The sequence below is a fragment of the Rhodococcus sp. PD04 genome (assembly GCF_035918275.1).
Lineage (GTDB): Bacteria > Actinomycetota > Actinomycetes > Mycobacteriales > Mycobacteriaceae > Rhodococcus > Rhodococcus rhodochrous.
The window spans coordinates 2,750,906-2,866,248 of sequence record NZ_CP142143.1; the positions used below are offsets into that span (position 1 = coordinate 2,750,906).

At 70.5% G+C, this 115,343-nt stretch carries 100 protein-coding genes and 3 pseudogenes (2 of these 103 running past the window's edge); 62 read left to right on the plus strand and 41 right to left on the minus strand.

Annotation, left to right across the window (positions count from 1 at the left end; translation table 11 throughout):
* The 6 genes from metH to hisG all read left to right on the plus strand — a co-directional run.
* Positions 1 to 497: the 3' portion of a methionine synthase gene (gene metH / locus U9J23_RS12715; RefSeq protein ID WP_272267505.1), read on the plus strand. Its footprint begins 3,073 nt before the window's first position; 497 of the gene's 3,570 nt are visible here — the last part of the coding sequence; its start codon lies off the left edge, out of view; its stop codon occupies positions 495 to 497.
* Complete coding sequence (locus U9J23_RS12720) at positions 490 to 1,197, plus strand: HAD family hydrolase (RefSeq protein ID WP_059384471.1); 708 nt, start codon at positions 490 to 492, stop codon at positions 1,195 to 1,197. The genes metH and U9J23_RS12720 overlap by 8 nt, the downstream gene beginning before the upstream one ends.
* 1 nt (position 1,198) lies before the next feature.
* Positions 1,199 to 2,059, plus strand: a complete 861-nt coding sequence (gene trhO / locus U9J23_RS12725) for an oxygen-dependent tRNA uridine(34) hydroxylase TrhO (protein ID WP_059384472.1) — start codon at positions 1,199 to 1,201, stop codon at positions 2,057 to 2,059.
* A gap of 4 nt (positions 2,060 to 2,063) precedes the next feature.
* Entirely contained in the window at positions 2,064 to 2,951 is an 888-nt protein-coding gene (locus tag U9J23_RS12730) for a pseudouridine synthase (protein ID WP_085470585.1), read from the plus strand.
* 61 nt (positions 2,952 to 3,012) lie between these two features.
* The gene (locus U9J23_RS12735) at positions 3,013 to 3,294 is read left to right on the plus strand and encodes a phosphoribosyl-ATP diphosphatase (RefSeq protein WP_170318512.1); all 282 of its coding nucleotides are present in this window, start codon (positions 3,013 to 3,015) and stop codon (positions 3,292 to 3,294) included.
* A gap of 92 nt (positions 3,295 to 3,386) precedes the next feature.
* A complete protein-coding gene (gene hisG / locus U9J23_RS12740) occupies positions 3,387 to 4,250 on the plus strand; it encodes an ATP phosphoribosyltransferase (protein ID WP_059384474.1) in 864 nt (287 codons plus the stop codon).
* A 40-nt stretch (positions 4,251 to 4,290) separates the two neighbouring features.
* On the opposite strand, the gene U9J23_RS12745 is transcribed toward hisG, so the two are convergent.
* Both U9J23_RS12745 and U9J23_RS12750 read right to left on the minus strand, forming a co-directional pair.
* A complete protein-coding gene (locus tag U9J23_RS12745; RefSeq protein ID WP_272267510.1) occupies positions 4,291 to 5,130 on the minus strand; it encodes a thioesterase family protein in 840 nt (279 codons plus the stop codon).
* The gene (locus tag U9J23_RS12750) at positions 5,127 to 5,993 is read right to left on the minus strand and encodes a RecB family exonuclease (RefSeq protein ID WP_272267637.1); all 867 of its coding nucleotides are present in this window, start codon (positions 5,991 to 5,993) and stop codon (positions 5,127 to 5,129) included. The genes U9J23_RS12745 and U9J23_RS12750 overlap by 4 nt, the downstream gene beginning before the upstream one ends.
* 125 nt (positions 5,994 to 6,118) lie before the next feature.
* Between U9J23_RS12750 and U9J23_RS12755 the strand changes: the two genes are divergently transcribed.
* Entirely contained in the window at positions 6,119 to 6,970 is an 852-nt protein-coding gene (locus U9J23_RS12755; RefSeq protein WP_059384477.1) for a tRNA (adenine-N1)-methyltransferase, read from the plus strand.
* 31 nt (positions 6,971 to 7,001) lie between these two features.
* Here the strand turns inward: U9J23_RS12755 and U9J23_RS12760 are convergent, their stop codons facing one another.
* The gene (locus U9J23_RS12760; protein ID WP_106199617.1) at positions 7,002 to 7,481 is read right to left on the minus strand and encodes a hypothetical protein; all 480 of its coding nucleotides are present in this window, start codon (positions 7,479 to 7,481) and stop codon (positions 7,002 to 7,004) included.
* A gap of 186 nt (positions 7,482 to 7,667) precedes the next feature.
* Here U9J23_RS12760 and arc point away from each other — a divergent pair, with 186 nt between their 5' ends.
* The 6 genes from arc to prcA all read left to right on the plus strand — a co-directional run bounded on the left by arc (position 7,668) and on the right by prcA (position 13,465).
* Positions 7,668 to 9,437, plus strand: a complete 1,770-nt coding sequence (arc, locus tag U9J23_RS12765) for a proteasome ATPase (RefSeq protein WP_085470584.1) — start codon at positions 7,668 to 7,670, stop codon at positions 9,435 to 9,437.
* Positions 9,438 to 9,512: 75 nt separating this feature from the next.
* On the plus strand, positions 9,513 to 9,899 hold the full coding sequence (locus tag U9J23_RS12770) for a nitroreductase family deazaflavin-dependent oxidoreductase (RefSeq protein ID WP_059384480.1): 387 nt from the start codon (positions 9,513 to 9,515) through the stop codon (positions 9,897 to 9,899).
* Between the two features lie 55 nt (positions 9,900 to 9,954).
* Positions 9,955 to 11,448 carry a depupylase/deamidase Dop gene (gene dop, locus U9J23_RS12775; protein ID WP_006552172.1) on the plus strand — a complete coding sequence of 498 codons (1,494 nt, stop codon included), beginning with the start codon at positions 9,955 to 9,957 and terminating at the stop codon, positions 11,446 to 11,448.
* A 165-nt stretch (positions 11,449 to 11,613) separates the two neighbouring features.
* Entirely contained in the window at positions 11,614 to 11,805 is a 192-nt protein-coding gene (locus U9J23_RS12780) for a ubiquitin-like protein Pup (RefSeq protein ID WP_059384481.1), read from the plus strand.
* Positions 11,802 to 12,656 (plus strand): proteasome subunit beta, encoded by an 855-nt coding sequence (gene prcB / locus U9J23_RS12785; protein ID WP_059384482.1) that lies wholly within the window; start codon positions 11,802 to 11,804, stop codon positions 12,654 to 12,656. The genes U9J23_RS12780 and prcB overlap by 4 nt, the downstream gene beginning before the upstream one ends.
* Positions 12,653 to 13,465, plus strand: a complete 813-nt coding sequence (gene prcA, locus U9J23_RS12790) for a proteasome subunit alpha (protein WP_326598183.1) — start codon at positions 12,653 to 12,655, stop codon at positions 13,463 to 13,465. The genes prcB and prcA overlap by 4 nt, the downstream gene beginning before the upstream one ends.
* On the opposite strand, the gene U9J23_RS12795 is transcribed toward prcA, so the two are convergent.
* Positions 13,366 to 14,964 (minus strand): bifunctional phosphatase PAP2/diacylglycerol kinase family protein, encoded by a 1,599-nt coding sequence (locus U9J23_RS12795; protein ID WP_272267516.1) that lies wholly within the window; start codon positions 14,962 to 14,964, stop codon positions 13,366 to 13,368. The genes prcA and U9J23_RS12795 overlap by 100 nt on opposite strands.
* A 31-nt stretch (positions 14,965 to 14,995) precedes the next feature.
* On the opposite strand from U9J23_RS12795, the gene pafA reads away from it, so the two are divergent.
* The 7 genes from pafA (at position 14,996) to U9J23_RS12830 (ending at position 23,620) form a co-directional block, all read left to right on the plus strand.
* Positions 14,996 to 16,354, plus strand: coding sequence for a Pup--protein ligase (gene pafA / locus U9J23_RS12800; protein ID WP_095092094.1), 1,359 nt, complete (start codon positions 14,996 to 14,998; stop codon positions 16,352 to 16,354).
* A gap of 88 nt (positions 16,355 to 16,442) precedes the next feature.
* Positions 16,443 to 17,438 carry a helix-turn-helix transcriptional regulator gene (locus tag U9J23_RS12805; protein ID WP_059384486.1) on the plus strand — a complete coding sequence of 332 codons (996 nt, stop codon included), beginning with the start codon at positions 16,443 to 16,445 and terminating at the stop codon, positions 17,436 to 17,438.
* The gene (locus U9J23_RS12810) at positions 17,435 to 18,451 is read left to right on the plus strand and encodes a helix-turn-helix transcriptional regulator (protein ID WP_059384487.1); all 1,017 of its coding nucleotides are present in this window, start codon (positions 17,435 to 17,437) and stop codon (positions 18,449 to 18,451) included. Before U9J23_RS12805 ends, U9J23_RS12810 begins: the two co-directional genes overlap by 4 nt.
* A 127-nt stretch (positions 18,452 to 18,578) precedes the next feature.
* Complete coding sequence (tatA, locus tag U9J23_RS12815; RefSeq protein WP_059384488.1) at positions 18,579 to 18,836, plus strand: Sec-independent protein translocase subunit TatA; 258 nt, start codon at positions 18,579 to 18,581, stop codon at positions 18,834 to 18,836.
* 104 nt (positions 18,837 to 18,940) lie between these two features.
* Positions 18,941 to 19,879, plus strand: a complete 939-nt coding sequence (tatC, locus tag U9J23_RS12820) for a twin-arginine translocase subunit TatC (protein ID WP_059384515.1) — start codon at positions 18,941 to 18,943, stop codon at positions 19,877 to 19,879.
* The gene (locus U9J23_RS12825) at positions 19,876 to 22,626 is read left to right on the plus strand and encodes a DEAD/DEAH box helicase (RefSeq protein ID WP_272267520.1); all 2,751 of its coding nucleotides are present in this window, start codon (positions 19,876 to 19,878) and stop codon (positions 22,624 to 22,626) included. Before tatC ends, U9J23_RS12825 begins: the two co-directional genes overlap by 4 nt.
* A 106-nt stretch (positions 22,627 to 22,732) precedes the next feature.
* Positions 22,733 to 23,620, plus strand: a complete 888-nt coding sequence (locus U9J23_RS12830) for a DUF4333 domain-containing protein (RefSeq protein WP_272267523.1) — start codon at positions 22,733 to 22,735, stop codon at positions 23,618 to 23,620.
* 10 nt (positions 23,621 to 23,630) lie between these two features.
* Here the strand turns inward: U9J23_RS12830 and U9J23_RS12835 are convergent, their stop codons facing one another.
* Complete coding sequence (locus U9J23_RS12835) at positions 23,631 to 24,608, minus strand: 5'-3' exonuclease (RefSeq protein WP_229579254.1); 978 nt, start codon at positions 24,606 to 24,608, stop codon at positions 23,631 to 23,633.
* Positions 24,609 to 24,643: 35 nt separating this feature from the next.
* On the opposite strand from U9J23_RS12835, the gene U9J23_RS12840 reads away from it, so the two are divergent.
* Positions 24,644 to 25,774, plus strand: coding sequence for a M24 family metallopeptidase (locus tag U9J23_RS12840; protein ID WP_085470577.1), 1,131 nt, complete (start codon positions 24,644 to 24,646; stop codon positions 25,772 to 25,774).
* 15 nt (positions 25,775 to 25,789) lie between these two features.
* Here the strand turns inward: U9J23_RS12840 and U9J23_RS12845 are convergent, their stop codons facing one another.
* Positions 25,790 to 26,107 (minus strand): hypothetical protein, encoded by a 318-nt coding sequence (locus tag U9J23_RS12845; protein ID WP_024101048.1) that lies wholly within the window; start codon positions 26,105 to 26,107, stop codon positions 25,790 to 25,792.
* A gap of 59 nt (positions 26,108 to 26,166) precedes the next feature.
* Between U9J23_RS12845 and U9J23_RS12850 the strand changes: the two genes are divergently transcribed.
* The 7 genes from U9J23_RS12850 to U9J23_RS12880 all read left to right on the plus strand — a co-directional run bounded on the left by U9J23_RS12850 (position 26,167) and on the right by U9J23_RS12880 (position 31,445).
* Positions 26,167 to 26,913, plus strand: a complete 747-nt coding sequence (locus U9J23_RS12850) for an SDR family NAD(P)-dependent oxidoreductase (RefSeq protein WP_085470576.1) — start codon at positions 26,167 to 26,169, stop codon at positions 26,911 to 26,913.
* A gap of 488 nt (positions 26,914 to 27,401) precedes the next feature.
* Positions 27,402 to 27,950, plus strand: coding sequence for a recombinase family protein (locus U9J23_RS12855; RefSeq protein ID WP_272267531.1), 549 nt, complete (start codon positions 27,402 to 27,404; stop codon positions 27,948 to 27,950).
* Positions 27,951 to 28,044: 94 nt separating this feature from the next.
* A complete protein-coding gene (locus U9J23_RS12860; protein WP_230825412.1) occupies positions 28,045 to 28,446 on the plus strand; it encodes an ArsR/SmtB family transcription factor in 402 nt (133 codons plus the stop codon).
* Positions 28,443 to 29,540, plus strand: a complete 1,098-nt coding sequence (gene arsB / locus U9J23_RS12865; protein WP_230825415.1) for an ACR3 family arsenite efflux transporter — start codon at positions 28,443 to 28,445, stop codon at positions 29,538 to 29,540. The genes U9J23_RS12860 and arsB overlap by 4 nt, the downstream gene beginning before the upstream one ends.
* Before the next feature lie 3 nt (positions 29,541 to 29,543).
* Entirely contained in the window at positions 29,544 to 29,957 is a 414-nt protein-coding gene (locus U9J23_RS12870; RefSeq protein WP_256062354.1) for an arsenate reductase ArsC, read from the plus strand.
* Positions 29,958 to 29,971: 14 nt separating this feature from the next.
* Entirely contained in the window at positions 29,972 to 31,015 is a 1,044-nt protein-coding gene (locus tag U9J23_RS12875; protein ID WP_230825418.1) for an ArsO family NAD(P)H-dependent flavin-containing monooxygenase, read from the plus strand.
* A 22-nt stretch (positions 31,016 to 31,037) separates the two neighbouring features.
* Complete coding sequence (locus U9J23_RS12880; protein WP_230825419.1) at positions 31,038 to 31,445, plus strand: arsenate-mycothiol transferase ArsC; 408 nt, start codon at positions 31,038 to 31,040, stop codon at positions 31,443 to 31,445.
* 52 nt (positions 31,446 to 31,497) lie between these two features.
* Here U9J23_RS12880 and U9J23_RS12885 read toward each other — a convergent pair whose 3' ends face one another.
* A complete protein-coding gene (locus tag U9J23_RS12885; RefSeq protein ID WP_326598212.1) occupies positions 31,498 to 31,989 on the minus strand; it encodes an ArsI/CadI family heavy metal resistance metalloenzyme in 492 nt (163 codons plus the stop codon).
* A gap of 97 nt (positions 31,990 to 32,086) precedes the next feature.
* Here U9J23_RS12885 and U9J23_RS12890 point away from each other — a divergent pair, with 97 nt between their 5' ends.
* Together U9J23_RS12890 and U9J23_RS12895 are read left to right on the plus strand one after the other, a co-directional pair.
* Positions 32,087 to 32,446 carry an Rv2640c family ArsR-like transcriptional regulator gene (locus U9J23_RS12890; protein ID WP_230825425.1) on the plus strand — a complete coding sequence of 120 codons (360 nt, stop codon included), beginning with the start codon at positions 32,087 to 32,089 and terminating at the stop codon, positions 32,444 to 32,446.
* Positions 32,447 to 32,679: 233 nt separating this feature from the next.
* Entirely contained in the window at positions 32,680 to 33,255 is a 576-nt protein-coding gene (locus U9J23_RS12895; RefSeq protein ID WP_229582702.1) for a hypothetical protein, read from the plus strand.
* A gap of 15 nt (positions 33,256 to 33,270) precedes the next feature.
* On the opposite strand, the gene U9J23_RS12900 is transcribed toward U9J23_RS12895, so the two are convergent.
* The 3 genes from U9J23_RS12900 to U9J23_RS12910 all read right to left on the minus strand — a co-directional run bounded on the left by U9J23_RS12900 (position 33,271) and on the right by U9J23_RS12910 (position 36,789).
* Positions 33,271 to 33,510 (minus strand): cold-shock protein, encoded by a 240-nt coding sequence (locus U9J23_RS12900; protein ID WP_145708933.1) that lies wholly within the window; start codon positions 33,508 to 33,510, stop codon positions 33,271 to 33,273.
* Between the two features lie 78 nt (positions 33,511 to 33,588).
* Complete coding sequence (locus U9J23_RS12905; RefSeq protein ID WP_145708934.1) at positions 33,589 to 34,200, minus strand: AAA family ATPase; 612 nt, start codon at positions 34,198 to 34,200, stop codon at positions 33,589 to 33,591.
* A 1,350-nt stretch (positions 34,201 to 35,550) separates the two neighbouring features.
* The gene (locus U9J23_RS12910; RefSeq protein ID WP_230825429.1) at positions 35,551 to 36,789 is read right to left on the minus strand and encodes a hypothetical protein; all 1,239 of its coding nucleotides are present in this window, start codon (positions 36,787 to 36,789) and stop codon (positions 35,551 to 35,553) included.
* Between the two features lie 752 nt (positions 36,790 to 37,541).
* Here U9J23_RS12910 and U9J23_RS12915 point away from each other — a divergent pair.
* Entirely contained in the window at positions 37,542 to 37,706 is a 165-nt protein-coding gene (locus tag U9J23_RS12915) for an LGFP repeat-containing protein (protein WP_229582701.1), read from the plus strand.
* A gap of 163 nt (positions 37,707 to 37,869) precedes the next feature.
* Here the strand turns inward: U9J23_RS12915 and U9J23_RS12920 are convergent, their stop codons facing one another.
* Positions 37,870 to 38,529, minus strand: a complete 660-nt coding sequence (locus tag U9J23_RS12920) for a ScbR family autoregulator-binding transcription factor (RefSeq protein ID WP_145708936.1) — start codon at positions 38,527 to 38,529, stop codon at positions 37,870 to 37,872.
* Between the two features lie 448 nt (positions 38,530 to 38,977).
* Between U9J23_RS12920 and U9J23_RS12925 the strand changes: the two genes are divergently transcribed.
* Positions 38,978 to 39,136, plus strand: a complete 159-nt coding sequence (locus U9J23_RS12925; protein ID WP_230825430.1) for a hypothetical protein — start codon at positions 38,978 to 38,980, stop codon at positions 39,134 to 39,136.
* 643 nt (positions 39,137 to 39,779) lie between these two features.
* Here the strand turns inward: U9J23_RS12925 and U9J23_RS12930 are convergent.
* Positions 39,780 to 40,661, minus strand: a complete 882-nt coding sequence (locus U9J23_RS12930) for an NAD-dependent epimerase/dehydratase family protein (RefSeq protein ID WP_229582700.1) — start codon at positions 40,659 to 40,661, stop codon at positions 39,780 to 39,782.
* A gap of 153 nt (positions 40,662 to 40,814) precedes the next feature.
* Between U9J23_RS12930 and U9J23_RS12935 the strand changes: the two genes are divergently transcribed.
* Positions 40,815 to 41,471, plus strand: coding sequence for a ScbR family autoregulator-binding transcription factor (locus U9J23_RS12935; RefSeq protein ID WP_059384501.1), 657 nt, complete (start codon positions 40,815 to 40,817; stop codon positions 41,469 to 41,471).
* 7 nt (positions 41,472 to 41,478) lie between these two features.
* On the opposite strand, the gene U9J23_RS12940 is transcribed toward U9J23_RS12935, so the two are convergent.
* Positions 41,479 to 42,531, minus strand: coding sequence for a ScbA/BarX family gamma-butyrolactone biosynthesis protein (locus U9J23_RS12940; protein ID WP_226949875.1), 1,053 nt, complete (start codon positions 42,529 to 42,531; stop codon positions 41,479 to 41,481).
* Positions 42,532 to 42,564: 33 nt separating this feature from the next.
* On the opposite strand from U9J23_RS12940, the pseudogene U9J23_RS12945 reads away from it, so the two are divergent.
* The 3 pseudogenes from U9J23_RS12945 to U9J23_RS12955 all read left to right on the plus strand — a co-directional run.
* Positions 42,565 to 42,995, plus strand: a pseudogene (locus U9J23_RS12945) (DDE-type integrase/transposase/recombinase); the annotation flags it as partial.
* Between the two features lie 675 nt (positions 42,996 to 43,670).
* A pseudogene (locus tag U9J23_RS12950) lies at positions 43,671 to 44,584 on the plus strand (integrase); the annotation flags it as partial.
* A pseudogene (locus U9J23_RS12955) lies at positions 44,512 to 44,862 on the plus strand (transposase); the annotation flags it as partial. The pseudogenes U9J23_RS12950 and U9J23_RS12955, both read left to right, overlap by 73 nt.
* Before the next feature lie 76 nt (positions 44,863 to 44,938).
* Here U9J23_RS12955 and U9J23_RS12960 read toward each other — a convergent pair.
* The 4 genes from U9J23_RS12960 to U9J23_RS12975 form a co-directional block, all read right to left on the minus strand.
* The gene (locus U9J23_RS12960) at positions 44,939 to 45,241 is read right to left on the minus strand and encodes a hypothetical protein (protein ID WP_228525545.1); all 303 of its coding nucleotides are present in this window, start codon (positions 45,239 to 45,241) and stop codon (positions 44,939 to 44,941) included.
* On the minus strand, positions 45,238 to 45,576 hold the full coding sequence (locus tag U9J23_RS12965; RefSeq protein ID WP_059384184.1) for a hypothetical protein: 339 nt from the start codon (positions 45,574 to 45,576) through the stop codon (positions 45,238 to 45,240). Before U9J23_RS12965 ends, U9J23_RS12960 begins: the two co-directional genes overlap by 4 nt.
* Before the next feature lie 242 nt (positions 45,577 to 45,818).
* Positions 45,819 to 47,282: a dihydrolipoyl dehydrogenase family protein gene (locus U9J23_RS12970; RefSeq protein WP_059384183.1), complete on the minus strand. Its 1,464-nt coding sequence runs from the start codon at positions 47,280 to 47,282 to the stop codon at positions 45,819 to 45,821.
* A gap of 96 nt (positions 47,283 to 47,378) precedes the next feature.
* A complete protein-coding gene (locus tag U9J23_RS12975) occupies positions 47,379 to 48,143 on the minus strand; it encodes a precorrin-3B synthase (protein ID WP_059384182.1) in 765 nt (254 codons plus the stop codon).
* A 74-nt stretch (positions 48,144 to 48,217) separates the two neighbouring features.
* Between U9J23_RS12975 and U9J23_RS12980 the strand changes: the two genes are divergently transcribed.
* The 3 genes from U9J23_RS12980 (at position 48,218) to U9J23_RS12990 (ending at position 49,787) form a co-directional block, all read left to right on the plus strand.
* Positions 48,218 to 48,634, plus strand: a complete 417-nt coding sequence (locus tag U9J23_RS12980; protein ID WP_272267545.1) for a PPOX class F420-dependent oxidoreductase — start codon at positions 48,218 to 48,220, stop codon at positions 48,632 to 48,634.
* Positions 48,635 to 48,639: 5 nt separating this feature from the next.
* Complete coding sequence (locus tag U9J23_RS12985) at positions 48,640 to 49,140, plus strand: acyltransferase (protein WP_272267547.1); 501 nt, start codon at positions 48,640 to 48,642, stop codon at positions 49,138 to 49,140.
* A gap of 113 nt (positions 49,141 to 49,253) precedes the next feature.
* Positions 49,254 to 49,787: a glutathione peroxidase gene (locus U9J23_RS12990; protein WP_059384180.1), complete on the plus strand. Its 534-nt coding sequence runs from the start codon at positions 49,254 to 49,256 to the stop codon at positions 49,785 to 49,787.
* Between the two features lie 42 nt (positions 49,788 to 49,829).
* Here U9J23_RS12990 and U9J23_RS12995 read toward each other — a convergent pair whose 3' ends face one another.
* The 3 genes from U9J23_RS12995 to U9J23_RS13005 all read right to left on the minus strand — a co-directional run bounded on the left by U9J23_RS12995 (position 49,830) and on the right by U9J23_RS13005 (position 53,535).
* Positions 49,830 to 51,200, minus strand: coding sequence for a metallopeptidase TldD-related protein (locus U9J23_RS12995; protein WP_085470242.1), 1,371 nt, complete (start codon positions 51,198 to 51,200; stop codon positions 49,830 to 49,832).
* Positions 51,197 to 52,708, minus strand: coding sequence for a TldD/PmbA family protein (locus U9J23_RS13000; protein WP_059384178.1), 1,512 nt, complete (start codon positions 52,706 to 52,708; stop codon positions 51,197 to 51,199). Before U9J23_RS13000 ends, U9J23_RS12995 begins: the two co-directional genes overlap by 4 nt.
* 62 nt (positions 52,709 to 52,770) lie before the next feature.
* Positions 52,771 to 53,535, minus strand: coding sequence for a TSUP family transporter (locus U9J23_RS13005; RefSeq protein WP_326598237.1), 765 nt, complete (start codon positions 53,533 to 53,535; stop codon positions 52,771 to 52,773).
* A gap of 104 nt (positions 53,536 to 53,639) precedes the next feature.
* Between U9J23_RS13005 and U9J23_RS13010 the strand changes: the two genes are divergently transcribed.
* Genes U9J23_RS13010 through U9J23_RS13025 form a run of 4 tightly spaced genes read left to right on the plus strand, consistent with a single transcriptional unit; the run spans position 53,640 to position 58,213 of the window.
* Positions 53,640 to 54,182 carry an FxsA family protein gene (locus U9J23_RS13010; RefSeq protein ID WP_059384176.1) on the plus strand — a complete coding sequence of 181 codons (543 nt, stop codon included), beginning with the start codon at positions 53,640 to 53,642 and terminating at the stop codon, positions 54,180 to 54,182.
* Between the two features lie 19 nt (positions 54,183 to 54,201).
* Entirely contained in the window at positions 54,202 to 55,812 is a 1,611-nt protein-coding gene (locus U9J23_RS13015) for an amidohydrolase (protein ID WP_229579260.1), read from the plus strand.
* On the plus strand, positions 55,809 to 57,437 hold the full coding sequence (gene lnt, locus U9J23_RS13020) for an apolipoprotein N-acyltransferase (protein ID WP_179161838.1): 1,629 nt from the start codon (positions 55,809 to 55,811) through the stop codon (positions 57,435 to 57,437). Before U9J23_RS13015 ends, lnt begins: the two co-directional genes overlap by 4 nt.
* The gene (locus U9J23_RS13025; protein WP_059384174.1) at positions 57,437 to 58,213 is read left to right on the plus strand and encodes a polyprenol monophosphomannose synthase; all 777 of its coding nucleotides are present in this window, start codon (positions 57,437 to 57,439) and stop codon (positions 58,211 to 58,213) included. The genes lnt and U9J23_RS13025 overlap by 1 nt, the downstream gene beginning before the upstream one ends.
* 42 nt (positions 58,214 to 58,255) lie before the next feature.
* On the opposite strand, the gene U9J23_RS13030 is transcribed toward U9J23_RS13025, so the two are convergent.
* The 5 genes from U9J23_RS13030 to U9J23_RS13050 all read right to left on the minus strand — a co-directional run bounded on the left by U9J23_RS13030 (position 58,256) and on the right by U9J23_RS13050 (position 63,317).
* The gene (locus U9J23_RS13030; protein ID WP_059384173.1) at positions 58,256 to 59,251 is read right to left on the minus strand and encodes an AurF N-oxygenase family protein; all 996 of its coding nucleotides are present in this window, start codon (positions 59,249 to 59,251) and stop codon (positions 58,256 to 58,258) included.
* Complete coding sequence (locus U9J23_RS13035; protein WP_059384172.1) at positions 59,248 to 60,162, minus strand: prephenate dehydrogenase; 915 nt, start codon at positions 60,160 to 60,162, stop codon at positions 59,248 to 59,250. The genes U9J23_RS13030 and U9J23_RS13035 overlap by 4 nt, the downstream gene beginning before the upstream one ends.
* Positions 60,159 to 62,330, minus strand: coding sequence for an aminodeoxychorismate synthase component I (gene pabB / locus U9J23_RS13040; RefSeq protein ID WP_230825433.1), 2,172 nt, complete (start codon positions 62,328 to 62,330; stop codon positions 60,159 to 60,161). The genes U9J23_RS13035 and pabB overlap by 4 nt, the downstream gene beginning before the upstream one ends.
* Before the next feature lie 8 nt (positions 62,331 to 62,338).
* Complete coding sequence (locus U9J23_RS13045; RefSeq protein ID WP_230825434.1) at positions 62,339 to 62,713, minus strand: chorismate mutase; 375 nt, start codon at positions 62,711 to 62,713, stop codon at positions 62,339 to 62,341.
* A 265-nt stretch (positions 62,714 to 62,978) separates the two neighbouring features.
* A complete protein-coding gene (locus U9J23_RS13050) occupies positions 62,979 to 63,317 on the minus strand; it encodes an RNA polymerase-binding protein RbpA (RefSeq protein ID WP_026061850.1) in 339 nt (112 codons plus the stop codon).
* A gap of 232 nt (positions 63,318 to 63,549) precedes the next feature.
* Here U9J23_RS13050 and U9J23_RS13055 point away from each other — a divergent pair, with 232 nt between their 5' ends.
* Positions 63,550 to 63,891, plus strand: coding sequence for a hypothetical protein (locus tag U9J23_RS13055; RefSeq protein WP_059384169.1), 342 nt, complete (start codon positions 63,550 to 63,552; stop codon positions 63,889 to 63,891).
* A 24-nt stretch (positions 63,892 to 63,915) separates the two neighbouring features.
* On the opposite strand, the gene U9J23_RS13060 is transcribed toward U9J23_RS13055, so the two are convergent.
* Positions 63,916 to 64,503: a hypothetical protein gene (locus U9J23_RS13060; RefSeq protein WP_059384199.1), complete on the minus strand. Its 588-nt coding sequence runs from the start codon at positions 64,501 to 64,503 to the stop codon at positions 63,916 to 63,918.
* Positions 64,504 to 65,045: 542 nt separating this feature from the next.
* On the opposite strand from U9J23_RS13060, the gene U9J23_RS13065 reads away from it, so the two are divergent.
* Positions 65,046 to 87,125 (plus strand): non-ribosomal peptide synthase/polyketide synthase, encoded by a 22,080-nt coding sequence (locus U9J23_RS13065; RefSeq protein ID WP_326598248.1) that lies wholly within the window; start codon positions 65,046 to 65,048, stop codon positions 87,123 to 87,125.
* 33 nt (positions 87,126 to 87,158) lie between these two features.
* On the opposite strand, the gene U9J23_RS13070 is transcribed toward U9J23_RS13065, so the two are convergent.
* Both U9J23_RS13070 and U9J23_RS13075 read right to left on the minus strand, forming a co-directional pair.
* Positions 87,159 to 87,728, minus strand: a complete 570-nt coding sequence (locus U9J23_RS13070; protein WP_059384167.1) for an AAA family ATPase — start codon at positions 87,726 to 87,728, stop codon at positions 87,159 to 87,161.
* The gene (locus U9J23_RS13075; protein WP_059384166.1) at positions 87,725 to 88,111 is read right to left on the minus strand and encodes a TA system antitoxin ParD family protein; all 387 of its coding nucleotides are present in this window, start codon (positions 88,109 to 88,111) and stop codon (positions 87,725 to 87,727) included. The genes U9J23_RS13070 and U9J23_RS13075 overlap by 4 nt, the downstream gene beginning before the upstream one ends.
* A 206-nt stretch (positions 88,112 to 88,317) precedes the next feature.
* Here U9J23_RS13075 and U9J23_RS13080 point away from each other — a divergent pair, with 206 nt between their 5' ends.
* Positions 88,318 to 89,388: a class I SAM-dependent methyltransferase gene (locus tag U9J23_RS13080; RefSeq protein WP_059384165.1), complete on the plus strand. Its 1,071-nt coding sequence runs from the start codon at positions 88,318 to 88,320 to the stop codon at positions 89,386 to 89,388.
* A 67-nt stretch (positions 89,389 to 89,455) separates the two neighbouring features.
* Positions 89,456 to 89,821 (plus strand): HNH endonuclease, encoded by a 366-nt coding sequence (locus U9J23_RS13085; RefSeq protein WP_059384164.1) that lies wholly within the window; start codon positions 89,456 to 89,458, stop codon positions 89,819 to 89,821.
* A 32-nt stretch (positions 89,822 to 89,853) separates the two neighbouring features.
* Here the strand turns inward: U9J23_RS13085 and U9J23_RS13090 are convergent, their stop codons facing one another.
* The 5 genes from U9J23_RS13090 to U9J23_RS13110 all read right to left on the minus strand — a co-directional run bounded on the left by U9J23_RS13090 (position 89,854) and on the right by U9J23_RS13110 (position 96,187).
* The gene (locus U9J23_RS13090; protein WP_155418964.1) at positions 89,854 to 90,630 is read right to left on the minus strand and encodes a CPBP family intramembrane glutamic endopeptidase; all 777 of its coding nucleotides are present in this window, start codon (positions 90,628 to 90,630) and stop codon (positions 89,854 to 89,856) included.
* 1,159 nt (positions 90,631 to 91,789) lie between these two features.
* Positions 91,790 to 92,722 (minus strand): TAXI family TRAP transporter solute-binding subunit, encoded by a 933-nt coding sequence (locus tag U9J23_RS13095; RefSeq protein WP_160877720.1) that lies wholly within the window; start codon positions 92,720 to 92,722, stop codon positions 91,790 to 91,792.
* A complete protein-coding gene (locus U9J23_RS13100) occupies positions 92,719 to 94,146 on the minus strand; it encodes a sensor histidine kinase (protein WP_326598257.1) in 1,428 nt (475 codons plus the stop codon). Before U9J23_RS13100 ends, U9J23_RS13095 begins: the two co-directional genes overlap by 4 nt.
* Before the next feature lies 1 nt (position 94,147).
* Positions 94,148 to 94,804: a response regulator transcription factor gene (locus tag U9J23_RS13105; protein WP_085470261.1), complete on the minus strand. Its 657-nt coding sequence runs from the start codon at positions 94,802 to 94,804 to the stop codon at positions 94,148 to 94,150.
* 15 nt (positions 94,805 to 94,819) lie between these two features.
* Positions 94,820 to 96,187 (minus strand): MFS transporter, encoded by a 1,368-nt coding sequence (locus U9J23_RS13110; RefSeq protein ID WP_085470262.1) that lies wholly within the window; start codon positions 96,185 to 96,187, stop codon positions 94,820 to 94,822.
* Between the two features lie 185 nt (positions 96,188 to 96,372).
* Here U9J23_RS13110 and U9J23_RS13115 point away from each other — a divergent pair, with 185 nt between their 5' ends.
* Positions 96,373 to 96,591, plus strand: coding sequence for a hypothetical protein (locus U9J23_RS13115; protein ID WP_226949839.1), 219 nt, complete (start codon positions 96,373 to 96,375; stop codon positions 96,589 to 96,591).
* A 101-nt stretch (positions 96,592 to 96,692) separates the two neighbouring features.
* Entirely contained in the window at positions 96,693 to 97,184 is a 492-nt protein-coding gene (soxR, locus tag U9J23_RS13120; protein WP_059384158.1) for a redox-sensitive transcriptional activator SoxR, read from the plus strand.
* Between the two features lie 10 nt (positions 97,185 to 97,194).
* Here the strand turns inward: soxR and U9J23_RS13125 are convergent, their stop codons facing one another.
* Positions 97,195 to 98,079 carry an alpha/beta fold hydrolase gene (locus tag U9J23_RS13125; RefSeq protein ID WP_059384157.1) on the minus strand — a complete coding sequence of 295 codons (885 nt, stop codon included), beginning with the start codon at positions 98,077 to 98,079 and terminating at the stop codon, positions 97,195 to 97,197.
* 13 nt (positions 98,080 to 98,092) lie between these two features.
* A complete protein-coding gene (locus tag U9J23_RS13130) occupies positions 98,093 to 98,326 on the minus strand; it encodes a hypothetical protein (RefSeq protein WP_033098301.1) in 234 nt (77 codons plus the stop codon).
* A 137-nt stretch (positions 98,327 to 98,463) separates the two neighbouring features.
* Between U9J23_RS13130 and U9J23_RS13135 the strand changes: the two genes are divergently transcribed.
* Both U9J23_RS13135 and U9J23_RS13140 read left to right on the plus strand, forming a co-directional pair.
* Positions 98,464 to 99,498 (plus strand): NAD(P)H-binding protein, encoded by a 1,035-nt coding sequence (locus U9J23_RS13135; protein ID WP_326598265.1) that lies wholly within the window; start codon positions 98,464 to 98,466, stop codon positions 99,496 to 99,498.
* Positions 99,499 to 99,507: 9 nt separating this feature from the next.
* Positions 99,508 to 100,251: a VIT1/CCC1 transporter family protein gene (locus U9J23_RS13140; RefSeq protein WP_033098303.1), complete on the plus strand. Its 744-nt coding sequence runs from the start codon at positions 99,508 to 99,510 to the stop codon at positions 100,249 to 100,251.
* 72 nt (positions 100,252 to 100,323) lie between these two features.
* On the opposite strand, the gene U9J23_RS13145 is transcribed toward U9J23_RS13140, so the two are convergent.
* The gene (locus tag U9J23_RS13145; RefSeq protein ID WP_033098304.1) at positions 100,324 to 100,530 is read right to left on the minus strand and encodes a hypothetical protein; all 207 of its coding nucleotides are present in this window, start codon (positions 100,528 to 100,530) and stop codon (positions 100,324 to 100,326) included.
* Between the two features lie 130 nt (positions 100,531 to 100,660).
* Between U9J23_RS13145 and U9J23_RS13150 the strand changes: the two genes are divergently transcribed.
* Positions 100,661 to 101,857 (plus strand): Fic family protein, encoded by a 1,197-nt coding sequence (locus U9J23_RS13150; RefSeq protein WP_326598269.1) that lies wholly within the window; start codon positions 100,661 to 100,663, stop codon positions 101,855 to 101,857.
* 30 nt (positions 101,858 to 101,887) lie between these two features.
* Here the strand turns inward: U9J23_RS13150 and U9J23_RS13155 are convergent, their stop codons facing one another.
* Positions 101,888 to 102,112 (minus strand): DUF2188 domain-containing protein, encoded by a 225-nt coding sequence (locus U9J23_RS13155; RefSeq protein WP_059384153.1) that lies wholly within the window; start codon positions 102,110 to 102,112, stop codon positions 101,888 to 101,890.
* 151 nt (positions 102,113 to 102,263) lie between these two features.
* Between U9J23_RS13155 and U9J23_RS13160 the strand changes: the two genes are divergently transcribed.
* Entirely contained in the window at positions 102,264 to 103,319 is a 1,056-nt protein-coding gene (locus U9J23_RS13160; RefSeq protein WP_059384152.1) for a tyrosine-type recombinase/integrase, read from the plus strand.
* 78 nt (positions 103,320 to 103,397) lie between these two features.
* The gene (locus U9J23_RS13165; RefSeq protein ID WP_085470264.1) at positions 103,398 to 104,837 is read left to right on the plus strand and encodes an NAD(P)/FAD-dependent oxidoreductase; all 1,440 of its coding nucleotides are present in this window, start codon (positions 103,398 to 103,400) and stop codon (positions 104,835 to 104,837) included.
* 54 nt (positions 104,838 to 104,891) lie between these two features.
* Here U9J23_RS13165 and U9J23_RS13170 read toward each other — a convergent pair whose 3' ends face one another.
* The 3 genes from U9J23_RS13170 to U9J23_RS13180 all read right to left on the minus strand — a co-directional run bounded on the left by U9J23_RS13170 (position 104,892) and on the right by U9J23_RS13180 (position 106,891).
* The gene (locus U9J23_RS13170; protein WP_059384150.1) at positions 104,892 to 105,341 is read right to left on the minus strand and encodes a PaaI family thioesterase; all 450 of its coding nucleotides are present in this window, start codon (positions 105,339 to 105,341) and stop codon (positions 104,892 to 104,894) included.
* Between the two features lie 119 nt (positions 105,342 to 105,460).
* Complete coding sequence (locus U9J23_RS13175; RefSeq protein WP_229579272.1) at positions 105,461 to 105,946, minus strand: hypothetical protein; 486 nt, start codon at positions 105,944 to 105,946, stop codon at positions 105,461 to 105,463.
* Positions 105,947 to 106,174: 228 nt separating this feature from the next.
* The gene (locus U9J23_RS13180; RefSeq protein ID WP_229579273.1) at positions 106,175 to 106,891 is read right to left on the minus strand and encodes a hypothetical protein; all 717 of its coding nucleotides are present in this window, start codon (positions 106,889 to 106,891) and stop codon (positions 106,175 to 106,177) included.
* A gap of 195 nt (positions 106,892 to 107,086) precedes the next feature.
* On the opposite strand from U9J23_RS13180, the gene U9J23_RS13185 reads away from it, so the two are divergent.
* The 7 genes from U9J23_RS13185 (at position 107,087) to U9J23_RS13215 (ending at position 114,387) form a co-directional block, all read left to right on the plus strand.
* Positions 107,087 to 108,505 carry a FecCD family ABC transporter permease gene (locus U9J23_RS13185; protein ID WP_085470266.1) on the plus strand — a complete coding sequence of 473 codons (1,419 nt, stop codon included), beginning with the start codon at positions 107,087 to 107,089 and terminating at the stop codon, positions 108,503 to 108,505.
* A complete protein-coding gene (locus U9J23_RS13190) occupies positions 108,502 to 109,638 on the plus strand; it encodes a FecCD family ABC transporter permease (RefSeq protein ID WP_085470267.1) in 1,137 nt (378 codons plus the stop codon). The genes U9J23_RS13185 and U9J23_RS13190 overlap by 4 nt, the downstream gene beginning before the upstream one ends.
* Positions 109,635 to 110,507 (plus strand): ABC transporter ATP-binding protein, encoded by an 873-nt coding sequence (locus U9J23_RS13195; protein ID WP_059384147.1) that lies wholly within the window; start codon positions 109,635 to 109,637, stop codon positions 110,505 to 110,507. Before U9J23_RS13190 ends, U9J23_RS13195 begins: the two co-directional genes overlap by 4 nt.
* A gap of 78 nt (positions 110,508 to 110,585) precedes the next feature.
* Positions 110,586 to 110,996 carry a BlaI/MecI/CopY family transcriptional regulator gene (locus U9J23_RS13200; RefSeq protein WP_059384146.1) on the plus strand — a complete coding sequence of 137 codons (411 nt, stop codon included), beginning with the start codon at positions 110,586 to 110,588 and terminating at the stop codon, positions 110,994 to 110,996.
* Between the two features lie 13 nt (positions 110,997 to 111,009).
* A complete protein-coding gene (locus tag U9J23_RS13205; protein ID WP_059384145.1) occupies positions 111,010 to 111,960 on the plus strand; it encodes a M56 family metallopeptidase in 951 nt (316 codons plus the stop codon).
* Between the two features lie 71 nt (positions 111,961 to 112,031).
* Positions 112,032 to 113,483: an NADP-dependent phosphogluconate dehydrogenase gene (gndA, locus tag U9J23_RS13210; protein WP_059384144.1), complete on the plus strand. Its 1,452-nt coding sequence runs from the start codon at positions 112,032 to 112,034 to the stop codon at positions 113,481 to 113,483.
* Positions 113,484 to 113,487: 4 nt separating this feature from the next.
* The gene (locus tag U9J23_RS13215) at positions 113,488 to 114,387 is read left to right on the plus strand and encodes a DMT family transporter (protein WP_059384143.1); all 900 of its coding nucleotides are present in this window, start codon (positions 113,488 to 113,490) and stop codon (positions 114,385 to 114,387) included.
* Here the strand turns inward: U9J23_RS13215 and U9J23_RS13220 are convergent.
* Entirely contained in the window at positions 114,341 to 114,982 is a 642-nt protein-coding gene (locus tag U9J23_RS13220; protein WP_059384196.1) for a class I SAM-dependent methyltransferase, read from the minus strand. The genes U9J23_RS13215 and U9J23_RS13220 overlap by 47 nt on opposite strands.
* A gap of 304 nt (positions 114,983 to 115,286) precedes the next feature.
* Between U9J23_RS13220 and U9J23_RS13225 the strand changes: the two genes are divergently transcribed.
* On the plus strand, positions 115,287 to 115,343 hold the start of the coding sequence (locus U9J23_RS13225) for a hemolysin family protein (RefSeq protein ID WP_059384142.1). Its footprint extends 1,368 nt past the window's final position; only the first 57 of its 1,425 coding nucleotides appear in the window; its start codon is at positions 115,287 to 115,289; the stop codon falls past the right edge of the window.

The following is a 115,343-nucleotide window of genomic DNA, read 5'->3' on the forward strand; positions in this document are numbered from 1 at the left end:
AGCGTTCGCGGTTCCTGTGCATCGCCGATTTCGTGCGGTCGCGGGAGGATGCGATCGCGTCGGGTCAGGTGGATGTGTGGCCGTTCCAGCTGGTGACGATGGGGCAGCCGATCGCGGACTTCGCGAACGAGCTGTTCGCGTCGAATTCGTACCGCGACTATCTCGAAGTGCACGGCATCGGTGTGCAGCTGACCGAGGCGCTGGCCGAGTACTGGCATCGGCGGGTGCGGCAGGAGCTGGCGTTCGCCGAGGGCGGCACGGCGGCGGACGAGGATCCGGAGGAGGTCGCGGAGTACTTCAAGCTCGCCTATCGCGGCGCCCGGTTCGCGTTCGGTTACGGCGCGTGCCCGAATCTCGAGGACCGCATCAAGCTGGTCGAGTTGCTCGAACCCGAGCGGATCGGGGTGGAGTTGTCCGAGGAGTTGCAGTTGCATCCCGAGCAGTCCACCGATGCGTTCGTGCTGCACCACCCGGAGGCGAAGTACTTCAATGTCTGATCGGGTGGAGGCGCCGCTCGCGGTGCAGACCGGTGCGCTGCGGGCGGTGCTGTGGGACATGGACGGCACCCTGCTCGAATCGGAACGCTTGTGGGACATCGGGATGCACGAGTTGTCGTTGCATCTCGGTGGGCCGATGAGCGACGAGACCCGCATCTCCACGATCGGTGGGCCGATGGATCTGGCGGTGCTGCGTACCTTCGCCGGGCTGGGTCTGGAACCGACCCCGGACGAGGCGGCGGCTGCGGCGGCGTGGTTGACCGGCTACATGGGCCGGTTGTTCGCCGACGGACTCACGTGGCGGCCCGGCGCGCAGGCTGCGCTGCGCACCGTCCGTGAGGCCGGGTTGGGGTCGGTGCTGGTGACCAATACCGAGCGGGCGTTGTGCGAGGTGGCCCTCGAGACCTTGGGCCGCGAGCATTTCGATCATTCGGTGTGCGGCGACGAGGTGCCGGCCGGCAAGCCGGATCCGGCGCCCTACCGTCGGGCGGCGGAGTTGCTCGGGCTGGATCCGGCGCAGTGCCTGGCGGTGGAGGATTCCCCGACCGGGGCGGCCGCGGCGGATGCGGCCGGGTGCACGGTGCTGGTGGTGCCGTCGCTGGTGGAGGTGCCCGGCTCGGAGCGGCGGGTGTTCCGGTCCACCCTCGAGGGGTTGAGCGCCGAGGATCTGCACGAGCTGCACGGGGCGGGGGTGTCCTGAGGTGGCGGTCCCGAAGATCGTGTTGTTCTACAAGTTCGTCCCGCTGCCCGACCCGGAGGCGATCCGGTTGTGGCAGCACACCCTCGCGTCGTCGCTGGGGTTGACCGGGCGGATCCTGATCTCGGAGCACGGCATCAACGGCACCGTCGGCGGCGACATCGCCGATGTGAAGAAGTACGTGCGCGGGTTGCGCAGTTATGCGGCGTTCAAGGACACCGACATCAAGTGGTCCGACGGTACCGGTGACGACTTCCCGCGGTTGTCGGTGAAGGTGCGCCCGGAGATCGTGACCTTCGGGGTGCCCGACGAGGTGAAGGTCGACGAGCACGGCATCGTCGACGGCGGCACCCATCTGTCGCCGCACGGCGTGCACGAGCTGGTCGCCGAGCGCGGCGACGAGGTGGTGTTCTTCGACGGCCGCAACCGGTTCGAGGCGCAGATCGGCCGGTTCCGGGACGCGATCGTGCCGGATGTCGCCACGACCCGCGATTTCGTCGCCGAGCTCGACAGCGGACGCTACGACCATCTCAAGGGCCGTCCGGTGGTCACCTACTGCACCGGTGGGGTGCGCTGTGAGGTGCTGTCGGCGCTGATGCGCAACCGCGGGTTCGAGGAGGTCTACCAGCTCGACGGTGGCATCGTCCGCTACGGCGAGACCTTCGGCGACGAGGGTCTGTGGGAGGGGTCGCTGTACGTCTTCGACGGGCGGATGAACGTCGAGTTCAGCGACGCCGCGACGGTGATCGGCCGCTGCACCCTGTGCGGGTCTCACACCTCGCGGTATCGGAACCATCCGGACATCCACGGCCGGGAGCTGACTCTGGTGTGTGAGGGCTGCGTCCCGGACCCCGTGGAGGCGTAGACCGGTGCGTGCTGCACCGCTGCCGGTGCGCGACGGGCTCGGTCCCGATCGGGTCCGGATGCCCGCCGACGTCGACGCGGCCACGATCGTCGAGTTCCTGCAGGCCGGCCATCCCGAGGAGGACTGGGCGGCGCACATGGCCGCGGGCGAGCTGGTCGACGAGCACGGCCGCCGCATCGACGCGCGCACGCCGTATCAGCCGACGCGGTTCGTGTACTTCTACCGCGATCCGGCGCCGGAGGTGCCGGTGCCGTTCCCGGTGCACGTGCTGCACCGGGAGGACGGTCTCGTCGTCGTCGACAAGCCGCATTTCCTGGCGACGATCCCGCGCGGCGCGCACATCCGCGAGTCGGTGGTGGTGCGGTTGCGGCGCGAGCTGGAGTTACCGCATCTGGTGCCGGTGCACCGGCTCGACCGGATGACCGCCGGGGTGCTGCTGTGCACGTCGGATCCGGCGTGGCGGCGGCCCTATCAGGAGCTGTTCGAACGGCAGCGGGTGCGCAAGGTGTATGAGGCCGTCGCCGGCTACCGCCCGGACTTGTCGTTCCCGCAGGTGGTGCGCACCCGGATCGTCAAGCGGCACGGGGAGCTGACGGCCGAGCAGTTCGCCGACGAGCCGAATTCGGAGACGCGCATCGAGTTGGTCGAGCGGCGGGGGGAGCTGGCCCGCTACCGGTTGTTCCCGCGTACCGGTCGTACCCATCAGTTGCGGCTGCATCTGGCGTGGTTGGGGGTGCCGATCGTGGGGGACAACTTCTATCCGCGGTTCCGGCGGCGCTGCGCGGACGATTTCACCGATCCGTTGCGGTTGCTGGCGCGGTCGCTGGAGTTCACCGATCCGATCAGTGGGGTGGCGCAGCGGTTCGTCAGCGGGCGCGAACTCGAGTTCTGAGCGGGTGTCGGTGCCTTCTGGGCGTGTGTCGGTGTCCTGGCTGCGGGGCCGGTGGCGCGGCATGAAACAATCGACTCCTGTGAAGACCTTCGATTCCCTGTTCGCCGAGCTGTCCGAACGCGCCGCGACCCGCCCCGAGGGCTCCGGCACCGTCGCCGCCCTGGACGCCGGCGTGCATTTCCAGGGCAAGAAGGTACTCGAAGAGGCCGGTGAGGTGTGGATCGCCGCCGAGTACCAGTCCGACGAGGAACTGTCCGAGGAGATTTCGCAGCTGCTGTACTGGGTGCAGGTGCTGATGGTGGGGCGGGGTCTGAAGCTCGAGGACGTCTACAAGCATCTGTGACGGCCGGTGGCCCGCTCGCCGGTGCCGCCGTCCGTGCCCTGTAGATCCCGATCCTCGCTTCTGCTCGTCGTTCGAAAGGACCCAATTCCGTCATGCTGCGCGTCGCAGTCCCCAACAAAGGTTCGCTGTCCGAGTCCGCCGCCGAGATCCTGCAGGAGGCCGGCTACCGTCGGCGCACCGACTCGCGGGATCTGACGGTCATCGACCCGGTCAACGAGGTCGAGTTCTTCTTCCTGCGGCCGAAGGACATCGCGATCTACGTCGGGTCCGGCGAGCTGGATCTGGGGATCACCGGCCGCGACCTGGCGATGGATTCGGGGGCTCCGGTCACCGAGCGCTTGTCGCTGGGCTTCGGGTCGTCGCGCTTCCGGTACGCCGCGCCGAAGGGCCGCGACTGGTCGGTCGAGGATCTGCGGGGCCTGCGCATCGCCACCTCGTACGCGAATCTGGTGCGTCGTGATCTCGCCGCCCGCGGCATCGAGGCCGAGGTGATCCGGCTCGACGGTGCGGTGGAGATCTCCATCCAGCTCGGCGTCGCCGACGCGATCGCCGATGTGGTCGGCTCGGGCCGGACGTTGCGGCAGCACGATCTCGTCGCCTTCGGGGAGTCGCTGTGCGATTCGGAGGGTGTGCTCATCGAGCGGGAGGGTTCGGATCACTCGGATCGGGCCCGGAACCAGCTGATCGCCCGTCTCGAGGGTGTGGTCTTCGCGCAGCAGTACGTGATGATCGATTACGACTGCCCGAAGCACCTGCTCGAGCAGGCCGTCGAGGTCACGCCCGGTCTCGAGTCGCCGACGATCTCGCCGCTGGCGAACGAGAACTCGGTGGCGGTGCGGGCGATGGTGCCGCGCAAGGGCCACAACGCGGTGATGGACCGGCTCGCCGAGATCGGTGCCCGCGCGATCCTCGCGTCGAACATCCGCTCGTGCCGGGCGATGCGCGCCCCCGAATAGACGCGCACCTTCCCGTCGTCTTCCGGTGCGGCCCCGCTGATCAGCGGGGCCGCACCTGTACGTTCTGGGCGATGCGGCCGAGCGCGCCGGTCTCGTCGTAGAGCAGACCGGCGGTCATTCCGATCCCGTCGGGTCCGACGGACATCTCGGCGGCGATCCCCACCCAGTCCTGTTCACCGAACTCGGGGGCGCGGAACAGGTGCACGGTCAGTTCGGTGTTGAGGAAGGTGTACTCGCGGGCGTCGAGTTTGGATCCGACACCGTTCGCGACGTCGGCGACGCTCATCAACCGGTCGAGGCCGCTGGGGGTTTCGCCTTCGACGAGGGCGATCTCGCTGCGCACCCACGCCGACGACAGGCCGGGCACGCCGAAGGGGACGATGATGCGCCAGTCGACGGTGTCGATGTAGCCGCCCTTCCAGGAGGCGTGCGGGGCGGCGGCTTCGAAGTTGCCGGGGGCGGGCATCGGGGTCTCCGAGGTGCGCGCGACCTGCGGCAGGTCGATGGTTTCGAGGCGCCAGCCGGTGCCGCGCGCGACCGCGCGGTGGGTGCCGTCGGGGGCGGTGGCCCACAGTTCGGCGACGACGAGTTCGATGCGGCGGCCGGGTCGTTCGATGTGGGTGCGCACCTCGAGGTCGGTGAGCGGGACGGGGCCGAGCAGTTCGACGGTCAGTCGGCTCAGGCGGCTGTCGGGGCGCGGCCGGTGCCGTTCGATGGCGCGGGCGAGCAGCGCCGAGGGCGGGGCGCCGTGCTGCAGGTGCGGTCCCCAGGTGCTGACGGTGCGGTCGGTGGGGCGGAACACCGCGATCTCGACGTCCTCGACCGGACCGGTGGGGGTGGCCTGCCGGGGGACCGGCACATAGTAGGCGGCGTCGCTCACTCGGGATTCTCCTGCTGCTCGATACGGTGGGGCGCACCCGACGTCGACTGAATCGACGGTGTCGGCTGGATCGACTGCGTCGCAACGCCGTCGAGGGGATACGGCGGTGGGGTACCGCCGAACGCCGGGCACAATGCCCGATGATCGCACCACCGGCAGCCGGGGCCGGGACGGGGGCGGAAGTCGCCGCTTCTGCGCAACTGCCGGATCGTCGCCCACATCGCCCGCACGATCCGTTCGAAGCGGCGCAGTTCCTCGGGGTCGGGGCGGTAGGGCAGCACCTGACCGTCGCCGAGATACAGCAGCCGCAGCGAGGCCGGGACGATGCCGCGCTGCCGCCACAGGATCAGCGCGTAGAACTTCAGCTGGAACAGCGCCGCCCGCTCGCCGCGCAGCGAGGGGGCGCGGCCGGTCTTGTAGTCGACGACGTGCACCGCCCCGGTGGCGTCGACATCGAGGCGGTCGATGATGCCGCGCAAGGGGACGTCGCCGTCGAGGGTGGTCTCCACCCGCAGTTCGCAGCCGTCGGCGGTGACGGCGGTGGGGTCCTCGACGGTGAAGTAGGTGTCCAGCAGCGCGGCGGCCTCGGCGAGGAAGGCCGCGTCGTCGGTGTCGACGCCGAGATCGGGGGTGGCGGCGAGGACCCGGGCCAGGGCGTCGGGCAGCAGGGTCTGCGCGGCGGTGGCGGTGCGGGCCGGTCCGTCGAGGCCGAACAGCGCTTCGAGAGCGGCGTGCACGACGGTGCCGCGCGCCTGGGCGCGGGTCGGCGGTGCGGTGAGCCGGTCGACGGCCTTGAAGCGGTAGAGCAGCGGGCAGCGGGTGAAGTCGGCGGCGCGGGAGGGGGACAGGGCGACCGGCCGCACCGTGTCGGTGGGGGGTGTGGGCGCAGCTGTGGTCACACCTGGCAGGCTAGGACGCGGGTCCGACACGGTGCCGGACCCGCGTGCCCGATCCCGGGTGCGGGGCTGGAACGAAGGTGGACACGGCGATGGCAGTAGGCGGACTCGGGCGCAGCGGACCCTTCCAGGTGGGGGACCGGGTGCAGTTGACCGACGCCAAGGGCCGCAAGTACACCGTGGTGCTCGAACCGGGCAAGGAGTTCCACACCCACCGCGGCGGGATCCTGCACGACGATCTGATCGGCACCGATGAGGGTGTGGTGGTCACCTCCACCAACGGCACCCCCTATCTGGCGTTGCGTCCGCTGCTCGTCGACTACGTGATGTCGATGCCGCGCGGTGCGCAGGTGATCTACCCGAAGGACGCCGCGCAGATCGTGCAGGAGGGTGACGTCTTCCCCGGCGCGACGGTGCTCGAGGCCGGCGCCGGCTCCGGTGCCCTGACGTGCTCGCTGCTGCGCGCCGTCGGGGAGAACGGCCGGGTGATCTCCTACGAGGTGCGCGAGGACCATCTCGAGTACGCCGAGCGCAATGTCGACACCTTCTTCGGGGAGCGCCCGGCGAACTGGACGACGGTGCTCGGGGATCTGGCGGACTACGACGTCGAGAAGTACGGCCGTGTGGACCGGGTGGTGCTGGACATGCTCGCGCCCTGGGATGTGCTCGAGACGGTGAAGAAGGCGCTGGTGCCCGGCGGGGTGCTCATCGTCTACGTGGCGACGACGACGCAGCTGTCGCGGGTGGTCGAGGCGATGCGGGAGCAGACCTGCTGGACCGAGCCGCGGTCGTGGGAGTCGATGGTGCGCGGGTGGCACGTGGTGGGTCTGGCGGTGCGCCCGGAGCATCGGATGCAGGGGCACACGGCGTTCCTGGTCAGTGCCCGGCGGCTGCAGGACGGGGTGGAGACCCCGAAGCCGCAGCGTCGGCCCAGCAAGGGCTGAGCCGACGCCGGTCTCCGCGAACCGGTGGAGGTCATTCGCAGCCGAGCGATCCCATGGTCAGGATCGAGCAGGCGCTCTCGTCGGCGATGACCCAGGTGCCGTCGATCTGTTCGAAGGTCAGCGGCATCGGGGCGCCGCCGTGCGGGCCGGCGACCTCTGTCGTGGCGGTGACGGTGTCGGCGTCGACGGTGGTGATCTCGCCGACGGTACCGGTGAGGGGGTAGCCGGCGAGCACGCCGGTGAACCGGTCGAGCACGGCGGTGCGCTCGGTGCCGTTCTCCACGACGGCGGCGCGGTCCTCGGTGGTGGCGGCCGGGTCGAAGAACACGTCGATCTGTTCCTGCAGCTGCTCGACGGTGACCGCGGCGGTGACGGGGGTGCTGGTGGTGGTCGTCGCGCTGGTCGTGGCAGCGGTGTCGTCGCCGGCGTCGTCGGAGCTGCAGCCGGTCACGGTGGTGAGGGCGGCGAGCGCGGTGGCGGCGCAGAGTGTGCGAACTGGACGTGGGGTCACGGAGGAGTACCTTTCGAGAGAAACGGTCGACGCACGATATTAGGGGAGCCTAACAGCGTGTCGGGGGCGTGGCGCCATGGCGCGTCCCACACGCGACACATGTTCGGAACACGACTGTTTCGTGTCCTCCCCCATGTGGGGCGATGTCCCGGTAGCGTGGAATGACCGACAGTGGAGGGAGTCGCTATGAGCTCGTCAGAGAAGCCGGATGCGGTTGCGGCGGCACGCGAAATCGAAGAGTTGCGCGCAGAGGTGGCGACCTTGCGTCGTCGGCTCGGCGAACCGTCCGATCAGGTACGCGACCTCGAAGCCCGGCTCGAGTCCCTCACGGTCCGCAACGGCAAACTGCTCGAGACCCTCAAGGATGCGCGCCAGCAGTTGATCACGCTGCGCGAGGAGGTCGATCGGCTGGCCCAGCCGCCGAGCGGCTACGGGGTGCTGCTCGAGACGTTCGACGATCAGACCGTCGACGTGTTCACCTCGGGCCGCAAGATGCGGGTCGCGGTGTCCCCGAATCTCGAACTCGACACCTTCCGGCCAGGTCAGACGGTGCGTCTGAACGAGGCGTTGACCGTCGTGGAGGTCGGTGGTTTCGAACGCGTCGGCGAGATCACCACCCTGCGGGAGGTGCTCGACGACGGCACCCGCGCGCTGGTGGTCGGGCACGCCGACGAGGAGCGCATCGTGTGGCTGGCGGCCCCGCTCGCCGCGGCCGCCGCCGACAACCGGACCGATGTGCTCGTCGACGACGAGAACTCGTTCACGCTGCGCCCGGGCGATTCGCTGCTGGTCGACAGCAAGGCCGGTTACGCCTTCGAACGGATCCCCAAGGCCGAGGTCGAGGATCTCGTGCTCGAGGAGGTCCCGGACGTCGACTACAGCGACATCGGTGGCCTGGGCCGGCAGATCGAGCAGATCCGCGACGCGGTGGAGCTGCCGTTCCTGCACAAGGATCTGTTCCGCGAGTATTCGCTGCGCCCGCCGAAGGGTGTGCTGCTGTACGGCCCGCCCGGTTGCGGTAAGACCCTGATCGCGAAGGCGGTCGCGAATTCGCTGGCGAAGAAGATCGCCGAGGCCCGCGGTGATGATTCGAAGGAAGCGAAGTCGTTCTTCCTCAACATCAAGGGCCCGGAGCTGCTGAACAAGTTCGTCGGCGAGACCGAACGGCACATCCGGTTGATCTTCCAGCGGGCCCGGGAGAAGGCGTCCGAGGGCACCCCGGTGATCGTGTTCTTCGACGAGATGGACTCGATCTTCCGCACCCGCGGCTCCGGTGTGTCCTCCGATGTGGAGACCACGGTGGTGCCGCAGCTGCTCGCCGAGATCGACGGTGTCGAAGGACTCGAGAACGTCATCGTCATCGGCGCCTCGAACCGTGAGGACATGATCGACCCGGCGATCCTGCGGCCCGGCCGCCTCGACGTGAAGATCAAGATCGAGCGTCCGGACGCGGAGGCCGCGCAGGACATCTTCTCGAAGTACCTGACCGAGAGTCTGCCGGTGCACGCCGACGATCTCGCCGAGTTCGGCGGCGATCGGGCCGCGTGCGTGCGGGCGATGATCGAGCGGGTCGTCGAGCGGATGTACGCCGAATCCGAGGACAACCGGTTCCTCGAGGTCACCTACGCCAACGGCGACAAGGAGGTCCTGTACTTCAAGGACTTCAACTCCGGCGCGATGATCCAGAACATCGTCGACCGGGCGAAGAAGTACGCGATCAAGTCGGTGCTCGAGACCGGGGCGCCCGGTCTGCGGGTGCAGCACCTGCTCGATTCGATCGTCGACGAGTTCGCCGAGAACGAGGATCTGCCCAACACCACGAATCCGGACGACTGGGCCCGGATCTCGGGGAAGAAGGGCGAGCGGATCGTGTACATCCGCACCCTGGTCACCGGCAAGAACGCCAGCGCGAGCCGCGCGATCGACACCGAGTCGAACACCGGCCAGTACCTGTAGGAATCGACCCTCGACGGCCGGGCCTTCCCTCCTCCGGAAGGTCCGGCCGTCGCGGCCTGTCGGGGAGGACCGTCCATGCCGTTGCCGCGCACCATGGCCCGGTTCAACAAGATCGTCACCAACCGGGTCGCCACCCCCTTCGCGCAGCTGCTGCCGGGCCTCGCGGTGGTCGAACATCGCGGGCGCCGCTCGGGCCGGGTGTTCCGCACCCCGGTGCTGTTGTTCACCGCCGGCGACGATCTGCGGATCGCGTTGACCTACGGCGCCGACACCGACTGGGTGCGCAATGTGTGCGCCGCCGGTGAGGCGGTGGTGCACACCCGGGGCCGGGCGATCCCGGTGCGCGACCCGCGGCTCGGGACCGACCGGCAGGCGAGCTGGGCGCCGCTGCCGGTGCGGGTGGCGCTGCAGACGATCGGGGCGTACGGCTATCTGGACTGCACCCCGCAGCCGCACCGTTGACCGGTCGCGGGGCTGTTCACGACCGTGAGCGTCCGGATCGCCTAGGCTCGACGGCATGCAGCGGATCATCGGTATCGAGGTCGAGTACGGGATCTCCTCACCCAACGAGCCATCGGCGAACCCGATCCTGACCTCCACGCAGGCGGTGCTGGCCTACGCGGCCGCCGAGGGGGTGCCGCGTGCCCGGCGCACCCGCTGGGACTACGAGGTCGAATCGCCCCTGCGCGACGCGCGGGGCTTCGATCTGGGCCGGTTCAACGGCCCGGCCCCGGTCATCGACGCCGACGAGGTCGGTGCCGCGAACATGATCCTCACCAACGGGGCGCGCCTGTACGTCGACCACGCCCACCCCGAATACTCCGCCCCGGAGGTCGCCGACCCCCTCGACGCGGTGATCTGGGACAAGGCCGGGGAGCGGGTGATGGAGGCCGCCGCCCGGCACGCCTCGAGTGTGCCCGGCGCACCGCGACTGCAGCTGTACAAGAACAACGTCGACGGCAAGGGCGCCTCCTACGGCACCCACGAGAACTACCTGATGGACCGCGAGACCCCGTTCTCCGCGGTGGTCGCGGGCCTGACCCCGTTCTTCGTCTCCCGGCAGGTCATCACCGGCTCCGGGCGGGTGGGGATCGGCCAGTCCGGTGACGAGCCCGGTTTCCAGTTGTCGCAGCGCGCCGACTACATCGAGGTCGAGGTCGGTCTCGAGACCACCCTCAAGCGCGGCATCATCAACACCCGCGACGAGCCGCACGCCGACGCCGACAAGTACCGGCGGCTGCACGTGATCATCGGCGACGCGAATCTGGCGGAGATGTCCACCTACCTCAAGGTCGGCACCACCGCGCTCGTGCTCGACCTGATCGAGGCCGGCATCGACCTGTCGGATCTGCAGCTCGCCCGCCCGGTCACCGCGGTGCACCACATCAGCCACGACCCGTCGCTGCGCAAGACCGTCGCGCTCGCCGACGGCCGCGAGCTGACGGGCCTGGCATTGCAGCGGATCTACCACGAACGGGTCGCGAAGTTCCACGACGGCACCGAGGACAAGCGGATCCTCGACATCCTCGACAAGTGGGCGATGGTGCTCGACCTGCTCGAACGCGACCCGATGGAATGCGCCGACCTGCTGGACTGGCCCGCGAAGCTGCGGCTGCTCGAGGGTTTCCGCAACCGTGAGGGGCTCTCGTGGTCGGCGCCGCGCCTGCACATGGTCGACCTGCAGTACTCGGATGTGCGCCTGGACAAGGGCCTGTACAACCGGCTCGTCGCCCGCGGATCGATGCAGCGGCTGGTGTCCGAGCAGCAGGTGCTCGACGCGGTGCACACCCCGCCGTCGGACACCCGCGCCTACTTCCGCGGCGAGTGCCTGCGCCGCTTCGGTGCCGATATCGCGGCGGCGAGCTGGGATTCGGTGATCTTCGATCTCGGTCGCGAGTCGCTGGTGCGCATCCCGACGCTCGAGCCGCTGCGCGGCAGCCGCGCGCATGTCGGGGAGCTGCTCGAGACGGCGCAGTCGGCGGCGGAACTGGTCGATCAGCTCACCCACTGACCGCCCGCCCGGCAGGGGGCGGTCGCCGGAACACAGGTCGCGAGTACGCGTGTCGCCACCGGTGGACCGGTTCGCTGGGTAGGGTAGGAGTTCGAAGCAGCGGTGACCACACCGATCGTCGACCGGTGACGGTTCCGCGCCGAGTACAGGAGGAGGTCGGCGGCTATGGCACAGGAGCAGACCACACGCGGTGGCGGCGGAGACGACGACGAGGTCGTCGGTGACGGCGGTGCCGGTCAGGAGCGTCGCGAGAAGCTCGCCTCGGAGACCGACGATCTTCTCGACGAGATCGACGACGTGCTCGAGGAGAACGCGGAGGACTTCGTGCGGGCATATGTGCAGAAAGGTGGCCAGTGACAGCCGAACGGTCCTCTCTTCCCTACCGCGAGGTGCAGCCGAAGCTGCACCTCGCGTCGCCCTTGTCGTCGTTCTCCGACCACCTGCGGATGCACGCCCCGGAGATGTTGCCGGAGAACCGGTTCCGGTTCGAACGAGGTGACCACGTGGACCTCGCCCCGCACGGCACCACCATCGTGGCGCTGACCTTCGACGGGGGTGTGCTCATCGCCGGCGACCGGCGCGCGACCATGGGCAACCTGATCGCCTCCCGCGATGTCGACAAGGTGTTCATCACCGACAACTACTCGGCGGCCGGTATCGCCGGCACCGCGGGCCTGGCGATCGAGCTCGTACGGCTGTTCGCGGTCGAACTCGAGCACTACGAGAAGATCGAAGGCGTGCCGCTGACCTTCGACGGCAAGGCCAATCGGCTGTCGTCGATGGTGCGCGGCAATCTCGGCGCGGCCATGCAGGGCCTGGCCGTGGTGCCGCTGCTGGTCGGTTTCGACCTCGACGCGCCTGACGCGCACCGCGCCGGGCGGATCGTGTCCTACGACGTGGTCGGTGGCCGTTACGAGGAACGCGCCGGCTACCACGCGGTCGGCTCCGGATCGTTGTTCGCCCGCTCGTCGCTCAAGAAGCTCTACCGCGCCGACGCCGACGAGCAGAGCGCGCTGCGCAGCGCCGTCGAGGCGTTGTACGACGCGGCCGACGACGACACCGCCACCGGTGGTCCCGACACCACCCGCGGGATCTACCCGACGGCGGTGGTGATCACCGCGGCCGGGGCCGTGGCGGTCGCGGAGGAAACCCTGTCCGATCTGGCCCGCACCATCGTGGCCGACCGCACCGCAGGAGATGCCCGGTGACACTTCCGTACTATGCGTCCGCCGAGCAGATCATGCGCGATCGCTCGGAGCTGGCCCGTAAGGGCATCGCCCGGGGCCGGTCGGTGATCGCGTTGACCTACGCCGACGGTGTGCTGCTGGTGGCGGAGAATCCGTCGAAGGCACTGCACAAGATCAGCGAACTGTACGACCGGGTCGGTTTCGCCGCCGTCGGCAAGTACAACGAGTTCGAGAATCTGCGGCGTGCCGGGATCATGCACGCCGATATGCGCGGTTACTCCTACGACCGGCGGGACGTGACCGGGCGGGCGCTGGCGAACGCCTACGCGCAGACCCTCGGCACGATCTTCACCGAGCAGCCCAAGCCGTACGAGGTGGAGATCTGCGTCGCCGAGGTCGGGCGCGCCGACACCGAGGACGGCCCGCAGCTGTACCGCATCACCTACGACGGGTCGATCGTCGACGAACCACAGTTCGTGGTGATGGGCGGCAACACCGAACCGATCGTCACGGCGTTGCGCTCGTCCTACAAGCCGGGTCTGCCGCTCGACGAGGCCGTCGCCGTGGCGGTGACCGCGCTGCAGCAACCCGCCACCGCCGATGCGGCGCCGCGGGTTCTCGGCCGCGGGGAACTCGAGGTCGCGGTGCTCGAGAAGCAGCGGCCGCGCCGCGCCTTCCGGCGCATCTCGGGGGCGGCGCTCGAGGCGCTGCTGCCCAGCACCGGTTCCGCTCAGGCGGCGCCGTCGGAGGCGCCCGCCGATCCGGCTCCCGAGTCGGGGTCCGAGACCGCGACCGGTTCGGATACCGGGTCCGGTCCCGAGGCGGGCTGATCCGCCGCGAGCCGATAGACCGTCAACGCCGACGGCACCACCTCGAACGTGAAACCGGTGCCGTCGGCGAGGACCTCCCCGTCGGTGGCCAACGCCACCGGATTCCCGATGACCTCCACCGACAGGGTCGGGCTGTGCCGCTGCCGGTACATCGGTGACGCGCCGAGGGTGCCGGTCGCCGCAGCGACCAGCAGCCGCAGCCGCGAGAACCGGCTCTCTGCGGGTAGATACCGCACGTCGAGGGTGCCCGGATCCAGATGTGCGCGGGACATCGGCACCTGATCTGCCGGGGTGTAGCGGCCGTTGCCGACGAACAGCAACCACACCGCCCGCCCCGCCCCGTCGATGCGGACCGGCATCGGGCTCGCCGTGCGCAGCACCGCGAGCATCGCCAGGCCCGCCGCCGGCCACTTGCCGATCCGCGGTTCCCAGTGTTGCCGCAACCGCACCGTATCCGGGTAGCCGCCGAGGCTGGCGGTGTTGACGAACCGCCGCACCGTGCGTCCGTCCGGTCCGGTGACCGTGACCTGCCCGAGCCCGACGGCCACAGCCTGCCCGGCGGTGACCGCCCGCACCGTCTCGTCCAGGTCCACCACCCCGAGATCGAGTGCGAAATGGTTGAGGGTGCCGCCGGGGAAGACCGCCACCGGCAGTCGCGCGTCGACGGCGACGTCGAGCACCGCCGCGACGGTGCCGTCCCCGCCGCACACCCCCACCGCCTGCGGTCGGTCCTCGGTCAGCAGCCGCCCCAGTTGCTCCGCCGGATCGCGGTCGGGATCCAGGTCGACGCGCCGCACCCCCGGCAGCGCGGCGGTGACGGCCGCGGCGATCTCCTCGGCGGTCCCGGCGTCGCGGTTGACGACCAGCAGCATCCCCTCGCCGCTCGGGAGGGCGGGTGCGGCCGCCGCGACCTGCACGTCGGCCGGTTCGCGGTTGCGCACCGCCCACCAGCGGCGCGTCGACCACGCCACCGTCGCCCCGACCGCGGCACCGACGACCACATCGCCGGGCCAGTGCACACCGGTGTGCACCCGCGAATAGGCCACCGCCGCGGCCAACGGCGCCAGAACCGCCCCGGCCGCAGGGGATTCGAGCGCCATCCCGGTCGCGAACGCCGCCGCGGAGGCCGCGTGCCCGGACGGGAACGACGACGAACGGGGGATCGGCACCGTGCGGCGCGCGAACTTCGGGTCGGTGCGCGCCGGGGGGCGGCGGCGCGGCAGCAGCGGTTTGAGCAGCCCGTTGGTCAGGGCGCTGGCCCCGGCCACCGACAACAGTCCCCGCACCGCGCCGCGGCGGGCGTGACCCCCGGCGGCGGCGCACACCGCGGCGCACGCGACCCACAGCACACTGTGGTCGGCGGCCCGCCCGAGATCGCGCAGCAGCGGGTCGGCGGGGGACGGGCGCAGCGCCCCGGAGCGCTCGAACAGGGCCCGGTCGGCGGTGCGGTAACGCTCGGGAACGATCACACCTCGACCGTAGATGTCGTTGCGACCCATGGGGGTCGGGTTCGCGCGGTACTGTCGAGGTGTGCAGCGACGAATCATGGGTATCGAGACGGAGTTCGGCGTCACGTGTACCTTCCACGGGCATCGTCGGTTGAGCCCCGACGAGGTGGCCCGCTATCTGTTCCGCCGGGTGGTGTCCTGGGGGCGCAGTTCGAACGTCTTCCTGCGGAACGGGGCGCGACTGTATCTCGATGTCGGTTCGCACCCCGAGTACGCCACCGCCGAGTGCGACGACCTGCTCCAGCTCGTCGAGCACGACCATGCCGGCGAGCGGGTCCTCGAGGAACTGCTCATCGACGCCGAGCAGCGTCTCGCCGAGGAAGGCATCGGCGGCGACATCTTCCTGTTCAAGAACAACACCGATTCGGCGGGCAACTCCTACGGCTGCCACGAGAACTATCTCGTCGCCCGCGTCGGCGAGTTCTCCCGCATCTCCGATGTGCTGCTGCCCTTCCTGGTGACCCGCCAGCTGATCTGCGGCGCCGGGAAGGTGCTGCAGACCCCCAAGGCCGCCACCTTCTGCCTGTCGCAACGCGCCGAGCACATCTGGGAGGGTGTCTCGTCGGCGACCACCCGGTCGCGGCCGATCATCAACACCCGCGACGAGCCGCACGCCGACGCCGAGAAGTACCGGCGCCTGCACGTGATCGTCGGGGACTCGAACATGTCCGAGACCACCACCATGCTCAAGGTGGGGTCGGCGGCGCTGGTGCTCGAGATGATCGAGGCCGGGGTTCCGTTCCGCGACTTCGCGCTCGACAACCCGATCCGTGCCATCCGCGAGGTCTCCCACGACCTGACCGGCCGGCGCCCGGTGCGCCTGGCCGGGGGCCGGCAGGCCAGCGCGCTGGACATCCAGCGCGAATACCACGCGCGGGCGGTGGAGTATCTGCACCAGCGCGAACCCGATCCGCACGTCGCGCAGGTGGTGGACCTGTGGGGCCGTGTCCTCGACGCCGTCGAATCGCAGGACTTCGCGAAGGTCGACACCGAGATCGACTGGGTGATCAAGCGCAAGCTGTTCCAGCGCTACCAGGACCGCTACAGCATGGAGCTGTCCGACCCGAAGATCGCCCAGCTCGACCTGGCCTATCACGACATCAAGCGCGGTCGCGGCGTGTTCGACCTGCTGCAGCGCAAGGGGCTGGCGGCGCGGGCCACCGACGACGAGTCCGTCGACGCGGCGGTGAACACCCCACCGCAGACCACCCGCGCGAAGCTGCGCGGTGATTTCATCGCCGCCGCGCAGGCCGCGGGCCGCGATTTCACCGTCGACTGGGTGCACCTGAAGCTCAACGATCAGGCGCAGCGCACCGTGTTGTGCAAGGACCCGTTCCGGTCGGTGGACGAACGCGTCGAACGGCTCATCGCCTCCATGTGAGTACCGCCGTCCATCGGATCGGACCATCCGGTCCGATCCGATGGACGGTGATGCGGTGCCGGCGGCGTGCGGGCACTAGGGTTGGCGCGTGGCGATCTCGAAAGTCGAACGGCTGGTGAACCTGGTCATCGCGCTGCTGTCCACCCGACAGTTCGTGACCGCGGAGAAGATCCGTGCCTCGGTGGCCGGCTACTCCGAATGCGCGAGCGACGAGGCGTTCAGCCGCATGTTCGAGCGGGACAAGAACGAACTGCGCGATCTCGGGGTGCCCCTCGAGACGGGCCGGCCGTCGCGGTCGTCGACGGTGGAGGGCTACCGCATCAACCGCGACGCCTACGAACTTCCCGAGATCGACCTCACCCGCGAGGAGACCGCCGCCGTGGCCGTCGCCGCCGCGCTGTGGGAATCGCCGGAGTTGACCGCCGCCGCGCAGGGCGCGGTGCTCAAGTTGCGCGCCGCCGGGATCCGCGTCGACACCGACGGCGGGGACGTGGTGGCGCCGCTGCCGCCGCGCGCCCGCGGCTCCGAACCCGCGTTGACGGCGTTGCTCGCCGCGATCGACGCGCGCCGCGCGGTGCGGTTCACCCACCGCAGTTCCCCGACCGAGCCGTGGTCGACGCGCACCGTCGAACCGTGGGGTGTGGTCACCGTGCACGGCCGCTGGTATCTCGTCGGCCACGACCGCGATCGCGACGCGGTGCGCACCTTCCGGCTCTCGCGCATCGGCGACGAGATCACCGCGATCGGCCCGGAGGGGGCGGTGCAGATCCCGGAGGGGGTGGATCTGCGGGGGCGGGTGCTCGCCGCGACCTCCCCGGCGGAGGTGAGCGGGTCGGCGCGCCTGTGGGTGGCCGACGGCCGCGCGTGGGAGTTGCGCCGGCTCGGACGGTCCGGCGCGGCCCGGCGGATCGGAGAGCGGGACGGGGTGGAACTCGAGGTGCCGGTGCGCTCGTGGGAGTGGATCGCCCGGATCGTCGCCGGGCAGGGCGCGGACGCGTTGGTGCTCGACCCGCCGGAGTTGCGGGCCGAGGTGCACCGCATTCTCGAACAGGCGGCCACGGATGCGGGGGAGGAGGAGCGATGAGCACACGACTGTCGGCGCGACTGGGACGGCTGCTCAATCTCGTGCCCTACTTCCTGGCCCACCCGGGCATCAGCGCGGCCGAGGCCGCCCGTGATCTCGGGGTCACTCCGAAGCAGGTGATGGACGATCTGAACCAGCTGTGGGTGTGCGGGCTGCCCGGCTACGGACCCGGTGACCTGATCGACCTGTCGTTCTCCGAGGACAGCATCGTGGTGACCTTCACCGCCGGTATCGAACGTCCCCTGCGGTTGACCTCCACCGAGGCCACCGCGCTGCTCGTGGCGCTGCGGTCGCTGCAGGAGATGCCCGGGGTCGTCGACCCGTCCGCGGCGCAGTCGGCGATCGCGAAGATCGAGGCGGCGGCCGGGACCGCCGCGCTGCCCGCCGATGCCGCCACCGCGGCGACTGCCGAACCGGATCCGGAGGCGGCCGCGGACTCGGATGCGGCCGGACAGGTGCGGGCCGCGGTGCGCGACGGTCGCGCCGTGCACCTGACCTACTATTCGGCCTCCCGCGACACCGTCTCCGAACGCGACGTCGACCCGATCCGCATCGTCATCATCGACGAGCACGCCTATCTGCAGGCGTGGTGCCGCAGCGCCGAGGGGGTGCGGCTGTTCCGCTTCGACCGCATCGACGCCGCCACCGTGCTCGACGAGCCGGCGCGGCCCCCGCATCGGGCGATCACCGACGACGAGCACCTCGAACTGTTCGAGGGCGACCCGTCGCTGCCCGCCGCGCGGTTGCGCATCGCCCCGGCCTATACGTGGCTGCTCGACTACTACCCGCTCACCGACGTGCAGGTGCTGCCCGACGGCAGTTGCGAGGCGTCGATGCGGTACGCGTCGCCGGGATGGATGGCGCGGCTGCTCGTCGGTCTCGGCGCCGGGGTGCAGGTGCTCGACCCACCGGAGTTGCGGGCCGCGGTGCGGGCGCGGGCCGAGGCGGCGCTGGCCGCCTACGCCGAACTCGGCCGGGAGGACGCGACCCGCGGTGCGGGTCCGACACCGTGACGGTCGCGTTGTGAAACATCTGTGTGAATCCTCTGCAAATTGTGGGTGGATACACCTGCGCGGGGCCTCAGGGTGTGCTCGAGGTCCGGTAGCATCGATCGGAGCCGATCAGTGGAGGTTGTTGTAAATGGGTGCAATGAGCCCCTGGCACTGGGCCATCGTGGCGCTGGTGGTCGTGATTCTCTTCGGTTCGAAGAAGCTGCCCGACGCCGCGCGCGGTCTCGGTCGTTCGCTCCGGATCTTCAAGAGCGAGGTCAAGGAGATGCAGAACGACGACGCCCGGGCGTCCGCGCCGCAGCAGCCGGCGCCGAATCCGTTGCCGGCCGCGCAGCCGACAGCCGATCCCACCGCGCCGAACACGCACACCGAACCGCGGTCTGCCTGACCGACGTTCATCCTGCCGGGGCGCCCACCACGGGTGTCCCGGCGTTCCGCTGACCCCGGCACGCCCGAACGCCGGTGGTCTCGACAGGAGCTGAGAACCGCACCGTGCGCATCCCGTTCGATCCGCGCCGAAGCCGGCGCAAGACCAATCCCGACGGCACCATGTCGCTGGTCGAGCACCTCTACGAATTGCGCACGCGTCTGCTGATCGCTCTCGCTGCGATCGTGCTCACCACCATCCTCGGATTCGTCTGGTACAGCCGCAGCCTGTTCGGCCTCGAGAGCCTCGGGGAGATCCTGCGCGGCCCCTACTGCGACCTACCCGCCTCGGCCCGCGCCGACCTGAGCAACGACGGGGCGTGCCGCCTGCTCGCCACCGGCCCGTTCGAGCAGTTCATGCTGCGCCTGAAGGTCGCCGCGACCGCCGGCATCGTCATGGCGTGCCCGATCTGGCTGTACCAGATGTGGGCGTTCGTCACCCCCGGCCTGTACCGCAAGGAACGCCGCTACGCGGTCGGCTTCGTCACCTGCGGTGCGGCGCTGTTCGTCACCGGTGCCGTGCTGGCCTATCTGGTGATCTCCCACGCCTTGTCGTTCCTGCTCACCATCGGCAACGACGTGCAGGTGACCGCCCTGTCGGGCGCCGAATACTTCGGGTTCCTCATCAACCTGCTCGTCATCTTCGGGGTGTCCTTCGAGATCCCGCTGGTGATCGTCGCGCTCAACGGCGTCGGGGTGCTGCCCTACGAGAAGCTCAAGGCGTGGCGGCGCGGGCTGATCATGGCGGTGTTCGTCTTCGCCGCGATCGCCACCCCCGGTCAGGATCCGTTCTCCATGCTGGCGCTGGCGTTGGCGTTGACGCTGCTCGTGGAGTTCGCCATCCAGATCGCCCGGCTGACCGACCGGCGCCGCGCCCGCAAGGCCCGCGCCGAAGGCTGGGCAGATCTCGACGACGACGAGGGTTCGACGATCCCGGCCCCGAGCCCGGTGGAGCCGGCAGCCCCCACCGATCCGGCCCGCACCGACTACTCCGACACCCTGTGACCGGCGCTTCCACCCCCGGCGCTGCCGGTGACGACGAGACCGGCACCGCGCCGCTCGTCCCCACCCCGCAACTCGCGGAGTTCGCGACCGGGCTCGGGTTCCCGCTCGACCCGTTCCAGATCGAGGCCTGCCGCGCCCTCGCGAATGGGCATTCGGTGCTGGTGTGCGCCCCCACCGGTGCCGGTAAGACCGTCGTCGGCGAGTTCGCGGTGTATCTGGCGCTGCAGAGCGGGTCCAAGTGCTTCTACACCACCCCGATCAAGGCGCTGAGCAACCAGAAGTACGCCGATCTGTGTGCCCGGCACGGCCGCGAGTCGGTGGGTCTGCTCACCGGCGACCAGTCCGTCAACGCCGACGCGCCGGTGGTCGTGATGACCACCGAGGTGCTGCGCAACATGATCTACGCGTCGTCCACCGCCCTGATCGGGCTCACCCACGTGGTGATGGACGAGGTGCACTTCCTCGCCGACCGGTTCCGCGGCGCGGTGTGGGAGGAGGTGATCCTGCACCTGCCCGAGGACGTGCGGCTGGCGTCGCTGTCGGCGACGGTGTCGAACGCCGAGGAGTTCGGTGACTGGATGACCACGGTGCGCGGCGACACCACCGTCGTCGTCGACGAGGTGCGGCCCATCCCGCTGCACCAGCACATGATGGTCGGCTCCCGCATCTACGACCTGTTCGACCGCCGCGCCGACACCGCCCCGACCCGGCGGCGCCGCGACATCGTCGTCAACCCGGAACTGGCGTCGGCGGTGCGGCAACGGCAGAGCCTGTCCGGGATGGACCGCTGGGGTGAACGCGGCCCCCGCTTCCGGCCGCCGCCGCGCCCGGAGGTCATCGTCCGCCTCGACCGCGACGGTCTGCTGCCGGCCATCACCTTCGTGTTCAGCCGCGCCGGTTGCGACGCCGCAGTGCAGCAGTGCCTGCGTTCGGGCCTGTATCTGACCGACGAGACCGAGGCCGCGGAGATCCGCCGGATCGTCGACGAGCGCACCCGGGATCTGCCGCGCGGTGACCTCGAGGTCCTCGGTTACGCGTCGTGGCGCACCGCGCTCGAACGCGGTATCGCCGCCCATCACGCCGGGATGCTGCCGGCCTTCCGGCACACCGTCGAAGAACTGTTCGTGCGGGGGCTGGTGCGGGCGGTGTTCGCCACCGAGACCCTCGCGCTGGGCATCAACATGCCGGCCCGCACCGTGGTGCTCGAGAAGCTCGTCAAGTTCAACGGCGACACCCACGCCGAGCTGACCCCCGGCGAGTACACGCAGCTGACCGGCCGGGCCGGGCGGCGCGGCATCGATGTCGAGGGTCACGCGGTGGTGCTGTGGCAGCCGGGCATCGAACCGGCCTCGGTCGCCGGGCTCGCCTCCACCCGCACCTTCCCGCTGCGCAGCTCGTTCCGCCCGTCCTACAACATGGCGGTCAACCTCATCGACGCCGTCGGCGTGGACCGGTCGCGGGCGCTGCTGGAGATGTCCTTCGCCCAGTTCCAGGCCGACAAGTCGGTGGTCGGTCTCAAACGCGGCATCGACCGCAACGAGGCCACCCTCGCGCAGTTGCGCGAGCAGCTCGGCGGTGAGGGCAGCGAGATCCTCGACTATCTGCGGCTGCGCACGGAGCTGACCGACGCCGAACGTGCCCACGAGCGGCGCGGCAAGCAGGATCGCCGGGCCGCGGCGGTGGCGTCGCTGGTGACCCTGCGGCGCGGCGACATCATCGCCGTGCCCGCCGGTAGACACACCGGCCTCGCCGTGGTGGTGCTGCCGGACACCGACGCCGGTGATCCCCGGCCGCAGGTCGTCACCGCCGACGCCTGGTCCGGTCGCCTCTCGGCGGGAGATTTCCCGGTACCGGCCACGGTGCTGGGCAAGCTGCGGTTGCCGCGGCACGTCGATCACCGCACCGGCCGTGGCCGCCGCGACATCGCGTCGGCGTTGCGGTCGAAGGGTCTCGTGCCGCCGCGCCGCCCCAAGCGCAGCAGGTCCAAGGGCGACACCCGTGAGATCGACGCGTTGCGCCGCGAACTCAAGCACCATCCGGCCCGCAAGCACCCCGATCTCGATTCGCTCGCGCGGGTCGGGGAGCGCTATCACCGGTTGCTGCGCGACACCCAGCAGCAGCGCCGCAAGGCCGCCGCGGCGACGGATTCGCTGGCGCGCACCTTCGAGAAGATCGTCGCGTTGCTCACCGAGCGCGGCTATCTCACCGAGGGGGACGATCCGGCGACCACCGAGGCGGGGGAGCGGCTCGCCCGCATCTACACCGAATCGGATCTGCTGGTCGCCGAATGCGTGCGCCGCCGCGCCTGGGCGGGACTGTCCGCCGCCGAACTCGCGGCGGTCGCCTCGGCGGTGATCTACGAGTCGCGCACCGACGAACCGGTCACCGTCGTCGGACCGACCGGCCCGATCCGGCACGCGCTGGCCGAGACCACCCGGATCTGCGACGGGTTGCGGGCCGACGAGATCCGGCACCGGCTGCCGCCGACCCGCGAACCGGATCTGGGTTTCGTCACCGCCGCCTACACCTGGGCGTCCACCGCGTCGCTGACCGAGGCGCTCGTCGCCGCCGAAGCCGCCGGCAAGGAACTCTCACCCGGGGATTTCGTGCGGTGGTGCCGGCAGCTGATCGATCTGCTCGACCAGATCCGCACCTGCGCGGACGATCCGGAGCTCGCCCGCACCGCCGGCAAGGCGGTCGGGGCGGTGCGCCGCGGGGTCGTCGCCGTCGATCCCACCGCCGAATGAGCCGGCCCCCGCGGGGTGTGCGGGGCGCCCGGTAGGCGTGGATGCCCGCGCGGCGGGTGGACGCTACCGTATGGGCACACAACGGGAAGGGTGAGTGGAGACGACGATGACCGGGCCGAACGAACCGCAGGACTCGCCGGGGCAGAGGCCGCCGGAATCGACGGATCCGTGGACACCGAACCCGACGTCCGGGGCCGGTGAACAGCCCGGATCGCCCTGGGCGCCGCCCGCCGGCCAGCAGCAGTGGGGGCAGGGCAGCGGCACCGGCTGGGGGCAGTCGCCCACCGGGCAGTCGCCGTGGCAACCCGACACCGGTGCGGGTGGGAACGCTCCGCAGCCCGGGTGGGCGCCGCCCGTCGGGCAGCAGACTCCCGGGCAGCCCGGTCCCGGGCACCAGAATCCGTGGGGTGCGCCGACCGGTGCGCCGCAACAGGGGTGGGGCCCGGCCCCGCAGCACCCCGCCCCCGGCTGGGGACAGCAGGCACCCGGTCAACAGGTACCAGGGCAGGCACCGGGCTGGGGCCAGCAGCCAGGAGCCCAGCCGTGGGGCGCGCCCGGTCAGCAACCGGCACAACCCGGCCCCGGGTGGGGTGGACAGCAGCCCGCCGGGACGCAGCCCTGGGGAGCGCCCGCGAACACCTGGCAGCAGCCCGGCACACCGCAGCAGAACGGCCCCCACACGGGGAAGTCGAAACTGCCGTGGATCCTCGGCGGCGTCGGGCTCGTCGTGGTGCTCGCCATCGTCGGGATCCTCGCCGCGACGATGTTCGGCGGGAAAGTCCTCGACACCGAATCCACCCAGGCCGGCATCGCGAAGGTGCTCACCGAGTCCTACGGGGCCGGGCAGGTCGGCGACGTGCAGTGCCCCAGCGATCAGAAGGTCGAGGCCGGGCACAGCTTCACGTGCGCGGTCACCGTCGACGGCCAGTTCCGGGAGGTGACCGTCACCGTCACCGACGACAACGGCACCTACGAGGTCGGCCGCCCCAACTGACCGGACGCGGTCAGCGGTCGGCCAGGGCCGCGACCAGCGCGGACACCGGCCGTTCCAGACCCCACCGCTGCGCCAGCGCGGTGAGCTGCTCCGGATCGGCCGGTTCCGCCGGCAACACGTCCGAGCGGGACAATTCGACGTCCGCGTCGGTGGCGACTCGCACCACCGGCAGCGCCGCATCCAGATAGTCCGCCGCGGCGGCGAGTTTGACCCGCATGCCCTTCGCCAGCGACGTCGACTCGTCGAGCGCCGCCGCGCGCACCGCATCGAGGGAGCCGTACTGCTGCAGCAGCGACGCGGCGGTCTTCTCCCCGACACCCTTGACACCCGGGAGTCCGTCCGACGGGTCGCCGCGCAGCGCCGCGAGTTCGGCGTAGGCGGCGCCGGCCCGCTCGGCGGGCACCCCGTAACGTTCGGCGACCAGCGCCGGATCGAACAACTCGGCCTTGGCCAGGCCGCGCCCGGCGTAGAGCACCCGCACCGGCACCGGGCTGTCGGTGACGACCTGCAACAGGTCGCGGTCGCCGCTGACCACGATCACCCGGTCCGTGGTCTCGCGGGCGGCGAGGGTGCCGAGCACGTCGTCGGCTTCGAAACCGGCCGCGCCGCCGGTGGCGATGCCGGCGGCGGCGAGCACCTCGAGGATCACCGGCACCTGCGGCAGCAGCGCGGGCGGGACCTCCTCGACGGTGCCGTCCGACCCGGCGGCGACCCGGTGCGCCTTGTAACTCGGGATCGCCGCGACCCGGAAGGCCGGGCGCCAGTCCAAATCCAGGCACACCACCAATCGGGTGGGGCGGTGGGTGCGGATCAGCGACGCCACCATGTCCACGAAGCCGCGCACCGCGTTGACCGGGCTGCCGTCCGGGGCGGTGACCTTCTCCGGGATGGCATGGAAGGCGCGGAACCACAGGCTCGCGCCGTCGAGCAGCATCAGCGTGGGGTCCGGTGCGGGCGTGGAGTTCTCCGGTGCGGTCACGGACCACATCCTGCCATCCGGCCGCGGCCACTAGGCTCGAAGACATGACCACTGCCGCCCCCCGATTCCCCGCCGACCGTTACGCGGCCCGCCTGGCCCGCGCCGCTGAACTCGGTGCCGCCGCCGGCTTCGACGCGCTGCTCATCACCCCCGGACCGGATCTGCGGTATCTCACCGGTTCGCGCGCCGAGTCGTTCGAGCGCCTGACCTGCCTGGTGATCCCCACCGACGGCTCCGGCGCCACCGTGGTGGTGCCGCGGCTGGAGTTGGCGTCGCTGAACGACTCCGCCATCGGTGAACTCGGTCTGCCGGTACGCGACTGGGTGGACGGTCAGGACCCCTACGCGCTCGTGCGCGAACTCGTCGCGACGGTGGGGGCGTTCGCGGTGGCCGAGGCGATGCCGGCGCTGCACCTGGTGCCGCTGACCGCCCGGTTCGGCAGCGTCCCGGCGCTGGCGACGTCGGTGATCCGGCAGCTGCGGATGGTCAAGGACGCCGACGAGGTCGAGGCGTTGCGCCGCGCCGGTGCCGCCATCGACCGGGTGCATGCCCGCATGGGTGAATGGTTGCGCGCGGGACGCACCGAAGCCGAGGTGGCCGCGGACATCACCGCCGCGATCCTCGAAGAGGGGCACACCGCGGCGGCGTTCGTCATCGTCGGTTCCGGCCCGCACGGCGCCGACCCGCACCACGAGGTGTCCGACCGGGTCATCGAGTCCGGCGACATCGTCGTCATCGACATCGGTGGTCCCGTCGAACCGGGCTACTACTCGGATTCGACCCGCACCTACAGCATCGGCGAACCGGACCCGGAGATCGCGACGAAGATCGCGGTGCTCGAGAAGGCGCAGCAGACCGCGGTCGACGCGGTGCGTCCCGGGGTGCGCGCCGAGGACGTCGACGCCGCCGCCCGCAACCTGCTCGCCGCCGCCGGTTACGGGGAGGCGTTCGTGCACCGCACCGGGCACGGCATCGGCCTGTCGGTGCACGAGGAGCCGTACATCGTCTCCGGCAACGACGACACGCTGCAGCCCGGTATGGCGTTCAGCATCGAACCGGGCATCTACTTCCGCGGTGAGTGGGGTGCGCGGATCGAGGACATCGTCGTCGTCACCGAGGACGGCTGCGAGTCGATGAACCTGCGCCCGCACGGATTGACGGTGCTGCCGGGCTGATCCCGTCCCGCCGGGTCAGCGTTCGTCGAGCAGGGCGAGCAGCTTGTCGGCGAGCGGACCGGGATGGTCGGCGGCGGCCTGCCGCAGCGCCTCGTTGCGGGCGCGGATCTTGCGGGCGAACTTCGTCTGCGCGCCGGTGAGAACCTCGTAGGTGAGGATCTCGGTGTCGTAGTCCTCGACGATGCCCAGCAGCCGGTCGAGTTCGGCGACGGTGAGCAGGACGGTGGCCAACTCCGGGAAACCCTCCTCGGCGGCGTGCCCGGTCGCGAGGTCGCGGCGGGACTTCAGATCGGCGAGGAAGACGTCGATGCTCGGGGTGCGGTCACTGTCCATCCCGCAGACAGTAGAACCCCGCCACTGCATCCCGGAGCTCGACCCGGGACACTGGCCGCATGAACCACACCGCGCAGGGAACCGTCGTCATCTTCGGGGGACGCAGCGAGATCGGCGTCGAGACCGCCACCCGCCTCGCGTCGGGCCGCACCGTGATCCTGGCCGCGCGTCGCGCCGACGACCTGGCCGACGAGTGCGCCGCCGTGCGGGCAGCGGGCGCGACGGCGGTGCACCCGGTCGAGTTCGACGCCGACGCCCTCGACACCCACACCGCGGTGCTCGACCGCATCGCTGCCTTCGGGCCGATCGATGTGGCGGTGCTGGCCTTCGGCATCCTCGGCGACCAGGCCCGCGCGGAAACCGATGCGGCGCATGCGGTGTCGATCGTGCACACCGACTACCTCGCGCAGGTCGCGTTGCTCACCGACCTGGCGCAGCGGTTGCGCGCGCAGGGCTCGGGGCGGCTGGTGGTGTTCTCCTCCGTGGCCGGGTGGCGGGTGCGCCGCGCCAACTACGTCTACGGCTCCGCGAAGGCCGGCCTCGACGGTTTCGCGTCCGGTCTGGCGGATGCCCTGCACGGCAGCGGCGTGTCGCTGCTGCTGGTGCGCCCCGGTTTCGTGATCGGCCGGATGACGGAGGGCATGAGCCCGGCGCCGTTGTCGAGCACCCCACCGCAGGTCGCCGACGCGACGGTGCGGGCGCTGCACCGCGGGCGCGGGGAGGTGTGGGTGCCGGCGGTGCTGCGGCCGGTGTTCTTCGGGATGCGGCTGTTGCCGCGCGTGATCTGGCGGCGTCTGCCGCGCTGACGACTGCGGCAGACGGCGAGCGCTTCGCGCAGACCGGGCCGATGTCGATTGTCTCCCGCGTAGCCCTTGTCCGTATAGAGCGCCCTTGTCCGTATAGAGCCGGTCGTCGCGGACTCCGGCCTTTGCGGGCTCCGTGGTGCGGTTGCAGATCTTGGCCCGTGGTGCTGCATCGGGAATAGCCGATCAGGATTCCGTCCATGAGGCGACGAAAGTGCTGTTTGAGTCAGCTATTCGAGACCGACATGCAGGACGGTTAAACAGGACGGTCGGACGGGCGTCTTCCCCAGGACGCGATCGAGTGCCGGGCCCCTTCGGGGTGTGCTGTTTGAGGATCGGTCCGCAGGCTTGATCTTGTTCCGAAAACGAACGTATATGAAACATCCACGGCGGAACCGAGCGACCAGGGTCGACGACGGTTCCAAAACTCATGTCCGAAACCGATGGTTCAAAACCAAGCTTGTCGGTGAGTTATGGAACACTGCGAGTCTGTGAGCGAACTATTGGGCTATGCGAGGGTCTCAACGACCGATCAGACCCTCGATCTGCAGAGCGACGCACTGAGAGCCGCAGGGTGTTCGCGGATCTGGACCGAGACCGCCAGCGGTGCCACCACCGCCCGACCGCAACTCGACGACCTGTTCTCCCACCTACGAGCTGGCGACACCCTGGTGGTGTGGCGGCTCGATCGACTCGGCCGGTCCCTGCCACATCTGCTTCACGTGGTCACCGACCTCGAAGAGCGCGGCATCGGCTTCCGGTCGGTAACCGAATCGATCGACACCACGACCGCCGGCGGCAAGCTGATCTTCTCCATTTTCGGCGCGCTCGCCGAGTTCGAACGCAACCTCATCCGCGAACGCACCTCGGCCGGCCTCGCCGCAGCCCGGGCCCGCGGCCGACTCGGGGGCCGGCCGCCGAAGATGACGACGAAGAAGATCAAGCAGGCGAAGCTGATGCGCGACAACGGGATGAGTCAAACCGAGATCGCGGAGATCCTCGGTGTCGGCCGCACGACGCTGTATCGCCACCTGAAGTAGTAGTGATACCGCGCCGACGGTCTGGATCGCCCACGAACGGCTCCATGAGAACCGACGAGTTGGAGTCCTATTCGATATCTGTCAATATTGATGTATGTCGATACAAGCAGATCCCAAGGGCGGTGCCTGTTGCGCTCCGCTGGCGCGGGAACCACTGACGCCGGATTGGGCCGCAGACCTGGCCCGGATGTTCAAGGCTCTCGGTGATCCGGTACGGCTGCGGATGCTGAGCCTGATCGCCAGCCACCAGGGCGGCGAGAGTTGCGTGTGCGATATCAGCCCGGCCTTCGACCTGTCCCAGCCGACCATCTCACATCACCTCAAGGTGCTGCGCGAGGCCGGCCTGCTCGACTGTGAGCGCCGCGGGACGTGGGTGTACTACCGGGTGATCCCATCGGCCTTGGCCCAGTTGTCGGCCGTGCTCTCTGTCGAGGTGGGGGTCCTACCGGGTTCGGACTGCACTGTGATCGACGATGCCGTGGAGCCGGCCCGATGACCACGACGAACACCGAACACCCGGCGGTCGTCGGGAAGATGTCGACCCTCGACCGGTATCTGGCCGTGTGGATCGGCGCCGCCATCGTCGTGGGCCTGCTGCTCGGCCGGATGATTCCCGGACTCGGTGAAGCGCTGAGTTTCATCGAGATCGACGGCATTTCTCTGCCGATCGCCCTCGGTCTGCTGATCATGATGTACCCGGTGCTGGCCAAGGTGCGCTACGACCGCCTCGACACCGTCACCGGCGACCGCAAACTGTTGGTCTCGTCGCTGATCCTCAACTGGATCCTCGGCCCGGCGTTGATGTTCGCGCTCGCCTGGCTGATGCTGCCGGACCTGCCCGAATACCGCACCGGCCTGATCATTGTGGGTCTGGCCCGGTGCATCGCGATGGTCATCATCTGGAACGACCTCGCCTGTGGTGACCGGGAAGCCGCGGCGGTGCTGGTGGCGATCAACTCAGTCTTCCAGGTGATCATGTTCGCCGTGCTCGGCTGGTTCTACCTGTCGGTGCTCCCCGGCTGGCTCGGACTCGAACAGGCCGCCCTCGACGTCTCACCGTGGCAGATCGCGAAATCGGTGTTGATCTTCCTCGGCATTCCCCTGGTCGCCGGGTTCCTCACCCGCTACTTCGGCGAGAAAGCCAAGGGCCGCACCTGGTACGAGGACACCTTCCTGCCGAAGATCGGGCCGTGGGCGCTCTACGGGTTGCTGTTCACCATCGTGATCCTGTTCGCGTTGCAGGGCGAGCAGATCACCTCCCGCCCGTTGGATGTGGTGCGGATCGCGCTGCCGCTGCTGGCGTACTTCGCGATCATGTGGGTCGGCGGATACCTGTTCGGTGCCGCGATCGGCCTCGGCTACGAACGCACCACCACGCTCGCATTCACCGCGGCGGGCAACAACTTCGAGCTCGCCATCGCCGTGGCGATCGGCACCTTCGGGGTGACCTCCGGGCAGGCTCTGGCCGGGGTGGTCGGACCGCTCATCGAGGTTCCCGTCCTGGTTGCCCTGGTCTACGTCTCACTCGCCCTGCGGAAGCGCTTCACCCGTCACGAGTCGGCGCAGGTGCCGGCGCCACGAAAGGTCTGAGCCGTGAGCACACCGAGTGTGTTGTTCGTCTGTGTCCACAACGCCGGTCGCTCGCAGATGGCCGCCGGGTTCCTCACCGCTCTGGCCGGGGACCGGATCGAGGTGCGTTCGGCCGGCAGCGCCCCGGCCGAGCAGGTGAACCCGGCCGCGGTCGTGGCGATGGCCGAGGTCGGCATCGATATCTCCGGTCAGAACCCGAAGATCCTCACCACCGCGGCGGTGCAGGCATCGGATGTGGTGATCACGATGGGCTGTGGGGACACCTGCCCGGTGTTCCCCGGCAAGTCGTACCGCGACTGGGTGCTCGACGACCCGGCCGGGCAGGGCCTCGAGGCGGTGCGCCCGATCCGGGACGCCATCCGCGCCAAGGTCGAAGCCCTCATCGCCGAGTTGACCGCCCCGTCCACCCCGCGCTGACCCGAGGCTCTCCGATGACGAACGTCGATGTCGTGGTGATCGGCGGTGGGCAGGCGGGTCTGGCTGCCGGCTACTACCTGCGCCGGGCCGGGCACCGCTTCGTGATCCTCGACGATCAGGAACGGCCAGGTGGGGCGTGGCCGCACATGTGGCCGTCGCTGCATCTGTTCTCCCCGGCGGAATTCGCATCCCTGCCGGGGTGGCCGATGCCCCGCTGGCCGGGCGGTTTCCCACCGGCACGGCATGTCGTGGACTATCTCTCCGCCTACGAAACCCGCTACGACCTGCCGATCGAGCGACCGGTGCGCGTGCAGGCGGTGCGGCGCGACAATACTGACCTGCTCGTCGACACCGACCGCGGGCAGTGGCGGACGCGTCGGGTGATCAGCGCCACCGGTACCTGGCAGCAGCCGTTCTGCCCGAGTTATCCAGGTGTGAAGGTGTTCACCGGGCGGCAGTTGCACACCGTCGATTACCGCAGTCCGGCCGAGTTCAGCGGCGCCGATGTGGTGATCGTCGGGGGCGGCAACTCCGCCGCTCAACTCGTCGCCGAGATCACCACCACCGCAAGAACCATCTGGGTCACTAACCGGCCCCCACGATTCCTGGCGGACGGCGTCGACGGCCGGGCCTTGTTCGAACTCGCCTCCCGCCGGGCGATCGCGCTGGCCGCCGGACGGCCCGATCCCGGTGGCATCGCCGCACTGGGGGACATCGTGATGGTCCCGGAGGTGCTTGCCGCCCGCGACCGTGGCGTCATGACCGCGCTACCGATGTTCGACCGGCTCACCCGCGACGGCATCGCGTGGGGACAGCGTCACCAGCACGCCGATGTCGTGCTGTGGGCCACGGGATTTCGGCCCGCCCTCGCACACCTGCGGCCGTTGCGGCTGCGCGATCACACCGGCACGGTGCCGGTCGCCGGCACCCGATCACTCAAGGAACCGCGCCTGCACCTGCTCGGGTACGGCGACTGGACCGGTCCCGGTTCGGCCACCATCCTCGGCGTCGGCCGCACCGCCAAGACCGCCGTCGCCGACCTCGACCTCGACACCTGATCTGCGTGAAAGGACCTCGACCGTGAGCACACCCTCGGTGCTGTTCGTCTGCGTGAAGAACGGCGGAAAATCCCAGATGGCCGCCGGCCTGATGAAAGCCGCCGCCGGCGACACCGTCGCGGTGCACTCCGCCGGTACGAAGCCCGGCGCCAGTATCAATGCCCTGGCGGCCGAAGTGCTCCTCGAAGTCGGTGTCGACATCGCGGGCGAGACTCCGACACTGGTCGACCCCGACCTGGTTCGGGACGTCGATCTCGTGGTCACCCTCGGCCGCGAAGCCCGTCTCGATCCGGTGGCCGGGACACGGTTCGAGAACTGGGACACCGACGAGCCGTCCGAGCGCGGCATCGACGGCATCGAACGGATGCGGTTGGTCCGCGACGACATTGCCGCTCGTGTCACCGACCTTGCCGACCGGCTCCGTCGCTGAAGACACCGATGTCGGCCACCCGAATCCGGTGGCCGACATCGAGGGGTGTTGTTCAGCAGCAGGACGGTGCGGTCGGCGCCTCCTGCTTGTCCTCGGTCGGGGCGGCGGCGGTGCCGCAGCACACGCCACCCTCCGCGGCGGCCGGATCGTCGAGGTGCTGGGGGCTCGAACCGAAGGTCTCCGAATCGGCGAGGACGGTGTAGACCTCCCACTTCTCCCCGGCCGGACCGGTGACCCACACCTTGTCCTGGGTAGCGAAGCAGCAGGTGGTGCCGATCTCCTCGTCGGTGAACAGCCCTTCGCCGGTGAGGCGGGCGATCTCAGCGTGGACCTTCTCGCTCGACTCGACCTCCACACCGAGGTGGTTGATGGTGCCGCCCTTGCCGGGGTTTTCGAGCAGAACCAGCTTCAGGGGCGGTTCGGCGATCGCGAAGTTCGCGTAGCCGGGCTTGAGTTTGGCCGGTTCGGTGCCGAACAGTTTCGTGTAGAAGGCGACCGCTTCTTTCAGGTCGTCGACGTTGAGGGCGAGTTGTGCGCGGGACATGACATCCTCCACCTGTGTGACATATGTCGAAATACTGGACGCGTACAGGATGCGCCACCTTTTCGACATATGTCAAGTAAGTGGCTAAGCTTGAAGTATGCCGAAAGCTCTGCCCGTGATCGATGTCAGTGCCCCGATCTGCTGCGAACCGGTTTCGGCCGCACCTATGAGCGACAACGCAGCTCTCGAACTCGCACTGCGCCTGAAGGCTCTGGCGGACCCGGTCCGCATCAAGCTCATGTCGATCCTGCTCACCGCCGACGGCGGTGAGGTATGCACCTGCGATCTCGCCAGCGGCGTCGACCTGGCCGAATCCACCGTCAGCCACCACCTCGGCCAGCTTCGCAAGGCCGGCATGGTCGAATCCGAACGACGTGGAATGAACGTCTTCTACCGTGCCCGCGCCGAGTCCCTCGAAGCCCTGCGGATGGTGCTGGACCCGAACTGCTGCCGCTGACATCTCACTCGACAACCAGAGCACCAACCATTGGGTGCAAGCGAGGTGTCGCTGCCCGCTGTGGTCCTGCACTCGAAACTGTGCTGGTTGAGGATCGTCTTACAGGACACCCGGATTATCAACTGATTCGGTCCGAAGTGGTCCATTAGTCGTCAAATGGCGCATGATGAACCATACTGGGGAATCGGATCGGCATAAAGCCAATGTCTGAGTTCTGTCCTACTGTGATCCACATGAGCATCGACGTGGAGGGGCAACAGTTCATCGCAGCGTACGAAGTAGCGGCCGCGGAGGCAGCAGCGTGGACGCAGGTGCGGGACCTACGCCTATGGACTGCCGCACAGTTTTGTCGGCACGAGTTGGGGATGTCGATGCGGTCGACGGCCGCCGAGCTCGGCGTATCGCGGTCGACGCTGGCGCGCAGCGCCTGGAACGAACGGGGAACGAACCCGAACACGTGGGACACGATGTCCGATCGGGCCCACGAGATCGACGATGAGGTCCTCATCCGGGTCGGTCTCGGTGACTATGCGTCACCGCAGGCGCGGTTCGATGCCGGGCTGATCAGTGTGTTCGAGAGGGACTCGCTGCTGGACTACCACCGCAGGCGGGAGATGCGGATTCCCGACCAGATTCGGGAAGCCGTCGAGAAGTATCCGGGGATCAGCAACCTCGACCTGCCTCGCATGATCGTAATGGCGGTCCCACAGGGATCGGTTCCGGACCTGCGGGCTCACGCGGAAGAATCACAGTGCACGGTCGACACCGACGATCGTTGGTGGCCAGCAGAATCCATCTCACCGAACTGAATCCAGGGCTACCAGTCACCGATCGTGTTCGGCCCGGACGGGGCGTACCTGTGTGGCCATGAATGCGAAGCCCTCTACCCGGCCGGTTGGCTTCTGCCACTCGAAGTCGACCTCTTGGCCAGGGTCGAGCGCTCGGAATCCATCGATTTCGACTTCACTGAAATGCACCCAGCAGCCACCTGGAGTCTGCACACAGTCGATGGCGCCCCACCCGTCTTCTCTCCTCCAGAATCGGACAACGCCCCGTGAAGTCATCTCCCGATGATGCAGGAAACTGTGCCAGTCAGCGATGGTTCACTCGGACTGGTTCATCGGGGTTCGGGCACCCCGTACTCAGATTCTGATGTGGCGGATGCCGACTGCGGCTCGCCGGAGCTGATAGCGGACGGGGGCCAGGCGGTCGTGTGTCAGGTGTAGGTCCGTGCGCGCCGCAATGTGCTCTACAACGTCGTCGACGGTGCGATCGTCGGTATCGACATGTTCGGTGAATCGTTCTGTGGCGAGTGCGGTCACGCAACGGTTGATCTGTTGCATAGCCCAGGTTTCATCTCTTCCCGTAGCGCGGCCCAGCCAGTGGCCGGTGCGGGTTTGTAGTCGACGCCGGAGGGTGTCGGGTGACGCGATGAGGGAGAAGTGTCTGACGTCAACGCCCTCGGTGGACAGACCGGCCATGATCTCGTCGAAGTAGTCCGGGTTGACCAGTGTCATGGGAACGATCACCGGACCGTCGTGGGCAGCCACCGCGTCGGCGAGGGTCGCGACTACCGTTGATCGCCACTGGGGTCGGTCCTGAAAGTCGCGTCGCGCGGAGGCCGGAAGCATTTTGTGGATCGCGAATCCGATGAGTTCAGGATCGGCGACGTGAGAGCGAGGTACACGTCGATTCAACTCGAACGCAGTCTGCGTCTTTCCCGCACCGAACGCACCGTTGATCCATACGAGCATTGCGCCGAGCCTAGCGGGCCCGGCCGGTGCGCGTCAGCCCTGTTCTCTCCACGTGGCGAACAGTCGTGAATCCGGTGTCCTGATTGACGATCGTCAAACAGCACACCCTGGTGGGAGTCCCACGAGGGTGTGCTCATCCGTAATGAATGTCCAGACTCGCAGAGAGGAGAACCTGAAATGAGCAAACTCATGGAGACCGAATTCCGTTCTGAGCTGCACCAGTGTGCCATCTCCCAACCTGCACCGCTGTCACCAGCGTAAATGTCCGATCCGTTTCCTATATCGGCCACCCTGGTGCAGCTCAGAACGTCGACTGCGGCGAGGACATCAAACACCTCCGATTATGTTCAGCGCAGTCGACAGCTTGAGGTATTCGAGCCAAATCGTGAGCGCCCCGATCATGGTCTCCATAAGGAAAACTAATTCCAGATGCCTCCTGGCGGAATATCCGCTATATCGTAGACATTCGAGGTTGGCGGATTACCTACCCAGTAAATCGTAGAGGAGGACCCATGCGTATCAGGTTCGCTAGTTCCGTGAGGTTCGAACACCCCGTACGCGGCAATTTCGAAACCGATGGATTCCGGGTCAGGCCATTCTGAACCAACGATTCCCTTTCTTGTATCCCAGGCGAGTCCATAATAAGGGAGGCACCCTTCACGTTGATATACAATGTGCAGCCACGGACCGTCCAGCCAGGTGGCTATGGTTCGAGTAGGCCAATCGCCATGCGATCCTTCACGGAGTTTTCGTTCCGCAGCGGCGCGCACAAGAACTGGCCATTCCGCGCTTTCCCGGCTTATTGACATGCTCACTACCTGTCTCAGAAGGGCCACGGCCCCTGCGGTGGGTAATCGATGGTGGTATTTACCCAAGGTTCACATTCTGTAAATTGAGGACCACGCGCTGTGCAGTACATTGTGATGACTCCTTTTGTTCGTGGTTCTGTCGGAATATTTGGGTCGTCGGTTCTGTAATCAACCACTAATCGGAGAATGTCCTCCTCGTAGACCTCGCAGTCACCGAAGGGTCCGATCGTCCAGTCGCACCTAGTTCGGCCCACTGTCTGTAGGTAGTGGTACGAGCTCGGGCCATCCTGATTGGGAGGCGCCATATGAGTGGAGGCGATTAGATTGAAATTGTCGATCTTGTGCTTCCAAAAAATCTTGTCGGCACCGAATCCGGCGGGGTTAGACCAGTATCCCCTTCGCACCGGAGCCCACTTACCATCGGAACTCGTACTTTCAAAAACAATTTCATTTACGTCTTGAGTCTGCGATTGGGCAGGGGCGGTCCCGAGGAGCGGAAAAAATCCCACGATTGCAAGGACGGCCGATAATCTTACTTTCTTCACCTTGAATCTCCTTGTTCAGTAGTGCCGGAAGTAGACGTAGCCATCATCACCAATGGTGATTTCCCCGTTTTGGAACTTCTGTCGCCATTCAATTCCCTGAGAAATGTTGTTTCGGGCGGCCGCATCTGGGTATCCCAGCGCCCCCTCTCCTTCTGCAGAATCGTCCACACTGAAAGTACCTTCCATGGCACTCTCCATGCACCGCCAAGGACTGAGTAGATAGCGTCACGTGATTCAAATTCGGCATAGTGTCCGACGCCATCTGCAGCGATTTGCTCATCCGATTGGGGGTACCCGAGTTCACCGTCTTCGCGTCCGTGCTGCGCCCATACATCACGAATTGAGCTGTAAAGTACGCGCGCTCCGGTTGGCCCGGACCAGGTGATGGTGCCGTTGAGGAAGTTGTTGTAGCGACCGTTGTACTTGGTGGTCCAGATCTCGTCGGTGCTCGGATAGCCGAGTGGTCCTGTTTCGGCTCCGAGTGCGTTGTACTTGTCGCGGACGGCTCCCCCGACGATGCCGAGGGACAGTGGGCTCCAGTAGATCGCGGCTCCCGACTGGAACTCCTGGCGACGGCCGTTTTGAAGGACGATCTCGTCGGTGGTCGGGTAGCCGAGCCACCCGGCTTCCCAGCCGTGCTGGCCCCATTTCATCATGAAGTGGTTGACGACCGGATGTGCGCCGGCGTTGGGATGCCAGTAGATGGGGCCGTTGACGAAGGTGACTCGTTGCCCGACTCCGTCGGGGTTGGTGATGTTGGTGCTGGTCGGCAGGAGCAGGAAGCTGTTCGGTCCGCCGAGGGAGTCGTACTTGACTCGAATCTGGCCGCAGACTGGGTATTGCCAGGCGGGGTAGTAGATCATGCAGTCGGTCGGTGCTGCGGCGGCGAGGGCATTGGTGGCGCCGGCGCTGCGTGCTGTTCGAGAGCGTGATGCTGCGAGGAGTTTGGCCTCGAGGATCTCGGCCTTGTCGGCGTCTTCTTTGGTGAAGCCCTCGGGTAGTTCTTGGCGGTCCGAGCGCATCTTGCCCGGCACGATCGTGGCGTTGGGGTTTTCGGTGGGTGTCCACTCCGCCCAGGGTTCTTTCTCGCCCGGCGCCGACGGTGCCGTTTCCGGGGTTAATGTCGCTGGGGTACTTGGCTCGATACTGGTCGAGACCGGGTTGTCCGTGGTGGGCGATGTCGGAGCTGTCTCGGGCGCCACCGTGACGGTCGGCGCTGGCGAGGTCTCGGGCACTGCTGGGACGGTCGAGACGCACGGTAGTGGTGGCACCACAGGAGTGGTCGATGTGGCCGGTGGCGTTGTGGTGGTTGTGGCGCCGGGGGCGGTGAGCGGTTCCGCGCACGGATCCGTCGTGGTGGTCTCGGCCGGGGCGTCGAGTGGCATGAGGTCCGGGGACGGTGCCGGTGCCGGTGCGGACTGTGTCGGGGTGGGGACGGCCGGTGTCGTCTCGATTGGCTGGGCGATGGCTGCCGACCCTCCGACGGCAACCATCAACACTGTGGTGCTCGCGATCAGGCACCGGCTCATCCATCTGTGCCGGGGCATGACGGAGCCCCGCTGGGGGTGCGAATCCATCTGTGACCTACTTCTTTTCAAGTGGATAGGTACAGCGGTGGCGCCATCGCTTCTTAGCAACTTAAACGGTTTCTCAAGAATCACAAATGCACCAGATAACACTTGCGTAACAAATACCGATTGACCGGTTTTTTTTGAAAACCAGACGAAACCCGGCATTCGGTGCTAGACGGACAAGATCATCGCCGACTCGAGCGATGGTTCCCCGGGGAACAGTGACCCCCCAAAGCAGGTGAAGGAGCGGGTATATACACGTGCGCGACACGGTGACGAGGACACGTCGGCGGATGGCGACCGCAGTGGCCGCGGCCGGGCTGACGGTCCTGGCCTTGGCCGGCGGCAGTGTGGCCACCGCTGCGCCGGCCGAGGTGGCGGCGGACTGCTAGATCTACTGGCCGTCGCCGTTCCAGGTGTGCGATCAGATCAAGGACCTGTACAACAGCTTCGGTGGGGCGATGAGCCCGCTCGGCTTCCCGTCCTCGGCCGCGCAGGCGTACGGCACCGACGGGCTCCGCCAGAGCTTCACCGGTGGGGCGATCGTCTGGACCCCGACCACCGGCACCTACATCGAATAACCCGTGTGGCCGGCGGGTGAGCGACCGGGGATCAGAAGCGAAACTTCCTGACCTGAACGATCCGGGTCAGCTCACCCGCGACGGCGCCGGGGTCACTGGCAGCCGGCCGCAGCGCGGTCTGCGCCGTGTCGGCGAGCCGGAATCACGCCGCCCGCAGGGGCTGTCAGGTCGAGGCCTGGTGACGATTCCAGCGGGCGCGGCGGATGTCTTCGCTCGTACGGGGGTGTGCAGGAGACAGGATTCCGGACAGCAGGAACGTCCACATCTGATCGATCCGCTGCTCAAGATCGACCCGTCGATCGAGCACGTTCGAGACCATCTGCACACCGGTGAACGCCGAGATCACGAACCGGGCCAGTTCCGGCGCATCGACCGTGCCGGGCAGATCACCCTCGGCGATGGCGGTCTCGGCGAGCTGCCGGCACGCCTCGATCCAGTCCCGGTAGGGACCGGCCGGATCCGGCGGTCCTCCTCCGCTGCTGAATTCGAGGGTCAGCCGGATCCCGGCGCGCACGATCGGGTCCTGCACGATCTGTCGGCCCATCTCGTGGCAGAGCATTACGATCTGCTCGAGTGCTGGGGCGTGGGTTGCGGCGATCGCCTCGACCGCGGCGAGGGAGATCTCGTGTTGTCGCTGCACGACAGCGTCGGCGAGTTCCTCCTTCGATTTGAAGTGGAAGTACAAGGCACCTTTGCTCAGGCCCGTGCCCGCCTCGATGATGTCGCCGAGGGAGGCGCCCTCGAAGCCCCGCTGGTCGAAGGCGGCCGCGGCCGCTGCCACGAGCTGGTGCCGCGTCGCCACTGCCCGAGCCTGCTTGACCAATCCCGTGTCCTTGTCTCGAACTCTCGAAGCCCCGGCGTGAGGGCCCGCCCTGACGAATCGCGACCTGCGCCCGTGCCGGGGAAGACCGTAGCAGTCGACGGGAATCCGGCCTGGTCGACAGCACTGTGACCGGTTCCCACCGTGCGGTGGTGGGAGCACCATCGGGAACCGACACCCGGCAGGGATTCGGTCGACCGACTCGATGACGACTGGGTTGTCGTCGTCGTCGACGGCACTCGCCGACCACCGACACGCCCGCCGGACCGGCCCGGGAGCGGGTCCTCGCCGGCGAAGACGATCTGTCACCCTCGTCGATCACTCGACTCACCGCGCAGTGGCAGCCGCCCATGCAATCGCGTCCGGGGAGCGGGACCCGACCCTCCCCTGGAACGGACCCTCAAACCCGACACGCGGTGACGGCATCCTCGTCGATTCCTCGGGTGCACACGTGCAGTTCCACAGCGCCGACGACCTCGACCTCGAGGTGCACGACGAGGGCCGGCAGGTGGTGTTCGCGCTGACCGCGACCGGCTCCGGAGGCGATATCGATCCGGCGCCGCTGACCGTGCGCGGGGTGATCACCTGCGAGGCGGTCACCGAGCACTGAGCGGCACCGGACCATGTGTGTCCTGAAGGTGGCATAGCAGCAGCCCCACCCCGACCGCTGTAGCGCACACGCCGACGAGCGCGGTGACCAAGGCCGGGACCAGATGGTAGGTGCCGGTCTCGACCAGCGGCAGCCAAACCTTCCTGTCTCGTTGATGGATCGGTCCGCGAAATTGATCTTGTTTTGAAAACGACCCTTACATCGACAACCACGTATGTGGGGTGAGCGTGCACACGGTCGCGGTCTCGAATAGTCTGTGCGGTGCCCCCATGCTCCCTACGTGGGGGCATAGTTCGCGCGCTTCCCCCCCCCCGGCGCGCGGACGAAGGTCCGTCGGCGCCGTATGCCGACGGAACCCCGCAGGCCAGTGATGGTGAGTACCCCTCGTAAATCTCGCCATCACTGGCCTGTCCACAACTCCCGACCCACAACACCCGCCGATACGTTCGAACATTCCCGTATATCCACACGCATCGACGCCATCCCAGACAAACAATACCATTCGACCGGTATTGCCCGTTGCGTTAGAGAATACCGCAGGTGCAACGCACAGGGAACGCCTCACCCACACATACCCGCTGCACGGTCGATGCGACCGGAAAACTCGCGGAACACGATCTACTACGTGACTCCAGGAGCTCCCTCACGGCGAGGTGGGACTCGCCGGAAGGGCATTCGGTGAGGGCTCCACCGCAGTCTCGGCCCAGATTCGGTCGCTGACGTAGTGATGATCGTGCCCGATCAGATCGACGTGACGTGCGGACAGTCCCCGCTCTCGGCCTATCCGCAGTGCCTGCTCGTAGTCGACGGAGTCGGACGGTGGTGTGAGCAGACCATGTGCGGTGGCGGTGTGGACGAGTTCGCGGACGGTCACCGCAGTCGGATGGGCGAGATGACGCATGCCCCCACGCAACGCCGCGGGCAGGGCGCGCGCCGCGAGTGCGGCGGTGAGCCGGCCGACGTCGCCGCGTGAAATCACCGATTGACGTGCGGCGCCGTCGTCGATCCACACCCCGAGAGTCGAGACGATGTGCGCCAACCCGGGCAGGAACCACCGGTCGCCGGGCCCGTGCACGAATCCGGGACGCAGCACCAGACCGCCGTGCCCGCGCACATGGTTTTCGGCAGTCAGACGACTCGCGCTCAGCGCAGTGACCGGAGCCGGAGCAAGCTCACCCTCAACGACGTTGCGATGCGGTCCGGGACCGTAGACGCCGATCGTGCTCAGGTACACGATGTGCTCGATACCGTGGTCGGCAGCGGCCGTCACCAGATTCTCGGTACCGAGAGCGTTGACCTCCTCACATCGGGCTGCGTCGGAGCCCGTATAAGACGCTGCATGCACAATCGCGTCGACACCGGCCAGCGCGTCGGTCAAAGCCTTCACATCGAGTAGATCTGCCGCCGCGACCCGCATCGGCGGTCTCGAGGATGCGAGCGGACGGCGCGCTATCGACGTGCATGCCACCCCCATGTTCAGCAGGGCGTCGAGCACCGCCCCGCCGAGGAAACCGCTCGAACCCACGACCGCGACGCGCCATGGGGATGTCGACGGCGCCGATCCGTGGTCCGCGATGTCGTTCCGGTCCGGTGGTACGGTTCGCCTCGGGGGAGGCAGAGGGTCGAGGTTCTCCACGACTCGCCTTTCGGTAGATCATCGAGTAAAAGGACACGGGGTGTGGCCAAACAAGCTCGGGCAGTAGCGACCCGGCAGCAGATCGTGGCAGCAGCGGCCGCCACCTTCGATCGGCTGGGATTCGACGGTGCCAGCCTCGGGGCGATCGTCGAGGCGAGCAGCGGGCTCACCAAAGGTGCCCTGTACTTCCACTTCAAATCGAAGGACGAACTCGCACACGCCGTCGTCGAACAGCAACACGCCATCTCCATCGCCGCGGTCGCCGCGATCGCCGCCACACAGGCCTCGGCGCTCGAGCAGATCGTGATGCTCTGCCACGAAATGGGGCGACAGATCGTCGAGGATCCGATCGTCCGGGCCGGCATCCGGTTGACCCTCGAATTCAGTGCGGGCGCCGAACCGGACCAGCCGGGACCGTACCAGGACTGGATCGAAGCCTGCCGGCACCTCGTCGAGACCGCGATCGCCGAGGGCGACCTGCTCCCTACGATCGATCCCTCCGAGCTGGCGCGGTTTGTGATCTCGGCGTTCACCGGGGTTCAGATGGTCTCGAATGTCCTCGATCGACGCATCGATCTCGAACACCGCATCGACCAGATGCTGCAGTTCCTGCTCAACGGCATCCTGACCTCCGACTGCCGCCCCGACAGCGACAAGATCCGTCGGGCTCGCTGGAGCGAGACACACCAGCCGGCCTGACACGCCGCTATCCGCCGGACCCGGGCCCCGGCGCACGAGATGCGCCGGCGGGCCACCTCAGCGTCGCCGTAGCCATCGCCATTCCACGCTGCTCGAGCACGACATGCGCACCCGCAGGCTCTTTCTCGACACCCGAGACCACCATCTCCGCCGGAACGTCGAGTTCGACGAATCGATGAAACTGCGCGCTTATCGACACCGGATCCGCCTCCGGGGCCCCGCATTCCGCTCGTACCGCCTGCCGGGCAGCCTCGAGAACGAGCATGCCCGGCAGGTGATCGGACGGATGGTCGAACAACACCGGATGCGACAGATCCGGCAACACCCGCCAGCGACCCGGCCGCGCCGTGGCACCGACCACCACATCCCCGACCACCGGCACCCCCACCGCGGTCGGATCGACCGGCGTTCGCCCTGGTACAGGGCCCAGCGTCCGCGGCCCACCGGCACCCCAACGAACGGTGTCGTACTCCTCGGCCGTCAGAACGGCAGTTCGGCCTCTGCCGGACCCCACACGGCGGCCGGCGATGGTGAATTCGAGTGCCGCGCTCAAAGCGGTGACCTGCGAGCCACGACGTCGCACATCCGATACCACCGCGGTGATGGTGACCTCCGCGGCGCCGGCACCGATCACTAGACGTTCCAGCTCTGCGGTGATCTCGATCGTCTGCATCACGAACCGCTGACCGAGCGAGACCCGATACCGGGTGTGCGCCAGATAGATCACGCATTGGCGCAGCGTCTCTGCGAGCAGCATCGGGTCGTAGCGACCGGCCCGGCTGCGATAGAAACCGTGCAGACGCGGCCATTGCGCGCCCAGGACGAATCGGTCCGGTCCGGGACCGCGAACGCAATCGGTGAGGAAGACTTCGGATATCGCCTGGCGGTGGACATGCCTGCGCGGCACCGTCGACTCGAACGACAACACCGCGAGATCATCCTCCAAACCGGACGAACCGTTCACTACCTCCATACCGCAAGTATCACCTTGCGGGTGGGACGTGATCGCACCCCGGTCATCGAACGACCGGATGTCGATTGCAGGGCATATGTACAGCATTTTGCGCGCCCCACAGAGATCCCGAACGGGACTGATGTCGGAGCAGGTGACATCGAACTGTGGTGCATCAGTGACCGGATGAAGTCCAGGCTCACCGTGGCCACCCTCGAATCCGCAGTGGCTCGGTGGGGTTCGGTTGCCGGGTGCGTGTTCATTCCGATCATGGGTCGCAATTTCGCAGCCGGAAATTCGTCCGCGCCCTGGGCCGCCACGGCCTGGTCGGGTCGATGGGTCGGGGCGGCCGGCGACTGTCGACAACGCCGCGATGGAAATCGTTCTTTGCGCTGCTCCAACGCAACGTCCTCGGCCGACAGCGTTGGGTCACACGCGAGCAGTCGCGCATTGCGATCGTCACCTCGCTTGAGCGAACCTACCGCCGCCGACGCCGTTAGCTCAGACTCGGCAGATTGACGCCAGTCGAGTTCGAAACAACCATGACCACACCGGCCGCACAGGCTGCGTGACCGTATCTGTCACCCCATCGTGCAGCAGTCCCCTTTCGGCAACCGGAGCAGTCGATCGGCAGAGGACCGACCGTACGTCCCGGTGGTCCGTGCCCCTCGCGCATCATAGGAAAGGCCGGCTGATGGCCGGCGTGATGCGGCGTGAAGCAACTGGGGTCGCATCGTCTGATTGCGCTGATCGGTGGCGCTGGAGGTTCGCGTCAGGCCCGACGTGACCATGGTTGTAACCGCAGAACATCCCGGAATAGTGCCGCTGACGGGGATGGCTACGGACTTTCCGTACAAGTAGTCCCTGGATCATCCGACACGGATTCGCCGGAGTGAGGGGCCATTGCGACAGGAGCACCTGGTTCCTACACGTACCTGACCTCAACCTCACTGGTCCGGGGCACTTTCGAGTGTCCATCCAGCACGGTGCCGACCGACATGAAACGTGAAACCGACACGCTACCGACATGAAATCTGGAAACCGACACTGCATCGTGGAACCTACACAAAGGGCACATCAGGCGCTTCTCATGCCTGTGGCTATGTCACTCTCGGTTTGTGCGGTGTCGATGCTGCTAATTCGCATTAGCGCACCATCACCGTCGAAACCCCAGCTGAGCGCGTTTTCCTACCCGAAAGCATCGGTGCGGACCGGTAGGCTCTCGTTCCGTGCCCGACGACCTGCTGATGCGCCGCCCGGACCCCTCCGACGCCTCTGTATCGCCCGCTTCGGACCCGTCTGCGCCGTCCGTGCCGGCTCTGCCGGCCGAGACCCTCACGCAGGTGGCCGGGACGGCGGCGCGGTCGCGCTCCGAGTCGACGCGCCGCAACTATGCCGCCAACTAGGCCCGGTTCACCGCCTGGTGCCAGCGCGAAGGGCACAGCCCATTGCCGGCGCATCCGCTCACTGTTGCCGCCTATCTCTTGGGCGCCGCCGCGACGGTGACGGAGGCGGGGGAGCGGGCCTACTCGCCCGCCACGTTGGCCCGCTGGGTGGCGGGCATCGGCTTCCACCACCGCCGCGCCGGGCATACGGCTCCCGGCAGCAACGAGTTGGTCGCCGCGACCTGTCCGGGATCCGGCGGGACTATGCAGCGGCGGGGGAGCGGCCCCGCACCCCGCGGGCGCCGCTGCTGACCGCCGACGTCGTCACCATCGTCGACAAGGCGCGGGCAGACTGTACGAGTTGGGCGGATGAGGTCCTCGAACGCCGCGACTCCGCCATCTTCTTGGTGGGGTTCGCCGGCGCGTTCCGCCGCAGCGAACTCGTCGCGCTCATGTGCAGCGATGTCTCGCTGCACCGGCTCGACGGCCTGCACATCGGCCTCCGGAAATCGAAGACCGATCAGGAGGGGCGGGGGAGTATCCGGGCGCTGCCGTTCACCCGCAGTCATGCGAGTTGCCCGCCGTGTGCGTGGCTGCGGTGGGCGCAGGTCGTCGCCGCCTTCGACGCCGGTGGCCGGTCCGCCGTCATTCGCCTGCTCCGCAACGCCGAGCCGTTCGCGGCACATGTGTGCCGCGGAACCAGGCCGCGCATGGTGCGTTCGCCGGCAAGTGGGGTCCGCGCTATTCGGCGATCGTCCGGATGTGGGAAAACAGCTGGTCGGAGTTCGTGCCCTTCCTCGACTACGACATCGAGATCCGTCGGGTGATCTGTTCGACGAACGCGATCGAGTCGCTCAACGCCCGGTACCGGCGGGCGATCCGGGCCCGGGGGCATTTCCCCAACGAGCAGGCCGCGCTCAAGTGTCTGTATCTGGTCACTCGTGCGCTGGACCCGACCGGCAAGCTACGCGCACGATGGACATCACGGTGGAAAGGAGCTTTGAACGCTTTCGCGATCACCTTCGAAGGACGCATCACCCCGAACACCAATTAATCCCATGTGTCAGAACCGGATCCACCGATTACCTGACAGTCCCCGCTCCATCTCACTCGGGTTGGATGGGGCCATTTCAAGCCGTCACACCCGCCATCGAGCAAGGTCGGTGGGTCCAACTCGAGCCGCCCGGGTGGGGCCGGATCGGGTTGACAGAACCACGTTGGGCGTGGCTGATGCGGGAGCGCACCTGGTGGGTGCGGGCGATGTCGTCGGCGGTGATCATCTCGCCGGATCCGGATCCGGGTCCGGGCAGGTCGTAGCGGGTCACGGTCACTGTCGGATAGGAATGAGCCTTGGCGACCGCGGTGTCGATATCGATGCTGCGGCCGGCGATCACCAACACGGTGGCCCCGGCCTCCCCACCGGCGTGGTTCATGGCTCCTTCTGCCCGGCCGGGTCCAGGTCGGTGTCGTCGATGCCTCCCAGATCGGCATGTGGAGTCGCGGACGTGCCTGCGTTCGTCGCAATGGAGAATTGTGTCGAGTCCGGTCGGCAGCTCGCCCCTTCGGAGTACGGGGTGATGACCTCGAAGCAGCGAGCGCCGGGGATGCCGGGCGGGCCGGCGGCGCTGACGACGGAGATGTCGTCGTTCTTGTCGCGGATCTGCGCGACGACCCGGTCGAAGAGGGTTTCGGCGCGGTCGGTGGCGTCGGTGCGGTAGACGAACGTCGCGTCGCGGGCCATGTGGGTGGCGGCGGTGTCGGCGAACATGTCGAGGGTGCCCAGCTGGGTGAGTAGGTGGGCGGCACCGCGGGCCGTAGACCGCGGGGACCTGCGCGCCGTCGGCGCCGTTGGGATAGCGCAGGGTGCGGCGCAGCATGTCGTCGGTGTTCTTCGGGATGCGACTGCTGCCGCGGGCGGTGTGGCGGCGTCTGCCGCGCTGACTGTCGGCGTGCAGTTCTCGTCGTCGCCACCCGGCGTGTCGCGACGACAACTGCACGTTCGAGAGGCGGTCAGCTGCGGCGGGATTCGAGCAGCCGCAACCAGATCTCGCTGATGGTGGGGTAGGACGGCACCGCATGCCACAGCGTGTCCAACGGCACCTTCCCGACCAGGGCGACGGTCGCGGCGTGGACGAGTTCGGCGACCTCCTGGCCGACGAAGGTCGCGCCGACGAGGGTGTCGGTGGCCCGGTCGACGACGAGCGCGGCGTGCCCGGCGTAGTCGTCGCGGGCCAGCGAGGCCCCGGCGACGTCGATGTCGGCCTCGAGGACCTCGACGTCGAGTCCGTCGGCGCGGGCCTGCTCGGCGGTGCGGCCGACCGCGGCGATCTCCGGGACGGTGAAGATCACCTGCGGGACCTGGCCGTGGTCGGCGCTCGTCCGGAATCGTGACCCGTCGGTGGGGCGGTTCTCGGCGCGGGCGGCGATGACGTCCCCGCACACCCGCGCCTGGTATTTGCCCATGTGGGTCAGTGCGGCGCGACCGGCGATGTCCCCGACCGCATACAGCCACTGGCCGTCGACCCCGTCGACGGTGAGATCGTCGGCGACGGTCACCTTCCCGTCGGTCAGGCCGACAGTGTCGAGACCGAGCCCGTCCACGGCGGGGCAGCGGCCGGCGGCGACGACGATCTCGTCGACCTCGACAGTGCTGCCGTCGGACAACTCCACGGTGGCGGGACCGCCGTGGATGCGGCCGACGCCGGTGTCCTTGACGTCGGGGCGCTGCACCGAGCGGATCTCGGTGCCGTAGCGCACATTCAGGCCCTTGTGGGCCATGCGGGTGGCGACGCGTTCGGCGGCGAACGGCTCCACGCGCGGCAGCAACCGGTCGCCGCGCACCGCGAGGGTGAGCTCCTCGACGCCGAGTTGCCGCAGCCAGGTGGCGGTTTCGCAGGCGACGACACCGCCGCCGACGACGAGCACGCGGCGGGGGACCTCGAGCAGGTTCGTCGCATCGCGGGAGGTCCACGGCAGCGCGTCGCGCAGCCCGGGCAGGTCCGGGATCGACGGGACGGTGCCGGTGGCCAGGACCACGGCGTGCCGGGCCTGCAGGCGACGCTCCCCGTCGCTGCCGGTGACGGTGACGGTGCGTTCGCCGGCGAGGCGGCCGTGGCCGCGGACGACGTCGATACCCGCGCCCTCGGCCCAGTCCACCTGGGAACTGTCGTCGCGGTTGTGGGTGAAGCTGTCGCGGCGGGCGAGCACGGCCGGCACCTCGACGCCGTGGGCGCTGATCTTGTCGGCGACGCCGGGCATGTTGCGGGCAGTGGCGAGCACCTGGGTGGGACGCAGCAGGGCTTTGCTGGGCATGCATGCCCAGTAGGAACATTCGCCGCCGACGAGTTCGTGTTCGACGAGCACCGCGGTGCGGTCGCTGCCGGCGATGGCGTACTGGGCGGCGTTCTCCCCGGCCGGGCCCGCGCCGAGGACGATCACGTCATAGCTGTCGGATTCCGCTGTCGGACCGCTCATCCGTCCACGATAGGCGCGGCCGAACCGTCGGCGGGCCGGATCGGCGGCGACGGTCCGGTTCGCGAAGTCCGCCCGTTCGTGCAGGTCAGCGGCGGCTCAGCGCAGATGCGGGGAGTCGGCGTCGAAGATCAACCCCATCGGGGCGAGCACCCGCACCACCTGCTCGGCGGTCCACTCGTCGAGATCGCACAGCAGCACCGACCGCCACGGGGTGACGATCACCGGACGTTCGACGGCGGCCAGGAATTCCGCCAGTCGTGCGGGAAGGATCCCGTCGGGCAGACCACCGGCGAGGGTGACGGCCCCGTCGGGCTGGTCGAGCCAGCCGATCGGCGGCCGCGGCCGCTCCGGCACCGGTTCCGGATCCGAGGTCGGGTCGGCCGGTGGGGTGAGCAGCGCCTCGGCGGCGTCGGGCGGGTCGACGCGCACCCCGGTGTCGGCGCCGTCGCGGATCACCGCGAAGCGGCCGTCGGGACGGGCGAGGGCCGCGACGGTGGGGGCGAGGGCGACGATGTCGCCGGTGCCGTCGTCGAGCCCGAGGACGGTGCCGGCCGCCACCGGCCGGTCGTCCAGGCGCGCGAGCACCGCGGCGGTGAGCTCGCGCAGGTCGTGGTGTCCGCCGATGCGGCCGCTGAGCGGGGAGACGAGAAGCCGTGCGCGGGTGGGCACGTCGACGGTGAGCCCGGCGGCGGTGACGGCCGCGCTGATCGCGGCGTGGTCGCCGCGCACCCGCAGCTGGGCGTGGGCGGTCAGGTGCAGTTCGCCGCCGCCGTGGGTGTGGGCGAGTTCGGCGAGCGCCTGCACCTGCGCGGAGGTCAGGTGCCCGGCGGGCAGGTGCACGTCGACAGCGGTATCGGCCATGACCGCCAGCGTAGAACGCGGCGCGGGCGGGACGAGCGGTGCCGTGAGACCGGGCGGTTTGTAGGGTGGTGGCCATGCCCGAGTCGACGACCCCCACCTTCGCGGACCTCGCCGCCGCCAAGTTCGTGCTGCTGACCACCTACCGCAAGGACGGCAGCGCGGTGGACACCCCGGTGTGGGCGGCGCCCGACGGGAACCGGCTGCTGGTGTGGACGGTCGCCGACGCCTACAAGGTGCGACGGCTGCGCCGCGATCCGCGGGTGTCCCTGGCGATCTGCGACGCGCGCGGCAACCCGAAGTCGGCGGCGGTGCCCGGCACGGGGGAGGTGCTCGACGCCGACGGCTCGGCGCACGCCCGGTCGGTGATCGCCCGCAAGTACGGGCTGCTCGGCCGGATCATCGTCGGCGCGAGCGTGGTGCGCCGTGGCCGCACCGGCACCGTCGGGTTGGCGTGTGTCCTCGATCCCGCCGACGACACGGTAGGCCGGTAGACGTCGTGGCGCGCTCCCACACCTACCGGTCCCAGGCGATCGCGGTGGCGCTCGCGAGCAACCCGCTGATCTCCGGTTCGAGTCGCTGGAAGTGGTTGCGCCGCGCCGGTGTCGACGCCGCACCGCCGAGCCTGATCCACACCGGCGTGGTGGTGCAGGGCCTCGGCCGGCTCACCCTCGGCGCGGGCTCGTTCGTCAACCACGGTTGCTATTTCGACACGGTCGCCGACATCACCCTCGGGCAGCGGGTGTTCCTCGGCGACCACGTGCGGGTGCTCACCAGCAGCCACCGCATGGGCACCGCCGAACAGCGCGCGTCGACGCTGACGGGGGAGCCGGTGACCATCGGCGACGGCGCGTGGATCGGCTCCGGTGCGGTGATCATGCCGGGCGTGACCATCGGCGCCGGCGCGGTGATCGGCGCGAACTCGCTGGTGACGAAGGACTGCGCCCCGCACACGCTGCATCTGGGCAGCCCCGCCCGGCACGTCCGCGACCTGGACTGACCCCACACCGCGAGCACGTCCGGATCGTCCCGGTTCGTCCGATCCCGTAGGGTCCGTGGTGATCTCGGCCTCACCTGCGGGGCCGAGCCGATCGACCCAGTTCAGGAGAGCGCATGTCCGTGCACGAGTACACCGTGGCCACCGCCGACGGCGGCAGCGAGGATCTCGCCCGCTTCGCCGGCCGGTACCTGCTGATCGTCAATGTCGCCAGCAAGTGCGGCCTGACCCCGCAGTACGAGGCGCTCGAAGCGCTGCACCGCGAACTGGGTGAGCGCGGCCTGCAGATCCTCGCGTTCCCGTGCAACCAGTTCGGTGGTCAGGAACCGGGCAGCGACAGTGAGATCCAGGAGTTCTGCCGGGTGAACTTCGACGTCACCTTCCCGGTGTTCGCGAAGCTCGACGTAAACGGCGACGACGCACACCCGCTCTACCGGTACCTGCGCGCCGAGGCTCCCGGCGATTTCGGGCCGCAGCACGGTTTCCTGTTCGAGCACGTGAGCAAGACCCGCCCGGAGGCGCTCGGCACCGACGAGGTGAAATGGAACTTCACCAAGTTCCTCGTCGACCCGCAGGGCGCGGTGGTGCGCCGCTTCGAGCCGACGGTCACCCCCGAGGAGATCGGCAAGGAACTCGCCGACCTGCTCTGAGCCACTGCCGGTCCGGTCGGTGCTCGCCGACCGGACCGGAGGTCAGTGCGCGGCGCTGACCGAGGACATGTGGAAGTCGGGGATGCGCACCGGCGGCATCGCGGTGCGGGTGAACCAGTCCTTCCACTCCCGCGGCAGGGTGCGTTCGGTGGCGCCGATCTCGGTGGCGCGGCCGAGCAGATCCACCGGGGACTCGTTGAACCGGAAGTTGTTCACCGCCGCCCGCACCTGCCCGTCCTCGACGAGATACACCCCGTCGCGGGTCAGGCCGGTCAGCAACAGCACCGCCGGGTCGACCTCCCGCAGGTACCACACGGTGGTCAGCAGCAGACCGCGTTCGGTGCGGGCGACCATGTCGTCCACATCGGCGGTGCCGCCGCCGGTGAGCAGCAGGTTCTCACCCGGCGCCGTGGGGGTGGCACCGAATTCGGCGGCCGCGGCCCGCGGATACGCCAACGCGTGCAGTGCGCCGTCGCGCAGCCAATCGACCCGCGAGGCGCTCATGCCGGTGTCGAACACCGAGACGCTGTCAGTGGAGGCGGTGGCGACCACGAACGGCGCATAACCGAGCCCCGGGGCGGCCGGATCGGACGTCAACGTCACCGGCAGCGCCGCGATCTGCTCGCCGAGGCGAGTACCGCCGGGCCCCGCCCACACCGACCGGCCCTCCTCGGCGCCGCGCCCGTCGAGGGACCACAACAGCGGGATCATCAGATCGGCGACCACCGACGGCGGCAGCAGTGTCTCGTACCGCCCGGCGGGCAGGTCGACGCGGGTGCCGGCCCAGTCCAGCCGCCGCGCCAGCTCGGCGCGCAGCGGATCCATCGCGAGGTCGGTGAAGTCGACGGTGCCGGCGCCGACCCAGGCGCTCGCCCCGGTCAGGCCGCCGCGTTTGCCGTTGATCTCGAGCGAGCCGTCGCGCTGCACCCAGCGGCGCCGCACCCCGGTGGAGGTGCCCAGCCACATCGTCGTCGACCGGTGGTGCGCGAACCCGTAGAGGGCGTCGGTGTTGTCGAAGCCGGCGGCGAGCCCGTCGAGGAGCGGGGCGAAGACCTCGATGTCGGTGCCGACAGCCTCTTCGCCCCACTGCGGGTCGGTGGCGTCGCCGTCGATCAGCGGCATCGTGTCCGGGGCCGCCGGGGCCTGCTGCGCGGCCTCCCACGCCGCGCCGACCACCCCGCCGATGTCGTCGGCGTCGACGATCGCGGCGCTGACCACCCCGCAGTGCGCCCCGTCGGGGGTGCGGCGGATCGCGAGGATCGTGGCGCCGCGGGCACGGGCGGAACCGTTGGTGGTCATCGAGTTGCCGGCCCACCGCAGCGACGCCTCGGCGTTGTCGGTGACGATCACGATGGTCTCGTCGGCGGGGGAGGCCGCCAGCGCGGTTTCGACGAGTCGGTCTCCGGGGATCATCGGCCACCCTCCTGCACCGTGTTGAGCACGTTCACGCCGCGCACCAGCACCGACGGGCACCCGTGCGAGACGGACGCGACCTGCCCGGGTTGCGCCTTGCCGCAGTTCATCGCGCCGCCGAGCTGCCAGGTCGACGCTCCACCGAGGGTTTCGAGCGCACCCCAGAACTCGGTGGTCGACGCCTGATAGGCCACATCGCGGACCTGCCCGGCGAGTCGGCCGCCGCGGATCCGGTAGAACCGCTGCCCGGTGAACTGGAAGTTGTGCCGCTGCATGTCGATCGACCAGCTGCGGTCGCCGACGATGTACAGCCCGTCGTCGACCCCGGCGATCAGATCGGCGGTGCTGCGATCGACGACCGGATCGGGTTGCAGCGACACGTTCGCCATCCGCTGGATCGGCACGTGATGCGCGGAATCGGCGTAGGCGCAGCCGTTCGAGCGGGCCACCCCGAGCCTGGGGGCGAACGCCCGGTCGAGTTGGTAGCCGACGAGCACCCCGTCCTTCACCAGATCCCAGGACTGGGCGGCGACCCCGTCGTCGTCGTAGCCGACAGTGGCCATGCCGTGCGGTTCGGTGCGGTCGGCGGTGACGTGCATGACGTCGCTGCCGTAGCGCAGGCTGCCCAGCAGGTCGGGGGTGGCGAAGGAGGTGCCGGCGTAGGCGGCCTCGTAGCCGATGGCGCGGTCGTATTCGGTGGCGTGCCCGACCGATTCGTGGATCGTCAGCCACAGATTCGTCGGATCGATCACCAGATCGGTGCGGCCCGGGGTCACCGACGGGGCCTGCGCCTTCTCGGCGAGCTGCTCGGGCAGCGCGGCGAGCTCGCTGCTCCAGTCCCACCACCGATCCGAGGCCACCTGTTCCCAGCCGCGGCCGGTCGGTGGGGCCAGGGTGCGCATCGACTCGAAGGTGCCGGCCTCACGGTCGACGCGGGTCGCCTCGAGATCGGAGTGGATCCGCACCCGCTGCTGGGTGATCGTCGACCCGGCGAGATCGGCGTAGAAGGTCTGCTCCTTGACCAGGGTCAGATTCGCGGCGACGTGGTCGACGCCGGCGGCGTCCTGCAGTCGCCGCGAACGGTCCTCGAGCACCGCGATGCGCTCGGCCGCGGGGACGGTGAACGGATCGATCTCGTACGGCGAGACCCACACCGCGTCCCGGTGGACCGGCTCGTCGGCCCACTGCACCGGATCACGGTTCAACGCGCGCAGAGTGCGGGCGACCGCGACGGCACGGGCCGCGGCGTCGGCGGCGCCGTCCGGGCCGGGCACCGGATGCGACGCGAACCCCCAGGTACCGTCGAGCAGCACCCTCACCGCCACCCCGCAGTCGCTGTCGTCCACCGCGGCCTGCAGGGCACCGTCGCGCAGGGTGCTCGTCCAGGTCCGCATCCGATGTATCCGCACATCGGCGTGACTCGCGCCCGCCGCCCGCGCCACCGTCAGGCCCGCGTCGGCGGCGGCGTGCAACGGCAGGGCCAGGAAATCGTCGTCCACCGCATTCACCCGCCCACGGTAACGCCGGGCCGGGCGGCGCCGGGGTTGCCGCACCGAGCGCCGCGGGCGGCTCAGCCGAACTGTTCGATGCCCAGCCGGATCACCATGGCGATCACCACGACCAGCAACACCACCCGCACGAATCCGGCGCCGCGCGCGAGCGCCATCCGGGAACCGAGCACCGATCCGGCGACGTTGCACACCGCCAGCGCCGCCCCGAGCGTCCACCACACGTGCCCGCCGACGGCGAAGAGCACCAGCGCGCCGAGATTCGAGCCGAAGTTGAGCACCTTCGCCATCGCCGCGGAGGTGACGAACTCGCTGCCGAGCATCGCCGCGAACACGATGATGATGAAGGTGCCGGTGCCGGGTCCGAGGATCCCGTCGTAGAAGCCGATCACCGCCGCGGCCGTGATCACCACGGTAATCAGCCGCAGGGTGGAGGGGCGGCGGGTGCCGCCGGCGCCGAGTTTCGGGCGGGTGGTGACGAACACCGCCACCGCGACGAGCACCACCATCACGATCGGGATGAACACCTCCCGGTCGATGAGCGAGACCGCCGCCGCCCCCGCCGCCGCGGCCACGGCCGCGACCAGGGCGGCGGGGCCGAGCAGCGACCAGCGCAGCGGGATGCGCCGCGCGAAGGTCAGCACCGCCGCGCCGGTCCCGCAGATGGCGGTGAGCTTGTTCGTCGCCAGCGCCACCTGCGGCGTCAACTGCGGGGCGACGAGGAACAGGGCGGGCAGCAGGATCAGCCCGCCGCCGCCGACCACCGCGTCCACCCATCCGGCGGCCGTCGCGGCGGTCATCAGCAACGCCCAGTCACCTGCAGTCATGGCGGTCATTCGATCACGCGGCGCATCCGTGGCCGGGTGCGGGAGCAAAACCGGCGGCCCGTTCGTTGACCGGACAGAAACCGCCGACGGAAGGAAGTCCCGCCGTGTACCCGTTGTTGTTCGTGCTCTACGTCGTGGCGGAGATCGCGGTGCTGGCCTGGCTCGGCTCCACCCTCGGCGCCCTGGCCACCGTGCTGATCTTCCTCGGTGTCAGCGCCGCCGGTTATCTCGTGCTCGCCGCGCTGGGCCGCCGCGCACTGCGCAATCTCGGCGAACTGCGCAATGGGCGGGCGCCGCGCGCCAATTCCCCGGAGCGGGTGCTCACCGACGGTGCGCTCATCGGCGCCGGCGCGGCCCTGGTGCTGATTCCCGGCATCGTCAGCACCGTGCTCGGGGTGGTGCTGTTGCTGCCGACCCGTGCCGCGCTGCGTCCGGCGGTGCGCACGCTGGTCGCGCGGCGGGCCCGCACCACCGGGTTCTCCGCGCAGCGGCTGGTGGTGGTCGACGGGCAGGTCGTCGATCACAGTGTCGTCGGGGGCGCCCCGCACCTGACCGGTGGTCCGGCCGTGACCGAGCAGGTCGACGACCGCGGCACCGTGTTCGAAGGGGAGATCGTGGAGACCCCGCGCCGCCACGAGGAGCGGTAACCGGGCAGACTGGGCACTCGTGAGCCCTGCACCGCACACCCAGCTTCTCGTCGGCGGCCGCATCTACAGCGCCAGTGCCCCCGATGCCACCGCTATGGCCGTCACCGACGGCACGATCGTGTGGGTCGGGCAGGACCGGCCCGGCCGCGCCCTGCACCCGGACGCCGAGATCGTCGACCTGCACGGCGCGTTCGTCGCCCCCGGTTTCGTCGACACCCACGTGCACACCACCAGCCACGGCCTGGCGCTGACGGGGTTGGACCTGACCGACGCCGTCGACCGCGACGACGCGTTGCGCCGGGTGCGCGCGCACACCGAGGCGCACGACGACGCGGTGATCTGGGGGCACGGCTGGGACGAGACCCGCTGGCCCGACCCGACGCCGCCGACCACCGCCGACCTCGATGCCGCCGCCCCGGCCCGGCTCGTCTATCTCGGCCGGATCGATGCGCATTCGGCGGCGGCGTCGACCGCGTTGCGGGCCGCCGCCGAACCCCTCGACGAGCTGGCCGGGTTCGATCCGCAGCAGCCGCTGACCGCCGCGGCGCACCACGCGGTGCGCGGCGCCGCACGCCGCGGGCTGACCGCCGCGCAGCGCGCCCGCGCCCGGCTGGCGGCCCTCGATGATTTCGCCGCGCACGGGTACGTCGCGGTGCACGAATGCGCCGGCCCCGACATCTCCGGGCTCGACGACTTCACCGAACTGCTCGGCACCGACCATCCGGTGCAGGTGCGCGGCTACTGGGGGCAGGCGGTGCGCACCGGCGAGGAGGCCGCGGAGCTGCTCGCGAAGACCGGTGCCGACGCGCTCGGCGGGGATCTGTTCGCCGACGGGTCGATCGGTTCGCACACCGCCGCGCTGGCCCGCCCCTACGACGATCTGCCGGACTGCTGCGGCACCACCTATCTGACCGAGGACGAGCTGACCGCGCACGTGCGGGCGTGTACCTCGGCGGGCATCCAGGCCGGTTTCCACGTCATCGGTGACGCCGCGACCACCGCTGCGGTCGCGGCGTTCGAGACGGTCGCCGCGGAGGTCGGGGGACCGGCGCTCGCCGCGCGCGGGCATCGGCTCGAGCACGTCGAGTCGCTCACGGTCGCGCAGGCGGAGGTGTTGTCGCGGTACGGGGTGATCGCGAGCATGCAGCCGAGCTTCGACGCCCTGTGGGGCGGGCCGGACGGGATGTACGCGCAGCGGCTCGGTGTCGAACGCGCCGCGGCGTTGAATGCGTTCGCGCCGCTGGCGGCGACCGGTCTGGCGTTGGCGTTCGGCTCCGATGCGCCGGTGACGGCGCCGCGGCCGTGGCCGATGTTGCGGGCGGCGGTGCACCACCGCACCGAGGGCAGCGGCATCTCGCCGCGGGCGGCGTTCGCCGCCGCGACCCGCGGTGCGTGGCGCGCCGGTGGGGTGCGCGACGGGATGGCCGGCACCCTCGATCCGGGGGCGCCGGCGTCGTATGCGATCTGGGAGGTCGGGGAGCTGGTGGTCAGCGCCCCGAAGGATTCGGTGCAGCGGTGGTCGACGGATCCGCGGTCGCGGGTGGCGCCGCTGCCGGATCTCACCCCGGGCACCGCCGATCCGGTGCTGGTGCGCAGTGTGCACCGCGGCCGGGTCGTGTACGCGCGGTGACCGGCCGACCCTTCGCCACGGTCACCGCGCGGGCGGTGCGTGTCGTCGCGCTGCGGGCGCTGCTCGCCGTCGTCGCGGGACTGTTGCTGTTCGCGTCGTTCCCGCCGCGGCCGTTGTGGTTCCTCGCCCCGGTCGGGATCGCGCTCCTGGTCGGTGTATCGACTGCAGTGCCGATGCGGCGACGCGCCGGGTTCGGTTACGGCTATCTCGCAGGCCTCGGTTTCCTGGTGCCGCTGCTGCCCTGGATCGGCGTCTATGTCGGTCCGTTGCCGTGGTTGGCGCTCGCCGCCGCCGAGGCGGTCTTCGTCGGCCTGTTCGGGGCGCTGGTGGTGCACCTGCGGTCGCTGCCGGTCGCGCCGTTGTGGATCGCGGCGGCGTGGAGCCTGACCGAATGGTTGCGTTCGAGTGTCCCGTTCGGCGGATTCCCGTGGGGTCGGCTGGCGTTCGGGCAACCCGACGGCGGGTTCGTCTCCCTCGCCGTCGTCGGCGGTGCCCCGCTGGTGTCGTTCGCCGTCGCCGCGACCGGCGCCGGGCTCGCTGCCCTCGCCCTGACCGCCTCCTGCCGTGCTCGCCCGGCGCGGGCCTGGACGGCGCCGGTCGCGGTGACGCTGCTCGGGCCGCTGCTCGCCGCGGCGGCGTGGCCGCTGGTGCGCACCACCACCGACGAGTCGTCGACGGTGACGGTCGCGGCGATCCAGGGCAGCGTGCCGCGCCTGGGCCTGGACTTCAACGCCCAGCGCAAGGCGGTGCTCGACAACCACGTCGCCCGCACCCTCACGCTCGCCGAGGACGTCGCCGCCGGGCGGGCCCCGGCCCCCGATGTGGTGATCTGGCCGGAGAACGCCTCGGACATCGACCCGCTGCGCAACGCCGATGCCGCCCGCGACATCTCCGCCGCGTCCGCCGCGATCGACGCGCCGATCCTCGTCGGGGCGGTGCTCGCCAACGGCGACCGGACCACCACCAATTCGGTGATCGTGTGGGACGCGCAGACCGGTCCGGGGGAGCGGCACGACAAGAAGATCATCCAGCCGTTCGGCGAGTACCTGCCGTGGCGGTCGTTCTTCCGACTGTTCTCCGAGTACGCGGACCGCGCCGGTTATTTCGTGCCCGGCGACGGGGACGGCATGGTGACCGCCGGCGGCATCGACATCGGGGTGGCGACCTGCTACGAGGTGGCCTTCGATCGGGCGTTCCGCGATTCGATCGACGCCGGCGCGCAGCTGCTGGCGGTGCCGACGAACAACGCCACCTTCGGCGACACCGAGATGACCTACCAGCAGCTGGCGATGTCGCGGCTGCGGGCCGTCGAGCACGGCCGGGCCGTGATCGTCGCGGCGACCAGCGGGGTCAGCGCGATCGTCGAACCGGACGGTCGGGTGCAGCAGAGCACACCGTTGTTCGTGCCCGATGCCCTGGTGGCGCAGGTGCCCTTGCGCGCAGACGTTACGCTGGCTAGTCGGCTCGGAGTGGCGCCGGAGCTCGTGCTCTGCGCCGCGGCCGTGGCCGCCGCCGGTTTCGCCCTGGTGCGAGGACGGCGGGAGAAGGCCGGTGCGGCAGCTCGCACCAGCACCGGCGCAGCAGGAGCACCGGCCGGTGGCCGGTTCGACAAGGAGGACCTCTGATGGCAGCGGCGACGCCGGCCGGGAACGACAGCGCACCCAGCGCCCGCACCCTGGTGATCATTCCGACCTACAACGAGCGGGAGAACCTCGGTCGGATCATCACGCGGCTGCACGCTGCGCTGCCGCACACCCACGTCCTCGTCGTCGACGACGGCAGCCCCGACGGCACCGGTGACCTCGCCGACGAACTCGCCGCCGCCGACGAGCGCATCGCGGTGCTGCACCGCACCGAGAAGAACGGTCTCGGTGCCGCCTACATCGCCGGTTTCCGGTGGGGGCTCGAGCACGGCTACACGGTGCTCGTGGAGATGGACGCCGACGGCAGCCACGCCCCCGAGCAGCTGCACCTGCTGCTGGAGAAGGTCGATGCCGGCGCCGATCTGGTGCTCGGTTCCCGGTACGTGCCCGGCGGCACGGTGGTGAACTGGCCGTGGCACCGCGAGGTGCTCTCCCGCGGTGGCAACATCTACTCGCGTCTCGCGCTGGGGGTGTCGATCCAGGACATCACCGGCGGCTACCGTGCCTACCGTCGTGAGGTGCTCGAGAAGCTCGACCTCGACGCGATCGCCTCGCACGGCTACTGCTTCCAGGTCGATCTCGCGTGGCGCACCCTCCAGGCCGGGTTCACCGTCGCCGAGGTGCCCATCACGTTCACCGAACGGGAGATCGGTGAGTCGAAGATGAACGGCAACATCGTGCAGGAGGCCCTCGTCCGGGTCACCGTGTGGGGGCTGCGCAGCCGCCTCGCGCGCCTGCGGGCACTGCTCGGCCGCTGAACCGGCCACACCTGATGCATCAGGCGCTGCGCGGCTGATGAGCTAGCCGCTGCGCGGCCACGGCCAGCGGGCGTCGAGTTCCTCTCCGAGCCCCAGGCCCGCGCACAGCCGGCGGATGGCGCTGCAGTCCTGCACCACCGGCCGACCCTCGGTCACGGCGATGGTGTCGGCGACCAGCTCGTCGCCGCCGGGGATGTTCTCGTGCGCGATGATCGCCGCCCAGGTGGAGGTGTCGGAGCCGGTGAACGCCGCGACCGCGGTGCCGAGCGCGTCGAGCAGCCGCACCCGATCGGTGTCGTCGAGTTCGGTGAGCACCGCGGTGAGCAGCCCACCGGCCAGCGAGGCGTGGCACAGCTCGTCGCGGCGGTGCACCGCCACCGTCGCGCGGTTGACCGGCTGCAGTTCCGGGTCGGTGGTGAGCAACGCGAGATAGGCGCTGATCGAGGTCTCCGCGACGGTGGTGAACGCCAGCTGCACCAGCGCCGCATCCCGCGGGGTCTCGGCGCGCGCGACCGCGGCGCGATGCTCCCGCACGGTCGGGCAGGGTGGCAGCACCGACTCCGGGAGCGCCCAGCCGCGGCGACGGCGGGTGAGCACGTTGGCCTGCTGGTGCATGAGGGTGTGGTACTGCTCGTCGACCATCGCCTGCAGCACCCCGGTGACCACCGTGTCGGACGGGCCGATGCCGAACGCGTCCTCGGTGATCAACGCGAAGCCGGGGTTGACGACGTGCTGTTCGATGTCGACGACGCTCTTGTTGTAGGCGATCCACGCCCAGGCCCGCAGCCGCGCCTGCCGTTGCTCGTCGAGCGCGAGATAACGCGGATGCTCGGCGAAGGGCAGCATCTGCTCGGGATAGTCGGCGCGGTCCGCCTCGAACAGCGCATCGAGATCGACCTCGGGTTTCTTGACGGCGGCGCGGCGCGGCCACGAGCGGGTCAGCCCGGCGATCACCGCGCTCTCCGCCGGATCGGACGGGTCGTATTGCGGGAGTTCCGGCGCGCGCAGCTGCGGGCCGGGGATGTCGGACTCGTTCATGTCCGGCTCCTTTCCTCGCTCGGACCGCCGACCGCACCCGGATCGCGGGGCAGTGCCGCGAACAGCTGCGCGCACAGCTGCGCGGCGGCGGGTTGCCCGTCGCCGAGCGCGGCGCGGGCCCGGTCGAGCAGCGCCGCGAAATCGGGCAGGGCGTCGGTGGCGGCGTCGAGATCGGCGACCGCGTCGGCGAGGGCGCGGCGGGCGGTGGCGGCGTACGGGTTGGTGAGCTGGATGTCGTGGTAGACCTCGGCGGTGCCCCCGGACACGCGGGCGAGCAGCGCCCGCAGCACGGTGTGCGGCGGCGCGGCGACCCGGGCGGCGGCATCCGGCACGTCGAGCCGGTCGAGGGCGATGCCGAACGCGAGGATCGCGGCGTGGGTGAGCACCTGCACGGCGGCGGTGATGCGGTCGTGTTCGTCGGCGGTGGTCTCGACCACTGCCGCACCCCAGTCGCGCAGGGCCGCAACGAACTCGGCCACGACCGGAGCGTCGTGGTGACGCACCGCCACCACGGGCCGGCCGGGCAACCCGAGGTCGGGGGCGAACATCGGGTTGATGCCGAGCGCGGGGGCGCCGGGCCGGTAGGTGTGCAGCGCCGCGGCGATCGGGGTCTTCACCGACAGGGTCTCCACCAGCAGGGTGTGCGGGGGCAGCAGCCGCGCGAGTACCGGCAGGGCGGCACCGGCGACGACGTCGGGGACGGCGAGGACCACGATGTCGGCGCCGTCGAGAGCCGCGGCGAGGCGGGTGTCGGGGGCGGTCAGATCGGCGCGCAGCATGTCGGGGGTGGCCGGGTCGGCGGCCGGGTCGACGACGAGCACCTGACGGCCGGCCTCGCGCAACGCGGCGGTGAGCAGGGCGCCGACGGCGCCGCATCCGCCGGCGACGATCACCCGGCCGGGCGTGGTCACGGCCCGGCCCGCCCCGGCAGCACCGGTGGCCCGTCGACGAGATCATCCGGGTCCGCGGAGCCGATCGCATCGGTCCCGTCGGTCGGGGTGGTGTCGCGGGCCGCGGCGAGGCAGCGGCGCATCACCACGGACTTGACGAGGGTCTCCTCGAGTTCGTCGTCCGGATCGGACAGCGCCACGATCGCCCCGCCGATCCCGAAGGTGACCTCGTGGGCGGTGGCGACGAGGGTGCGGATGACCACCGACAGGTCGGCGGCGCCGGTCGGCGACAGATACCCGATCGCCCCGGAGTACACCCCGCGGGGGCCGTCCTCGAGCTTGTCGATGATCTCCATGGTGCGCAGCTTCGGCGCGCCGGTCATCGATCCGCCGGGGAAGGCGGCGCGCACACAGTCCACCGCCGAGACGTCCGGGCGCAGCCTGCCGCGCACCGTGGACACCAGCTGATGCACCGCCGCATAGGTTTCGACCGCGAACAGCGCCGGCACGTGCACCGAGCCGGGCACGCACACCCGCGACAGGTCGTTGCGCACCAGGTCGACGATCATCAGGTTCTCGGAGCGGTCCTTCTCGCTGGCCTGCAGTCCGTCCCGCAGCGCCGCGTCCTCACCGGGGGTGCGGCCGCGCGGGCGGGTGCCCTTGATCGGTTTCGATTCGACGGTGCCGTCGGCGTCGATGCGCAGGAACCGTTCCGGGGACGCGCTGAGCACCGCGACCTCGGGAAAGTCGAGCAGCGCACTGTAGGGGGTGGGGCTGATGCGGCGCAACGCCCGGTAGGTGCTCAGCGGGTCGATGCCGCCGTCGACGGTGACGGTGTTCGTCAGGCACACCTCGTAGGTCTCGCCGCTGCGGATCTCGTTCTGGCACTGGGCGATCAGATCGAGATAACGCTGCGGGGAGTGCCGCAGCCGCAGCTGCGGGCCACCGTCCGCGCCGATCAGCGGCACCGGGGTCTGCTCGTCGATCGCCGGTTCGGGCAGCGCCGACAGGATCGCGGCGGTCGCGTCGAACCAGGCGAGGGTCTCGGGATCGTCGGTGTCCTCGGTCAGGGCGAGCAGATAGCAGCAGCGGTCGTCGTGGTCGACGACCACCGCCCGGTCGGCGAAGACCAGCGCGGCGTCGGCGTAGGGGGAGGTGTGCACGAGTTGCGCGCCGGCGTCGGCCTTGAGTTCGTAGCCGAGATAGCCGACATAGCCGAGCGCGAACCCGAACGGCAGGTCGTCGCGGGCGGCGACGCGGCGCTCCGCGAGGCGGGCGGTGAGATGGTCGAAGACGGGGCGGCGGTGTTCCTCGACGGTGCCGTCGGCGCGGTGTTCGCGCACGATGCCCTCCCCGACCCGGTAGGTCAGGTAGTCGGCGCGGGGTCCGGCGCCGTTGCCGAGGACGGTGAACCGCGACTGCGGCTCCAGCGCGGCGCTGCCGTCGAGCCAGAAGCCGTGCGGGCCGGCGGCGAAGAGCGCCTCGTAGACGGCGGACGGGTCGGGGTGCAGCGGCAGCCGGCGGCTGGCCAGCAGATAGCGCGGGGCCGGTTCGGGTGCCGGTTCCGGATCGGCGGGGGCGGTGACGGTGATCGGGCTGCGCGGCGGGGTGGCGTCGCGGAAGTTGGCGAGCAGTTGCGCGCCGTGGGCGGTGCCGATCGATTCGGGATGGAACTGCACCCCCCACAGCGGGCGGTGCCGGTGCGCGACGGCCATGAGCAACCCGTCCGGGGTGTGGGCGGTGGCGACGAGCTCGTCGGGGACGGGGTCGGCGATCAGCGAGTGGTAGCGCACCGCCTCGAAGGGCGACGGCAGCCCGGCGAACAGGCCGGTGCCGTCGTGCAGGATCGGGCTGGTGCGGCCGTGCACCGGTTCGGGGGCGGTGATCACGGCGCTGCCGAACAGTTGGCACAGCCCTTGATGGCCCAGGCACACCCCGAGCAGCGGCACCCCGGCGTCGGTGAGGGCGCGGGCGCTGATCCCGAAGTCCCGGGCCCGGTCGGGTCGACCCGGGCCGGGGGAGATGACGATGTTGTCGAACGGTTCGGCGACGAGCTCGTCCCAGCTGCGATCGTTGGTGAGCACCCGCGGCGGGATGCCGTTGACGCGGGTGATCAGGTCGTAGAGGTTGTAGGTGAAGGAGTCGTAGTTGTCGATCAACACCGTGCGGATCGGTCGGGGCGCGGACACGACGGGCCTCAGTTCGTGCCGTCGCCGCGGCGACCGGAGCCGACCCGGTCCGCGGTGGCGCCGCCGGAGACGATGCGGTCCTCGACCCGGCACGCCTCGTCGATGAGCAGGGTGTACAGCGAGCGCACGAAGTCGCCGGACAGGCCGTGCCGGTACGCGTAGTCCTGGGCGCGGCGGTGCACGACCTCCATGCGGCCGGGTTGCAGCACGTCGAGGCCGTGGCGTTGCTTGAGTTCGGCGACGCGTCCGCACACCTCGAGGCGGGCGCGGATCCCGTCGAGCAGGGTCCGGTCGATGTCGTCGAGTTCGGCACGCAGGTCGGCCAATTCGGCGGCGGCCTGTGTCGACGGCGCGTCCGCCGCAGTGTGGTGACGGTCGGTCACGGACACTCACCCCCTTGCAAGCGACCCGCCGGAGCACCGGCGCGAAGGTCGTGGATCGGGCGTGCCGATCATGATCGATCGGCGTGCGATCATGATTGCACGCACCGTCCGGCCGATATCGACGATTGATCGATTCGTGGCGGGGCCGCAACCGAATTCGCGGAACCACCGTCCCGTCGGGCTGCGCTTGCGGGGTCCGTAACGACGTGTGCCGCCCCGGACGATCGTCCGGGGCGGCACACGTACGTGTTCGGCGGCGCAGGTGTCAGGCGCCGCGGCGCTTGGCCTTGAGCAGGTCCAGACGCTCCTTGAGCAGGTCCTCGAGTTCCTCGATGGAGCGACGCTCGAGCAGCATGTCCCAGTGCGTGCGCGGCGGCTTGACCTTCTTCGGCTCCGGTGCGGCGCCCTCGACCAGGGTGCCCTCGAGGCCGTTCTTGCAGATCCAGGTGCCGGGGATCTCCGCGTCGTCCGCGAACGGCACGTCGTATTCCTCGCCGTTGTCGCAGCGGTAGCGCGCGATTCGCCGCGGCGCCAGATCGTGGTCGCGGTCGGTTTCGTAGCTCACCGCCCCGAGTCGGCTGCCTCGCAGTACACGATCTGCCATGGTGGTGTCCTTCCTTGTGTGCTCCGCCCGGGTGACGATGCCGTGCGGCATCGACGCCGAGCTCGACGTCCACTGTGCTCAACGTCTGCGGAGCCGATTCCGTTCCCGCGGCCCACCGAGGAGCCGAGGGGCCAGTCTACCGACCCGCCGCACCGCCGCGCGCACGGTGCCCGCACCGGCCCGTGCGTCCGGGATTCCCGCCGCCCCGCCGGGGGTGCGGGCGGGCAGTACAGTGACGCTCGTGACCGGACGTGACACCCGAGCGAGCACGTGCCTGTGGTGCGGGCGCCCGGTACCGGAGATCGGCACCGGCCGGCGACGCCGCTACTGCCGCCAGTCGTGCCGGCAACGCGCCTACGAGCAGCGCAGCAGCGCCCGCCGCGCCGGACTGCCCGAGGATTCGGTGGTGCTCACCGCCGGCGAGGTCGAGGCCCTCGCCGACCGCGCGTTCCGGGTGCGCTGCGCCGCCGAGGACGTCGCCACCGCGGTCGCCGAGGGCGCCGCGGCCGACGAGCTGACCGCCCTGTGCGCGGAGCTGCTCGATCTGGCCCGCGACGCCGAACGACTGCGCTGACCGCCCCGATCCGGGGGCGCCGGCTCAGGCGAAGAAGCCACCCATGGTGTAGATCACCTGGCAGAACGCGCCGTTGGCGTACTGCAGCGAGCCGAACAGGGCGCCGAGCACCGCGCCGGGACCGCTGTCGATCACCGCGGACTGCAGCCCGCCGCCGTTGTTGTCGAGGGTGGCGACCCCGGCCCGGATGTTCTCCATGTTGATCCACACGAACTTCAGGTCCGAGGCGGTCACCGGCGCACCGGCGGTGGGTTCGACGAACACCTCGATCGACCCGAACGGCACCTGACCGTGCGGGCCGGGATGCACCCACGCGGTGGTCATCGCGAACGGCACGAAACCGCCGCCGCAGCCCGGACCGACGGTGGGTGCGGGCGACGAGAACGGCTGCGGGATGTTCTTCGGCGGCGGCGCGAACGGATCCGCCGAGCCGGAGTCGGCGACGAGCCGCTCGAGCGCGGCGAGGGTCTCGGGGGAGTCGGCGACCTCCGCGCGCAGCTGATCGAGCGGCACCCCCGGCGGGGCGGTGTCGGCGGCGGCCTGGGCGGGGGCCGCGAGCAGGGCCGCGGCGAGCAGGGCGGTGACGAGCGGGGCGGATCGGCGACGCAACATCTCGGGCTCCTTCGAATCGGGTCGAGCGGGCGGGACGAGACGATCCGGTCGCGATCCGATCACGCACGGGTCGCGGCACGGGGGCACGAAGGTGACGGCCGCTTCGAGAATAAGGAGAGCTGTCCGGTTTCGGGGCGTTTCCGGCGAGCCCGATCCGGCTTCGGAGGCGACCTCATTCGTCACGCCGGTCACGAACAGGACATTCCTCCCGACCGTCGGGAAAACGTTATCGAAACGCGATTGATCGCCTGCGGGGAACGATTTCCGAGGTCACCCGCGGTTCCGCACCGCTGCCGCGACGGTAGAGGGGCGACCTGTGGGGCGCAGCGGCGGGCGGTGCTGCGGTCGTCGCCGCAATCCGGTCGTACCGGTCGTACAGGTGGTCTAGCTTGTTGTGTGGCCCCGGTCACACGGGGTCACACGATCGAACGGGGGTCCGATCGCGGCGCCGCACGCCCAGCGCGGCACCGGGATCGGCTCCTGCACGCGATGTCGGGGGACACACGCCGATCACGGCCAACAACATCGCTTTCGGAGGGGATATGTCGCTGCGACACCGTCGTCCGCAGATACCGGCCGGCGCTTTCCCGCTGTCGTCTGCGCAACGGGCCATCTGGTTCGCGCAGCAGCTCGCGCCCGAGGTACCCGTGTGCATCGCGCAGTATGTGGATCTGCGCGGCGCCCCGGATCTGGATCTGCTGCGACGCTGCGGATATCGCGCCGGCGCCGAGTTCCAGTCCGCCTATCTGCGGGTCGTCGACATCGACGGTGAACCCGTCCAGTACGTCGACCCCACCGTCGAGGACCGCAACGAGATCCCGCTGCTCGACTTCCGCGGCGAACCCGACCCGATGGCCGCGGCGCACGAGTGGATGACCGCCGACTACGCCACCCCGGTGGACCTGGCGAACGACCTGCTGGTGAACATGACGATCCTGCAGGTCGCCGACGACCGGTTCCTCTGGTACGCCCGCATCCACCACGTCGCCCTCGACGGATTCGCGGCGATGACCATGGTCAACCGCATCGCCGCCCTCTACACCGCCGAGATCGAAGGCCGCGAAGCGGAACCGTCCAAGGCCGCCGACCTGCGCGCCCTGTACGACTGGGACCGCGACTACCGCACCTCCGAGCGCTACCGCACCGACCGCGACTACTGGATCGAACGGGTCGCCGGACTCGAGGACGGCTCGACCCTGGCGCACCGCGACGCCCCCACCGCGGCGGTGTCGCTGCTGTCGAGCCACACCCTCCCCGACGACCTCGTCGACGCGCTGACCGCGGTCGACGACGAACCGGGACTGTCGTCGACGGCGGCGGTCAGCGCGGCGTTCGCGTGCTATCTGGCGCGGATGACCGGCCGCGACGACGTGATGATCAACCTGCCGGTCTTCGCCCGCACCACCGCCATGGCCCGCCGCTCCGGCGGCATGCTCGTCAACACCGCGCCGCTGCACATCTCCGTCGACCCGGACGACACCCGCACCGACCTGGTGCGGCGGGTGCAGCTCGAACTCACCGGGGCGCTGCGCCACCAGCGATTCAGCCTCGAGGACATCCGCCGCGAGACCGGCGCCGCCGGCGACCCGTACCGCTATGCCGGGCCGATGGTCAACGTCATGCTGTTCCGGCAGGAGATCGTGCTCGGCGACATCCGCGGCGAGTTCCACATCATGACCTCCGGTCCCGTCGAGGACCTGCTGGTCAACATCTATCAGAGCGGCGACCCGGCCCGGACCTTCCTCGACTTCCGCGGCAACCCCCACCGCTACGACGAGGACGAACTGCGCACCCACCACGACCGGTTCGTCGACCTGCTCGACGACTTCCTGCGCAGCGCCCCCGACCGCGCGGTCGCCGCGATCCATCCGGCCAGCGTGACCCTCGGCGAGCAGCGCCGCCGCGCCGCCGCCGACGCCGGATTCTGGCGCGAACGCCTCGCCGACGCCCCCGAACACCTCGAACTGCCCCGCCCCGTCACCGCCCCCGCCGACGACACCCCCATCGACGTCGAGGACCGCCTGGCGGTCACCGCCGCGGCGCTCGCCGCGCGCTTCGCCACCACCGAGGGCGGCGCCCCCGACACCACGATCGCCGCGGTGCTGCACGCCGCGACCGCGGCGCTCACCGCGCGGCTGACCGGCCACGACGACGTCCTCATCGGGGTGGCCCACGACGGGCGGGTGCTGCCGCTGCGCGTCGCAGTGGACCCGGCCGAACCCTTCGCCGAACTGGTGCGGCGCGTGCGCACCCTCGACGCGGATCTCGCCGCCCACACCGAGGTCGACCCGGCCGTGCTCGCCGGCCTCGCCCCCGCCTGCCCGGTGGTGCTCGCCCTCGACGACCCGACCCCCGCCCCCGCGGAGTCGGTGCTGCGCGTGACGATCGACACCACCGGCACCACCGTGCAGGTCCGCACCGGCTACCGGCCCGACCGGGTGGACGCGCACACCGCCACCACCACCGGCCGGCGACTCGGCCGCGCCCTGACCGCGGTGCTCACCGACCCGCACCTGCCCATCGGGGATCTGCCGTTCGTCGGCAGCGACGAGGTCGCCGGGCTGGTCCCGGCGCACGGCGACCCGGCCCGCTCCGCGCAGACCCTGCCGGAGATCCTGTGCGCGGTCGCCGCGGTGGTGCCGGACACCGAGGCGGTGGTGTGCGAGGACCGGCGCATGACCTACGGCGAACTCGACGCCTGGTCCAACCGGCTCGCCCGCGTCCTCATCGACGCCGGCGCCGGACCGGAGACGTTCGTCGCCGTCGGCATCGCCCGCTCCCTCGAATCGGTGGCGGTGATCTGGGCGATCGCCAAGTCCGGGGCCGCCTTCGTGCCCGTCGACCCGAAATATCCGGCCGAACGCATCGAATACATGCTCACCGACTCCGGGGCGATCCTGGGCCTGACCACCGCCGCGCACCGCGCCGAGCTGCCCGACACGGTGCCCTGGCTCGTCCTCGACGATCCCGAGCTCGACGCGCGGATCGCGCAGGCCGGCGCCGAGCCGGTCACCGACGACGACCGGCCGGCCACCCTGCTGTTCGACCATCCCGCCTACCTGATCTACACCTCCGGCTCCACCGGCCGCCCCAAGGGCGTGGTGGTGCCGCACCGCGGCCTGGCGAACCTGTCGGCGACCCTGCACACCCGCCTGGCCCCACCCCCGGCGGCGCGGGTGTCGCACTTCTCCTCGCCGAGCTTCGACGCGTCGATCTTCGAGTACATGACCGCCTTCGGCATCGGTGCGACCCTCGTGGTGGTGCCCGCCCACATCTACGGCGGCGACGAACTGGCGGCGCTGCTGCGCCGCGAACGGGTCACCCACCTGTTCTCCACCCCGGCGGCGCTGGCGTCGGTGGACCCGACCGGCGACGAATGCGAGGCGGTCACCGTCGCGGGCGAGGCGTGCCCACCGGAACTGGTGGCGCGCTGGGCACCCGGGCGGCGGATGTACAACGCGTACGGGCCGACCGAGACCACCATCGTCTGCAACATCACCGACATGCTGGTGCCGGGGGAGACCGTCACCATCGGCCACCCGGTGTGCGGCATCGACGAGCTGATCCTCGACGGGCGGCTGCATCCGGTGCCGGTCGGGGTCGCCGGGGAGCTGTACATCGCCGGGCCGGGCGTCACCCGCGGCTATCACGACCGGCCCGGCCTGACCGCGACCCGTTTCGTCGCCGACCCCTTCGGCCCGCCCGGCTCGCGCATGTACCGCACCGGCGACGTCACCCGCTGGCGGGTCCGCGACCCGCACCGTCCCGCCCGCTCGGTGAGCGTCGAATATCTCGGTCGCTCCGACTTCCAGGTCAAGATCCGCGGGTTCCGCATCGAACTCGGCGAGATCGACGCCGCCCTGAGCGACCGCCCGGAGGTCGCCTTCGCCGTCACCCTGGGCCGCGCCGCGCCCTCCGGGGAACAGATGCTCGTGTCCTACGTGCTGCCCGACGCCGGTTGCACCCTCGACCCGGAGCAGCTGTCCGCGGCGCTGGCGGCGCGGCTGCCCGCCCACATGGTGCCCGCCGCGATCATGGTGCTCGACGAGATCCCGCTGACCGCCGTCGGCAAACTCGACCGCAAGGCACTGCCCGAACCGGTCTTCGCCGGCGCCGGTGGGGCCGCGGCGATGTCGCCCACCGAGACCGCGCTGGCCGCGATCTTCGCCGACCAGCTCGGCGTCGCCGAGGTCGGCGCCGACGACAGCTTCTTCGAGCTCGGCGGCAACTCGCTGGTCGCCACCCGGGTGATCTCCCGCATCAACGACGCCTTCGGCACCGATCTGGGGGTGCGGTCACTGTTCGAGGCCCCCACCGTGCGGGCGCTGGCGGCGAACCTGCCCGCCGGCGACGACATCGACCGGCCCGCCCCGGCGCCGGTGCTGCCACGCCCGGACCGCATCCCGGTCTCCGCCGCCCAGCAGCGGCTGTGGTTCGTCGACCAGCTCGACCCGTCCTCGGCCGCCTACAACATCCCGATCGCGCTGCGGCTGCGCGGCGCCCTCGACCACGCGGCACTGGTCGCGGCGACACGCGATGTGCTCGACCGGCACGAGGCGCTGCGCACCGTCTACCCGGCCACCCCGGCCGGGCCGATCCAGCAGGTGCTGCCCGTCGACGCCCTCGCCCTGGATCCGACCCCCACCGCCACCGCCGATCTCGACGCGGACGTCGCCGCGGTCGTCGCGGCCGGTTTCGACGTCACCGTCGACCCGCCGCTGCGGATGCGGCTGTTCCGCGTCGCCGACGACGAGCACGTGCTCGCCGTGGTGGTGCACCACATCGCCGCCGACGGCGCGTCGCTGGCGCCGCTGTCCCGGGATCTGGTCACCGCCTACGCCGCCCGCGCCGCGGGCACCGCCCCGGACTGGGCGCCGCTGCCGCTGCAGTACGCCGACTACACCCTGTGGTTCGCGGAGCTGCTCGGCGACGTCGACGACCCGACCTCCCGCGCCGCCCGGCAACTCGACTACTGGCGCGAGATCCTCACCGGCGCCCCCGACCTGCTGGCGCTGCCCACCGACCGGCCGCGCCCACCGCAGCAGTCCTTCCGCGGCGCGAGCGTCGACGTCGAGATCACCCCGGAGCTGTACGGGCGGATCCGGCAGCTCGCCCACGCCCACACCGCCACCGAGTTCATGGTCGTGCACGCCGCCCTGGCGGTGCTGCTCGCCCGCCTGTCCGGCGGCGACGACATCGTCGTCGGCACCCCCGTCGCCGGGCGCAGCCACCGCCACCTCGACGACCTGGTCGGCATGTTCGTCAACACCGTCGCGCTGCGCACCGCCGTACCCGCCGACCTGTCCTTCGCCGACTTCCTCGCCGCGGTGCGCGACACCGACCTGGCGGCCTTCGCGCACACCGACCTGCCGTTCGACCGGCTCGTCGACGCCGTGGTGCCCGCCCGCTCGGCGGCCTACTCGCCGCTGTTCCAGGTGATGCTCGCCTTCGCCGACACCACCGGCGCGCACCTGACCCTGCCCGGCCTGGACGTCGACATCGCCGAAATCGACACGCACACCACCAAATTCGACCTGCATCTGCAGCTCGGCGCGGTCGCCGACGCCGACGGCCGCACCCACGCCCTGCGCGGCGCGTTGTCCTACGCCACCGACCTGTTCGATCCCGCCACCGCCGCCGCGATCGGGCAGCGCCTCGTGCGGCTGCTCGAGACGGTCACCGCGGATCCGGCGGTGCCGGTCGGCGACGTGGAGCTGCTCACCGCCGACGAACGCCGCACCGTCCTCGACACGTGGAACGCCACCACCGCCGACACCGGCCCCGCCACCACCCTCGGGGAACTGTTCGCCGCGCAGGTCGCCGCGACCCCGCACGCCCCGGCCGTCACCGTCGACGGCCGCACCCTCGGCTACGCCGAATTCGACGCGGTCACCAACCGGCTCGCGCGGCGGCTGCTGCGCGCCGGCGCCGGACCGGACCGGGTGATCGCCCTCGCCGCGCCGCGGTCGCTGGATCTGCTCGTCGGCATGTACGCGATCGTCAAGAGCGGTGCCGCCTACCTGCCGCTGGATCCGGAGCATCCCGCCGAGCGGCTGCGCTACGTCCTCGACACCGCCGCCCCGCGCGCGGTGCTCACCACCAGCGACGTCGCCGACGCCCTGCCCGACACCGGCGCCGAGGTGCTGCGCATCGACCGGCTCGACCTCGACGACGAATCCCCCGCGGCGCTCACCTCGGCGGATCGGCCGGAGCCGACCGGCGCGCATCTCGCCTACGTGATCTTCACCTCCGGCTCCACCGGCCGCCCCAAGGGCGTGGCGGTGCCGCACGCCGCGATCGTCAACCGGTTGCGCTGGATGCAGCACACCTATCCGCTGACCGCCGACGACACGGTGGTGCAGAAGACCCCCGCCACCTTCGACGTGTCGGTGTGGGAGTTCTTCTGGCCGCTGCAGGTCGGGGCACGCCTCGCCGTCGCCGCCCCCGGCGGGCACCGCGATCCCGGTTATCTGCTGCGGCTGTTCGCCGAGGAGCGGGTCACCGTGGCGCATTTCGTGCCGTCGATGCTCGCGGTGTTCGTCGACGCCCTGCACGGCCGCGACCGGGAACCGCTCGCGCTGCGGCACGTGTTCGCGTCGGGGGAGGCGCTGCCCGCCGAGACCGCCGCCGCGCTGCGCGAGGCCCTGCCGCGCACCGCCCTGCACAATCTGTACGGGCCCACCGAGGCCGCGGTGGACGTCACCGCCTGGACCACCACCGACACCGACCACGGATCGGTGCCCATCGGGCGCCCGGTGTGGAACACCCGCACCTACGTGCTCGACGCGCGGCTGCATCCGGTGCCCGCCGGCGCCGCCGGCGAACTGTATCTGGCCGGGATCCAGCTCGCCCGCGGCTATCTCGACCGCCCGGGCCTGAGCGCCGACCGGTTCGTCGCCGACCCGTTCGGGGCGCCGGGGGAGCGGATGTACCGCACCGGGGACCTGGCCACCCGCCGCGCCGACGGCGCCCTGATGTACCTGGGGCGCACCGACTTCCAGGTCAAGATCCGTGGTCTGCGCATCGAGCTCGGGGAGATCGAGCAGGTGCTGCGCGGCCGCGACGAGATCGGGCAGGCGGTGGTGCTCGTCCACCACGGCGCCGACGACCGGCTCACCGGTTATCTCGTGCCCACCCCGGGCCGCAGCATCGACACCGCCGCGGTCACCGCCGATCTCGCCGCGCAGCTGCCGGACTACATGGTGCCCACCGCCCTCGTCGTCCTCGACGCGCTGCCGGTCGGCCCCAACGGCAAACTCGACCGCAAGGCGCTGCCCGCCCCACCGGCGCCGACCGCCGCCGCCGGCTATCGGGCGCCGCGCACCCCCACCGAACAGCTCGTCGCCACCGTCTTCGCCGACCTGCTCGGCGTCGACCGGGTCGGCGCCGACGATCACTTCCTCGACCTCGGCGGCACCTCCCTGCTCGCGATGCGCGCCGCCGCCCGGCTCGCCGCGGACACCGGCGGGGAGCTCGGCATCCGGGAGATCTTCGACCATCCGGTCGTCGCCGATCTCGCCGCGCACCTCGACCAGCCCGACCGTGCCGGCGCCGGGCGCGGCACCCCGGTGGCCGGGCCGCGCCCCGACCCGGTCCCGCTGTCCCCGGCGCAGCAGCGGATGTGGTTCATCAACCAGTTCGACACCACCTCCCCGGCCTACAACATCGCCGTCGCCCTGCGCCTGACCGGCCGGCTCGACCAGGCGGCGCTGCAACACGCCATCGGCGACGTCGTCGCCCGGCACGAATCGCTGCGCACCCGCTATCCGCTCACCGACGACGGGCCCGTTCAGGTCGTGGTGCCCGCCGGCGCCGCCGTCCCCGACCTGGCGGTGCTCACCGTCGACGACGGCACCGACCTCGACACCGAACTCAGCCCGATCCTCACGGCCGGATTCGATGTGGCCACCGAGATCCCCATCCGCATCCGGGTGCTCGCCCTGACCGAGGACGAGCACGTGCTCGTCCTCGTCGCCCACCACATCGCCGCCGACGGCTTCTCCATGGGGCCGCTGGCCCGCGACGTCATCACCGCCTACAGCGCCCGCCACGCCGGGCAGGCCCCGCAGTGGACGCCGCTGCCGGTGCAGTACGTCGACTACACCCTCTGGCAGCACCGGGTGCTCGGCGACGACACCGACCCCGATTCCCTGGCCGCCGAACAGCTCCGGTTCTGGCGCGAGGCCCTCGCCGGCGCCCCGGAACTGCTCGAACTGCCCTTGGATCGGCCCCGCCCGGTGCAGCCGTCGCGGCGCGGCGCCCGCATCCCGTTCACCCTCGACGCCGCCGCGCACCGCCGGCTGCTCGACATCGCCCGCGCCCACGACGCCTCGGTGTTCATGCTGGTGCACGCCGCGCTGACGGTGCTGCTCGCCCGCCTGTCCGGCAGCGACGACATCGTCGTCGGCACCCCCGTCGCCGGTCGCGGCCACCGCGCCCTCGACGACCTGGTCGGCATGTTCGTCAACACCGTGGTGCTGCGCGCCCGGGTCGACGACGACGAACCGTTCACCGCGCTGCTCGACCGCATCCGCACCGGCGACCTGACCGCCTTCGGGCACACCGATGTGCCCTTCGAGCGGCTCGTCGAGGTCCTCGACCCGCCCCGCTCGACCGCCTACACCCCGCTGTTCCAGGTGCTGCTCGAATTCCAGGACACCGAACGCCCCGAGATCGAGCTGCCCGACCTGTCGGTGCGGGTGATCGACCTCGACCCGATGCTGGCGCTGTTCGACCTGCAGCTGTCCATCGCCGAGACCACCGACGCCGACGGCCCCGCCGGCATCCGCGCGTCGTTCACCTACGCCACCGACCTGTTCGACGCCGCCACCGTCGCCTCGTTCGCCGACCGGTTCGTGCGCATCGTCGAGGCGATCACCGACACCCCCGACATCGCGGTCGGCAACATCGACATCGTCACCGACCGGGAACTGGCCGACCTGACCCCGGCGCGGGGCCTGCCACCGGTCTCACCGCAACTGTGGCCGGAACTGCTCACCTCGATCGCCGCGATCCTGCCCGACGCCGTCGCCCTGCGCTTCGCCGACCGGCAGGTCACCTACGCCGAACTCGACGCCTGGTCCACCCGCGTGGCGCGACTGCTCATCGACGAATACCGCCTCGGCCCGGAAACCGTCGTCGCGCTCGCGCTGACCCGCTCGCTCGAATCGGTCGCGGTGGTGTGGGCGGTCACCAAGACCGGCGCGGCGTTCGTGCCCGTCGACCCCGCCTACCCACCGGAGCGGGTGAGCTACATGCTCACCGACAGCGCCGCCGCCCTCGGCATCACCACCGCCGCGCACCGCGACACGCTGCCCGCCGAGGTGCCGTGGCTGGTGCTCGACGATGCTGCCGTCGCCGCCCGGATCGCCGCGACGAGCGACGCGCCGATCACCGACGCCGACCGCACCGCCCCGCTGCACTTCGACCACCCGGCCTACCTGATCTACACCTCCGGCTCCACCGGCCGCCCCAAGGGCGTGGTGGTCACCCACCGCGGCATGACCAACCTCAACGCCGAGGTGCGCAGCCACTTCACCATCACCCACCAGGCCCGCGTCTCGCACCTGGCGTCGCCGAGCTTCGACGCGTCGATCTTCGAGTTCACCAAGGCGTTCTGCGCCGGCGCCACCCTGGTGATCGTGCCGCCGGACATCTACGGCGGCGACGAACTCGCCCGGCTGCTGCGCGAGGAGAAGGTCACCCACGCCTTCATCACCCCCACCGCGCTCGCCTCCCTCGACCCCACCGGACTCGACGACCTCGAGGTCCTCGTCGTCGCCGGTGAGGCCTGCCCACCGGAACTGGTGGCGCGCTGGGCGCCGGGACGCCGCATGTTCAACGGCTACGGCCCGTCCGAGGCCACCATCGAGACCAGCGTCAGCCCGCAACTGCTGCCCGGGCACACCGTCACCATCGGCGGCCCCGCCGTCGGCTTCCACCAGACCGTCCTCGACGACCGGCTGCGGCCCGTCCCCGTCGGGGTGGCCGGCGAGCTGTACATCGCCGGGCCGGGCGTGGCCCGCGGCTACCATCGCCGCCCCGACCTGACCGCCGCCCGGTTCGTCGCCGACCCCTACGGCACCCCCGGCGAACGCATGTACCGCACCGGAGACGTGGTGCGCTGGCGGCACGACGGCACCGTCGAGTATCTCGGCCGCTCCGACTTCCAGGTCAAGGTGCGCGGCTTCCGCATCGAACTCGGCGAGATCGACGCCGCCCTCACCGCCCACGACGCGGTCGCCTTCGCCCACACCATCGGGCACACCGCACCCAGCGGCGACACCGTGCTCGTGTCCTACGTGCTGCCCGACACCACCGACACCACCGCCACGCAGATCGATCCGCGGGCACTGCGCGCCTGGGCCGCGGCCCGGCTGCCCGGCCACATGGTGCCCGCCGCGGTGGTGGTGCTCGACGAGCTGCCGCTGACCCCGGTCGGCAAACTCGACCGCCGCGCCCTGCCGGTACCGGACCTGACACGGCTCGGCGGCGACTACCGTCCCCCGAGCACCGACCTCGAGGCCACCGTCGCCGAGATCGTCGCCGACGTCCTCGGCCACCCGCAGGTCTCCGTCGACGACAACTTCTTCGACCTCGGCGGCAACTCGCTGATCGCCACCCGCGTCGTCGCCCGCCTCAACGCCGCGCTCGGCACCGACGCCGGGGTCCGCGCCCTGTTCGAAGCCCCCACGGTGCGGGCGCTCGCCGCGCGCATCCTCGACGACCACGGTGGGCACGGACGAGTGCCGCTGGTCGCCGCCGACCGGCCCGAACGGTTGCCGCTGTCCCCGGCGCAGCAACGCATGTGGTTCGTCAACCAGTTCGACACCACCTCCGCCGCCTACAACATTCCGCTCGCCATCCGCCTGTCCGGCCGCCTCGACGTCGCGGCACTGACCGGAGCGGTGCGCGACGTACTCGACCGGCACGAGAGCCTGCGCACCTGGTATCCCGGCGACGAACAGGGCCCGCGCCAGGTCGTCGTCGACACCGACCGGGTGCTGCCGGCGCTGACGGCGCAGCCGGTCACCGCCGCCGACCTGCCCACCGAACTCGCCGACTTCGTCGGTGCCGGTTTCGACGTGGCCGCGGCGGTGCCGGTGCGGCTACGACTGTGGCGCCTGGACGACCACACCCATGTCCTGGCGGTGGTGGTGCACCACATCGCCGCGGACGGCTCGTCGATGGCGCCGCTGGCCCGCGACCTGATGCTCGCCTACACCGCCCGCACCGGCGGGACGGACCCGGACCGGGCGCCGCTGCCGGTGCAGTACGCCGACTACGCACTGTGGCAGCGCCGGCTGCTCGGCGACCCGGACGACCCGACCTCCCTCGCCGCCGCGCAGCTGCGGTTCTGGCGCGACACCCTCGCCGACGCCCCCGAACTGCTGCCGCTGCCCACCGACCGGCCGCGCCCCACCCAGCGCAGCCTCCACGGCGCCCTGCACCGCTTCACCGTGCCCGCCGATGTGCAGCGGCGCCTCGAGGCGCTGGCCGCCGAGCACGACACCACCGTGTTCATGGCGGTGCACGCGGCGTTCGCGGCGCTGCTGGCCCGCCTGACCGGCACATCCGACATCGTCATCGGCTCCCCGGTCGCCGGTCGCGGCCACCGCGCCCTCGACGACCTGGTCGGCATGTTCGTCAACACCGTGGTGCTGCGCACCCCCGTCGACGGGGCCCTGTCGTTCACCGACCACCTGCACCGCACCCGCGAGATCGACCTCGCGGCCTTCGGGCACACCGAGCTGCCCTTCGAAACCCTCGTCGACGTGCTCGCCCCGACCCGCGAGACCGACCGGTCCCCGCTGTTCCAGGTGGTCCTCGAATACGGCAACACCGAACGGGCCCACCTGCAGCTGCCCGAACTCGAGGTCGACGCCCTCGACCCCGAACTGCCCGTCGCCAAGTTCGACCTGCAACTGACCCTGCAGGACCCCGACCCGGCCGGGGCGGGGGAGAGCGGCGGAATGCCCGCGGCGTTCACCTACGCCACCGACCTGTTCGATCCCGACACCGTCGCCTCCTTCGCGCAACGGCTGGTGCGGCTGCTCGACGCGGTCACCGCCGACCCGCACCGCCCCATCGGCGACGTCGACCTGCTCACCGACGACGAACGCCCCGCCACCCCGGCACCGCTGCGCCCGGCCACGGCGAGCGTGCTCGGCTCCGCCTCGGCGAGCGTGCTCGGCTCCGCCTCGGCATCGCTGCTCGATCTGTACGCCCGCGGCGCCGGACTCGACCCGGCGGCGATCGCGGTCACCGCCCCCGACGGGACGCTGCGCTACGACGAACTCACCGACCGGGTGCAGCGCCTGGCCCGGCTGCTCATCGAGCACGGCGCCGGACCCGAGCGGCTCGTCGCCGTCGCCCTGCCGCGCGGCACCGACCTGATCGTCGCGCTGCTCGCCGTGCTGCACAGCGGCGCCGCCTATCTGCCCATCGACGTGGCGTTCCCCCCGGACCGGCTCGCGTACATGTTCGACGACGCGGCCCCGGTGTGCCTGCTCACCACCGCCGACCACGCCACCGCCCTGCCCCCGCACACCCCACCGATCGTGGACCTGCACGACCCGGCCGTACGCACCCGCCTCGACGAGATGCCCAGCGGCGGTGACGGATTGCCACACGTGCACCCGGAGGCAGCGGCATACGTCATCTACACCTCCGGCTCCACCGGCCGCCCCAAGGGCGTGATGGTGCCGCACCGCACCGTCGTCACCCTGCTCACCGACACCACCGACATGTTCGGCTTCGACGCCTCCGACGTGTGGACACTGTTCCACTCCTACGCCTTCGACTTCTCGGTGTGGGAACTGTGGGGCGCCCTCGCCCACGGCGGCCGGCTCGTCGTCGTCGACTACCACACCGCCCGCAACCCGCAGGAATTCCTGGCCCTGCTGCGCCGCGAACGGGTCACCGTGCTCAACCAGACCCCGACGGCCTTCTACCAGCTCATCGACGCCGACCGCGCCGCCGGCACCGACCTGCCGGCGCTGCGCCGGGTGATCTTCGGTGGGGAAGCCCTCGACTTCGGGCAGCTCGACCGCTGGTACCGGCGCCACGACGACACCGCCCCGACGCTGGTGAACATGTACGGCATCACCGAGACCACCGTGCACGTCACCGCCCGCACCATCACCCGCGAACTCGCCGCCACCGCCGCGGCAAGCCTGATCGGCCCGCCGTTGCCGTCGCTGCGCCTGCACATCCTCGACAACCGGCTGCATCCGGTGCCCACCGGGGTGATCGGCGAACTGTACGTCTCCGGCGCCCAACTCTCCCGCGGCTACCTGCACCGCCCCGATCTGACCGCCACCCGATTCGTCGCCGACCCGCACGGCGCCCCCGGCGACCGGCTCTACCGCACCGGGGACCTGGCACGACGCACCCGCGACGGCGAGATCGAATATCTCGGCCGCGCCGACTTCCAGGTGCAGCTGCGCGGTTTCCGCATCGAGCTCGGCGAGATCGAAGCGGCGCTGCTGCGCGCCCCCGGTGTCGGCCGCGCCGTGGTCGTCGTCCACACCGACGACGCTTCGGAGACCGAACGTCTCGTCGGCTACGTGGTGCCCGAGACCGGCCACGATCTCGACGTCGACGTGGTGCTCGACCATGCCGCCGGGGAACTCGCCGCGTACATGCTGCCGTCCACCCTGGTGGTGCTCGACACGCTGCCGGTCACCGCGACCGGCAAACTCGACCGGCGTGCGCTGCCCGCCCCCGACTTCGCCGCCCGCACCACCGTCTCCCGCGCCCCGGCGCGCGGCCCCGAAGCGGTGCTGGTGGAACTGTTCGCGCAGGTCCTCGGTCTGCCGACGGTGGGGGTGGACGATTCGTTCTTCGCCCTCGGCGGCGATTCGATCATGTCCATCCAGCTGGTCTCCCGCGCGAAGGCCGCCGGCCTGGACCTGACTCCGCGCGAGGTGTTCGAACACAAGACCCCCGCCGCGCTCGCCGCCGTCGTCGGCACCACCGCCCCCGCGGAGACCCTCGCGGAGCTGCCAGGCGGTGGGGTCGGGGACATGCCGCTGCCGCCGATCGCGCACTGGATGCTCGACCGTGGCGGCAGCATCGGCCGCTACTCGCAGGCGCTGCTGCTGCGCCTGCCCACCGGCCTGGACGCGGCGACGCTGCGGGCGATCGTCACCGCCGTCCTCGACCGGCACGACATGCTGCGCGTGCACCTGCTTCCGGTGCCGGACGCTCCCGGCGGACATGTGCTGCACGTACCCGCCCCGGGCAGCGTCGACGTCGACACCGTCGTCCACCGGGTGCCGGTCACCAGCGCCGCCGACAGCGACGACTTCTTCGCCCTGGCCGCCACCGAACTCGACGCCGCCGCCGACCGACTCGACCCGCACAGCGGGCGGGTGGTGCAGCTGGTGTGGTTCGACGCCACCAGCGGCGCCGGCCGGTTGCTCATCGTCATCCACCATCTCGCCGTCGACGGAGTGTCCTGGCGCATCCTCGTCCCGGACCTGGCCGCCGCGTGGGCCGCCGCCACGGCCGGCAGTGCTGCCGGCAGGAGTGCGTTGCTGCCCCCGCACACCGGCACCAGCGTGCGCCGCTGGGCCCACGCCCTGCGCGACGCCGCCCCCGAGCGCCGCCCCGAACTCGACTTCTGGCGCGGGGCGCTCGACGGACCGAACCCGCCGCTCGGGCACCGCCCGTTCGATCCGGTGCGCGACACCAACGCCACCGTCACCACCGTCGCCACCGAACTGCCCACCTCCGTCACCGAGGCGCTGCTCACCGCCGTGCCCAACGCCTTCCACGGCGCCGTCGACCACGGGCTGCTCACCGCGCTCGCGCTGGCGGTGGCGGCGTGGCGCCGCGACCGCGGCCACGACCCGGCCTCGCTGCTGCTCAACCTCGAAGGGCACGGCCGCGACAGCACCGCCGCCGCCGGCGCCGACCTGTCCGGCACCGTCGGCTGGTTCACCACCATCCACCCGCTGCGCCTGGACCTGACCGACATCGACCTCGACGACGCGCTCGCCGCCGGCCCGGCCGCCGGTCGCGCCGTCAAGACCGTCAAGGAACACCTCGCCGCCGTCCCCGACCACGGCACCGGCTACGGGCTGCTGCGCTATCTCGATCCCGACACCGCCACCGAACTCGCGAACGCACCGACGCCGCAGGTCAGCTTCAACTATCTCGGCCGCCCCACCGCCGGGGTCACCGACACCGACACCCCCTGGCTGCCCATCGACGGCTTCCCCCGCGGCGGGGCACAGAGCCCGGACATGCCCGCCGCCGCGGTGCTCGACATCAACGCCGTCACCGCCGACACCCCCACCGGGCCGGTGCTGAAGGTGCACTGGTCGTATCCGGCCGGGCTGCTCGACGACACCGACGTCACCGCCCTGGCGAACCACTTCGCCACCGCCGCCACCGCACTGACCCGGCACACCCGCAGCCCGCACGCCGGTGGCCTGACCCCCTCGGATCTGCCGCTGGTGCGACTGCACCAGGACGTCATCGAACGCCTCGAGCAACGCTACGGGCGCCTGGACACGGTGTGGCCGACCGCGCCGCTGCAGACCGGGCTGCTCTTCCACGCCCTGCTCGCCGGGGACCGCCCCGACGCGTACATCGTGCAACTCGTCCTCGACCTGCGCGGTGAGGTCGACGCGAGCCGGATGCGCCGCTCCCTGCAACTGCTGCTCGACCGGCATCCGGCGCTGCGCGCGGCGTTCCCCGCCGCCGGCGACGGACACGTCCAGGTCATCCCCACCCACGTGGAGGTGCCGTTCACCGTCGCCGACACCAGCGACGACCCCGACCCGGACGACGCCGCCGCGCAACTGCTCGCCCTCGATCGACGCACCCGCTTCGACACCGAGACCGCGCCGCTGCTGCGCGCGACCGTCGTGCACACCGGCCCGGGCCGGCACCTGCTGGCGTTGACGAACCATCACCTGCTGCTCGACGGCTGGTCCACCCCGGTGCTGATCCGGGAACTGCTGATGCTCTACGCCACCGACGCGGACCAGCGGGCACTGCCCCCGGCGCCGCACTACGGCAGCTACCTCACCTGGCTCGCCGACCGCGACCCCGAGGCCTCCCTCGACGCCTACCGCCGCGCCCTCGCCGGGGTGGACGAACCGACCCTGCTCGCCCCGCAGCACCGCCCCGGCACCACCGCCGGGATCTCCGAGGACCTCGACCTCGACCTCGACACCACCCTGTCGGTACGGCTGCACGACACCGCCACCGCCCGCGGCGTCACCGTCAACACCCTCGTGCAGACCGCCTGGGGTGTGGTGCTCGGCGCCCTCACCGGCCGCACCGACGTGGTGTTCGGGGCGACCGTCTCCGGGCGGCCACCGCAGATCCCCGGCATCGAGGCAATGGTCGGGTTGTTCATCAACACCGTCCCGGTGCGCATCACCGTGCGGCCCGACGACACCGTCGGCGCGCTCGTCGACCGGGTGCAGGCCGAACAGGTCGCCCTGCTCGATCACCACCATCTCGACCTGGGCACCCTCGACCGGCACCTCGGGGCCGCCGTGCGATTCGACACCCTCACCGTCTTCGAGTCGTACCCCGTCGAACGCGCCGGTCTCGACCGCGACACCGACCTCGGCGGCATGCGCGTCGCCGACATCACCGGCCGCGACGCCGCGCACTACCCGCTGTCGGTGGTCGTGCACACCGACACCGCGGTGCACCTGCGCATGAAATACCTGCCGGAGGTCTTCGACCGCGACGCCGTCGCCGCGATCGCCGCGCGCATCACCGCCGTGCTCGACGCCCTCACCGGCGACCCGGCCGCCCCGATCACCGCGCTGCCGACGCTCACCGCCACCGAGCACGCCGCGCTGCTGCCGGTGCACGGACCGGCCGGGGGCAGCGACGCCACCCTGCCGCAGCTGCTCGCCGCGACCGCCGCCGCACACCCGGATCGGCCGGCCCTGCGCGAGGGGGAGCGGGTGCTCACCTACCGCGAACTCGACGAACGCTCCACCCGGCTGGCGCGGGTACTGCTGCGCCGCGGCGCCGGACCGGAGACCTTCGTCGCCCTCGGCATCGCCCGCTCCATCGAGTCGGTGACCGCGATGTGGGCGATCACCAAGACCGGGGCGGCGTTCGTGCCCGTCGACCCGCGCTATCCCGCCGAACGCGTCGCATTCATGCTCGACGACTGCGGCGCCACCGTCGGCCTGACCACCACCGCACACCGCGACCGGCTCCCGGACACGGTGCCGTGGCTGCTGCTCGACGACCTCGACCGCGACGCCACGGGAGAGAACACCACCACGATCGACGACACCGACCGCCCCGTCGCGCTGCGGCTGGATCATCCCGCCTACCTGATCTACACCTCCGGCTCGACCGGCCGCCCCAAGGGTGTGATCACCACCCACCGCAGCCTGGACAACTTCGCCCGCGACCAGCGCAGCCGCTTCGGTGCCGGACCCGGCGCGCGGGTCATGCACGTCTCGTCGCCGAGCTTCGACGCGTCGATCTTCGAATACCTCCTGGCGTTCGGGTCCGGCGCCGAACTGGTGATCGTGCCCCCGCACATCGTCGGCGGCGCCGAACTCGGCGCGCTGCTGCGCGAGCAGCGGGTCACCCACGGGTTCATCACCCCCGCCGCGCTCGCCTCCCTCGACCCGGCGGATCTGACCGACCTCACCGATCTCGCGGTCGGTGGGGAGGCGTGGCCGGCGGACCTGCAGGCCACCTGGGCGCCCGGCCGGCGTCTCGTCGACGCGTACGGGCCCACCGAGACCACCATCATGGCCGCGATCAGCGACCCCCTGGGCGTCGACGACCCACTCACCCTCGGCGGTCCGCTGCGCGGGGTGCACGCCGTCGTCCTCGACACCGCGCTGCGACCCGTGCCGTTCGGTGCCGTCGGTGAGCTGTACCTGGCCGGCTGGGGTCTGGCCCGCGGCTACCACGCCCGGTCCGCGCTGACCGCCGCCCGGTTCGTCGCCGACCCCTACGGCGCCCCCGGCGAACGCATGTACCGCACCGGGGATCTGGTGCGCTGGGTCGGTGACCTCGACCGGCGGGATCTGCGCATCGAATACGTCGGCCGCAGCGACTTCCAGATCAAGATCCGCGGTTTCCGCGTCGAACTCGGCGAGATCGACGCCGTGCTCGCCGCCCACCCGGCCGTCGGGTTCGCCGCCACCGTCGCGCACCGCGCCCCGAGCGGGGAGACGGTCCTCGTCGCCCACCTGCACCCCGCACCCGGCGCCGACATCGACCACGCCGCAGTGAAATCCCATGTCGCCGAGCATCTCCCGGCACACATGGTGCCCACCGTCATCAGCGTGCTCGACGAGATCCCGCTGACCCCCGTCGGCAAACTCGACCGCGCCGCCCTGCCCGCACCGAACCTGACCGCCGGCGCCCACGACCGCCCGGCACCCACCGACCCGCTCGAGTCGCTCGTCGCCGACGAACTCGCCGACGTGCTCGGCCTCGACCGGCTCGGCGTCGACGACAACTTCTTCGACCTCGGCGGCAACTCGCTGCTCGCCACCCGCGCCGTCGCCCGCCTCGGCGACCGGCTCGGCCGACCCGTGCCGGTGCGCGCCCTGTTCGAAGCCCCCACCGTCGCCGCGCTCGCCGCGCACCTCGACGACCGGCCCGCCACCGAGATCGAGGAACCCGCCGCCGACACCACCTCCGGCCCGGTCGCCGGACCGCGCCCCGAGCACATCCCGCTCTCCCCGGCGCAGCAGCGACTGTGGTTCATCAACCAGTTCGACCCGACCTCCGCCGCCTACAACATCCCCCTGGCGATCCGGTTGTCCGGGCATCTGTCCCCGGCCGCGCTCGGCGCCGCCCTGCACGACGTGCTGGCCCGGCACGAGAGCCTGCGCACCGTCTACCCGGCGTCGGCGGCCGGACCGCACCAGCGGATCCTCGCCGCCGCCGACGCCCCGCTGCCGCTGGACGTGGTGCCCGCCGGGGAGGACACCGTGCACACCGCCATCGCCGATTTCCTCGGCGCCGGCTTCGACGTCACCGTCGACATCCCGGTGCGGGCACGGGTGTTCTCCTTCGGCCGCGACGACCATCTCGCCGTGCTGGTCGTGCACCACATCGCCGCCGACGGCGGCTCCACCGGTCCGCTCGCCCGCGACCTGATGATCGCCTACGCCGCCCGCAGCCGTGGCGAGACCCCGGCGTTCGGGCCGCTGCCGGTGCAGTACGCCGACTACACCCTGTGGCAACTCGACCGGCTCGGCGACCCGGACGACCCCGGCACCCTCGCCGCCGACCAGACCGCCTACTGGCGGCAGCGCCTCGCGGGGCTGCCGGAGGTGCTGCCGCTGCCCACCGACCGGCCGCGACCGCCGCAGCAGTCCTTCCGCGGCGACATCACCCGCTTCACCGTCGACGCCGATCTGCTCGCCCGGCTGCAGCAACTTGCCGCCGCACGGCGCAGCACCGTGTTCATGACCGTGCACGCGGCGTTCGCGGTGCTCCTCGCCCGCCTGTCGGGCAGCGACGACATCGCCGTCGGCTCCCCGATCGCCGGTCGCGGACACCGCGCCCTCGACGATCTGGTGGGCATGTTCGTCAACACCGTCGTGCTGCGCACCGCGGTGCCCGCCGAGCAGTCGTTCACCGACCTGCTCGCCGCCGTCACCGACAACGACCTCGACGCCTTCGCCCACGCCGACCTGCCCTTCGACCGGGTCGTCGACGCACTCGCCCCGACCCGCTCGACCGCGCACTCACCGCTGTTCCAGGTCTCCCTCGAATTCCACACCGCCGAACTGCCCGCGGTGGAACTTCCACACCTGAGCGTGCAGGGCGTCGCCCTCGACCCGACGGTGTGCAACTTCGACCTCGAACTGCTCGTCGGGGAGAACGCCGAAGGTGGCCTCGACGCCGCCTTCGTCTACGCCACCGACCTGTTCGACATCGAGACGGTGCGCGGCTTCGCCGACCGGTTCACCCGGCTGCTGCACGCGATCGCCGCCGACCCGCACCGCCCCGTCGGCGATCTCGACCTGCTCACCGCCGCCGAACACACCGCGCTGGTGCCCGCCATCGGACCCGAGGCCGAACCGGCAGTGCTGTGGCCGCACCTGCTCGACACCGCTGTCGCCACCGCCCCGGACGCGGTCGCGGTCGTCGACGGCGACCGGCAGGTCACCTACCGCGAACTCGACGCCCGCGCACACCGGCTCGCGCGGCGCCTGCTCGACCGCGGCGCCGGACCCGAACAGGTCATCGCCCTGGCGATCCCACGCTCGCTCGAGTCGGTCACCGCAGTGTGGGCGACGGTGCGCAGCGGCGCGGCGTTCGTCCCGGTCGACCCCACCTATCCGGCCGACCGCATCGCGTTCATGCTCGACGACAGCGCCGCGCGCGTCGGCATCACCGTCGCCGCGCACCGCGCCGCGCTGCCCGACGAGGTGGACTGGCTCGTCCTCGACGACCTCGACCTCACCGAAGGGCCGGTCGCACCGATCGACGACACGGACCGGCCGACGGTGCTGCGCCCGGATCATCCGGCCTACCTGATCTACACCTCCGGCTCGACCGGGCGCCCCAAGGGTGTGGCGGTCACCCACCGCGGCCTGGCCTCCCTCGCCCGGGAGGAACGCGAGCGGCTGCAGGTCACCGCCGCAGCCCGGGTGTCGCATCTGGCGTCACCGAGCTTCGACGCGTCGATCTTCGAGCAGATAATGGCCCTGTGCGCGGCGGCGACGCTGGTGATCGTGCCGCCGCAGGTCTACGGCGGTGACGAGCTCGCCGCGGTGCTGCGCGCGCAGCGCGTCAGCCACGCCTTCATCACCCCCACGGCGCTGGCCTCGCTCGACCCGGACACCGTCCCCGAACTGCACACCCTGCTCGTCGCCGGCGAGGCGCTGCCGCCGGAGCTGGTGGCGCGCTGGGCGCCGTCGCGGCGGGTGATCGACGCCTACGGTCCCACCGAGGCGACGATCATGACCTCCCTCGGCGACCCGCTCACCGTCGGCGAACCCGTCACCATCGGCACCCCCAGCCGCGGTTTCCGCGCCCTGGTCCTCGACGGGCGGCTGCAGCCCGTCCCGGTCGGGGTGGCCGGGGAACTGTATGTCGCCGGGCCGGGTCTGGCCCGCGGCTACCACGACCGGCCCGCGCTGACCGCCGCCCGGTTCGTGCCCGACCCCACCGGCACGGGGGAGCGGATGTACCGCACCGGTGATCTGGTGCGCTGGACCGCCGATCATCGCCTCGACTACGTCGGCCGCACCGACTTCCAGGTCAAGATCCGCGGCTTCCGCGTCGAACTCGGCGAGATCGACGCCGCACTGACCGCCCACCCGCAGGTGGTCTTCGCCCACACCCTCGGCCACACCACCCCGTCCGGGCAGGCGGTGCCGGTGTCCTACATCCGCCTCGCCCCCGATACCGACATCACCGCCGCCGAGGTGAAAACGTTCGTCGCGCAGCATCTTCCGCCGCACATGGTGCCGACGGTGATCACCGTGCTCGACGACATCCCGCTCACCCCGGCCGGCAAACTCGACCGCGCCGCGCTGCCCGCCCCGGACTTCACCGCCCCGGCCGGGGACTACCGGGCGCCGCGCACCAACCTCGAAAAGCTCGTCACCGACCTGTTCGCCGAGCATCTCGGCCTCGACCGGGTCGGCGTCGACGACAACTTCTTCGACCTCGGCGGCACCTCGCTGCTGGCGACCCGGTTGCTACCGGCGCTCGGGGAACGACTCGGGCGGCGCGTGCCGATCGCGTCGATCTTCACCCACCCCACCCCGGCAGAACTCGCCGCACACCTGAGCAGCGGCGACACCGAGGCGGACAACGGCATCGACGAGGCGTTCCGGGTGCTCGTGCCGCTGCGCCCCGGTACCGGCACCGCGCTGTTCTGCATCCATCCCGCCGCCGGGCTGTCCTGGCCGTACAGCACCCTCGCGCACCGCCTCGACGACGACCGGCCCGTCTACGGTCTGCAGTTGCCGGCCCTGTCCGGTGGTCCGCGGCACGACACCATCACCGCGCTGGCCCGCCACTACGTGCGGGAGATCCGCCGGGTGCAGCCACACGGCCCGTATCACCTGCTCGGCTGGTCGCTCGGCGGGGTGGTCGCGCATGCCGTCGCCGTCGAACTGCGCCGCGCCGGCGAACTCGTCGATACCCTCGCCCTGCTCGACAGCCACCTCGTGGTCGGGGCGTCCCCGGCCGTCGGCACCCGCGACATGCTGCGCGATCTCGGGCTTCCCGTCGACGACGGTGAGCCGAGCTTCGAACACGCCGCCGCGGTGCTCGACGAGGCGTTCGGGGGCGGCACCGGATTGACCGCCGCCCACCTCGAACGGCTGCACGCCGGGTCGACCGACACCGCCCGCGCGGCGCGGCGGCACGAACCGGACACCTTCGACGGGGACGCGTTGTTCTTCACCGCGGCCCGCTCGGAGGCCCCGGTCCCGGCGGTGGCGGCCTGGCACAACGTGATCGCCGGCGAGATCCACCAGTACCGGCTCGACTGCGATCACCACGAGATGGTGAGCGCCCGGGCGGTGGAGACGATCGTCGCGGTGCTCTCGGCGCGGCTGACCGAGAGCGACGCGGCGCTGCGTCGGTGGGGACGGGTCGCGGTGCAGGTCGCCGGGCGTAACGGGGACCGCCGGAACTGACCTCGGCGCATCCGTTCACCGGGCCCGGATCTCTCAGCCGAGCCCGGTGAGCGCCGCCGGCGCCCATCCCGGCCAGCGCACCGCACCGACCGGCACCCCGCCGGCGAACCGCGCCACCACCACCGGGGTCCCGGACGCCGTGTCGTACACCGACGCCTGATCGGCGCGGCCGATCGCCTCGGCCACCAGCGGCCACAACCGTCGATAGCGCGCCCGGATCTTGTCCTCCGGCACCGCATGCCCACCTGCGGCCACCCGATGCTGCACGCGCAGCACCGACATCGTCTCGGGCACCAGCATCACGTGCAGCACCACCGTGAATCCCGCCTCGTGCGCGCGGTCGATCAACTCCAGCTTCGACGGATGCGAGAACACCGTCTCCGCGATGAACGACCGGCCCTGCCGCAGCAACCGGTCCCGCGCCGCCGCGGCGAGCTGCGCCGCCTCGTACGACATCTCCTCCGCCCGGTCGGGCCAGCGCTGCCGCGCGATCACATCCGCGTTGACGAACACGCTGCACGGCAGCAGGGGAGCGAGGGACAACTCGACGAACGTCGACTTGCCGGAACCGTTGGGACCGACGATCAGATCCAGACGTCTCATGCGTCGTCGAGCACCCGGCGACTACCGTCGGGATGCTGCTCGACCAGCCGGCCCTCGTCGTCGAGCACCACCGTGGTGACCCCACGTGCGGCGAGAATCTCGGCGTAGTCGGTGCGGGCCAGCCCGTCCGCCAGGCGCGCGTCGATCTCGGCGTCGAACAGGCGCCCCTCCGCGGCGGTGAGCTCACTCAGCTCCCGCGTCCCGGCCAGCGCCTCGTGCACCCGATGCAGGGAGGCGGTCTCGTGGGCGGTCATCGCGCGGCCGATGCGGGCCCAGTATTCGAGTTGCTGGCGTCCGGTGCGGTTCTGGCGGCCGCCCTCGGCGATGGCGCTGTCGACGAGCTCGGCGTCGAAGCGGGTGACCTTGTCGGTGGACGACGTCATGACGGCCTCCTGATGTTGCAGTCTGCTACAAGCGTAGCTGTCTGCAACACGCCACGCACCCCCGAATCCTCCCACCATCACCCGGTTCGTGACCTCCCGCTACGCACCACCACCCGGATCGACACCCGATCGAACCCGAGCCGTCGCCGAGGAACCGGCCACGCGACCTACCGTGAGCGAGTACTCCCATCGCCAGGAGGTGCGTGATGACCACGGAGATACACGAACCCGACCAAGCACGACTCGAGCAGACCCTCGGACAACTCGTCGTCGACATGGGTGCGGCCATGAACGGCGCACTGGTACTCATCGGCGCCGAACTCGGACTGTGGCGCGCGCTCGACGAAGCCGGCCCGGTCACCAGCGAACAACTCGCCGACCGCACCGGCATCCGCGAACGCTATCTGCGCGAATGGCTCTCCGCCGAGACCGCCAGCGGCTATCTCACCTACGACCCCGACGCCGGAACGTTCAGCCTGGCACCGGAACACGCCATGGCCCTCGCCCGCGAGGACAGCCCCGTCTACCTGGCCGGCGGCTTCCACCTGATCGGCTCCGTGTACAAGGACCGCAGCCGCATCGCCGAACGCATCCGCAACGGCGAAGGATTCGGCTGGCACGAACACGATCCCGAACTGTTCGTCGGCACCGAACAGTTCTTCCGCCCCGGTTACCGCGCCAACCTCGTCGACATGTGGCTGCCCGCCCTCGACGGGGTCGTCGACAAACTGCGCGCCGGCGCCACCGTCGCGGACATCGGCTGCGGCCACGGTGTCTCCACGACCCTGCTCGCGCAGGCCTTCCCGCAGTCCACCATCCGCGGCTTCGACTACCACGACGCGTCCATCGCGCGGGCGACGGAACTGGCCGCCGAACAGGGCGTCGACAACGCCACCTTCACCGTCGCCTCGGCGACCGACTTCCCCGGATCCGACTACGACCTGATCTGCTACTTCGACTGCCTGCACGACATGGGTGATCCCGTCGGCGCGCTGCGGTACGCGCGCGGCGCGCTCACCGACGACGGCACGGTGATGCTCGTCGAACCGTTCGCCCGCGACAGCCTGCCCGAGAATCTCAACCCGGTCGGCCGGATGTACTACGCCGCATCGACGGTGCTGTGCACTCCGTCGTCGCTCGACCAGCCGGTCGCGCTCGGGCTCGGCGCCCAGGCAGGGGAGCGGCGGCTCGCCGACGTCGCCGCCGAAGCCGGCTTCGGCACCTTCCGGCGCGCCACCGAGACGCCCTTCAATCTCGTCCTCGAAGCACGTCCCTGAACCATCCGCGGGACACCGATCGGCCCCATCGGCGACCCCGGTGACGCCGATGCGCCACGATCGGAGGATGGACCGCGTCACCCGACTCTCGCTCGCCCTCGACCGTCAGGACGGACGGTGCCTGTGGTGCGGACGGGAGTTCGGACGGTTGATCACCCCGACCACCGATCATCTCGTGCCGCGCCTGAAGGGTGGGCCGAGTATCACCGCCAACGAGGTCGCCGCCTGCCGACGCTGCAACGCCGACCGTGGACACGTCGCGCCGGTCGAATGGCTCGACCGGTGCCGGCAGCGCGACGGCTGGACGCCCGACGAGGAGCTGCTGACGCGACTGCTCGAGGAGCTCGCCGACGAACTCGTCCGGGTCGGGGGTCATCGCCGTGCCCGGGATTATCTGTCCGCGCAGTTGCGACGGTTGCGACGACCGTCGTGACACCGGTCGCCCCGGACCCCGGTCCCATTACGTCACTGTGACGTTTCAGGGTCGGTTGTCCGGGATGGAGGAGGGGAGTCCACCTTCTCGCCCCGGCGGGACGCGGCCCGCAGACAGGTCAGGACGATCACGGCGAACCCGACGGCCACCGCGGACGCGACAGGCGAGTAGATCCCACTCGCAGCCAGGAGCGTCCACGCCACATTGGACGAGGCGTGACCGACCACCGCGATGATCGGCGCGCCGCCGCCGGCGACCGTCATCTGCACCAGCAGCATCCGGAAGACGACCGTGAACGCGAGCTGGCCGAGCAGCATCGCCGACCCGTAACCGGCCTGCACGTACGGAATCAGGTGCCACAGCGCCCAGATCATCCCGATCACCGCGCCGGTGGACAGGACACCGTGGGTGCGCAACAGCGCCGGCATCAACACTGCCGTCCACCCGAGTTCCTCGCACACCGCCGCGACGAGATACGCACCGGCGACCACCACAAGAGAGACGGAGATGCCGGACGGAGCGGTTCCGGCGACCGCGACGGACGCGATCATCAGCAGCGCCGCTGGTACAACGAGTGCGACGATCAGCCACCGTGCGCGCGGCGGCGTACGCATGCGACGCCACGCCGACTCACGCCCACCACCGACGGCGAGGGCCGCGAGCGCCGGGCAGACGAACATCAACGCACTGATCGGCAGACGCGCACCGGCGATGTCGAGTTCACCGTCGGTGAGTGCGCCCCAGAGATAGAACGGGACGGTGGTGATCACGAAGACCACCCAGAAGCGCAGGAGCCGTGGTTGCGTCACGGTCGACCTTCCCGGATCGCGTTGTCACTGCCGCGCCGATGATATCGACGCAGATACGTGTCCACAGCGGGACTCGCGGGACCACGCGAAAACGTCACTGTGACGTTTTTATGGTGACTGGGCGGACGAGCAGGGGACGAGGGCGGCGGGCCCGGACGGTCGCATCGGGCGTCCGAGACAGAGAACCGACCCCAGGCGGCGGTCTGGGCCGGCCCGAGCCGGGTCGGTGCGGATCGGGCACGGCGGATGCGCGGCAGATCGAATGCCGGGAGCGCGTCGTACGGCGCGGTTCGCGCGCCGCACGACGCGGAGTGCACAACGTGCGCCGGACGACCCGGCGCACGACGCGATGCAGTGCGTGCAACGCTGTCGTGAATCGGCGAATCGGGTCGCCGGTCGAGTTGCAGGGTCATCAGTGCCGAACCCCAGGTCACGACGTATATCATTATTGCTGATAATCTACATTATGTTAACTAGGGTGGAATCGGACCTCCTCCGGGTAGGTGCGGCAGGGCGTCCCGAGCGCTCCGGAGATCCTTGATTCGACACGCGTCGATGCGATGTCGTCCCGCATGCAACCCGCGTCGATTCGACCCCGGCCCGCCTTCGGATCCCACGCGGCCCGACTCGGCCCGGCGGCGCCTGTACCGGACCGAGCCGCCGGCCCGGCCGCCGCACGATCGGTCGCATATTCATCGGTGTCGCACTGCGCGCGACATGCACACTGCGACATGCATACTGCTTCGACTCGCAAGTTTGCTGATGCAGTGCGTTGCGGCAACACCGTGTCATTGTCGCGTGCACGTCGCGCAGTAGACCGTCCGAATGATGTGCATGTGGCGGGCGGACTCATCCCGTCCCCCAGGGTGCCGCGACCACCGCTTACCCCTTCTCACCTCTTCCACATTTGATGGATAATCACCGTTATCCATGAATCATATTGTCAGACAACAGGTTTCACGCACACAGAGGTGAGCGGTTCCATTGTGCCCCGCGCATGTCCCCTGCACAGCCGATCCGGTCCCGATCTCCTCGAACCTCGAGGGCGAGCCCGATCTCCGCACCGCATCCCCACGACACCAGCGCATGCCTTCCACCCCACTGTCCGCCCTTGGGACGGCACGATTCCGGGGTCCTTCTCCCCTGCCCGCCCGTCTCGTCAACCGTGATGGCGCCGGTACGCGGCCACCGCTCCCGGATGCAGCGGGACATCGGCGGTGACGATCAGCGACTGCCGGTCGAGGAACTGACTGCCGGTGGCCTGGGCCGGCACGAGTTCGGAGGCGCGGTCGACGAGCAGATCCACCAGTGCGGCGGCCGCCTCGTCCGACACCGAGGCGCCGGCGAGCAGCAGGTTGCCCAAGCCGATGGTGGCGACGGCGTCCGGCTGCCCGTACGTGCCGGGCTGGATGAGCACCGGTTCGTAACGCGGACCGAATCGCGCCCGCAGCGGTTCGAGGAGCACGGACAGATCGATCAGCCGCAGCGGCACACCCAGGTTCGCAAACGATGGGGTAGGAACACCACCCGCCCACAGGACGGCGTCGATCTCGCCGTCCACCACTGCGCGACCGGCGTCGGCCATCGACAGGTGCACCCGGGTGACGGCTCCCGGCTCGGCGAGCCCGGCGACGTCGAGGATGCGTTCGCCGGTGAATTCGGCACCCGAGCCGGGAGCTCCGAGGCTGATCCGTGCGCCCCGCAACTGGGCGATCTCCCGGATCGGTGAGTCTGCACGCACGGCCAACTGCATGTAGTTCTCGTAGACCCGCCCGATCGCCGTGAACTGCGCGCCCTCGTCGTGGGCCCGCACCGCGACGTCGGTGAGCGTCAGCGCCAGCTCCGCGTCCCCCGCCATCAAGGCGGCGAGATTGGTGACCGATCCCGGGGTGCGTTCCGGCACGACCGTAATGGGAAGACCCGCTCGCTCGGCGGCGGCCGCGGTGAGTTCCGCGAACTCCCAGAAGAACCCACCCTCCTCCCCTGCCGCCAGGATCAGTTCCTCACGCTCTCCGGTGCGCGTGCAGCCGGCGACGGCTCCACCCACCGCCAGCAGCGCAAAGGACCGCAGGAGATCGCGGCGGGTGATCATGATGCCTCCGCGCGGGAGTCGGCGGGCAGTGTCAGGATGACGACGAGTCCGTGCGGATCGGCGGCGGCGAGATCGACGGTGCCGCCGCCGCTCTCGACGAGCGCGACCGCGATGGACAGCCCGAGGCCGGTACCGGGCCCGTCGGCTCCGGACCCGCGGAAGAACCGGGAGGTGAGGGCGCCGAGCTCGTCGGGTGCGACTCCGGCACCGTCGTCCTCGACGCGGATCCGGATGGTCCCGTCGTGGTGTCGGGTGGTGATGCGGACCCCGGTGGCCGCGCGGGCGTACTTGCTCGCGTTGCTGAGCAGCACGTCGAGCACCTGCGCGAGATGGTCGGCGGACAAACAGGCGTGCAGGCGCTGCGCGGACGGTTCGTCCACGGTGACGGTCATGCCGGCCTCGGCGAGGGCCTCGGACCAGGCATCGACGCGGTCGGCGACGACGGCGCCGACATCGCACCCGTCGTGTCCTTCGGTGCCCGCTGTGTCGGTGGGTGCTTCGGCGGTGGCGAGGGCGAGCAGGCCGTCGAGGATGCCGCCGAGCCGGTCGACTTCGACGGCCGTGCGCCGGTAGGTCTCCGTGCCGGCGGCAGCGACGTGCGGTTCGAGGGAGTCGAGCCGGATGTGCAGCGCGGCGAGCGGGTTCCGGAGTTGGTGCGCGGTGTCGGCGATGAGTTGCTTCTGGGCGCGGGTGGACGTGTGGACAGCTTCGGACATGGTGTCGAAGGCCTGCGTGAGTTCCCGGACCTCCGGTGGGCCGTGGTAGCGGACCGAGACGGTGGTGTCGCCGGTGCGGAAGCGTGGATGCAGCGCCGGGACGCTGTCGGTGAGCGCCGCGACCCGCGCGGTGAGTGCGGTGAGCGGGCGGACCGTCCACCGCGACAGGGCGGTCGCGAGGATGGTGACGAGCACGAGGGCCGCTGCCGCACCGGTGACGATGAGCAGCCACGAGGTGCGGATGTCGTGGCGGGCGGCGTCGGTGGACACCTCGACGACGACGGCTCCTTCGACCTGGGCGCCGGTGCCCACCGGCACGGCGAGCAGTACCCGCTGCGGGGACCACGGGGTCAGCGGACCCCCGATGCCCTGTTTCTGGTTGCGCAGACCGGCGGTGATCGCCTCCGGCACACCGGGATCGGTCGGGGTCAGGCCCGCGCTCGCGCGGGGTGCGCCGCGCGCGTCGACGATGAGCACGCCCTCGTCGTAGAGCCGGTGGTAGCGGGTGACCTCCTCGTCGAGCAGGGCGGTGCTGCCGGGGGCGCGCATCTGCACGGCGAGGGTGGCGAAGTGGTGGGCGTCGGCTTCCCGGTTCGCTCCCAGGACGGCGGTGCGGCCGGCGCTGGTGGCGAGGGCGAGCGGGACGGCGAAGGCGACGACGGCGACGGTCGCGAAGACGAGCAGCACCGCCAGGACCCGTCGCTGCATGTCAGCCGCCCCACCGGTAGCCGTAGCCGCGGATGGTGGAGATGAGTCCGGGGCGGGCGAGTTTGGCGCGCAGCCCGGTCATGTGCACGTCGAGCGACCGGGAGATCGCCACATAGGCGTCGCCCCACACGGCGTCCATGAGTTGTTGGCGGCTGACCGCGGCGCCGGGTCGGGCGACGAGGACGGCGAGCAGGTCGAATTCCTTCGGGGTGAGGGTGACCGGTTCGCCGCCCACCTCCACTTCGCGGGCGTCGAGGTCGACGACCACGTCGCCGGCCCGGACGATGCGGGAGGTCTCGGACAGCGCGCGGCGCCGTTGGGTGACGACGTCCACGCGGGCGAGCAGTTCGGCCAGGCGGGCCGGTTTGACGAGGTAGTCGTCGGCGCCGCCGCGCAGGCCGCGTACCACCGAGCGTTCGTCGCCGCGCGCGGTGAGGATCACGACGGGGACGTCGCTGACGGCCCGCAGTTGCCGGAGCACCTGCAGGCCGTCCGCGTCGGGGAGCCCGAGATCGAGGATGACGGCGTCGAGGTCGCGGTGGCCGAGGAGCAGGTCGGCGCCGCGCCGCATGCGGATCGGCCGGTGGCCGTGGGAGGTGAGGGCTTCGACGAGGGCGTCGCCGACTCCGTCGTCGTCCTCGACCACCGCGATCTGCACGTGGTTCCCTTTCGATCAGTGCCGCGAGGTGGCCAGGTCGGCGTGCTCGTCGGGGGTGTCCGTCCGGGTGCTCGTGCGGTCCAGGGGTGAGCCGTCGGAGGTTTCCCGCATGAAGAAGTACACGACGAGCGAGACGGCGATGCAGCCGGTCACGTAGTAGAAGAATAGCGATTCGTGGCCGGCGCGCTTGAGGGCGAGCGCGACGGTTTCGACGGTGCCGCCGAAGATCGCGAGGGTCAGCGCGTAGGGCAGGCCGACGCCGAGTGCGCGGACCTTGGTGGGGAACAGTTCGGTCTTGACGATGGCGTTGACGGAGGTGTAGCCGGTGACGACGGTCAGGCCGAGCATCATCAACCCGAAGGCGACCAGCGGGTTCGTGGTGCTGCCGAGGATCGTCATCAGTGGCACGGTCAGCACGGTGCCGCCGACACCGAAGAAGATGAGCAGTTTGCGGCGGCCGATGCGGTCCGAGAGGGCGCCGCCGATGGGTTGCAGGACGATGAACACCAGCAGGGCGGCGAAGTTGATCCAGGCGACGGTGTCCTTGGAGATGCCGGAGGTGTTGATCATGTATTTCTGCATGTAGGTGGTGTAGGTGTAGAACGCCACGCAGCCGCCGAGGGTCAGCGCGCACACCAGCAGGCATTCGCGGGGGTACTGCAGCAGCATCCGGATGCCGCCCTGTTCGGGCTTGCCGTTCGGGAGGTCGGCGGTGCTCTTGGTTGCGACTTCTGCGGTGAAGGCTTCGGATTCGTCCATGGTGCGGCGCAGCCACATCACGGCGACGGCAGCGACGGCGCCGATGACGAACGGAATGCGCCAGCCCCACGCCTGCATGGCCTCGGCGGAGAGGGTGAGCTGCAGGACGATCTGGACGCCGAGGGCGATGAGCTGTCCGGCGACGAGGGTGACGTACTGGAAGCTGGAGTAGAAGCCGCGGCGTCCGGGTGAGGCGACCTCGGCGAGATAGGTGGCGCTGGTGGCGTATTCGCCGCCGACGGACAGTCCCTGCATCATGCGGGCGAGGACAAGGAGCAGTGGGGCGGCGAGTCCGATGGTCGCGTAGGACGGGGTGACGGCGATGATGAGGGAACCGACGGCCATGACGGTGACCGACAGGGTCAGCGCCGAGCGTCGTCCGTGCCGGTCGGCGTAGCGGCCCATGATCCAGCCGCCGATCGGTCGCATGAGGAATCCGACGGCGAAGATGGCTGCGGTGGACAGCAGTTGGGCGGTGGGGTCGCCTTCGGGGAAGAATTCTTTCGCGAAGTACACGCTGAACGCGGCGTAGACGTACCAGTCGTACCACTCGATCAGGTTGCCGACCGAGCCTTTCAACACGTTGCCGATGACTCGGCGTTCGCCCGTCGAGGTGGTGCTCACCGGGGACTCCTTTCGCTGCCTGGATCTGTGCGCTCCCCACAGTGGTTCGGGTCACAGTGGTTGCGGAAGGGGCTGTGGCGGTTCCTAACACTCCCTTAGGAATGTGGTCGGGACGGGCGGCAGCGGCGGGGCGCGCGGGGTGCCGCTCCCCCGCTGGGCCGGTCGGAGGTTCTACGGTGGTCGGCGTGACGATCCCCGCATCGAGTTATCTGTTCCAGGCCCGGACGTTCGTGAGCGGTTCCCGTAAGTGGCGGTTCGAGGCGGCGTTGGCGACGGCGCGGGTCTGCGAACGGTTCGAGCGGCCGTACCCGAAGTCGGTGCGGACGTGGGCGCACACCGCGTACGACATGTTGCGGATGGATGCGCCGGAGGTCGCTGCCGAGTTCGGGCCGCCGTCGTTCTGACCCGGGGATGCTCGGCTCGGCCCGGGTGCCCGGTGTCTTCGGGGGCCGGTACTGTGCAGCACAACTCGATCACGATGTGTGCGGGGCGAGGAGGGGGCCCGATGAACCCTGCGATATGGCTGACACCCGGGCAGTTGGCGGACCGTTCCGGGGTGGCGGTCTCGGCGCTGCACTACTACGAGTCGCGTGGTCTGATCACCAGTCGCCGCACGTCGGGCAATCAGCGGCGTTATCGTCGCGACACGCTGCGCAAGGTGGCGTTCATCAAGGTCGCGCAGGGTGTGGGGGTGTCCCTGGAGGAGATCAAGGATGCCTTCGATTCGTTGCCGGACAGTCGTGTGCCGACGACGGAGGACTGGGCGCGGCTGTCGCGGGCGTGGCACGACCGGCTGACCCGCCGCATCGAGGATCTCACCGCGTTGCGCGACAGTTTCACCGATTGCATCGGTTGCGGGTGCCTGAGTCTGGCGTCGTGTCCGCTCGCGAATCCCGGTGACGTGCTCGGGCAGCAGGGTCCGGGTCCGCGGCGGCTACCGGTGCACGACGACGATGCGCCGGTGGAGTCGGCGCCGCGCGCGGAGTCGTCCGGCTGAGGTCGGGTGGTCAGGGGCGCGCCGCGTCGATCTGCTGCACGAATCGGGCGGTGGCGGCGGCGATGTCGCGGGGATGGGAGCGCGGCGACCAGTGCCCGGCGTCGAGCGGGTGGATGCGCAGGTCGGTGACCCAGCGGGAGGTGTCCTCGTAGCCGACGGGGCGTACGGCTCGGTCGCGCAGGTTCTGGATCAGCTGGACCGGGACGTCGGTGCGCCGCTCGCGGGGTCGGGCGAGCCGCGCGCGGATGTTCGCCCGGTACAGGGACAGTCCGTGCACCATGTCGTCGGCGAGGGTCGGGGCGACGGGGGCGATCGCGGCGGGGTCGGTGCGGTCGAAGAATCCGACGAAGGCCGGCCAGTGGCGGGCGAGCGGGCCGCGCAGCACCGGATTCGGCAGGCCGGGGATCTGGAAGGCGAGGGTGTAGGCGGAGGCGAGGGCCTGTTCGGCGGGGCCGAGTGGGCGTTTGTGCCGGAGGCGGCGGCGCATCCACAGGCCGAGGTGGTCGAGGTTGGGGCCGGAGATCGAGGTGTAGGAGGCGATGCGCTCGCCGGCGTCGGGTTCGCATACCGCTTCCCAGCACAGCACGGCGCCCCAGTCGTGGCCGAGCAGGTGGACGGGGTCGTTCGGGGCGAGGGCGTCGATGACGGCGTGCAGGTCGGCGGCGAGGTGTTCGAGCCGGTAGTGCGCCACCTCGCGGGGGACGGTGGAGGCGCCGGCGCCGCGGTTGTCGTAGCGCAGGATGCGGAAGTCGTCGGCGAGCAGGGGTGCGACGCGGTCCCACAGGGCGTGGGTGTCGGGCCAGCCGTGGACGAGGACGAGGGTCGGTCCGTGCGGGTTGCCTTCTTCGACGACGTGGAGTCGGACGGGCCCGTTGGTGACGGTGTGGGTGGTCATGGTCGTCCTGTGGTCATGGTTGTCCTGGCGTCTCGGGGGCCGGTGGGTGGTCGCCGGTGGGCCGGGTGAACAGTGTGCGGCGGCGCAGGCTGCTGGCGATGGCGAAGAGGGATTCGGAGACGGAGGTGGGCCGGCCGTGGCGGCGCTGGACGAGATGTCCGAGGGCGGACAGCAGTCCGGCGCCGAGGGGGACGGCGAGGACGAACAGGATCCGATGTCGGAGTGGGCTGTCGCGCAGCATCGACATGGGAGGCCTCCTTCGATACCGGCCACTGTATTTGTGACTAACGGTAACACTATTTTTGTGGCGGGAACCGGTCCCGATGTTTCACCGCCGTCCTACACGGTGCATCCTCCCGAAGGCGACAAGGGACGGGACAGCGGATGAGGGTTCTCGTGATCGGTGCATCCGGCTACGTCGGCAGCCGGGTCGTTCCCGCCTTTCTCGCCGCCGGCTGCCCCGTGCGCGCCGCCGCCCGGAACCCCGCGTCCCTGCGACGCTTCTGGTGGCACGACCGGGTCGAGACCACGCGGGTGGACGTCACCGACGCGCACACTCTCCCATCCGCGCTCGACGATGTCGACGTCGTGGTCTATCTCGTGCACGGGATGCGCTCGGCGCACTTCCGGGACCTCGACCTGGCAGCGGCCCGCACGGTGCGACGCGCGGTCGATGCCTCGCAGGTGACGCGCGTGGTCTACGTCTCCGGGTTCGTCCCCGACTGTGCGCCGGACGAATTGTCCGAGCATCTGCTCTCCCGCTGGGAGGTCGAGCAGGAACTGTCCCGCTCCCACCGGACGGTCATCACGTTGCGGGCCGGGGTGGTGCTCGACTCCGGGTCGACGAGCTTCGAAGTGCTCGGCCAGCTCGGCGGGCGCCTGCCCGTGACCGTGGTACCCGACTGGATGGACTCGCGGGTCGAGCCGATCGCGGTCGTCGACCTGGTCGCCGCGGTGCTCGGGGCGGCCGTCGCCGACACCCCCACGGACTCGTTCGACGTGGGGTGCGGGCAGTCGCTGCGCTATCCCGAGTTGCTCCGCCTCTACGGGCAGATCACGGGCATGCCGCGCGCCCAGGTCACCGTCGCCGGATTGCCGGGCGCGGTGATCGGCCGGATCGGCTCGTGGCTGACTGAGGTGCCGTCGGGAACCGTGGCGGCGCTGATGGAGAGCCTGCGACACGACATGACGGCGCGGGACCGCCGGTGGATCGGCCGCCTGGTCCCGGCCGCTCATCGGCCGGTGGGGGTCGCGCGGGCGGTGCAACGCGCGGTGCTGCCGGTCGATACGAGTGTGCCGTGCGCGCAGCGGGACCCGATGGGTGCGCTGCCCGGGGATCCGGAATGGGCGGTCGCCGCCGCGGAGGCGCGCCGGTTCTCCGCCGTGGGTATCCCACCGCGCCGCCGACCGCCGGTGTAGCTTCACGACATGTCACGTCCGGATCCGTCGTCCCCGAACGATTCCCGCAGGCCGCACGAGGACCGCGAACCGCACACCGCCGGGTTGGCGAGCAAACTCAACTGGCTGCGGGCGGGTGTGCTCGGCGCGAACGACGGCATCGTCTCGACCGCGGGACTGGTCGTCGGTGTCGCGGCCGCGACGGCGAACGAGTCGGCGATCCTCACCGCCGGTGCGGCCGGGCTGGCCGCGGGGGCGGTGTCGATGGCGCTGGGCGAATACGTGTCGGTGAGCGCCCAACGCGACACCGAGCGCGCGGCGCTGTACACGGAACGTCGCGAACTCGCCGCCATGCCGGAGGCCGAACTCGCCGAACTGGCCGCGCTGCTCGAGGGGAAGGGCTTGTCGGCGGTCACGGCGCGTGCCGCGGCGGAGGAGTTGACGGCGCGGGACCCGCTGGCCGCGCACGCCGAAGTGGAGTTGGGGATCGACCCGACCGAACTCGCGAATCCGTGGGTGGCGGCGTTGTCGTCGGCCGTGTCGTTCACCCTGGGGGCGCTGGTGCCGCTGCTGATGGTGGTCGCGGCGCCCGACACGGTGCGTATCCCGGTGACGTTCGTGGCGGTGTTGTGTGCGCTGGCGGCGACGGGATCGATCAGTGCGTGGCTCGGCCGCGCCCGGCGGGGCCGGGCGGTGGTGCGGGTGGTGTTCGGTGGTGCGCTCGCGATGGTGGTGACCTACGGGGTCGGCCAGTTGTTCGACACCGTCGTGTAGCGGTGCGCAAGCCCGGCGTCCCCGCTCCGCGGCCCGTGCCGGTCCGCGGGGCGGGGTGTACCGAGCGGTGCGTCAGTCGACCGGGCCGAGCGCGGGAGCGGTCACGAAGCTCAGCGCATCGTGGCCGGCGAGATGGTTGTCGATGATGCGCTCGATGGCCTGCCGCCATTCCTCCCGCACCGTCCCGGCGTCGTCGCCGGCATCGAGTCTCTGCAGGATGTTGTGCTGCGCAACGTGATAGGCCATGGGCGTGTCGATGTCGAAGGTCGGTAGTGCCATGGCCCAGCACCCTACGTCCGAAGCAGCCACGGCCCAAACTCCGGGTTCCGGGCGTGCGCACCGACCCGAACCGAATCCACAACCCGCCCATACCATCGGATAATCGACTATCCGATGGTATGGTCCGGGGATGGCATCGGTCGACGTCGCGTCCGGCTGGCCCGCGGTCACCTACGAACAGCACCCGTGGGTGAGCCGCGATGCCTACGGCTCGCGGCGGGAGAAGCGCCTGACCACCGGCCCCTACCGCGCCGCGGTCCCCCCGCTCATCGCACCCCGGCCGATCCCGCTCGACGGCGAACTGCAGGCCCTCACCGAGGAAGCCGCGACGGAACTGACCCGTTTCGATGTCGAGGTCGGGCACATCACCGCCCCGTTCGCCTCGATCCTGCTGCGCACCGAGAGCGCATCGAGTTCGGAGATCGAGAACCTCTCGAGCGGCGCCCGGCAGATCGCACTCGCCGAACTCGGCGAACACGCCTCCCGCAATGCCCGCCTGATCGTCGGCAACGTGCGGGCGATGCGCGCGGCACTCGAATTGTCCGATGCGATCGACGCCGACGCGATCCTGCGGATGCACCACGCGCTGCTCGACCACGACGACCCGGCGATCGCCGGACGCTGGCGGACCCAGCAGGTGTGGATCGGCGGGGGCAGCCTGGGCCCGCACACCGCGCAGTTCGTGCCCCCGCACCACGAGCGGGTACCCGAACTGATCGACGACCTGGTGGTCTTCGCCAACCGGGTGGATCTGCCGGTGGTCGCGCAGATCGCGGTCGCGCACGCCCAGCTCGAGACCATCCACCCGTTCCCGGACGGCAACGGCCGGGTGGGCCGCGCGCTGATCCAGGCGATGCTGCGCGGCGGGCAGCTCACCCGCAGTGTCGCCGTGCCGGTCTCGGCGGGTCTGCTGCACAACACCGGGGAGTACTTCGATGCGCTCGGCGCCTACCGCGCCGGGGATGCCGGGCCGATCGTGCGGTCGATCGTCGACGCATCGTTCGCGGCGGTCGCCAACGGCCGCACCCTCGTCGCCGATCTCGAAACGGTGCGCGAACGGTGGCGGTCCCGGGTGACGGCGCGGCGGGATTCGGCGGTGCACCGACTGGTGGACGTGCTGTTGCGCCAGCCGGTGATCGACAACCGCTCGGCCGCCGCGGCCCTGTCGGTGACCGGCCCCAACGCGCAGATCGCCATCGACCGGTTGGTGGACGCGGGGATCCTCACGCAGATCACCGAGGGGCGCCGCAATCGCATCTGGCAGGCCAAGGACGTGGTGCGGGTGCTCGACGAGTTCGCCGCGCGCGCCAAACGCCGCCGCGGCTGACCTTCTCGGTCTCGGCGAGCCCGGCGGCGATCAGCCCGGGATGTCGCGCGGGTCGTGACCGTAGGTGTTGCGTTCGCCGATGGTCCCGTCGAGGTTGTGGACGAGGTGTTCGACCTTGCGGCGGCGCGCCTCGTCACGGCCGGCGGCGACGGCCTCCTCGCGGGTGGCGTAGGTGCCGAGCAGGTCGCTCGCACCCTCGATGCGGTTGTGCCAGGAGCCGTCCTGATGGAACGTCTCGACATCACCTGCGGGCATGGGGTGCTCCTCTCCCCGAAGGGTCGGTCCTCCACCGCGTACCCGGCGCCGGTCTCCCCGAACCCGGACGCGGTCCCTGCCGTCCCGTCGGTCCCTGCTGTCACACTGGACTCGCACATCTGTACGAGCGGATCTTCACGGGAGGGGCATCGTGGCGGGCAGCGCGACCGAGCCGGGATTGTCGGACTGGATCGGGTCGTATCTGGAGACCTTGCAGACCGCGAAACGGTCCCCGCACACCATCAAGGCCTACCGGCTCGACCTGCACGCGGTGCGCGCGCATCTCGCGGCGACCGCCGCCGTGCCGGAGGACGCGCTGACACTCGGGGACGTGACGGTACGCGGGCTGCGGTCGGCATTCGCGGCGTTCGCCGCCGAACGGCAACCGGCGTCGGTGCGCCGCGCCTGGTCGGTGTGGAACAACTTCTGCAACTTCCTCGTCTCCGAAGGGGTGTCGGAAGGCAACCCGATGGCCTCGATCGCGCAGCCGAAGAAACCACAGCACACCCCGAAGGCGTTCTCCCCCACCGCGATCAACCAACTCGTCGACACCGTCACCGTGGAGGCGCAACGCCCCGCGGAGTCGGCGCGGGACTGGCCGCAACGCGATCTCGCGCTCATCGCGACCCTGCTGCTCACCGGGATCCGCTCCGACGAGTTGATCCGGCTCGATGTGGGCAGCATCCTCGGTGGCCGCCGGGCACCGGTGCTGCGGGTGCTCGGCAAGGGCGCGATCGAACGGGAGATCCCCCTCGAGGACAGCTGGACGGCGATCGTCACCACCTATCTCGAGGAACGCTACGCCCGCTTCCCCGCCGCGCGGCGCCGCACCCGCGACCGCGACGAGTTGCCCGTGTGGGAGCGGCACGACCCGGCCGACCCGCTGTTCGTCGGCGCGGACGGCAAACGCATCACCCGCGGCACCCTGCAGTACCGGGTGCGGCGCATCTACCGCCGCGCGGGTATCGAGTCCGAACGCAAACGCGGTGCGCTCGCCCACGCGCTGCGGCACACCTTCGCGACGAGCCTGGCCGACAGCGGCGCGACGATGGTCGAGTTGCAGCAGCTGCTCGGGCACCGGTCGTTGCAGACCGTGCAGGTGTACACCTCGGCGACGAACGACGCGGTGCGGCACGCCGCGCGGCACAACCCCGTCTACGGGCTGCTCGGGTCGGGCCGCGAGCCGCTCGGCGACGGGCCGGGCTAGCTCGTCGGTTGCGCTGTGGGCGGGCGCGGCAACTGCAAGACTGGGGATCGATCCATCCGGCAACGTGAAGGAGCATCCATGAGCGTCGAGCAGACCGAACCCCGCCGTCATCGTGTGGTCGTGATCGGATCCGGTTTCGGTGGGCTGTTCGGGACCCAGGCCCTGGCTCGTGCCGATGTGGACGTCACGCTCGTGGCGCGCACCACCCATCACTTGTTCCAGCCGTTGCTGTACCAGGTGGCCACGGGCATCCTGTCGGTCGGCGACATCGCCCCCGCGACCCGCATGGTGCTGCGCAAGCAGAAGAACGCGCAGGTACTGCTCGGGGACGTCGAGACGATCGACCTGGAGAACCGGACGGTGACCTCCCGGTTTCTCGAGCGCTACACCACCACGCCCTTCGACAGTCTCATCGTCGCCGCCGGCGCCGGCCAGTCCTATTTCGGCAACGACCAGTTCGCCGAGTTCGCGCCGGGAATGAAGACCATCGACGACGCCCTCGAGTTGCGCGGCCGGATCCTCGGGGCGTTCGAGCAGGCCGAACTGTCCCACGATCACGACGAACGCGCCCGGTTGCTGACCTTCGTGGTGGTCGGTGCCGGCCCGACCGGGGTGGAGTTGGCCGGGCAGATCGCCGAGCTCTCGCGCCGCACCCTCAAGGGCACCTTCCGCAACATCGATCCGACCGAGGCGCGGGTGGTGCTGCTCGACGGCGCCTCCGATGTGCTGCCGGTCTACGGCGGCAAACTCAGCCGCAAGGCCCGCAACACCCTCGAGCGGCTCGGGGTGGAGATCCAGCTCGGCGCGATGGTCACCGACGTCGACGCCGACGGTCTCGTCGTCAAGGAGAAGGACGGGTCGCAGCGGCGCATCGAGTCGCAGTGCAAGGTGTGGTCGGCGGGTGTGGCGGCGAGCCCGCTCGGCAAGCAGCTCGCCGAACAGTCCGGGGCGCAGGTCGACCGGGCGGGGCGGGTGGAGGTGCTGCCGGATCTGACGTTGCCGGGGCATCCGAACGTGTTCGTCATCGGCGACATGATGTCGCTGAACAAGCTGCCCGGTCTGGCGCAGGTGGCGATGCAGGGCGGCAAGTACGCGGCCCGGCAGATCATCGCCTCCCTCGACGGCGCCGACCCGAGCCATCGGGAACCGTTCAAGTATTTCGACAAGGGCAGCATGGCGACCATCTCGCGGTTCAGCGCGGTCGCCAAGGTCGGCAAACTCGAGATCAGCGGGTTCCTCGGCTGGGTGGCGTGGCTGTTCATCCACCTGCTGTATCTGGTGGGGTTCTCGTCGAAGCTGTCGACGCTGTTGTCCTGGGCGCAGGCGTTCTTCTCCACCGGCCGCAACGAGATGGCGGCGACCGAGCAGCAGGTGTTCGCGCGGATCGCGCTCGAGCACATGCGCTCGGACGAACCCGGCGGCGACGCGCAGAACGGCGAGACCGCAACCAACGGCGACACACAGTCCGCGCAGGCCCCGGCCGGGCAGGGCCGCGGCGGGACGCAGGCCGCGGGCTGACCGTCGACGCTCCGGTCGGGCGCGTTGTCCCGGCCGGAGCCGCCCGTCGGCGGGTCAGTGCCCGATGCGGTCCGCGTCGGTGATGTTCGCCAGGCGCACCTGTCCCTGCGCGACGAGCCGATCATGCTCGTCGACGATCTCGACCCGCCACAGCTGCTGGGTGCGGCCGCGGTGCACCGGGGTGCCGGTCGCGGTGAGGACCCCTTCGCGGGTCGCGCGGAGGAAGTCGGTGTTGTTGTTGACCCCGACGACGTTGCCCCTGTCCCCCAGCCAGTTGGCGCCGGCGACGCTGGCGACGGACTCGATCACCGCGCAGTACACCCCGCCGTGCACGATGCCGTAGGGCTGGTGCTGGTCGGGGGTGATCGTCCACCGGGCGCGCGCGAGGTCGGGTCCGAGTTCGACGAACTCGAGGCCGAGGGCGGTGTTGAAGCCTCGGTCGTTGACGGCGTTGATCGCCTGCACGTCGTGCTGGGCCGGGGCGGAGGTGGACTGGTCGCTCATACGGGGCTTCCCTTGTTCGTGCGTGGGTCGACCGGCCGCCGGGACAGGTGGCCGTCGAACGATGGTAGGACATGGCGGTTTTCGGACGTCCGACGTCCGCGCGTGGCGCGCGGGGGTGGTCACTGCAGCGTCACCAGCAGCGCGTGCGCGACGATCGAGTAGCCGTCGGGGATCGGCCCGACTCGGTGCACGGTCCGCGCGCCCTCGTACTCGACGCCGTACCAGCCCGTGACCGCTGTCGGGATCCTGATGGTCCGCTGGATCACCGGGTGCGGTTCGGCGACCCGGGCGCGCCCGTACGGGCGGGTGCGGTACAGCGTCCCCAGAAAGCGGTCCCACACCAGATGCCCGGTGAGCACGACATCGCCGAGGGTGTCGAGTTGCGGGGGGAGCACGGTGGTGAAGCCGTGACCGAGATGGGCGAGCAGTTCGACGCGATCGTCGACGGCGATCCGCTCGACGCGGGCGGGCACGTGGCGGACGAGTTCGCGGATGCAGTCGGTCGCTCCGGGGGTGGTCCAGGAGGTGGCCGGTTCACACACCTGCCCGGCGGTGGGCCCGTCGGGCCACGGTTCGAGGTCTTCGATCATCCACAGGGTGGTCATCTCGCGGTGCTTCCGGGACGCGACGGGGATTTCCTCCAGCATCCCCTGCGGTTCGCACCGCCGCACCGCCGCACCGCCGACGGGGCGGTGCACTGTGCGGCGACGGTGGGGGCGTGGGGACACACGACGGCGGGCCCCACACGGATGTGGGGCCCGCCGCGGGAAGGGACCGGGAGTCACTGCAGCCCTCAGGACTCCGCTGCGGTCCGGCAGTCGGAACGGAGTCGATTATAGGGAAGGCTGCCCTAATCCGGCAAGGCCTCGGACGGGGTGGCCGGCGGCGACGAAGGCGTCGAGCAACGCCTGACCGCGGCGCGCGGCGGTGCGGCGGGAGGCACCGCCGAGCACGGGCAGGTGGGCGGCGCCGGTGACGACGGTGCGCCCGACGATCGCCCAGAAGCGGTTCCGGTCGAGCGGGGCGAGGGACCGCAACGCGAGATGGACGGCGTTCAACGCGGTCGCGGCGCGGTGCGCGGTCCACACCGCCATCGCCTGCTCGCACGGGAGCACCACGACGTCGCGTTGCCCGGCGGCGCGGTCCTCGGGCAGCACCCGCAGGGTGTCGTCGGCGAGACCGGCCCAGTCGATGCAGCCGTCGCTGTCCTGGTGCAGCCACAGATTGTCCGGACCCGGATCCCAGACGCGCCCCTCGAGGGCGTAGGGGGCGAGGACGCGGCCGACCACGGCGTGGATGAGGGCGCCGGCGACCTGTTCGACGGCGATGCGCGGATCCTCGATGTCGAGCAGGGCACGGTCGTAGAGCGCCTCGATGCGCTGCTGCCGTTCGGGGCCGCCGAGGAACCACCAGCGGCGGCGGGGTTCTTCGTCGATACAGGCCACCGCATACACGCGGGGCGCTCCCGCGGCGAGCGCGCGCAGCCGGGCGCGCGTGTCCTCGAACGGGCGGACGGGTGCCGCCGTGGGCGGCAGCAGCAGCGTCGTCATCCGACACCTCCTGATCGACGGTCATCCTGATTAGGTAAGCCTAACCATTGCATCCGGGGGTGGTGTGCGCAACCCCATCCCCTACTCCCGCCGACACATAGGATTCCGTAACCTAACTCCGAAGGCCTTCGCGTTCCCCACGATCCGCGACGACCCGAACCGCACCACCGCCTTCCCGAGGAGCACCCCGCGCCCGTGACCGTCACCCCCCACGCCCCACCGGACGCCGACCCGACCGCCCCGCCCCGCGCGGGCCGCCGGATCGCCGCCGTCCTGTGCGACCTCGCGCTCCTCGCCATCCCCCTGCTCATCGGCGCCCTCGTCGTCGACACCCTCGCCGACGCCAACGGCGGCGGCCAGACCGACCGCATCGTCTTCGGCGGCGCCGCCCTGGCCGCCGCCGCCGGACTGCTGTGGTGGAACCACGCCTACCGCGCCGGCCGCACCGGCCAGAGCCTGGGCCTGCAGTGGACCGGGCTCGTGCTGCGCGACCGGGCCACCACCGGACCGGTCGGCACCCGCCGCGCCCTGCTGCGCCGCGGCACCGAGATCGTCACCGAACGCCACGCCCGCCACGACGACTTCACCCCGCGCCCCACCGACGGCAGCGTCGCCGCCCTGCGCCGCCGCCGCCTGCTCGGCCTGGCCGCGCTGCTCGTACTACTGGTGCTCGGCGCCCTCGCCAGCATCGCCGTCGGCGCCCGCCCGATGACCTTCGCGGAGGTCTTCCACGCCCTGATCGTCAACGACGGCTCCGAAACCGACGTGATCGTGCACTCGCTGCGCATCCCCCGCACCCTGCTCGCACTGCTGGTCGGCACCGCGCTCGGCATCGCCGGTGCCCTGATCCAGGGCCACACCCGCAACCCGCTCGCCGACGCCGGCCTGCTCGGCATCAACGCCGGCGCCGCCTTCCTGGTGGTGCTGTCGATCTACCTGTTCGGACTGTCCACCCCGGCGCAGTACCTGTGGTTCGCCTTCGCCGGATCCGCCCTCGCCAGCATCGTGGTGTTCGGATTCGCCTCCATCGGCAACGGCGGCTCGAGCCCGCTCAGCCTCGCATTGGCGGGCGCAGCGGTCGCGTTCTTCCTGCAGGCGATGATCCAGACCATCGTGCTGCTCGACCAGACCAGCCTCGACGGCTACCGCTTCTGGGTGGTCGGCTCCGTCGCCGGCCGCGGCATGGACGTCTTCTGGCAGGTGTTGCCGTTCATCGTCGTCGGACTGCTCGTCGCGCTCGCCTCCACCCCGGCACTGAACCTGCTCAGCCTCGGCGAGGACGTCGCCCGCTCGCTCGGCACCAACGTCGTCACCACCCGGGTGATCGGCATCGCCGCGATCACCGTGCTCACCGGCGCCGCCACCGCCGCCTGCGGACCCATCGCTTTCGTCGGATTGATCGTCCCGCACATCGCCCGCGCGGTCACCGGCCCCGACTACCGCTGGCTCGTGCCCTATGCCGGGCTGCTCGGCGGGGCACTGCTCGTCCTCGCCGACGTCGTCGGCCGCATCGTGGTGCGCCCCGGCGAACTGCAGGTCGGCATCGTGCTCGCCCTCATCGGCGCCCCCTTCTTCATCGCCCTCGTCCGTCGCCGGAAGCTGGTGGCCCTGTGAACGACACCCCCACCCCCTCCCTCGACACGGACGAACCGACGACGGGCAGGCGCCGCTCCCCCGTGCAGGTCTCCACCCGCGTCCCGGGCCGGCCCGCCTTCCGACTCGGCTCCGTCTCCGTCGTCTGGCGCGCCCGCATGGTCATCGTGTGCGCGCTGATCGTCGCCGCCACCGCGGTGCTGCTGTCGATCTCCCTCGGCCGCGGCGACTACCCGCTCAGCCCCCTGCAGGTCGTCGAGGTGCTCCTCGGCGGCGGGGAACGCCTCGACCGGTTCATCGTCTTCGACCTGCGCCTCCCGCGCGGCATCGCCGCCGTGGTCGTCGGCGCCGCCCTCGCGGTCTCCGGCGCCATCACCCAATCGGTCTCCCGCAACGCCCTGGCCAGCCCCGACATCCTCGGCATCACCGCCGGCGCCTCCTCCGCCGCCGTGGCCCTGATCGTCGTCACCAGCGGCGGCTCCATCGTCGGACTGCTCGCCACCCTCGGGTTGCCGCTGTCGGCGCTGCTCGGCGCGCTGCTCACCGCCACGGTCATCTACCTGCTGGCGTGGCGGCGCGGCGCCGACGGCTTCCGGCTCGTGCTCATCGGCATCGGCGTCAACGCCATGCTCATCGCCCTGACCCAGTGGATGCTCGTCTCCGCCGACATCAACGACGTCAGCCGCGCCCAGGTGTGGCTGACCGGCTCGCTCAACGGCGTCTCCTGGAGCCAGGTGGTGCCCGCCGCGATCGCCCTGCTGCTCGTCGGCGGCTGGGCCGCGACCGCCTCCTTCACCGTCGGGGCGCTGCGCCTCGGCGACGACACCGCCCGCTCCCTCGGCGTGAAGCTGCAGACCCAGCAGGCGCTGCTGCTCATCGCGGCGTGCGCGCTCGCCGCCGTCGCCACCGCCGCCGCCGGCCCCATCGGCTTCGTCGCCCTCGCCGCCCCGCAGATCGCCCTGCGCCTCGTCGGCTCGGCGGGCAGCCCGATCGTCGCCTCCGCCCTGACCGGGGCGCTGTTCGTCGTCGCCGCCGACCTGATCGCCCGCACCATCCTGCCGGTGCCGCTGCCGGTCGGCCTGGTCACCTCCGCGCTCGGCGGCCCCTTCCTGCTGTACCTGCTGGTGCGTTCCAACCGAAAGGTCTCCCGATGACCGACACCCATCTGCCTCCCGCCCCGGCCCCCGGCCACGTCGAGCACGCGGCGCCGCGACTGGTCGCCGAGCACATCAGCCTCGGCTACGGCGAACGGCTCATCGTCGACGACCTGAACCTGTCCATCCCCACCGGGGTCGTCACCACCGTCATCGGCCCCAACGGCTGCGGCAAATCCACCCTGCTGCGCGCCCTGAGCCGGCTGCTCAAACCCCGCACCGGCACCGTGCTGCTCGACGGCCACGACATCACCACCATGCGCACCCGCGAGGTCGCCCGGGTGCTCGGCATGCTGCCGCAGGCCCCCGTCGCCCCCGAAGGGCTCACCGTCGCCGATCTGGTCTCCCGCGGCCGGCACCCGCACCAGTCCTGGTTCCGGCAATGGTCCTCCGACGACGAGGACGAGGTCGCCATCGCCCTCGAACGCACCGGCATCGCCGACCTCGCCGACCGACCCATCGACGAACTGTCCGGCGGACAACGGCAACGCGCCTGGATCTCCATGGCGCTCGCGCAGGGCACCGACATCCTGCTGCTCGACGAACCCACCACCTACCTCGACCTGGCGCACTCGGTGGAGGTCCTCGACCTCGTCGACCGGCTGCACAGCGAACTCGGCCGCACCGTGGTGATGGTGCTGCACGACCTGAACCTCGCCGTGCGCTACAGCGACCACCTCGTGGTGATGAAGGACGGCCGCGTCGTCGCCTCCGGGGTGCCCTCGGAGGTGATCTCCGTGGAACTGCTGCGCGAGGTGTTCGACCTCGACGCCTCCGTCATCGACGATCCGGTGTCCGACCGGCCGCTGATCGTGCCCATCGGCACCCGCCACGTCTACGGCGCCGCCGGAGGTCCCCACCGGAGGTGACGATGGTCCCACCGCAGGTCAGACCCTACGACTAGGGGTAGTACGCACATTCGTCGGAGAAATCCGTAGAATCGACCCATGGCAGCACTCGGCGAACTCGAACGCGCAGTGATGGACCACCTGTGGTCCACCCCCGAACCACAGACCGTCCGGCAGGTCCACGAAGCCCTCTCGGCTCGACGCAACCTCGCGTACACCACCGTCATGACGGTCCTGCAGCGCCTCGCCAAGAAGAACCTCGTCATCCAGCAACGCGACGACCGCGCCCACCGCTACCTGCCGGTGCACGGCCGCGACGAACTCGTCGCCAGCCTCATGGTCGACGCCCTCGACCAGGCCGACGAGACCGCCGGCCGCGCCGCCGCCCTCGTCCACTTCGTCGGCCGCGTCGGCGCCGACGAAGCCGCCGCCCTACGCGCGGCGCTGGCGAAACTCGAAGCGCAACACGGCGACGACAACACCGGCCACGACACCGAGCGGGCCGGCTGACACACTCGATGTCATGAACGCGACCACGGCGCTGTTCTTCGGAACCACAGCGCTTCTCCTCGCCGGTCCGGTGCCGGGGCTGCTCGCCCGCGCCACCTGGCCGCACCGCAACCCCCGGGCCGCCCTCGTGCTGTGGCAGTCCGTGGCCCTGGCAGCGGTGCTCTCCGCGTTCTCCTGCGGCCTGGCCATCGCCGCCCGCCTCCTCGCGCCCGGCGCCGACGGCCGACCCACCACCGGCCCCCTCGAAGAGATCGACGCCCTCGGCCTGCCCCTGTGGCTGACCTACGTCATCGTCTTCGCCCTCACCGTGTTCATCGGTGCCCGCCTGACCTTCTCCATGCTGCGCGTCGCGGTACGCACCCGCCGCCGCCGTTCCCGCCACCGCATGCTCGTCGACCTGCTCGACCGCCGCGAGAGCGGCGCCGCCGTCCGCCACCACCCACACGTGCGGATCCTCGACACCGCCGACCCCATCGCCTACTGCCTGCCCGGGCTGCGGCACCGGGTGGTGCTCAGCGAAGGCACCCTCGACAACCTCGGCGACGACGAACTACGCGCGATCCTGCGCCACGAACACTCCCACCTGCGCGCCCGCCACGACCTCATCCTCGAGGCGTTCACCGCCGTCTACGAAGCGTTCCCCCGCGTCGTGCGCTCCGGATCGGCGCTCGGCTCGGTCAAACTGCTCGTCGAGCTGCTCGCCGACGACTCCGCCGTCCGCAAGACCGGCCCCGCACCGCTGGCCCGCGCCCTCGTCGCCTGCGCCGGCGCCCACACCCCCACCGGCGCCCTCGCCGTCGGCGGACCGAGCACCGTGCTGCGCGTGCAGCGCCTCACCGGACCGGGCCCCAGCCTCGGCATTTCCGCCGCCGCCTACACCGCCGCCGCCGCCATCCTCGTCGTACCCACCATCGCCGTGGCGGTGCCCTGGCTCACCGAACTGTCCCTGCTGCTCGGCCTCTGAGCCGCGACACGCCGCACCGTTCGGCCCGCCCCGATTTCGATCGGCCCCCGTTTCGGGGGAAGCTGTAGACCATGACCGTCGAACGCACCGAAACACCGCAGGCCCAGATCGGCGTGACCGGATTGGCCGTGATGGGCTCGAACATCGCCCGCAACTTCGCCCGCAACGGCTACACCGTCGCCCTCCACAACCGCAGCATCGCCAAGACCGACGCGCTGCTCGCCGAGCACGGCAGCGACGGCACCTTCGTCCGCACCGAAACCATCGACGAATTCGTCGCCGCCCTAGAGAAGCCGCGCCGCGTCCTGATCATGGTCAAGGCCGGCGACGCCACCGACGCGGTCATCAACGAGCTCGCCGACGCGATGGAACCCGGCGACATCATCATCGACGGCGGCAACGCCCTCTACACCGACACCATCCGCCGCGAAGCCGCCCTGCGCGCCCGCGGCCTGCACTTCGTCGGCGCCGGCATCTCCGGCGGCGAGGAAGGCGCCCTCAACGGCCCGTCCATCATGCCCGGCGGCCCCGCCGAATCGTACGAGGCGCTCGGCCCGCTGCTCGAAACCATCGCCGCCCAGGTCGACGGCACCCCCTGCTGCACCCACATCGGCCCCGACGGCGCCGGCCACTTCGTGAAGATGGTGCACAACGGCATCGAATACGCCGACATGCAGCTCATCGGCGAGGCCTACCACCTGCTGCGCGACGCCCTCGGCTACGACGCCGGGCAGATCGCCGACGTCTTCGCCGACTGGAACACCGGCACCCTCGAGTCCTACCTCATCGAGATCACCGCCGAGGTGCTGCGCCAGACCGACGCCGCCACCGGCAAACCCCTCGTCGACGTCATCGTCGACGCCGCCGAACAGAAGGGCACCGGCCGCTGGACCGTCAAGGCCGCCCTCGACCTCGGCGTGCCCGTCACCGGCATCGCCGAAGCCGTCTTCGCCCGCGCCCTGTCCGGCTCCCGCGACCAGCGCGCCGCCGCCCGCGGCCTCGCCGCCGGCAACCTCGGCGCCGCCCCCACCGACGCCGCGCAGTTCACCGAGGACATCCGCGCCGCCCTGTACGCGTCGAAGATCGTCGCCTACGCGCAGGGCTTCGACCAGATCGCCGCCGGCAGCGCCGAATACGGCTGGAACGTCGACCGCGCCGCGCTCGCGACGATCTGGCGCGGCGGCTGCATCATCCGCGCCCAGTTCCTCAACCGCATCAAGGAGGCCTACGACGCCGACCCGGCCCTGCCCAGTCTGATCCTCGCGCCGTACTTCCGCGACGCCATCGAGATCGGCATCGACAGCTGGCGACGCGTCGTGGTCACCGCCACCCAGCTCGGCATCCCCGTCCCGGCCTTCGCGTCGTCGCTGTCCTACTACGACGGGCTGCGCGCCGACCGGCTGCCCGCCGCCCTCACCCAGGGCCAGCGCGACTTCTTCGGTGCCCACACCTACGAACGCACCGACCGCCCCGGCAAGTTCCACACCCTGTGGAGCGGGGACCGCTCCGAAGTGCAGGCCTGACCCGATGACGGGCACGGCAGTCGCCGTCCTGTGCGCGCTCGCCGCCGCCGCGCTCATCGCGGTCGGCAGTGTCGCGCAACAGAGCTCGGCCGCTGCCGTGCCCGACACCGACTCCTTCGTCGGCTCGCTGCTGCGCAGCCCCCGCTGGTGGGCGGGCATCCTCGGCGACGGCGGCAGCTACGTGCTGCAGGTCATCGCGCTCGTCTTCGGATCGGTGCTGCTCGTCCAGCCCCTGCTCGTCGCGTCACTGCTGTTCGCGTTGCCGCTCGCCGCCGCCACTACCGGCCGCCGCGTCACCCGCACCACCTGGCTGCTCGCCGGCGCACTGTGCGCGGCGCTGGCGATCTTCCTGCTCGTCGGCAACCCCAGCGAAGGCACCGGAGATGCCGCCGCCGTCCGCTGGGCGCTGCCGCTCGGAGCGGTGCTCGCCGTCACCGCCGCCGCCGTCGTCGTCGCCGTGCTCTCCCCGCGACTGCGGGCACTGTCGTTCGGGATCGCCGCAGGCATCCTCTACGGCGTGACCAGCGCGTTCACCAAACACGTCACCGACCTCGCCGAACACGGCATCCCGCAACTGCTCGGCTCGTGGCAGACCTGGACACTCGTCGCCGCCGGCGCCGCCGCGATCTACCTGCAGCAACGCGCCTTCCAGGCCGGATCGCTCACCGCATCGCTGCCCGCCCTGACCGTCGGCGAACCGCTCGCCGCGATCGTGCTCGGCATGACCGTGCTCGGCGAACACCTGCGCACCGACGGCCCCGGACGGATCCTCGTCGGCGCCGCCGTCGTCGTGATGCTCGTGACCACCGTGGCGCTCTCCCGCGCCCAGGCCGCCGACACCCCCGCCGACGCCGCGGCTACGCCCGCCCCAGCACCGCCACCAGAAACTCCGCGTCGTCGCTGAACGGCCGCAGATCCCAGGTCGACAACCGCACCTGCACCGCCAGACCCGCCTGCTGCACGTCGGCGAAGAACTCCTCGAACGGATACTCACGGCCCGCCCCGAAACCGATCACCACCCGGCCCTGCGACGCCAGATGCGCCGCGAAATTGCGCAGCACCGCCACCCGGGTCGACGGCGCCACGAAGGTCATCACATTCCCCGCGCACACGATCACATCGAAATCGGCGTCGACACCGCGGGCCGGCAGATCCAGCTCGGCCAGATCCCCCACCAGCCACCTCGGCCCCGGATGATCCTCCTCCGCCGCCGCGATCAGCACCGGATCGACATCCACCCCGACCACACTGTGCCCGGCCCGATGCAGATAACCGCCGAGCCGGCCCGGCCCGCACCCGGCGTCGAGGATCCGCGCCCCACGCGGCACCATCGCATCGATCAACCGGGCCTCCCCGACGGTGTCCTGCCCCCGGGCGACCATCGCACGGAACCGTTCGACGTACCACGACGAATGCGCCGGATTCTCCGCCACGATCTCCTCCCACCGGCTCGGCACCCGCTCGCCGCCACCGTGTTCCGGACCCTCGCCGCCGCTCATCCACGCTCCTTCGTTCCACCGGGACACCTGCTCGATCCCCACCGTAGGCGCCGCGTCGTCACCGGCACCGCGACACACGGCAACCACCCTCAGTAGAATCGGTACCCGTCGAAACCACTTCCGGCAGGCGGACACCGTCCGCGACCGGACCCGACGAGAGGACACCGGTGCCCGCGGCACCCACAGCCACCCCACCGCCCGACACCTCCTCCCCCTGCACGGAGTGCGACTCCGGGCCGGAAGGATCCTCTATCGGGCCGGGTCACCACCCCGGCCTCCACCCCGCCCGGCAGGACCGCCCCTGATGTCCGTCCTGCTCGATATCGTCGCCCTCCTCGGCTTCGTGGCGCTCACCGCAGGC

Excerpts from the sequence above, each read along its gene's own strand:
- U9J23_RS12720 (WP_059384471.1), top strand. The coding sequence starts at position 490 with ATGTCTGATCGGGTGGAGGCGCCGCTCGCGGTGCAGACCGGTGCGCTG.
- U9J23_RS12735 (WP_170318512.1), top strand. The coding sequence starts at position 3,013 with ATGAAACAATCGACTCCTGTGAAGACCTTCGATTCCCTGTTCGCCGAG.
- hisG (WP_059384474.1), top strand. The coding sequence starts at position 3,387 with ATGCTGCGCGTCGCAGTCCCCAACAAAGGTTCGCTGTCCGAGTCCGCC.
- U9J23_RS12755 (WP_059384477.1), top strand. The coding sequence starts at position 6,119 with ATGGCAGTAGGCGGACTCGGGCGCAGCGGACCCTTCCAGGTGGGGGAC.
- arc (WP_085470584.1), top strand. The coding sequence starts at position 7,668 with ATGAGCTCGTCAGAGAAGCCGGATGCGGTTGCGGCGGCACGCGAAATC.
- U9J23_RS12770 (WP_059384480.1), top strand. The coding sequence starts at position 9,513 with ATGCCGTTGCCGCGCACCATGGCCCGGTTCAACAAGATCGTCACCAAC.
- dop (WP_006552172.1), top strand. The coding sequence starts at position 9,955 with ATGCAGCGGATCATCGGTATCGAGGTCGAGTACGGGATCTCCTCACCC.
- U9J23_RS12780 (WP_059384481.1), top strand. The coding sequence starts at position 11,614 with ATGGCACAGGAGCAGACCACACGCGGTGGCGGCGGAGACGACGACGAG.
- U9J23_RS12795 (WP_272267516.1), bottom strand. The coding sequence starts at position 14,964 with ATGGGTCGCAACGACATCTACGGTCGAGGTGTGATCGTTCCCGAGCGT.
- U9J23_RS12810 (WP_059384487.1), top strand. The coding sequence starts at position 17,435 with ATGAGCACACGACTGTCGGCGCGACTGGGACGGCTGCTCAATCTCGTG.
- tatA (WP_059384488.1), top strand. The coding sequence starts at position 18,579 with ATGGGTGCAATGAGCCCCTGGCACTGGGCCATCGTGGCGCTGGTGGTC.
- U9J23_RS12830 (WP_272267523.1), top strand. The coding sequence starts at position 22,733 with ATGACCGGGCCGAACGAACCGCAGGACTCGCCGGGGCAGAGGCCGCCG.
- U9J23_RS12835 (WP_229579254.1), bottom strand. The coding sequence starts at position 24,608 with ATGTGGTCCGTGACCGCACCGGAGAACTCCACGCCCGCACCGGACCCC.
- U9J23_RS12840 (WP_085470577.1), top strand. The coding sequence starts at position 24,644 with ATGACCACTGCCGCCCCCCGATTCCCCGCCGACCGTTACGCGGCCCGC.
- U9J23_RS12845 (WP_024101048.1), bottom strand. The coding sequence starts at position 26,107 with ATGGACAGTGACCGCACCCCGAGCATCGACGTCTTCCTCGCCGATCTG.
- U9J23_RS12850 (WP_085470576.1), top strand. The coding sequence starts at position 26,167 with ATGAACCACACCGCGCAGGGAACCGTCGTCATCTTCGGGGGACGCAGC.
- U9J23_RS12860 (WP_230825412.1), top strand. The coding sequence starts at position 28,045 with ATGTCGATACAAGCAGATCCCAAGGGCGGTGCCTGTTGCGCTCCGCTG.
- arsB (WP_230825415.1), top strand. The coding sequence starts at position 28,443 with ATGACCACGACGAACACCGAACACCCGGCGGTCGTCGGGAAGATGTCG.
- U9J23_RS12875 (WP_230825418.1), top strand. The coding sequence starts at position 29,972 with ATGACGAACGTCGATGTCGTGGTGATCGGCGGTGGGCAGGCGGGTCTG.
- U9J23_RS12885 (WP_326598212.1), bottom strand. The coding sequence starts at position 31,989 with ATGTCCCGCGCACAACTCGCCCTCAACGTCGACGACCTGAAAGAAGCG.
- U9J23_RS12890 (WP_230825425.1), top strand. The coding sequence starts at position 32,087 with ATGCCGAAAGCTCTGCCCGTGATCGATGTCAGTGCCCCGATCTGCTGC.
- U9J23_RS12895 (WP_229582702.1), top strand. The coding sequence starts at position 32,680 with ATGAGCATCGACGTGGAGGGGCAACAGTTCATCGCAGCGTACGAAGTA.
- U9J23_RS12900 (WP_145708933.1), bottom strand. The coding sequence starts at position 33,510 with ATGACTTCACGGGGCGTTGTCCGATTCTGGAGGAGAGAAGACGGGTGG.
- U9J23_RS12905 (WP_145708934.1), bottom strand. The coding sequence starts at position 34,200 with ATGCTCGTATGGATCAACGGTGCGTTCGGTGCGGGAAAGACGCAGACT.
- U9J23_RS12940 (WP_226949875.1), bottom strand. The coding sequence starts at position 42,531 with ATGCTGTACATATGCCCTGCAATCGACATCCGGTCGTTCGATGACCGG.
- U9J23_RS12960 (WP_228525545.1), bottom strand. The coding sequence starts at position 45,241 with ATGAACCACGCCGGTGGGGAGGCCGGGGCCACCGTGTTGGTGATCGCC.
- U9J23_RS12965 (WP_059384184.1), bottom strand. The coding sequence starts at position 45,576 with ATGTTCGCCGACACCGCCGCCACCCACATGGCCCGCGACGCGACGTTC.
- U9J23_RS12970 (WP_059384183.1), bottom strand. The coding sequence starts at position 47,282 with ATGAGCGGTCCGACAGCGGAATCCGACAGCTATGACGTGATCGTCCTC.
- U9J23_RS12975 (WP_059384182.1), bottom strand. The coding sequence starts at position 48,143 with ATGGCCGATACCGCTGTCGACGTGCACCTGCCCGCCGGGCACCTGACC.
- U9J23_RS12980 (WP_272267545.1), top strand. The coding sequence starts at position 48,218 with ATGCCCGAGTCGACGACCCCCACCTTCGCGGACCTCGCCGCCGCCAAG.
- U9J23_RS12990 (WP_059384180.1), top strand. The coding sequence starts at position 49,254 with ATGTCCGTGCACGAGTACACCGTGGCCACCGCCGACGGCGGCAGCGAG.
- U9J23_RS12995 (WP_085470242.1), bottom strand. The coding sequence starts at position 51,200 with ATGATCCCCGGAGACCGACTCGTCGAAACCGCGCTGGCGGCCTCCCCC.
- U9J23_RS13005 (WP_326598237.1), bottom strand. The coding sequence starts at position 53,535 with ATGACTGCAGGTGACTGGGCGTTGCTGATGACCGCCGCGACGGCCGCC.
- U9J23_RS13025 (WP_059384174.1), top strand. The coding sequence starts at position 57,437 with ATGGCAGCGGCGACGCCGGCCGGGAACGACAGCGCACCCAGCGCCCGC.
- U9J23_RS13030 (WP_059384173.1), bottom strand. The coding sequence starts at position 59,251 with ATGAACGAGTCCGACATCCCCGGCCCGCAGCTGCGCGCGCCGGAACTC.
- U9J23_RS13050 (WP_026061850.1), bottom strand. The coding sequence starts at position 63,317 with ATGGCAGATCGTGTACTGCGAGGCAGCCGACTCGGGGCGGTGAGCTAC.
- U9J23_RS13060 (WP_059384199.1), bottom strand. The coding sequence starts at position 64,503 with ATGTTGCGTCGCCGATCCGCCCCGCTCGTCACCGCCCTGCTCGCCGCG.
- U9J23_RS13065 (WP_326598248.1), top strand. The coding sequence starts at position 65,046 with ATGTCGCTGCGACACCGTCGTCCGCAGATACCGGCCGGCGCTTTCCCG.
- U9J23_RS13070 (WP_059384167.1), bottom strand. The coding sequence starts at position 87,728 with ATGAGACGTCTGGATCTGATCGTCGGTCCCAACGGTTCCGGCAAGTCG.
- U9J23_RS13075 (WP_059384166.1), bottom strand. The coding sequence starts at position 88,111 with ATGACGTCGTCCACCGACAAGGTCACCCGCTTCGACGCCGAGCTCGTC.
- U9J23_RS13080 (WP_059384165.1), top strand. The coding sequence starts at position 88,318 with ATGACCACGGAGATACACGAACCCGACCAAGCACGACTCGAGCAGACC.
- U9J23_RS13085 (WP_059384164.1), top strand. The coding sequence starts at position 89,456 with ATGGACCGCGTCACCCGACTCTCGCTCGCCCTCGACCGTCAGGACGGA.
- U9J23_RS13095 (WP_160877720.1), bottom strand. The coding sequence starts at position 92,722 with ATGATCACCCGCCGCGATCTCCTGCGGTCCTTTGCGCTGCTGGCGGTG.
- U9J23_RS13100 (WP_326598257.1), bottom strand. The coding sequence starts at position 94,146 with ATGCAGCGACGGGTCCTGGCGGTGCTGCTCGTCTTCGCGACCGTCGCC.
- soxR (WP_059384158.1), top strand. The coding sequence starts at position 96,693 with ATGAACCCTGCGATATGGCTGACACCCGGGCAGTTGGCGGACCGTTCC.
- U9J23_RS13125 (WP_059384157.1), bottom strand. The coding sequence starts at position 98,079 with ATGACCACCCACACCGTCACCAACGGGCCCGTCCGACTCCACGTCGTC.
- U9J23_RS13130 (WP_033098301.1), bottom strand. The coding sequence starts at position 98,326 with ATGTCGATGCTGCGCGACAGCCCACTCCGACATCGGATCCTGTTCGTC.
- U9J23_RS13135 (WP_326598265.1), top strand. The coding sequence starts at position 98,464 with ATGAGGGTTCTCGTGATCGGTGCATCCGGCTACGTCGGCAGCCGGGTC.
- U9J23_RS13140 (WP_033098303.1), top strand. The coding sequence starts at position 99,508 with ATGTCACGTCCGGATCCGTCGTCCCCGAACGATTCCCGCAGGCCGCAC.
- U9J23_RS13145 (WP_033098304.1), bottom strand. The coding sequence starts at position 100,530 with ATGGCACTACCGACCTTCGACATCGACACGCCCATGGCCTATCACGTT.
- U9J23_RS13150 (WP_326598269.1), top strand. The coding sequence starts at position 100,661 with ATGGCATCGGTCGACGTCGCGTCCGGCTGGCCCGCGGTCACCTACGAA.
- U9J23_RS13155 (WP_059384153.1), bottom strand. The coding sequence starts at position 102,112 with ATGCCCGCAGGTGATGTCGAGACGTTCCATCAGGACGGCTCCTGGCAC.
- U9J23_RS13165 (WP_085470264.1), top strand. The coding sequence starts at position 103,398 with ATGAGCGTCGAGCAGACCGAACCCCGCCGTCATCGTGTGGTCGTGATC.
- U9J23_RS13170 (WP_059384150.1), bottom strand. The coding sequence starts at position 105,341 with ATGAGCGACCAGTCCACCTCCGCCCCGGCCCAGCACGACGTGCAGGCG.
- U9J23_RS13175 (WP_229579272.1), bottom strand. The coding sequence starts at position 105,946 with ATGACCACCCTGTGGATGATCGAAGACCTCGAACCGTGGCCCGACGGG.
- U9J23_RS13180 (WP_229579273.1), bottom strand. The coding sequence starts at position 106,891 with ATGACGACGCTGCTGCTGCCGCCCACGGCGGCACCCGTCCGCCCGTTC.
- U9J23_RS13195 (WP_059384147.1), top strand. The coding sequence starts at position 109,635 with ATGACCGACACCCATCTGCCTCCCGCCCCGGCCCCCGGCCACGTCGAG.
- U9J23_RS13200 (WP_059384146.1), top strand. The coding sequence starts at position 110,586 with ATGGCAGCACTCGGCGAACTCGAACGCGCAGTGATGGACCACCTGTGG.
- U9J23_RS13205 (WP_059384145.1), top strand. The coding sequence starts at position 111,010 with ATGAACGCGACCACGGCGCTGTTCTTCGGAACCACAGCGCTTCTCCTC.
- gndA (WP_059384144.1), top strand. The coding sequence starts at position 112,032 with ATGACCGTCGAACGCACCGAAACACCGCAGGCCCAGATCGGCGTGACC.
- U9J23_RS13215 (WP_059384143.1), top strand. The coding sequence starts at position 113,488 with ATGACGGGCACGGCAGTCGCCGTCCTGTGCGCGCTCGCCGCCGCCGCG.
- U9J23_RS13220 (WP_059384196.1), bottom strand. The coding sequence starts at position 114,982 with ATGAGCGGCGGCGAGGGTCCGGAACACGGTGGCGGCGAGCGGGTGCCG.